Below are 115,343 nucleotides of genomic sequence, written 5' to 3' on the forward strand. Positions count from 1 at the left end.
CTTTGGCCAGTCGGCCCTCTTCGAGCACAATTCCCCTTTCTTTTTCTATTTCAGCAGGAGCGAGTGTAGCCTCTTGTGCCCAGTCGCGCATGATTTTTAGACCATTTGCCAACAATAGGGGATCATTTGAAGGGATGGGCAATTGGTATACAGTCTCATCGGTACCCGTATGGGCATTCAGGTCGGCACCAAAGCGGACACCGGCTTTTTGAAGGTAATCTACCAGTTCATTTTTAGGGAAATTTTTTGTTCCGTTAAAATTCATATGCTCCATAAAATGGGCCAGGCCCTGTTGATCCTCATCTTCAAGAATGGAGCCTACATTACTAACCAGATAAAGATGTACCCTGTTTTTAGGCTCTTCGTTGTGGCGGATGTAATAGGTAAAACCGTTGGAAAGTTTACCTGTCCTGACCGCAGGATCTAAGGGGATATTTTGGGCATTTAATTGCATCGACAGACATAATATGGCTGTACTGAATCCTGCAAAGACATGTTTTAAATTCATTTTTTGTAAATTTTATTCAATTCCTCTTCCAACGCTCCGCCTCTTAAGCTAAGTGCGATAATTTTTCCGTTTGGGTCTATTAAAAAGTTTTGAGGAATCCCTTGAATACCATATAGTTTGACCGCTGTATTAACGTCGTTATTTAGATCTGCTACATGAAACCAGTTACTAATACCGTCATCGTGAATTGCCTTCAACCATTGTGATTTTGCCAGTCCTTTATCAAGAGATACACTGAGGATATCAAAACCCTGAGAATGGTACTTTGAATAAGCCGTTTTCAAATGTGGGTTATCTGCCCGGCAGGGAGAACACCAGCTAGCCCAAAAATCAAGTAGAACATATCTACCTTTAAAACTTGAGAGGCTTTGTGGTTTTCCAGCTGTATCTAAAAGGGTAAAATCCTTAGCCAAAGTCCCGATTTTACCAACGCTATTGAAAACCTCTGTATACTCGATGCTTTGAGCTATACGTTTTCCTTCTTCTGAATCCCTAATGGAAGAAGGAAGTAACATAAATAGTGGTTTAGCTTTTTCTATGTCAATTTTATACCCATTAAAAGCATATCTTCTTAAAGCATTTAGCGATAGGAGGGAAGATGGATTTTTGCGGATATAATCGGCAAAAATTTCTGTATTTTCTGTTTTTGCAAACGTTGCATTCATGGCCTTAAAATCATCATTTAAGGGGGATCCAGTAACAGTTGTATTGCTGAATTTTCCATTATGATGAATGACTATTGTTTCTGGAGCTAATACGATTACGATCATTCCGTCTGATGTAGCTTTCGTTTGTAGCAGAGCAAGTGTGCAGCCATTAATTTGGTGGCTGAAAGTATAAGTATTGTTGATGACTTCCACACTGTCATTTATTCTGGGCTTATCTGCTTCGCCAGTAGAATAGTTCAGGTATACCCACTTAATATTTGTATCGGGTAATACTCCAGTAACTTTATAACTATTTTGTTTTTGCGCAAGTAATAATACAGGGGCGAAAAACAATACAACAAATAGGATATTTCTCATTATTTAAAAATTTCGTTTAGCTTCTCTTCCAATGCCTCTCCTCTAAGATTTTTAGCCACAATAACTCCATTAGGATCAATTAGGAAGTTTTGAGGGATGGCTTTAATTCCGTACAGCACTGCAGCTTCATTTTCAAAAGACTTAAGATCAGATACCTGTGTCCAGACCAAACCATCCTTCGCAATTGCATTGATCCAGGCCTGTTTTGCATTTTTGCTATCTAAAGAAACACCTAAGATATTGAAGCCCTTATTTTTATATTTAGTGTAGGCTTTAACTAAATTGGGGTTTTCCGCACGACAAGGGGCACACCAGCTTGCCCAGAAATCAACCAACACATATTTCCCTCTAAAAGAAGATAGGCTTATTGGCTGATCATTTACATCATTCTGAGTGAAATCCTTAGCCTTAGCACCCACTGGAGTTAGCTCATCTAAAGCCTTTCTTTTAGCCAGGGCATCAAGCGCTGCCTGCTTGCGTTTGGCAAAGACAGCAGCTATTGCCAATCCTAGTTTAGCTGATTTTAAGCTCGCAGGAAAACTTTGGTACAGCGTATCGCTCATTTCAGGTGTTACATAGCCTGATGCAATCATGGTATAGGTAAAATATGGGCTAACGGGAGAGGATGGGTTTTTCCTGATGTATTTAATGATGTTGACTAAGGAATTACCCAATAAATTGGTTGATCTCGACGTGATTTCCTTTTTCAATGATTCATCAGTTTTGTAGGCTTCGCTTTGCATAATTGCCTGTATGGCTGCTGATTCTTTAACTGCAAAACTGGTTATTTTAAGGAATTCGGTATGTGCAGTTGTGCTACTCCCGGTTACGATTGCATTGCTGAGCGATTGATCTGATGTAATATCCAGAATACCATTATCCAGCATCACGTTCAATTTGTCTTTCGGTAGCGGTGTATCTGTTTTAGTTAGGGTTATGGTAGCAATAACGGATGCCTCAACATTACCTTTAAAGGTGTATTTATTATTTTTTACCATTGCGCTGTCTATCGGTTTTTCTATAACCGCATCATACATTAGGTAAACCTTTGAAGGCATAGGCATCATTCCAGTAAGGCTACCATTTATGGTGAAATTCTTTGTGGTTTGAGCAGATAGCTGCTCCGGCAAAATAATGGTCAGCATAAGTATTGCTGATAATGCGATTTTGATCATTAGCTTTTTCATGAATTTTGTATATGGTGATATTTAAATGGCCTTTTGGCACAATGATCCTTAAATCAGGAACTAAAGAAATGTTCTAGTTCCTGATTTAAGGGAATAAATGAAGGACTGATTAGTTATATCCGGGTGCCTGGGTCAGGTTAGGATTAGCATTAATATCCGCAGTTGGAATTGGCCATATCTGTTTTTGATTCGTCCAGATACCCCCTTTAAGTGGGGATGCAACAGACATCACCGCGTCAATTGTGCCTGTACGTTTTAAATCAAAAAAGCGGTGGCCCGTTTCTGTGAAAAGCTCGGTGCGTCGTTCCTTTGCTATACTTTCCAGTATTTCAACTTTTGTCACAGCAGCAGTCCCAGTTAAACCTGCTCTACTTCTTACCGCATTAATGTCTGCCTGTGCAGCATTTGCACCGATTAGATTATTTTGCTGAGCTCTGGCTTCCGCGCGAATAAGATACTGTTCTGCAAGTCTCAACATCACTATATTTTCTACAGCATTAACCTTACTTTTATATTTGGTGACCAAATAATGGGTTACTGGTAAGGCAGGAGCTGCAGGGGTTGTTGTTATTCTACGGGCCCATGTCGTTAGCCGTTGATCTGCACTTTCAAAAGAAGAAACCAAAGTAGGGCTTAAAGTGGCAGTTACACCATAAGTGCCCAATGTTGCTGAAAGTGGAAAGACGGCGGGGGCGTCATTAAAATAAACGCTGTAATCTTTTACCCATGGTTGACCTGGCGTAGTTGCATCGATAGCAAAGGACCAGATGGTTTCCTTACTTGCAGCTAAAAAGGTTTGTGTAAGTGCGGGTAATTCATAATTAGCCTTATCGTTAATCAGTATATTTGCCTGCTCTTCGGCTTTAGCCCATTCCCCGGCGTAGAGGTAAACTCTTGCCAGCAGTGCTGTAGCTGCCGTCTTGTTCGGGCGGCTCCGACTTGTAGTCGTAACTCCCGTAGCATTGCGATAATCAGTACTTAATAACGATTGAGCCTCCTGGAGGTCAGCAATAATCTGCTTATAAACTTCAGTTTTGGGCGTACGACCCAGTACATTATTGACCCTAAAATCTGAACTCGTCACCAAAGGCACGTCCCCATAAATATTTGTTAAGTAAAAATGAAGCAATGCACGTAAAAACAATGCTTCCCCAACCCATTGATTTTTATAATTGATCAGCGAAGTAGAAGCACGTATACCTTCAATGGCCAGGTTGCAATTGTAAATATGAATATAAAAATCTGACCAATATTTACGGGCAAGATTACTTGTAATTGCATTTCGGTAAAAAGCATTTAAATCAGCGTTGAGCGACTGATTTGTCAGTTCATCGCTGTACTCCCCTGTGAGAAAACCTATTCCTTGTCCATCAAATTCATTATTCACCGCTAAATTTCCCAAAATATGGTTTATGGTTGCCGCCGCCGACTTGTCATTTGTAAAAGCACTTGATCCGGAAATTTTATTCAGCGGAAGTGGTATTTCTAAATATTTTTTACACCCTGTTGCGAAGATCGCTGCAAGCAAACAAATCGCAAATATATTTTTAAGTTTCATAATGCTGCTGTTTAAAAAGTTAAATTAACACCACCTGTAAATACTCTTAACGGACCTTGTCCTGCTCCCATATTTTCGGGGTCAAAGTCTCCATATTTAGAAACTGTTAAGAGGTTTTGGCCCTGCAGATAAATACTAAGTCTTTTGATAGAAAGATTTTTTAGCATTTCAGTTGGGAATGTATAGGAAATATTAACGTTGTTTAATCTGGCATAATTAACACGGGTGTATGCACCGGTGCTATTTATGAAGTTTTGCTGTTGGAATATCGCTGTGGTACCCTGTATAGCACGGGGAACGTCAGTTATGTCACCAGGTTTTTTCCATCTTCTCAGCATTATCGTTGAGGTATTGTTATTAAAAGTACCTGGTTGAGTGGTAAAGGTTTGGTAGCCAAGCATGTTCTTGCCCATTTGACTTGTGAAAGTAATGTAGGCACTCAGACTAAAATTTTTATAGTTGAAAGTGTTCTGGAAGCCGCCATAATATTTCGGTGCTAAATCTATAAATTCAGTACGATCTTTAATCTCATCTAAACCGGCGCTAAAAAAAGGAAGCCAGTCGCTAATCACATCTCCTTTATAAAAGCTGTGATTACCCGTAGCAGGATTAACACCGGCGTACCTGAACAGTTTTACCCCCGTTATTGGTTTTCCAACTACCCAATTGGTATTTGGAAGAACTTCTACTTTTGGATAGGAGACCAGCACATTTTTTGGAACGGTAATGTTAAAGGCACTGCTCCAACTAAAATCGCGAGTTTTAACATTATTACTGCGCAGTTCCAATTCATAACCCCAGTTTTTCAATACTGCCGGAGAATTTACACTTATACCTGTGAAACCTGTCACACTTGATAGCGGTTGAGGAAGCAGCTGGTTGGATGTTTTATTCTTATAGTAAGCGCCCTCAATCCCAATGCGTCCCTTAAGAAATTCCAGGCTAAGTGCGATCTCCGCTTTTTCATTTTTTTCCCATTGTAGAGATGGGTTAGCTAAAGCATCTGGCTTTAAGCCTACACTTCCCTGGTAAGGAGTTCCATTTGTAAAAGTATTTAAGAACAGGTAATTGTTAATACCGTCTCCACCCACCGTGCCATAACTTCCTCTGATCTTTGCAAAGTTTATGATAGGGGAAAGGAGTTTCTTAAACCAGCGCTCTTCACTGAGAATCCATGCAGCACCTAAGGATCCAAAAAAGCCCATTTGGTTATCTTTTCCAAACTTTGTAGATCCATCATAACGGCCGTTCAGGTTTAGGATATATTTATTATCCCAATTGTAATTCACAATACCAAAGAATCCGAGATATCGTCCTGGACTTTGGTTGTAGCTTGCTGTTACGTTAGTTTTATCTGCAAAGCTAGGATTGTATAGTAGGTCGTCAGAAAGGAAATTATTTCCTGTAATGGTATTGTTGTAATCTAGTGCATTCTGCACTGTGGCTCCTGAAGTAAGATTTAGGGTGCCTTTCCCGCCTAACTTGTGAACATAGTTGACATTTGGTTCAAATGTAAGTGTACGATTATTATAAAACTGTACCGTACTTTCTGTCGTATAAGCAACTGATGGATTATAATAAGTACTAGGCGAGCCATTCAATTGTTTGGATGACAGTAGATTAAATCCAATATTTGTTCTTAAAGTTAATCCTTTTAAAGGAATGTACTTTATTTCGGCATTGGAGATCAGGTTATTGGTGTTGTTTTTATTGATGATATTAAATACTCTTGCAGCGTTCTCACCAGTTTCCCAGTTTAGTCTTCCATCGGGTAAGTATAGTGGAGGTGCATTAGGTGCTAAATTTGTAGAATAGCCAGATCCAAAATCATAAGCTACCATGTCATTGATGTTATCGGTATAACTTCCTGAAAGACTGATGTAAAATTTATTATCCTTGCTGCTCGAATTCAGATTAAAGTTAATTCCGCCCCTGCGATTAGACCCTTTTACACTTTGAATATCTTTCTGCTTATTGTAGCTCGCACCAATTAAGAAATTCATCCTTTCGTTACCACCAGAATAAGTGGCGTTGGCGTTGGTCACCATAGCCCTATTGCCACTCAGTTCCTTTACCCAATCTGAATACCTGTCCTGGGGCCAGGTTCCATTGATGTCTTTATCAAGAGGTCCGGGAGTTGCCTTATCATTAGCAATTGCTTCTCTTCTCAATTCCAGGTACTGTTCCGTATTTAAGAACTCTGGACTTACACCCCGAACAGTTATACCTGTATTCATATTTATGTTAAATGAGGGTTCTCCTGCCTTACCCTTTTTGGTGGTGATCAGGACAACGCCATATGCACCTCTGGAACCATATATAGAGGTGGCATCCGCATCTTTTAGAAAATCTATACTTTCTATCATTGACATGTCCAGGTAATCGAGTGCGTTCCCGCCTTTTAATTCATCAGAAGGGAAATTACCCAGCATTGGCAGTTTTCCGCTTGGATAGGGTACACCGTCTACTATAAATAAAGGCTGACTGGCGCCACCAAGAGAGTTTTTTCCTCTGATGGATATTTGAAAGGGTGTTCCCGGACGCCCGCTCTTTTGTTGTACGAATACACCTGGGACGCGGTTTTGAATTGCCTGTAAAACATTTGGAACAGGATTTTTCATCAATTCAACGGCTTTTATTGTGGTAGAACTACCGGTCGCGAGCCTTTTAGTCGTTGTTCCGTAAGCTAATATCTGTACTTGATCCAGTTCACTTGTCGCAATTTTTAATCTGACGATTATAGGATTTTTAAGACCGCTAATGGACACTTCCTGGGTGATATAGCCAATGTAGCTGAATTGCAGGACGGCGTTCGGTTCTACGAGCAACATACTGAATTTTCCATCCTTATCGGAGCTGGTGTGTAGGTCGGTATTTTTGACCTTGATGTTTACAGCAGCCATTGGTTCGCCATGTTCGTCAAGTACGGTCCCGATTATTAAAGTTGGAATCTTTCTCGTCGAATTAATGATAAGGCCATTGATTGGTTTGGAATTGATGACTACATTTTTTTCAATGATCGTATAAACTAGTGGAAGCTTATCGAATAGTTGATCTAATACCTCCTTCAGGGTGGCATTTTTGAAATTCACACTAACTTTTGGCATAGCCTTGATCAGTTCAAGTTTAGAAAAAAAGTTATATCCGCTCTGTTGCTCAATCTGTGAAATAACAGATTCAAGACTTACATTCTTTTCAGTCATGTTGATGGTCTGACTAAAAGCGGCTGCATTTACTTGAAGGCAGCCTATGATCATTAGTAAAGTGGTTAGCTTCATGATAATGAATATTTTTTTAAACCGCATGAATTTTAAATTCCACGGTTCACAATTTGTTAGAAATTGCATACTTTCGTAAGGTTTGAGTTTACTGATTAGTTGATTGGTAATGGTATAAAAGCTAGTCTCAGACCTTCTGCCGGGTCATGCACGAACATGATCCGGTTTTTTCTGACACTAGGGGGTGTACAGCCTAGCCATACACTACATGTGATTGAGTAGTTATTTTACGATAATCTTTTTCCCTTCTATTTTAAAGTTAATCCCACTTGTTTCCAATATATTCAGTACCTGTGATACCTTTACATTTCTGGATACTTTCCCCTTGTAGTGATCCTCAGGAGGCTTACCCTGATAAATCACCTCTACATTATACCAACGGCCAATCTGGTTCATGATGGTCTTGATGTCTGCGTTTTCAAACTGGAACCAGCCATCCTTCCAGGCTACTGCTTCTGATGTGTTAACTGTATTGATCTGTATCCCTGGTTTACTGGCACCATTAGCTATGGCAGACTGCTGTCCGGGTCTAAGTAAAGCTTCATTACCATCACTAAGTATTTTCACACTACCTTCCAGTAAAGTTGTCCTTGCATATTCTTCCGCAGGATAGGCATTTACATTAAAATGAGTGCCTAATACTTGAACAGTTTGTTTTTCGGTGATCACACGGAAGGGCCTATTTGCATTTTTTGCTACTTCGAAATAGGCTTCACCGGAAAGTTCAACATTCCGTTCCCCATTTTTAAAAATTGTAGGGTAACGCAGGCTGGATGCAGCGTTTAGATAAACAATGCTATTATCTGGGAGCTGTACCCGGAATGTTTCGCCTTTTGTTGTTGTTAATGTATTATAAGCAGTTGCGGTATTACTTTTATCCTTAATGGCCTGATAGGAAATCAGCCCATCGGCGGATTTCGTTATCTTTACCCCTGGATCCATTGCCAGCAATCCATTGATTGCCTCAGAAATATGGATTTTCTTACCACTAGCCAGGAGTAAGGTTGCTCCCTGCTTACCAGGGGCCACATCATTTGTATATTTAGTATGCTGAATAATTTCCCCCTGATTGCGGTTGGTATAGAAATAAATTGCCAGGCTGGTACTCAGTAGCAACACCGCGGCTGCCACAAATCGAGGCCATAAGCTTACTTTTTTAACCACAGGATATGGAGCCAGTTCTAAACGCGCATCAATGCCCGCCTTAATAGCCAGCTTTAATCGTTCTTTTTCCTTATTCTCCAAGAGCTCTATTACACTGGTTTCAGCCATAAAGAACTGGTAATAAGAATGAAGGAACTGTTCTTCCTGCTTAGAAGCCCTTCCTTCAATATATTTTGACAAAATGTCTAAAAACTGCGCCTTCTCCATTTGTAATTGCTGCTATTTAACAACATGAGTAGGCAAATGGAAAAAGCCCCACGCGGAATGAAAATATTTTTTTATTGGTTTTGGCTCATTAAGTAAGCGATGGACAAAAGAGAAGCCCTAAGTATGGTCAGTGCCCTGGCCAGTTGGTTTTGTACCGTCTTGCGGGAAATTTTAAGTTCCTGAGCGATTTGTGAAGTAGTCAGATCTTCATGAAAACGCATTCTAAAAATAGTTTGTTTGGCGGCTGGGAGTGAACTAACCAGGGATTCATAATTCTTAAAGAATTCTTCGAGTAAGATTTCGGCATCCGCTTGTGGGTAATATACTCTTGCTTCCATGATCAGGTCAGTTATCGGAAGGAAGCGGTTATTTAGCTTTAGCTGCCTGAATACGTTGTTGCGACAGGCAGAAAACAAGTAGGCTTCAAGGTTGTCGATGTAATTAGTTTCTTTGTGCGTCCACAAGGAGATGAAAACATCCTGGGTGATGTCCTTGGCCATGGTTCCATCGTTTAGTTTTTTAAAAGCCTGGTCATAAACTTTATCCCAGTGCTTTTCATACAAATAGTCAAAAGCATGCCGATCTCCTTCTCGCAACATCAGAAGTAATTGCTGATCGGTGTGACTACTGTAATCTAACATGATACTTGAATTCTTCCCCCTATACAATTTACGAAATTTTTCGGAACAAAACTGTATAAATTTTTCCGTATTCTATATAACCTTTTTCAAGATACCCAATGCTGCTATCATTTCACTTTCATTGAGGGAAGCAAAACCCATTCTCATCCCATTAGCCGAAAAGGATTCATTTTTATAAAAATGTCCATTTTCGATGTAAAGACCTTTTTTTAAAGCCTCTTCAGCGGTTTTGATTAAATCAATCTTTTGATTAAAATTTGACCAGACAGCGAGCCCGCCATCTGGTATCTCAAATTCTATGACTTCGTTGAATTCAGATTTGAGGATCTCGCAAAAAAGATTTCTACGCTGCTTATATATTTTTAGTGACTTTCGGAAATGCCTATCCATTTCGCCATTGTCAAACATCATGGCAAAAGCATCTTCCAGTAAGGTATCTCCTTGTTTGTCGATCAGCCCCCTTAATGAGGCTGCGGCTTCAACAAAAGCTGGAGGACCAATCATAAATCCAATTCGCAAGGCGGGAGCAAAAGTTTTTGAAATGGAACCGATATAAATTACGTTGTGATTGTGATCAATACTTGCTAATGGCAGGTAAGGTTTATTATCATAATGAAAGTCAAAATCATAATCATCTTCAATGATTGCAAACCGGTGTTCTTTGGCAAGTTTTAATAGTTTCAACCTTCGTTCCATGCTAGTGGTTACCGCTGTTGGAAAGTGATGGTGCGGAATGATATATACCGCCTTTATTTTTTTGACTGTTAAAAGCGCTTCGAGATAATCAATATCCATTCCATTGGCATCAATAGGGACCCGCAGGAGATTTGCACCGACATAGCTGAAAGTGTCATCTGCAAAACCGTAATTTGAAATTCCAACGGCGATGTTATCTGTAGGTTGGAGTAATAGCTGAGCTGCTAAATAAATCCCCATTTGGCTACCTTTTGTAATGATTATTTGTTCAGAAGAAACATTTAGGCCTCTGGTGTTGGATAAATAATCGCAAAGAGAGGATCGCAGATGTTGGGAGCCTTTGGAGTCTCCGTATTTCAGGAAGTTTTTTCCATAAAATTTTCTGGAGATGCTTCGATATTCCCGCATGAGTTGATCAACTGGTGCAAGGCGTACATCAGGAAAACCCGCATCAATAGCGAGATCTGCTTTGTGGAGGTTGTTGCTGGGAATTGCATTACTAAACTTGTTGGTCCAGATGAAAGCTTCCTGAACATTTTTATTTAAGGTTGGTTCTGGAAGTTGGGGCTTGGAAATTATTGGCAAGTTGGAAAGTACAAAAATTCCTTTTCGTTCAATAGATTCAGCCCAGCCCTGACTAATCAGCTCTTCATAGGCCAATTTAACGGTATTTCTATTGATACCTATCAACTCCGCTAATACGCGGGAACTTGGTAATATATCTGATGGCTGTAGTGTACCGTTGGTGATCAATAAGATAAATATGTTGCAAACCTGGATATGTAAGGTCACAGGTGCATTTCGGTCAATCTGGATTAATGATTTATATGGTAACATCTGGGCTGTTTTTTTTATAGAAATTATCCTATAAATATAATCCAATATCTGTATTTTTCAACATAGCGAATAAACATAGCGAATAAAATATAGGAAGACTTAATATGTCCACAATGTTCTGGTAATATAGCTTACTCACTTTTGGCGGGTGAAACAATTAGAAGATTCTGCGCTACTGGGATTATTGCGTAATTCTGATTATAAAGCATTTGACGAATTATATCTGCGTTTCTGGAAAACGCTTTATATGCACGCGTTAAAGAAGACAGGAAGTAGTGATGATGCGTCTGATCTTGTCCAAGAGGTTTTTACAGATCTCTGGGATAGAAGAAAAAACATACCAGAAATTAATGCCCCCTTTAAACACTATCTGCGCAGCATACTGATTTTTAAAGTCGCTGATTATTTTCGCCGTAAAGGATTCAGCGAGCTTCATATTGCAGATTTTGAAGAGTTCCTAAGCAATACCCCTGCAGAGTCCGTTGCTACACCAGCGATACATGAAGAGCATAGGCAGCAGTTTGATAAGGCTCTTGCCCTTATCAATAAGACCGTGGCCAATATGCCAAAAAAAATGCGGAGGATTTTTGTGATGAGCAGATCTGGTAAATATTCGGTTTCGCAAATTGCAGAATCGCTGGATATTTCCAACCAGACCGTTAAGAACCAAACTGCCAACGCTATGCAGCGGCTAAGAAAGGCGACTGCAGATTTTTCACTGAATATATTTTTTCTTGCTCTTTTTTACTGGTTAACGATAAGTTAATAGAAGCTTAACGATAAGTTTCTGGTACTTTTTGGTTTCTCTACGACTTTATAGGTGAATGAGACCAAAAAAGTATACGTTAAAGAACCTGTTTAACAGGATGGCGAAAGGAGTAGCCACTAAAGAAGAAAAACAAACAGCACAGCAATGGTACAGCAGACTGGATTTGACCGGGGGCGAAGCATTTGGTTCTGCTGAAGAAGAACTCCGTATACAGGAACGTATGCGCCTGAATTTACATGCCCATGTGCATCAGAACAAAATATTAAAGCTTTATAGATCTTTGTCTGTACAAAAGATTGCTGCTGTACTTTCCTTTGCCTTGCTAACTCTGGCCATAGGAGGGTATTTGCTTAAGAATCATCCGATACAGCAATACCAGGTTGCATCAGGAAACCAACACATTAGAGCTGTAACATTGCCTGATGGTACTCGGGTTATGCTTAATATGGGCTCGAGCATCAGTTGGAAGAGCAACTATAATACATTAAACAGAGCGGTGCATCTTGTTGGCGAAGCTTACTTTGATGTGAAGAAAGACAAACAACGGCCTTTCATTGTCAGTTCCGCTAATATCAATACCATCGTACTTGGTACAGCTTTTACCGTTGAGGCTTATCCCACAGAGAACCATCTGAATGTTTCGCTGATCCGGGGAAAGGTAAAAATAGAAGATGAGGACAATCAGGACAATAAGGTATTCCTGCTGCCAGGGAATATGGCTAGTTACGATACTGGAACCGGAAAAATAGAAGTTAGGGCCACTGCTGTGGAAGCTCCTGACGCCTGGACGCATGGAGCCCTGGTTTTCAATGACATTCCACTTGCAACCGCTATAGAACGCTTAAGTACAAAATATCATTTAAACATCCAGTATGACAAAACTGAAATGGAAAAGAAAAAAGTGACCGCTTCTTTCCACGTTGTTAGCTGGCAGGAAGCCCTCCATAGCATATTGTTTGCGAATAATATGAGCTACATCATTAAAGACAATACAATTCACATAATCAACAATTAGTAATGAATTACAATTTTACCAAATTATTTCTGGTCCTGCTGTTCACCGTGTTTTATCATGGGGGCACCTATGCGCAGCAACTTGGATCTAACCAGTCCGTTTCAATTAGCATCTCGAATGGAAATGCATTGCAGCTGATTAAGGAGTTGGAGAAACAATCTACCGGTTACTCCTTTTCCTATTCCAGTGAAAAGTTGGAGGCTGTGAGATTAAATAAGATCAGCTTCAATAATATGGGCTTGCTGGATGCCCTCAAAATTATCGAAAAAGAATATAGGCTGATTTTTTCCATCCAGGAAAAAACAATTTCAGTAAGTACTATGCCTGTTTCATTACCATCACGGAACTTACCGGTAACCAAGGCGCTGCTTAGAGAGGTAAGGGGAGTGGTTCGTGATTCCATGGGAGGTGTTCCAGGCGTGTCCGTGAGGATTAAAGGTACATCTATTGGAACGATTACCGATACGGATGGTAGATACCTGATCTCAGTACCTAATGATAAAGCCATCATCCAGTATTCCATGGTTGGCTACATCACAAAGGAAATCGTTGCCTCTGGGCAACAACTGATCAATGTTACACTCGAATCCGCCTCAGGAAATCTAAACGAAGTAGTGGTAGTAGCCTTCGGAACCCAAAAAAAAACGGATATGGTAGGTTCGGTAACTTCAATCAACGTAAAGGATCTGAAAGTTCCTTCCAGCAACCTGACTACCGCATTGGCTGGACGTGCGGCTGGTATCATCGCTTATCAGCGTAGCGGAGAACCGGGACAAGACAATGCAGATTTTTTTGTACGGGGGATTACAACCTTCGGAAGCAATACTTCTCCATTAATTTTGATTGATGGTATGGAACTGACAACAACAGATCTTGCCCGGCTTCAGCCGGATGATATTGCCAGCTTCTCCATACTAAAGGATGCGACCTCGACAGCTGTATATGGTGCAAGAGGGGCAAATGGTATCATATTGGTTACTACAAAGCAAGGTGCTGTTGGAAAAGCAAAACTATCCTTCCGTTTGGAGAATTCTGTATCCAGCGCAACTAAGGATCTGGAACTAGCTGATCCAATTACCTATATGAGACTTTCCAATGAAGCCATCTTAACAAGGGACCCGCTGGGCACGCTGCTCTATTCGGAGGAAAAGATTGTCAATACTCAGGCCGGTAAAAATTCCATCATTTATCCCGCCAATAATTGGAAAGAAATGTTGTTTAAGGACAATGCGATTACCCAGCGCGCCAATCTGAATATCAGTGGCGGCGGTGGAATTGCCAGGTACTTTGTTTCCGGTGCCTACAATAAGGATAATGGTATGCTAAATGTTGATCAGCGCAACAATTATAACAACAATATCAACCTGAAAAGTTATACCCTTCGTTCAAATGTTACTGTTGATGTAACGAAATCTACCGAAATGATTGTTCGGCTGAGTGGAAACTTTGATGACTACAGTGGGCCGATAGACGGTGGTTCGGGTATGTATAGAAAGGTAATGAGGTCTAATCCTTCGTTGTTTCCTGCGTATTTCCCCGCCGATGAACAGCATCAGTTTGTAAACCACATTATGTATGGAAACTATGGTGGGGGAAATTACCTTAACCCTTATGCCGATATGACAAAAGGATACAAAGATTACTCAAGATCACTTATGCTGGCGCAGTTTGAAGTAAAGCAAGAGCTGTCAAGTATCATAAAGGGACTTTCATTCCGCACGATGTTAAATGCGAACAGAACATCATATTTTGACGTGAACAGAGCTTATACCCCATACTTCTATACTTTGGGGGGATATGATCAACTGAATGATAAATACACCATTACCAACCTGAATGAGTCAACCGCTACAGAATATCTGGGCTATACTGAAGGGCAAAAAATAGTTCAATCCTCTTTTTACCTGGAATCGATGCTCAACTATAATCAAACTTTTAACAAGCACGGTGTAAATGGTTTGCTGGTTTACAGGATGATGGAAAATATTGAAGCAAACGCAGGTGATCTTCAGGAATCCCTTCCTTTTAGAAACCTTGGTGTATCAGGGAGAGCAACTTATTCTTATGATAACCGCTATTTCGCAGAGTTTAACTTTGGTTATAACGGATCGGAACGTTTTGATGAATCCAAGCGTTTTGGCTTTTTCCCTGCCGCAGGTGTAGCATGGAATATTTCCAATGAAAAGTTTTTTTCCAGGATTAAGCCAATAGTCAGTAATTTAAAATTGCGTGCTACCTATGGCCTTATCGGTAATGATGCCATTGGTGATAAGAGCGATCGGTTTTTTTATCTTTCCAATGTTGATATGAATTCGGTCCCAAGGTCGGCAACATTTGGCAATGGACAAGGTGAAATGTTTACCCTGAAGGGGGTGTCTGTATCCAGGTATGCTAACCCGGATATTAGCTGGGAAGTTGCTACAAAAAAGAATTTCGCGCTGGAAATAGGGCTCTTTAATAAAATAAATTTCCAGGCAGAATATTATAATGAATCAAGGGACAATATCCTGATGACCCGTTCTGTACCTAATACCCTGGGCTTGACCTCTCCGGTACGGGCCAATGTGGGGAAAGCATCAGGGAAGGGAACGGACATCTCTATAGATTATTCTGAAACGCTGAACAACAATATGTGGTTCTCGGCGAGAGGAAACTTTACTTATGCAACAAATAAATTTGAGGTATACGAGGAACCTCAGTATAACGAAGCGTACCGTTACAAAGTAGGTAATCCCATAAATCAATCCTATGGATATATTGCCGAGCGGTTATTTGTTGATGATGAAGAAGCTTTAAACTCACCTAAACAAAATTTTGGTGAATATGGGGGAGGTGACATCAAGTATACTGATGTAAATCGCGACGGACAGATTACAGAGGCCGACAAAGTGCCGATCGGTAATCCAACCGTTCCTCAGATCATTTATGGTTTTGGATTTTCAATGGGCATCAAAAATTTTGACTTTAGTGGATTCTTCCAGGGACTTGCCAATGAGTCTTTCTGGATAGATGCTAAAGCTACCTCACCCTTTGCTTCTTACAGAACAGACGCAGAAATTGCGGATAAAGTACTTGATGGTAAAATATTAAATAATCAATTACTGAAAGCATATGCCGACAGCCACTGGTCTGAAGACAACCGAGATGTATATGCGTTATGGCCAAGATTAAGTCCTGAAATCAATGAAAATAATTCGCAAACCAGTACCTGGTTCATGCGTGATGGGGCATTTTTACGCCTTAAAACAGTTGAACTTGGTTATACGCTTCCAAAAAGCTGGCAGAAAAAACTGGGTACCAGTTCATTTCGGATTTATGCCAGTGGGACTAATCTTTTCAATTTTAGCAAGTTTGATTTATGGGATGTGGAAATGGGAGGGAATGGCCTGGGTTACCCACTGCAAAAAGTTTTTAATGTGGGTATTAACGTGACATTTAACTAGAAATCATGATTGCAATACAAACGAAGTCGATGAATATGATGAAAAAAAATGTAATTAAAGTGGCATTTGTGCTGCTTGTATTATCTACAATGCTCTCTTGTAAAAAATACCTGGATGTTGTGCCCGATAACGTGCCAACGATAGAAAGTGCTTTTACCATGCGTACTCAAGCCCAAAAATTCCTGTTCACCTGTTATTCATACATGCCTAAAGAAGGCGATCTTACAGATGATCCTGGTATCCTTGCCGGTGATGAGATATGGGATCAGCCGCTTAAAGGTGCTTATTTTCAAATAGCCAGGGGCTTTCAGAAAGTGAGTTCGCCATATGGTGACAGGTGGACTAATTTGTACAGGGCGCTTAGAGATTGTAATATCTTTTTAGAAAACGTAGGAAAAGTGCCTGATCTGGATGAAGAAGAAAGGAGACGATGGATCTCAGAGGTAAAGTTCCTAAAAGCATACTACCATTTTTATTTGGTAAGGATGTATGGTCCCGTGCCGATCATCAAAAATAATTTATCAATTGACGCTGATCCAGATATGATGCGGGTAAAGCGTGATCCGGTAGATTCATGCTTTAGTTATATCACCAGCCAGATAGACGAAGCTGTGGAATCACTTCCCCTTACCGTGGTTAACCCCACAACAGAGGCGGGGCGCATTACGCAGCCCATTGCGCTAGCGTTGAAAGCTAAGGTACTGGTTACTGCAGCAAGTCCCCTCTTTAACGGAAATGCAGAACAGGCCAGACTTAAAAATGCAGACGGAACAGCCCTTTTTAATCCTGTATATTCAAAAGTAAAGTGGGATTCTGCGGCTGTGGCCTGTAAAAAGGCAATTGATCTGTGTCATTCTGTAGGGATGAAGCTATATACTTTTAATCCTGATTTTCAGCAATACAACATCACGCCCACAACCAAAACGCAGATGAGTATCAGGAATAGTTTTGCCGAAAAATGGAATAGTGAGATTATCTGGGCCAATACGCAAACCCTGCCTGCGGTAACTACCTTGCAAACGTTGGCAGCCACCTGGTGGGATCCAACCATGCTCGATATTTCCAGTATCAGGGGCGAATTGTCTCCTCCTTTAAAGATCGCTGAGATGTTCTATTCCAGGAATGGCGTTCCCATTACCGAAGATAAGACATGGAACTATAATAACAGGTATAGTCTGCGTACAGCTCAGGAAAATGAAAAATTATCTATTAGAAAGGACTATGAAACTGCCCAGCTTAATTTTGACAGGGAGCCAAGATTTTATGCGGATCTTGGTTTTGATGGGGGGATTTGGTACGGACAGGGTAAGTATGACGACAGTCAGGAATTATTTTATCTCCAGGCCAAGTTTAAACAACGCAACGGAGCTGGAAAGGCTAATTTTAGTACGGTGACCGGATATTACATAAAAAAATATGTGCATTACCAAAATGTGATTGTCGGTACTACCTGTTCTACAAATCCATTTCCTTGGCCTATTATCCGTTTATCAGATCTTTATCTGCTGTATGCCGAAGCTCAAAATGAATCGGAGGCAACACCCAGTGAAGAGACTTTTAAATACATCAATCTGGTAAGGGAAAGGGCAGGTCTGAACAGCGTACAGTCATCTTGGACCAATTTTTCCACCAATCCTGAAAAGTTCAGCAGCACTTCGGGTATGCGTGAGATCATTCATAAAGAAAGACTTATTGAGTTGGCTTTTGAATCACAGCGTTTGTGGGACTTAAGACGCTGGAAAGAAGCAGCCAAGGAGTTGAACACATCGATCACATCCTGGGATATGGGGCAGGAAGCTGCGGTCGGATATTACAGACCGGTAAGTCTGTTCAACCAAACCTTTGCTTCGAAGGATTATTTCTGGCCAATCAGCGAAGCAAATATCACAGCGAATAGGAATCTTGTTCAGAACCTGGGCTGGTAACGCTTCATAAATGATCGTTTTAACACCATTTAAAAACAGATAAATACGGATGAAAAACCTATATTTTATAATTTCGATAATTATAGCTACACTCTTGTACAGCTGTACAAAAGAAGAAAGACTGGACCATATAGATGCCAACGCACCGGCACCAGCACCGATCAGCAATGTGAAAATTAAAGAACTGCCGGGAGCTGCTAAGCTTTCTTACAAGATTCCCGTAGATCAGAACCTGGCCTATGTAAAAGCCATTTATGAAATACAGCCGGGTGTATTCAGAGAAGCCAAAACATCCAGGTATGCAGATACATTGGCGCTGGTAGGTTTTGGGGATACCAAAAGTTACGAAGTAAAGATCTATAGTGTAGGCAAGAACGAAAAGGAATCTGCTCCTGTAATCGTCAATGTCAGCCCTCAAACACCTCCTGTCAGATCGGTGTTTTCAACAGTTGATGTCGAATCTACTTTTGGCGGAGTAACGGTAACTTTTGACAATGCAACTAAAGCAGATCTTGCCATAGAGGTAATGATGGATACTACTGGCAAGAATACCTGGGCACCAGTAACCTCTTATTATTCAGCAGCAGTAAAGGGTAAATTTTCTGCAAGGGGCTTAAAAAGCCAGGAGAAAAAATTTGCGGTATACATAAGGGATCGCTGGAGCAATAAATCAGATACCCTGGTTAAACTCCTGACACCAAAATTTGAAACACAGATATCAAAATTGAGTTGGGTTTCCATGCAAATGCCACTTGATTCCTGGAGGCCAGTAAACTCGGGCTATAGCGTTTCAAAAATATGGGATGGAAAATGGGGGATACTTACGGGGGATACTTTCGCAACGCCCAATGGTTCTACCATACCTTCCTGGTTTAGTATAGATCTCGGAAAGAAAATCCTGTTGAGCAGATTTAAGGAACATCAGGCACCTACGTCGCATTTATACATTGCATCGGCAGTTAAAAAGTTCGAACTGTGGGGCTCTAATGCGCCTAATCCTGATGGCTCTTTTAACGGATGGGTATTGTTGGGGGCATTCGAATCGTACAAGCCATCAGGATTACCAATGGGCCAGACTACTGCAGAAGATAAAAATTATGGCAATTTTCTCGGAGAGGATTTTCTTTTTGAGGAAACACCACCAGCTGTGCGTTACCTGCGCTGGAAAACTGTGGAAACCTATAGCAGTACGGGGCAAATAGTTATAGCTGAGCTCACTTTATTCGGGGAAGTACAGCCCTAATTGTATATCATGAATATGAAAATTAATCGTATGAAAATAAAACATCATCAAATCGTGCTGCTTGCCATAACCATATGCGCAGTTGCTGCCTGTACGAAAATGGATAGCAGTTACAAAGAATTTATTGTTCCGGGAGGGCTAACCTATGCAGGCAGGGTAACTAAGCCTGTTGTCCAGTCGGGCCGCGAAAGAATCAGAATCTCCTGGCTCCGCGGCGCGGATGCCAATGTGAAACTGGCAAGGATATACTGGAACAATTATGCAGATTCTGTTAGTGTACCAATTCCAGCCAGTGGCGACACCATTAGTGTGATCATTGATCATTTGGAGGAAAGGCCCTATACTTTTATTGCACGTACTTTTGATGATAAGGGAAATAAATCTGTTGACGTAGAATTACTGGGTGAAACTTATGGTCCTAAGTATCAATCATTATTGGTCACGCGTCCGGTAGTTCAGAGTGAAAATATGGGAACAAATCTACTGATAACCTGGAGCAATGCCAATAAAACCGGCGGGGCCTATGTAACGGAAGTAGAATATATCAATACTGCGAATGTAGTTACCGTAAAGCGTTTTGGTGTGGATGAAGTCAGCTCTGCAATTTCAGACTATAAACCAGGCAGCACCTACAGATACAGAACGGAGTATCGTCCAGGTGCAAGCATAGATCCTTTTTATACAGGATATACTTCGCTGATTGTATCTTCAAAAATACCGAAATCAGGCCTTGTGGTTACAGCTGACTCTTTTGCTGCTACCTCTCAGCTTGCCAATGGCGGAGGTCCTGCCAAATTTGCTTTTGATGATGACCTGAATACTTTCTGGCATACCCATCATACTCCCGCACCAGTTCCGGTATTCCCACATTGGTTGGCAGTCGACCTTCAGAAAACTTATAACATAACCAGGGTTGAGCTGATTTGCAGGGCAGGCGCAACAGGAGTTACAAATAGTTTTACCACATTTATTATCCAGGGAAGTATGAACGGAACAACCTGGACAGATTACGATACGTTTACACTGATACAAAAAGATGAAGCGCAAAGTTTTGCTCCAAAAAACACTGCGAAAATGCGCTTTTTCAGAATCTATGCCACTGCAGGCCCCGCCGTACATACCAGTTTAGCTGAGTTTACCGTATACGGTTATGAAGCCCCATAAAATAATCTTATAAATATCATGATATCAGCAAAAAATAATTTTTCAGTGCTATTGATTGCACTATTACTGGTTTCCGGTTGCAGTCCTAAAGTAGCAGGCAACGGAAACACAACAGATGAAGACATTTCAGGAGAGTTTAGCATTGCCGTGCTCCCCGATACTCAATATTATACCTCTGAAAAGAATGGCGGTAAAAAGGAAATGTTTACGGCGCAAACCCAGTGGATTGTAAATAATGCCGTTAAGGAGAATATAGCCTATGTCATCCATCTTGGTGATATATCCGATGATGGTGAGAAGTTCCCTGAGCAATGGGTCAATGCAGCCGAATCGATGTATGTATTGGAAAAACCACAATCGGGGTATCCACAGGGGATACCTTACGGTATGGCGGTAGGTAACCATGACCAGACCAAGAGCCAGTATCCGCTGAGCGGCAAGACAGATCAGTATAATAAGTATTTTGGCATTGAGCACTTTAAGGGTAAAAAATGGTATGGTGGACACTATCGTGATGATAATGACAGCCACTACGACCTTTTTATTGCAGGGGGTATAAAATTTATCAGCATATTCCTTGAATATGATTCTTATGATGAAGATATTGAGGGAATGAACAAATGGGCTAGCCAGTTGTTGGAAAAATATAGCGATAGAAAGGCAATCTTAGTGAGCCACTCGATGATCCATTTCAATAAGACCGTTGGTACCAATGAGAAGGGCTTTCCAGCCTTTTCCAAGCAGGGAAAAAGGATATTTGACGGGCTTAAGCGCTTTCCCAACGTATTTCTTACCCTTTCAGGTCATGTGGGCGACAATGGTGAAGGTTATCGTCAGGACGGTTATGCAGGTAATGTCGTTAAATCTCTTTTGTCTGATTACCAGAGTAGGCCAAATGGAGGTCACGGGCTGATGCGCCTAATGAAGTTTTCAAAATCCAGGGATCTGATCAGTGTACGTACCTTTTCTCCATTTACAGGAGAAGAAGAAAAGGATGCTGACAGTCAGTTTACATTACCCTTATTCCACCACACTAACGTGGCAAGGTACCTGGATTATAATAACGATCAGACTACTGAGTTGATGTCGTTCTCGGCGGGGAATTGGAAGATCGCTAATCATGCAGACATAGCATTTGGAAAGGCAGGAGATATAGCCGTTCCCGCCGACTATAATGGAGATGGAAAGGTAGAGCTTGCTGTATTCCGGCCGTCAGAAGGTAAATTTTATACTCAGGATGGAAAAACAGTCATCCTGGGCCGCAATGGTGATATACCTGTATGTGGAGATTATAATGGAGACGGTTTTGCTGATTTTGCAGTTTACCGGCCAGCTAATCTGACCTGGTATTTCGATGGCATGGATAGCATCAGATTTGGCCATAAAATGGGCATACCGGTTCCGGCGGATTATGATGGCGACGGAATTTTGGATGTTGGATTTTTTCGCAGAGACAACTCTTTATGGCAGACCAGCCTGGGCAACATTCCATTACAGGTTCAGCATGTTGCCGGAGACATACCAGTTCCTGCTGATTATAATGGCGATGGTAAAGCCGAAATGGCGGTATTCAGGCCTTCTACAGGAGAATGGATCATTGATAAAATTAAGCAGCCAGTAAAGTTTGGTCAGGCTGGAGATCTACCAGTGCCGGGGAATTATTATAACGATGGAAAGGCTTATCCGGCCGTGTACCGCAACAATAAGCTGATCCTGCAAAATAAAGAAGTCGATTTTAAGACGGGGGATAAGGAGACATTGATCAACCTCCCTTATGCCATACGTAAATTTTTCTTTTAAAATTCTCGCTTAAATTGTGATGGTATTATGGAGCCTGTCTTTCTGGACAGGCTCCATGTATTTTTGTGCCTGTTTGTCTAAAACATATGCTTAAATTGCGCTTTTTTATGTAATAGTTATGGAACCACTAAAAGAAATGTTTAATCGCGAATTTTATCGGCGTTTTGCAGGTGTATTTGCTAACATAGATAAAGGCTTTAATGAAAATGCGTTTGTAAATGAGGTTACCTATAATCTTGATGAACTAGAGCTGAACGGCCGGTTACGTAATACTTCTGTCGTTTTACAAAAATACCTGCCTAAGGATTTTAAAAAGGCTGTTGATATTCTTTACAATGCAGCTCCAACACTAAGACGTGGCTATACTGCTTTAGTTTTACCCGATTTTGTAGGACGCTATGGTAAGGAATATTTTCATCTTTCTATGGAAGCGCTCAAGGATTTTACATCCTTTGGCTCTTCAGAGTTTGCCGTTAGAGAATTTCTGAAGACTGATTTGAATAAAACCCTGGAAGTAATGCAACTTTGGGCCGAAGATAGAGATGAACATGTGAGGAGACTTGCTTCTGAAGGGAGCAGGCCCCGTTTACCCTGGTCATTTAAGCTTGAAGAGATTATTAAAAATCCTTCTCTTACAACTAATATTCTAGATAAGCTGAAGGCGGACGAATCACCTTATGTACGTAAATCAGTCGCCAATCATCTTAACGACATTTCTAAAGATAATACCAGTTATATGCTGGGCCTGGTTAAAAGTTGGGACAATAGTCATCCTCATACGTATTGGATTATCAAACACGCAAGTAGAACACTTATAAAAAAAGGTAATTTGGATTCATTGTCATTGTTTGATTTTGAGAAAGACATAAAACTTAGTATAACTAATTTTAGAATAAATTCGAATCATCTTCGACTTGGTGAAGACCTGCAATTTAGCTTTGAACTTACTAGTTTAAAGAATACTCCACAAAAGTTGGTTATTGATTATGCTATACATTACTCAAAGGCTCTTGGAAACCAGTCAAAAAAAGTGTTTAAATTAAAGGAAATGATATTGCAACCAAATCAGGTTGTACAGCTTTCTAAAAAACAGCTATTTAAAGACCTCACTACACGTAAACATTATATGGGAAAACATCTTGTTGAGATTATTGTAAATGGGAATGAATTTGGAAATATTGAATTTGATCTTTCTTGTTAACTGTCAAAACTGAACTTGCATCGCAAATCCGAATAAATTGAATTTTATACTTTGCATTTAGTCCAATTGCATTAGTAGTTTCAATCCAGCTTTTAGGTGTAAGAGAGAAGCTGTTCGTGCCAGATAAATTTTTAATTCCATCGAATTCGATGGAATTAAAATGAGGATTATGTAGAACTTCCCAAAGTCCGACAAAATCTATTGTGCTTCTATTTCTTAACCAGTTTTGAATAATGTAATCTGTTCTTTCCTTGTCTTTATACAAGGCTATACCCGTTAGCGATATATAATCTGCATTGTTTTGTTGAAAGATAGAGATTTCTATTCCCTGTACTGTAATCTGTTTTTTTGCTACCATGTTAATACTATAAATGATTAAGTGTGAATCTATAGCACTTTACATTTAATGTGGTTAGAATTTGAAGTATTTATTTTTATCAGGATGGACTTAATAAAGGTATTCTTCACCCTCATTACCAAAATATCACTAATTACGCCGTCCCGACTAGCGCCGTCCAGGAGAGGTTAATTTTATGATTGCTCATTAAATCAAATCTCAGTACATTTTTTCTGAATTAAAATGGACAATCATTCCAAAATACTAAGCTAATTTATAGTCATATTGGAACGATTGTCCATGTCATAGCGGTAAAATCTACGGACAAATACGATCAACCTCCCTCGGAGTGATTTTATGATATTTCTTAAATACCCTGCTAAAATATAATGGATCAGGGTAACCAAGCTCTGTAGCAATCTCCTTAACTAACTTACTAGTCGTTGTAAGCCTCACCATCGCTTTAGTCATTTTAAGTTTTAGAATATATTCATTCGGCGACATTTGAAATTCCTTCTTGATCAGGCGTATAAAACTGCTCCTTGACATATTGAATTTATTGGCCAGTTCAACTAAATCATCTACTACTTCATCCGTATAATTTTGATGAATAAATCTGGTAATTTGGGCTATTTTTTGTTTGTTTATGCTATTGGTATCATATTGTTTTGCAATTAAGCTGTTCTGATATTTGCTCAGGATATTTTCAATAATAAGACTGATTTCTACGTCAGCTTTTAAGCTTTTGGTATTTTTAACCGATTGTTTTTTAGTGAGTTGTTTTTTTATTAGGTTGAAAATACTTTTGGCAATCGTACAGTGGGGTAGTGTAAGGTATGAGACTGTTGGTGATTGATAGACATCTGCTAAAGGTTTAAATTGCGGTACCTCATTAAGTTTGCGAATGTAATAATCATCTCTAAAAGTTAAGAGTATCATTTTATGGTCGCCGGCCGAAAATTGCCAATTGTATTTACCCGCTCGGAGATAGCTTAAAGCACAACTATTTCCCATAGTTTCTGAGACGGGATTACCCAGCTGATCCGAAAGAACAGATTGACCATCATGCATGACAAACATAAAGAAAGATGATTTATGGATCAGTGTATCAAAAGTGAAGTCTTTAAAAAGGCTAAATTCAAATAGCTCTAAATGAACCAGGTAATTGCTTAATGATTGTACAAATATCCTGTTTTCGGACAACGAAAATAGGCTTGTAATTGCCCCTCTTAAAGGGATTGTCGTAAAATAAGGTAGTGGATCAGCGTTGATAGTTTTGAACAGCGCGGAAATAAATTGGAGCGTGATAAGCGGTTGCATAATGAATATAGGGATAGGTTAATTGTAAAGTTTATTCAATGCATTGAGTACATCGAGTTCGTCAACGCCTTTATATTCACTGAATTCTTTTACCGTAATAAACTGGCGTTTTTTCTTGTTGATTTCTTTGCGGATAGATTTAAAAATCCGTTGCGCCTGTCGCTCACCTACTTTTAGTAAGCTTGCCGCTTCTTTGGGATAAATGCATAATCGTTGCATGCTATGGTTTGGTTAAAACCGCAACAGGTTAAGTGGCGCTTAGCGTACAGATCAACAAACCCATACGGAACCCAACTGGCAGTTGGTTAATGACTAATTTATTGCTTAAAAATAATAAATATTCTATTGTTATGCAAATAATTATGCAATGCATAGAGATTAAGCAATCGTTTGCATGCCTCATTTATCATAATTAGATGGTTTTGTTGATTAATTATATAAGTACTTAATAAAAAGTAGGATAAGATCGTATAGTGAAACGACCTATTGCGACCAAGAACGACAGTCTGCGGCATAAAACGACATTTTACGACATCTTGAATTTTTTGGTGACATATATTGCTTCGAAATATTATAAACCACTAAAAATCAGAGGTATGAAAAGGGAATGTTGTGTGAAGTTCATCTCCGGGAACTCTCCACCTGTGGCTTGCTCAGCGCCTAAGACAAACAGGTACTTTCTAGGTACCTTCTAGGTACATCATAGGTACCTGCTAGGTGTCTACACCTACAAGGTAGGGCTGAGGTACTAAAGAGGTAGGTATGAAACGGCCATTTGAAGTAGGCTGATGTGTTGACGATGGAATTAACTAATAGTAAAACTGTTTTTAAGAGTTTAATAATTGAAAATGAATCGATAATATGGCGAGATTACCAAAAGGAATATTAGGGCCAATTACAGGAATAGTTGGACCGGTAGTAGGTGCAGTATGGAAGGGTGTAGTACCTTATGTACGTTTGAGACCAAAGAAGAAAAAAAAGAAAAAAAGGAAAGTATCACCCGCACAGCATGCTAATGAGGGGAAATTTAGATTCGGTAACCTTTGGATGATTCCATTTCATCCTTACATTATCACTGGTTTTCAAAATATGCCTTTGGATAAACCGGCAATAAGCATTGCCTTTGCCATAAATTATAGTCAGGCTATTATGGGGACTTATCCAGATTTCGAAATTGATTATGCTAAAGTGGTACTCAGTATTGGTGATTTACCAGGCTTAGAAGAACCTACTATAGCATTTACAGCTTCGGATACGTTGGAACTACATTGGATCGACACTAAGCGTCGGTTCACTTCTTTTGATGACCAAATTATGCTGGTTCTATATAGTCGGGAGTTGGCGATGACAGATGGTTTTATTGGTGGGATTAAACGGGCAACTAAAAAATGCAGTTTTCAGTTTGATGGCGAGTTGGTTGGGAAAGCGCTGGATGTGTATGTTTCAGTGCTCTCGCTCAATAGAAAAAAAATAGCGAACAGTATTTACCTGGGGAGGATCGAACCATGAGAAGGCCACCAGATATGACGCTTCAGAAACTAGTGCTGGAGCGTATGTCTCCAAGGACTGCTGCCATGAGTAACGAAGAAATTGAGCGATGGATAGCGGCCCTACCCGAAATTAATGACGAAATCATTCACTTTACAAGGCAGACCGTTTTTGGCTCTTTGCCCGATAGATTGGTGATCAGACATTTAAATCATTTTTGTATGGAATGTACCTTAATGCTGAATGCTTTGTATGACTATTCAGATCGCAGGAGAGAGATGGAACAATTGTATGAAATGGTTTTGAACTGTGTGTTGGTTGTCTTTGAATCTCATCGTCAAAACTACCGTAAATACCTGGATCTGAATGTCTCAATGCCGATCATTTTATACCATGAGGCCGCGCAAAAAATAGAAAATGGGATTGCATTAATGGTGACTGCAATGACAAGGTACCATGCTCATAAAACGCTGCAAGCAATCGTAATCAGTAAAATGAGCAATCTATTGAAAAATGGAACTGGCACCTGGCATCAGGTCAGTTATCTCGAAAAATTGCAGCAATACATTATGAAACTTTGTACTGGGGGTTACGAAAATATTAATGTTCCCTTGTGGCACTTATTGGTAGCTGCAAACTTCAATACCTCCGGTTTTATTGCTTATTGTAAAAGTTGTATAGAGGAGGATATAGCCGGAAATTATGAAATCAGAGACCAGTACGATTGTTTGTATCGGCACCAACGAGAATTGACTATCCTGTTTAATTATCCTGAATTTTTGAAGTTTGAGCCGAAACAGCCTAAAGTGAAAGAGGTGTTACTGCAATACGTGAATTCGGAATTGAACATAATGGATAGAAAATATCGAATGGTCAATGAAAATAAAGTCGTTGATCCTGTAGCACCGAGGAGCAGAGTGTCAGTGTCGATTTCTGTAGATGCCCTCGCTTATTTTTTCAGATTGCTGACGATGGCAGAGGTTACAACCTGTTCTAAAAATGAATTGATACTTTTCATCTCCAGAAATTTTCGTACACCAGGTGCCGGAGAAGGAGATTTGTCCCTAAAGAGCATTGAGAATAAGTACAGGCAGGTGGTCAGGAATACGGCAATTACCCTAAAGTCCATTTTATCAAAAATGTTAAAACAACTCAATGAAGAATTCAAATAGTATAGCATACAGCGGAGCGATGATAAAAAAGATGGGATACATAGCGATTTGTGGGGTAATCATGGGGATTATTGTTTCAGGAAAGCGTATCGCACTTTCGGGAGAATTGAAGAGCCTTAAAATGCTGATTGACCCTATCCATGTTGATCTGGTAGAGGATTTGGATTTGTTACGTATCCTTGACGAGCCTCATGTAAAATTTGCTTCGGAGCTTGCCGATTATATTCAGTTTGAAGTGCTGAACCCTTATGGATTAGTGAATTCGTTAGACGATGACGTAGTCTTGGAAGATGAATGGGCTACGGAAAAGGGTTGGGAGCTACATTGGCGGTTTATGTTTTATCTCCTCCATCCAAAAGTTCGTGATCGCTATGTTAATTTCAATAGAATTTTACTGACTTCACAGCGGGTGATTTATGAGCTATTGAAGCTGATGGTAACTGGGGAAACCAGGATGTCTGATCCTACTTATCGAACCAACTACAGTCCTGGAAGGTTAAAGGCATTGATGATTGGGAATGAGGACCCCAATGTAGTGATGATGGCCGAATTGATCAATCATATAAAAGATTATGAAGTCAAAAGCCGGGCGATAACAGAAATTCCAAAGAAAAGAACGCGCCGCTGACATAGGTTTAAAAGCCTTTTTTGCCAAATTTAGAGGGGGGAGTTCCCAACTCCCCCCAACTGGACAAGCGATGTCTTTTGTAGTTTATTTGTGCTGTTGTTTGTGAAAGGTGATACTGCAGGATTGCTGATATCGGACAACATAACTAATAGATTTTTAAACCTTAATTTTTTTAAAATGGGAATTATCAGACATGGGATCCTCGGCGGATTCCGAAAAAAGGTCGGTACCGTTGTGGGTGCCTTTTTTAGAGACCTAAATGTAATCCGGGCCTTGCCTAGGATTAGCAATAAGCCTGCTACCAAGGTACAGGCTACTCAACGTTCCAGTTTTGGCCTGGTTACAGGCTTCTTAAGTTCATTTAGTGACTTTATAGAATTGTTCTATGGCAACAGATCTGCATCAAAATCACCTATGAACGAAGCAGTTTCCTACCACTTAAAAGAAGCTGTTACAACTGTTGGATCAGTGCTTGAGATGGATTACACAAAAGTAATGTTTGCTCGTGGTAAATTGAAGTTGCCCGCTGAAATGAACCTCGCAGCCACAGTGGAGGGTAAAGTGGATTTTGAATGGAGTACTAATGCAGATAGCGATGATAACAAGTATAGAGCTGCAACAGATATGGCCAATTTGCTGGTGTACAACCCCGCAAAGGGTGAATTTGTTAGCCTAATGGGGGCTGCTCCCCGCTCTGCAGGGGTCTTTAAATTACAGCTACCGCCAGAATTTGGTGAAGATTATGTGCATGGCTACATCAACTTTAGTTCGATAGATAAAAAAGGACTGGTATCGAACAGCAAGTATGTAGGAAAGATCATGATTGTTGCTATGACCTAAATGAATAGGCTGTATCGTTAGTCCGGATTAACGATACAGCCTGATTTTCTTAACATTTCTTAAAACAAAATAGGATGAACATTTTAAAAATAACAAAGGATGATGTTTCCAGGAGAAACTATATGCCTTATCTATTATTTGGCTTATGCTTATTGCTGTGGCCGCTGTTACAGCGTGTGATTATGAATTGGGATCCTATGATGGGTGTTATTGATCCAAACATCTGGTTGTTGATCTTAATGAGCCTGATCTGCTTTCTGATCGTGACAGGTTTATGTTGGTGGCTGTTACAAAGTTTTTGGATGGCTTTAGGATTGCCTTTATTAACTGAGATGGTTTTATCTTTTAAAAAATTAGCGTTATGGCAACAATTAGGATTTTATTGGGCATCATTTGCTTTGCTGTTGTTGGCAGCAGTTGGGGTGCTGACGGCAATCGTATAACTGATGGAGACACAAGAACTGTCATCGAAACAGCTAAAAAAGAAATTGGCGTTCGGGAATCTGCGGAAAACGCTGGTCCCCGGGTGGACCAATACAATGCGTATGTGGGACTTAAAAAAGCGCCATGGTGTGCGTCGTTTGTTTCCTGGTGCTTTGGGCAAGCTGGGTATTCGCAACCGCGCACAGCCTGGAGTCCTTCGCTTTTTCCCACTGATCGGCTTGCCAAGAATCCGGTGGCTGGAATGGTGTTGGGGATCTATTTTGAGCATTTGAAGCGAGTTGGTCATTGCGGCATCGTCGAAGAGGTAAGGAATGACTGGGTTTATTCGATCGAAGGAAATACGAATTTAAATGGAAGCAGGGAAGGGGATGGGGTTTATCGGAGAATGAGACATAAGAGGAGCGTGTATTGTTTTGCGGATTGGCTTAAAAAAACATAGAAAATGAAGAGAATATTTATTGCTATTGTAGGGTGCTTATTTGGTTGCGCTTTATTTAATAAGACAAGTAAAACGACTACTATAGATAAGCAATCATCGGAAAAGCAGCTGGAATCGAGTCAGCTGCTTTTTAAAACTGCAAATAAAGAAACGCAGATCTTTACGTACTGGAATGATAGTGGGTTTTATCAGATTCAAAATATCAGGGAGCAAGTGAATGTAGCGAAAACTGATAAATTGAAAGCAGAGGAGAAACAACTGGCTAAGCAGGAAACAATAGTGAAAAAGACTGAACCGTTAAACTTCTGGGTTTATATTATCCTATTAATAGGAATGCTAGGTTGCTATTGGTTTTTTACGAGGTTTGTCTCTTGAACGTTAGTCTCTTGTTTGCTATCATCAGCAAATTCCAATGTAAAGGTCGTTCCTTTGCCAGGTATACTATTAAAGCTGATCCGGCCTTTCTGCATCTCCGTATACTCTTTGCACAAGTTCAGGCCAAGCCCAATACCTTTTTCGTTGTTTGTGCCATAAGTTGATACTGCATTCAGCTTAAAAAGATCTCCCTGCATTGCTATAGGGATACCCACGCCATTATCCATGATGTGTAACTTGACGTAGCCGGAATCATAAGAACTGTATAGCTGAATTTCTCCCCCGGAAAGGGTAAACTTTACTGCGTTATTTACCAGGTTCCTGATCACCAACTTAAGCATATCCAGGTCTGCAGTCAGCTCAATGGATGGGTCAATATTTGCAACGATCGCTACAGCTTTTATATCCGCGGCTGCTTGCTGCACAAGCAGACAGGAAGATACGACGTTAGATAAGTTCAGTCTCACCATGTTTACGCTGATGCCTCCGTCCATTTGCGATTTTGTCCAGTTCAGTAAATTCTGCAACATCACCTGCGTATTTTTTGTCTCATTGAGCAAGTTGTTTTCCAGAAAGCGGCGTTCCTCTGGCGACAAATCATATTCGTTAAGCATCTCTAAAAAAATGGCGATGGAGTTGAGTGGAGAACGCAAGTCATGAGATAAAATAGACAATAACCTGGTCTTAGAATCGTTGGCTTCTTTTAAAGCTAGGGAAGCTGTCAGCGCATTATTCTTTTCCCGCTGATAACTGTTGATCAGGTAAGAAAGTACCGCACCTATACACACGACTACAGAGATGTAAGTAGTCGCTGTGTCTAGGAACAAATCACTACGTTTTGTATAAGAGACTTTGACAAATTCATTGTTATAATACTCAAACAGCAATAGCCCACCAACAAAACTCACATTCATTAGCATCCAAAATAGATACTGTCGGGTCGGCATTACCGACAATGTAAAAACCAGTGAGAGGAGGTAAAGTATTAATGTAGGACCGTGTATGCCTGAATTAATGAAGTAATTAAATACCATCAAGACGTTAGTGCCGGCGCTAAATAGGATGAAACTAAGCCGCAACCTTCCAAAATACCGGGAATTGATGTACATCGCTAAAGTGACAATCCAGGCCGTTGAAAGTGCGACATTGACCAATGGAACCTTTATGACCAAATTTACCAGTAATGCCAAAGGAAGACCGATCATAGCAATCACACTTACTTCATGAAATATCCTGGCCTGTAGCGTAGTGTCAGCGTTGCTGCCGATCAATTTGGCATGTTGCCGTCTAATAGATTTGATCATCAAAAGAATTACAGGTTTTAAAAGGCGCAAATTTATGAAAATTCCGATCAGGTAGTTGAAAGTCTCTGCCAAGTCGACCTTTTCCAATTGCGCACACCCTGTGTGCGCAATTGGAAAAGAAGAAAAAAAACAATAAAAGTTTTGGTTTAATTAAAAAGTTTATATATTCGTGTACGTTAACGTTAACACGTTCGACGAACCAAATATAGGCAGGTTGTTAAGAGTATTGAAATTCGCTTTAATTAAAAAATAATCAAGGCGAATTTTTTTAAATTATTTACGGGTACGTTAACGTAATAGTGATAGCCCTTTTTATTAATGATTTAATTGCGATGTTTAAATAAAAAAAACAGATGGGATCAGTAAAAGTAAATTCACTTAGTTCAAGAGAGACGTTAATTTCCATGTTTATTCTGGGAGGCTTATTTTTCGTCTTTGGTTTCATCACCTGGATCAATGCAATCTTAATTCCTTACTTCAAAATCGCTTGCGAACTGAGTAATTTTCAATCCTACCTCGTAGCCTTTGCCTTTTATATATCTTATTTTATCATGTCGTTGCCTTCTTCTTATTTGTTGAAGCGGGTAGGGTTTAAAAAAGGGATTATGTATGGCCTATGGGTAATGGCAATAGGGGTATTTATATTTATCCCAGCTGCACTGAGTAGGACCTATGAAGTGTTTCTGGTTGGCCTATTTACTATAGGATCTGGTTTAGCCATATTGCAAACTGCTGCGAATCCTTACATCACCATTTTAGGTCCCATAGAGAAAGCCGCAAAGCGCATTAGCTTTATGGGCATATGTAATAAAGGGGCTGGTATTTTGGCTCCACTCATATTTGCTCATGTGATATTTAAGGTTGCAGATAACGAAATGTTAAAGCAATTGCCTTTAATGGGGGCGACTGAAAGAGGCGTAGTTTTAGACGAGTTAATTAGAAGGGTAATCCTTCCATATGGTGTTTTGGGCATCGTGTTGGCTACCCTTGGTATATTGATCCGTTTTTCTCCGCTGCCGGAGATCGATACCGAGCAGGAGAATGAAGAGCTGTCCATCATCAATGCCGATAAAAAAAGTCTGTTTGATTTTCCCTATTTAATACTGGGCGTTTTAGCCATATTCTTTCATGTAGGTACACAAGTAATTGCCATTGATACAATCATTGGTTATGCAAGTGTAATGGGGATGCCGATTATGGAAGCGAAAGTTTTCCCTTCTTATACGTTGTTTACCACCATTATAGGCTATGGCTTAGGCATCATCCTGATCCCAAAATACATTTCACAAGTCAATGTTCTGCGCTTTTGCACCCTTTTGGGCGCCCTATTAACGCTTTTAATTATTTACAGTTCCGGTACCTATACCATTTTAGGTCATTCGATAGATATCTCCATCTGGTTTATCGTGTTGTTGGGCTTAGCCAATTCATTGGTTTGGGCAGGGATCTGGCCTTTGGCTTTAAATAACCTGGGTCGCTTTACAAAGGTGGGGGCATCCATGTTGATTATGGCACTCTGTGGAAGTGCGATTTTTCCATTGATATATGGCCATGTAGCCGATTTGTATGATGTAAGGACCGCCTACTGGATATTATTCCCTTGTTACCTCTACCTGGTGTTCTATGCTTTCTACGGACATCTGATCAAACGCTGGTTACCCACATTTAAAAAGAACAGTATGCAAGAGTCGGAACTGATGAGCAAAGTCAACTCCTAGCCTATTCAAAAAAAGCTTTCAAATACAACCAAATATAAACAAGCATACCTAAACCTAAACCAAACAAGATATGAAGAGGGAAACAAATTAAAATTAGTAGTAAGATGAAACCAGTCCGGGGATTTTATCCCTGTAATTATTAAAAATTTTAACTCAAAAGAATGAAAAAACAACTATTAAAGCACGCACTTTTATGTACTTCTGTTTTAATACTCTCTTCAAGCGTAAATGCGGCTTCGGAGAAATTTGTTAAGGAAACAAAAGTTAAGCACATAAACATTAACAATGCTAAGGATATATTAATTAAAGGTACAGTAAAGGGCGAAGGCGGTTCCGCATTGTCGGGCGTTACTGTTACGGTTAAGGACAGCAAGATTGGTACTAAAACCAATGCTTCTGGTGAATATCAACTCAATGCACCCGAAGGTGCTACTTTAGTGTTTAGCTATGTAGGCTATGTTCAACAAAGCATCAGTGTGGGGAACAAATCTGTCATCAATGTAACCATGTCAATTGATGAAGGTAAATATCAAATGAACGAGGTGGTGGTCGTGGGTTACGGTACGCAAAAACGTTCGGATATCACCGGATCGGTAACTTCAGTGCCAAAGGAAAGATTAGCTGGTTTGCCAGTTACCAACGTGCTATCTGCCATTCAAGGTACCACAGCAGGATTAAATGTTTCGTCACCCTCATCTGTACCTGGTAGTTCGCCAACGGTATTGGTTAGAGGGGTGAACTCTATCAATGCGGGTACTGGCCCACTGACAGTTATTGATGGAGTGCCATTTAGTAATTTGGGTGGCTCTATGAATGACATTAACCCTAATGATATCGCTTCTATTGAGATTCTTAAGGATGCATCAGCAGTAGCTATTTATGGAACACGTGGTTCTAGTGGTGTAATCTTAATCACGACAAAAAGAGGAAAAACCGGAGAGCCTACGATTAGATACAGTGTTTATGGAGGACCTGAGTATCAGATCAAAAATTTACACCCCTTAAGTGGACCAGAGTATGCGGAGAAATATTTAGAATTTTTAAGACAAAGTAATCGACCAGTTGCCAATCCGCCAGTACCTAACCAATATGAAATTGCCAATTATAATACCGGTACTACAGTAGATTGGTTAAAAGAAATCTCTCAATCTGGTAGTATTCAAGATCATAACTTGAGCATCTCAGGGGGTACAGAAAAGATTAAATACTTTGTGTCTGGTGCTTATCAGAAGCAAAAGGGGGTATTAAAAGGCTATCAATTTACTCGTGCTTCTGTACGCTCCAATTTGGATGCAACAGTTACCTCATGGTTAACGGCAGGTACTTCGTTATTTTTCGCCAACAGTAATGCGGATGGGGGAACGGTAACTTACAGTAGTGCGTTGCAGATGAGCCCTTATGGACGTTTACGTGAGCCAAATGGGGATTATACGATTTTTCCTATGTTTGGTGAAACTCTTTTCAGAAACCCATTGCTGGGTTTAAATCAAGATGTAAACAATCGTGACAAAAACTTGAATGGTACTTTTTATGCCGAAGTTAAGCCAGCTTTTATTAAAGGATTAAAGTATAGGTTTAATGGAAATTATACTTTTCAGCCTACTAAGGACGATTTTTACTCCGGCCCCGATGCAGGTGATACATTCTCGGGAACTGCAAGTGTACAAAAAGAAGAAACTGAAGGCTGGTTGTTAGAACACATCCTTTCTTACAATAAAGATTGGAATGACCATCATTTCGATGTAACCGCGTTGTATGGTGCACAAGAGAAGATATATACGAGATTAAATGTTAGAGGGACCACATTTGTAAATGATGATTTATCCTTCAATAACATTGGTGCAGCAGGTGCAGTTGTACCTACTTCCCTCTATTCCAGAGAGGCCATGGTTTCTCAAATGGGCCGTTTAAATTATTCTTATAAGAGTAAATATTTAATTACAGCCACTGTGAGAAGGGATGGATTTTCGGCTTTTGGATCAGCAACAAGTAAGTATGGTACCTTTCCTTCCATTGCTTTAGGTTGGAACATTTCTAATGAGAGTTTCTTAAAAAATGTATCACAGATTGATAACATCAAGTTGAGAGCTTCGTATGGGAAATCTGGAAATCAAGCGATCAGTGCTTATCAGACGATTACCACGCAAGGAGTCACCAAGTATATCTACAATGGGGTAACTACTACAGGATTAGTATCTAGCTCTGCACTTGTTAATGGCGTATTAGGAAATACTAAACTAAATTGGGAAAGCACTACTGGAACGAACTTAGCCGTTGACTTCTCTTTATTTGGCAGTAGGATTTCGGGTACTGTAGAAGTTTATAAAACCGAAACTAACGATGTTTTATTGAGACGTAGGTTACCTGCCATCATTGGTTTTCCAAGCATCTTTGACAACTTAGGTAAAGTAGCGAACAAAGGGATAGAATTTACTTTAAATACAGTAAACATTAAAAATGACAATTTTACCTGGTCTACGAATTTTAACTTTTCGGCCAGCAGAAATAAAATTGTTTCCTTGTATGGCGATAACCTAGATGATATAGGTAACAAATGGTTTATTGGTAAATCATTGTACGCTATATATGATTATAAGCTAGAAGGCGTTTGGCAAACAGGTGAAGATCCTTCAAATGTTGACCCAACAGCGAAGCCTGGAGACTTAAAGTTTGCAGATCTTAATGGCGATAAAAAAATTACGGAAGCGGATAAGTCTTACCTGGGTAACAGCTTGCCTAAATGGACAGGTGGTATGATCAATAATTTTAAATACAAAAATTTTGGTCTGAGTGTTTTCGTTCAAACTTCTCAGGGATCCTTGATCAATAATCCATTACTAAACCTGCAAACTTATGGCGGTCGTGTAAATATACCAAGAGAACTTAGCTATTGGACACCAACAAACAACAATAATGAGGCGCCTTCTTTAACTTATTCGAACCCACGTTTGTATGCTTATCCAACAAAACAGAACTATTGGAGAATAAAGGACATTACACTTAGCTACAATTTATCTACTAAAGTTGCAGAGCAGTTAAAGTTAGGCAGTTTGTCGGTGTTTGCTAGCGGTCGTAACCTACATACCGTTACCAATTGGATTGGAACAGATCCTGAGTTGAGTGTGAATGCAACCCCAGCTATACAAGCAGGATTGGCTAACCAACCGCTAACCTACGGAGTATACCCATTAGTGACTAGCGTTGTCGTTGGTTTAAACATAACATTACGTTAATCTTTAAAAATAAAATTATGAAAAAGCATATTCTTTTATCATTCATATTTATTGCAAGTGTTGGCTTAATTTCTTGTAGTAAGAGTTTTTTAGATGAAAAATCTGACTCTAGTTATTCGCCATCTACGAGTTTTAAAAATGTTGCTGGTTTAGAGGCCGGAATTGCAGGTCTACAGGCAACTGTTAGGGAGCAATATACCATTCAGAACCACCAGTCGCTACTCGCTGTTTTTCAAGTAGGAACGGATGTAGCAATTAGTGGCCAGGAAAATCCTGAATTAATTCCTTATCATGATTATTCAAGGCTTTTGCCTGTAGATCCATCAGCCCTATACTACTGGACCTGGTCTTACAGAGTGATTACCAATGCCAATCAAATTTTGAGAGGTACCGCAGATCCTACAGCCACGTTAACTGATGCTCAACGTAAATTATATACTGCAGAGGCCCGTTTTTTTAGAGCTTATGCCTATAATTTCCTGGTTACTTTATGGGGAGAAGTTCCATTGCTCGATCGTCCATATGATGAGCCTAAAACAGATTTTACCCGTGCTAGCGTAGCCGATTTGAACAAATTGATCAATGATGACCTTTTATACGCTACGGTTAATTTACCTGCTATAGATCAGGTTTCTAAACCAGGTCGTATCAGTAAAGAGGCTGCTTCGCAATTGTTTGCAGAAGTGTATTTGAGACAGGGTAAAAATGATTTGGCAGAGGCACAATGTCTGGCGGTTATTGCCGGTAACTTCAAGTTAGTGGATACCAGATACGGAGTTAAAAAAACTGAGCCAGGTGATCCTTTCTCAGATATGTTTATTACTGGTAATCAACGCCGTCGTCAGGGAAATACCGAAGCCATTTGGGTGCAGGAATTAGAATTCAATATACCTGGTGGTGCGACGAATTTGGATCAACACCGTAGAGTTTGGGTACCTTTTTATGGTAACGTTTCGGGAATGTTGGTTTGCGATTCATTAGGTGGACGTGGTGTGGGCCGTTTACGCTTAAGTCCTTGGGTGATCAAAAGCGCATACACAGGGTCGGGAGCTAATGATATGCGTAATTCTAAATACAATCTTCGCCGTGACTTCTACTACAACGATCCTAGTAAACCAGCTTTATTCGGGAAAAAAGTAGTTCCAACTCCGGCTGATACTTTATGGAGTATTGTTCCTTACACTACAAAATGGAATCATTTTATCGCTACAGATCCTACTGGAAATGGAGCTTTTAAAGATTTAATTATGATGCGTTTGGGGGAAACTTATTTGTTATTGGCAGAAGCGCAATTCAAACAAAACAACCCAGGTGGTGCTGCCATCAGTATCAATAAATTAAGAACCAGAGCAAATGCAGCACAGGTATCAGCAGCTGACATTACGTTGAATTTTATTTTAGACGAACGCGTAAGAGAATTGATTGGTGAGGAAAATAGAAGAATGACTTTGGTGAGAACGGGAACTTTACTCGATAGGGTAACGCGACTAAACATTAAGGAAAATACAACCATTAAGCCTTACAATGTGCTTTTACCTATTCCGCAGACTGAGATTGACTTAAATAAGGATGCGAAATTGGGTCAAAACTTGGGCTATAATTAATACCTGAAAATAGGGGGTATCATTAATCCGGTCGTCATGACGACCGACTAGACAAAAAGATTGTCATGACGACCAGATTAATGATACAGCCTGTTTTAATTACAAGATTTATATTTTTTAACATAAAAATTGCCGCATAGGCTAGTAAAAAAAGGTTTTAAGCCTATTAAATGAGAAATTTATTTGTACCGTTCCTGGATCAATATACAGCCAATGATGACATTGAAAAAGTCTCGACTTTATTAGATGCTTTACCAAAAAACCGAATCGCTCAGCAGCCATGGCCTGAATTCAATAGTGATTTGCAAGCCAATTTTAGCATTGCACATAGCAATGATTTCCTAATGTTAAAATATGTGGTAACTGAGGATGTAATTAAGGTGGCCACAACTGAATTAAATGGGGCAGTGCACAAAGATAATTGTGTGGAATTTTTTGTGTCGTTTGGAGCGGATAAGTCTTATTACAATATCGAGGTGAATTGCGTTGGCGTATGTTTAATCGCTTACGGAAAAGGAAGATCAAATAGAGATTTCTTGCCAAAGGAGTTGGTGAAAAGGATAAAAACACATGCTGTTATTAAAACGGCAGCAGAAAATAGTAGGCGCAAATATGTATGGGAAATCACATTAATGATTCCGATAGTGGTATTTGCATTTAGTAATTTAAAAACGCTAAGCCAACAAAGGGGCTTTGGCAATTTTTTTAAGTGTGGTGATGATTTACCGCAACCACACTTTTACAGTTGGAATGAAATAGAGGCCGAAAGTCCTGATTTTCATTTACCTGAGTTCTTTGGATCATTAGCATTTGGTTAAGCTGTTGATCTCAAAATATAAAATCTACATATGAAGAAAGTTAAAATAATTAATGGCCAGATCATCACACCTTATCGCATCATTAAAAACGGTACGCTATTAATTAATGGTCATCAAATAGAAGCAATAGAAGAGGGAGATATCGAAGCAGCAGATTATGAGCTGATCGATGCAAAGGGGAATTATGTTTCTCCGGGCTTTATCGATATTCATATTCATGGTGGTGGCGGGCATGATTTTATGGACGCAACGGAAGAGGCCTATCTGAAAATTGCTGAAATTCATGCTACTTACGGGACCACCGCAATGGCGCCCACAACATTAACCTGTGCCAAAGAAGATCTGTTAAAAGCAATAGATCTTTATAAAAGTACAAATGCTAAAAATACCAAAGGTGCACAGTTTATAGGCATGCACTTAGAGGGGCCTTATTTTGCGCTTAGTCAGAGTGGCGCGCAAGATCCAAGGTACATCAGAAACCCTGATCTGGAGGAGTATAAAGAAGTAATTGCCTACGGTGCTGAGGCAATTAAACGCTGGAGTGTTGCCCCTGAATTACCGGGTGCTATTGAAATGGGTAAATACTTGAAATCGCATGGAATTATTGCAGCTATTGCCCATACGGATGCCATTTATGAAGAGGTTTTAGAGGCGGTAGAAAATGGCTATAGTCTGGCCACGCACCTGTATTCGGCTATGTCTGGCGTAACCAGACGAAATACGTATCGCTATGCAGGCGTGATTGAAAGTGCTTTTTTAATTGATGCGATGGACGTAGAGATCATTGCGGATGGGATTCATTTGCCAGCACCATTATTGAAACTGGTTTATAAAATTAAAGGACCTGATCGCATTGCGCTAATTACAGATGCCATGCGTGGGGCAGGAATGCCAGAAGGGGAGAGTATCCTCGGAAATAAGGACACTGGATTGAAAGTGATTATCGAAAATGGAGTTGCAATTATGGCCGACAGATCTTCTTTTGCAGGAAGTGTGGCTACGACAGACCGATTGGTAAGAACGATGGTTCAGATGGCTGATATCCCATTGGTAGAAGCAGTTAGGATGATGTCTAGAACACCAGCTACGATCATGGGTGTTGAAAATACAAAAGGAACGCTAACTGTAGGCAAAGATGCTGATGTGTTAATTTTTGATGAAAACATCAACATCAAAACGACCATGATTAATGGGACAGTAGTCTATTCCTCAGCAGATTTTGTATAACTTAAAGAAAGATTTAGATGAAAGAATTTATAAAAGATAAATTAACCGTGAAGGTTTTTGAGAACAGAAACCTGATGGGAGCAGCGGTTGCTACGGCTGTTGCAGAACGCATAAACATATTATTGAGCACACAACCCTTCGTTAATATCATATTTGGTGCAGCCCCTTCTCAGAATGAATTTTTTGAGGAATTGCTGAAAAAAGACATCGATTGGTCTAGACTCAATGCTTTCCACATGGATGAGTACGTAAACCTGGCTGCAGATGCGCCGCAAGGATTTGGTAACTTTATCAAAGCACGTTTATTTGATTTAGCGCCTTTTAACACGGTAAATTATATCAACGGAAATGAAGCTGATTTTGAGGCTGAGTGTACGCGCTATACCGCATTGTTAAATGAGTTTGAAACGGATATTGTATGCTTAGGCATTGGAGAAAATACGCATTTGGCATTTAACGATCCGCATGTAGCTGCGATTAATGATCCTTATTTTGTGAAGCGTGTGGATTTGGATCAACAGTGTCGCAACCAACAAGTTAATGATGGCTGTTTTACCACGATCAATGAAGTACCTACGCATGCTTTAACGCTAACCCTGCCTGCTTTGCTTAAAGCGCCTTATGCTTTTTGTACTGTGCCTACTGAGAAAAAGGCCCAGGCCGTTTACCATACCTTAAATGAGGATATTAGCGATAGATTTCCTTCTACTCATTTAAGAAATCACAAAAATGCAATCTTGTTTTTGGATGATCAAAGTAGTGTAAGCATTTAACATCAGAACAAAGATTTTTAAACCTAAACAACCAAGAAAATGAAATGTGAATTAAGTACAGAGCAGATTCAGTTTTTTCAAACTAATGGATTTATTGTCATCGAAGATTTTTTATCAGCTGAAGAGTTAACGCAATGGCGGGAAGCAGTTACGGAAGCGGTAAAGGACAGAAATGGTGTAAAAATGCCTGGAAAAGAAGGTAAAGTTGGGATGGATGATGGGATCAATAAGGACGCTGAATATTTTTCCAAAGTTTTTGATCAACTGCTAAATCTTTGGCAAACCAATGATAAGGTAAAAGAGATTATGTTGGATGAGCGTATTGGTAAAATGGCTGCACAGCTTTCTGGTGCCAGTGGGATCAGAATATGGCACGATCAGGCCCTATTTAAACGTCCTTGGGCAAATCCAACATCTTGGCATTTAGATACCCCATTTTGGTCTTTCTCTGATAGAAAAGCTTTATCGATTTGGGTAGCCCTGGATGATGCGACCTTAGAAAATGGTTGCTTATACTTTATTCCGGCATCATTTAAACAAACAACTTTTGTAAATAAGGGAATAGGGAAAAATATGGATGGCATTTTTGAAGCTTACCCGCAATTTGCTCAGGTAGCTTCAGTGTCGGCCGCTATGAAAGCTGGAAGTTGCTCTTTCCATAATGGATTGACCATACATGGTGCAGGCGCCAATATGAGTAGTGGATATAGAAGAGCCATGACTTGTGCTTATATGCCAGATGGAAATACATTTAATGGTGAACCTAATATTTTACCTGAGCCCTATCTGAGTACGCTTAAAGTTGGCGACTTGCTGAATAATGACGAACAAAACCCACTGATTTATAAATCGTAAAGAATGGATTTATCCCTAAAGTTTTTGTGTCCGCGTTGGGGTTTTGAAGATATTCCCTGGCCTGTTTTTTTGAAACGCGTAAAAGAAGCCAATTATGCTGGTATTGAATGGTTCCCTTATGGAGAAACCTGTGATGTGCAAGAGGTATTGGATTTGTTGAAGGATTATGATTTGGATTTTGCTATTGTAATGACGGTGATTAAACCTTATGCCAATTTGGAGCAATACCTGGAAAATCTTAAGCAGGAATTGAGTCAATTGATGGAGATGAGAACAGAATCTAAAGCGCCCTTATTTTTTAGTGCTCAAATCGGTAGAGAATACTTTAACGCGGATGAAATACAAGCCTGCCTGGCGGTTTGTAATCAGATTGAGGATCAATATCAAACGCCAATCAATCAAGAAACGCACCGTAATAAATGGTCGTATGCGGCACATAATGTAGCGCCAATATTAGCAAAGAATCCGGATTTAAAATTAACGCTGGATGTTTCTCATTGGTTTTGTGTTTCTGAAAGTTATCTGAAAGATCAGCAAGCTGCGGTAGATAATGCCATCGCACATGCCCGCCACATTCATGCAAGGGTAGGGAGTACACAAAGTTCGCAAGTTTGGGATCCGGCAAATGCCGAATATGAGGAGGCTTTAGCAGCCCACGTTCAGATTTGGGACAAATGGGTGAACCAAATGAGAATAAATAAAATGCCGATCACGATTACTCCGGAGTTTGGACCAGTGCCTTACATGGTAAAGGGGAATAGGACAATGTCTCTAAGTGATGAACAATGGCGAATCAATTTATGGATGAAAGACTTTTTACAAAAGCGGTACAGCTAAAATAGGAACTATGAAGAGGAAAACATTTTTACAGCAAAGTGCTATTTTTTCTGTTGCCAGCTTATTGATGTTAAAGAATAATGCTTTTTCTAAGTCAGTAGTAAATACGCTGATAGATGATACCGATGCGGATTTATACCAGCTCTTTAAGAACCCATCCATCGGTTACAGGCCATTTGTGCGCTGGTGGTGGAATGGGAACAAGATAGAAAGAACGGAGTTGGCGAGAGAGCTTAAACTGTTAAAAGAAGCAGGAATTGGTGGGGTAGAAATCAATCCAATTTCCTTTCCATCCAATACGGATGATATGGGCATCCCATCTGTAGATTGGCTAAGTGAGGAGTGGATAGACTTATTGAAGTTCACGTTGACCGAAGCGAAAAAACTGGGCATGACTTGTGATCTTTTAGCGGGCACAGGATTCCCTTTTGGGGCTGGTTTTTTAGCTGATGAAGACCGTGCTCAAGTAGTGGTGGTAGCTGTGAAAAAACTGGTAGGTCCTTTAAAAACTGAAATCTCCTTATTTGATATTTTTAAAGAAGCTGATCCCGCAACTTTGAGTCCTTATACCGGGCGTAAAATGGAGCTTTTGGGACTAAGTATTGTTCCAGATCCTTTGACGAGTATGGACCAGGTGAAAAATATTACCAATCAAGTCGTAAATGATGGGGTGAAAATTGACTTGCCGAAAGGGAATTTTGCCGTTTATGGTTTAGTGAAAATAGATGGTTTTATGAAAGTGATACAAGGTGCACCCGGTGGGGCTGGACCGGTACTGAATCATTTTAATGAAAAGGCTGTCAAAAATTACCTCAATAAAATTACGGGCACCATTCAAACCCGAATTGGCCCATTAGCACCAGATGTACGTTCCTTTTTTGTCGATAGTTTAGAAATGGAAGGCGCCAATTGGTCGACTGACATGATGGTCGAGTTTAAAAAACGAAGAGGCTATGATCTGTATCCATACTTGCCATTTATACTCTTCAAAACGGGTAGGATGGGGAACACGATTGACCTATATTATACCGTAAACATCAGTCCGGAAATGAAAAAGATGCTGAACAGGATGCGGTATGATTTTGAATACACCAAAGCTGAGCTTTTTAGAGAAAGATTTTCGAAGAGCTTTGTGGAATGGTGTGCTGAAAACAAAATAAAATCAAGAGCACAGGCTTATGGTAGAGGACATTTTCCATTAGAGGGCAGCTTTGATATGGATATCCCTGAATGCGAAACCTGGATGAAATATGGTATAGGCGAGGAGATCTCAGAACGGGATTTCATGAAGTATCCATGGCATTTAGGCCGTGGTAATACCATGATCAATAAATATGTTTCTTCAGCGGCGCATTTGAAAGGTAAAAAACTGATCAGCTCTGAGGAACTAACCAATACAGATATGGTATTTAATGAGTCGCTGGAGTTGTTTAAAATAGCGGGCGATCAAAGTACGATTTCAGGAGTTACGCATCCCATTTTTCATGGGTTTAATTACTCCCCACCGGATGCTGCTTTCCCTGGTTGGATCACCTATGGTGGTTATTTTAATGAACAAAATACCATGTGGCCGTATTTTAAGCATTATACGGATTACAGAGCAAGGCAGTCTGCATTATTACAACAAGCTACTTTTTTTGCGGATATAGCGATTATGGCACCAATTGCTGATATGTGGGGAGAGTTTGGCGCGCAAATGGAACCCTTTCCCTGGGGTGTAACACCACCTTATCAACAGTTGATTTGGGAATCTATTCATCAAAATGGAAATGCTTGTGATTATGTGTCTGAACAGGTAATTGCAGATGCAGATTTTAAAGGTGGTTGGATGACCTATGGTCCGAGAAAGTACCACACGCTATTTTTAATAGAAGTACGAAGTATTTTGCCTGAAACGGCGAAGAAACTATATGATTTTGTGAAAGCAGGTGGCCGGATCTTCTGCATAGAAGCTTATCCAGAGCAATCTTTAGGTTGGTTTAATCACGAACAAAAGGATGCAGAAGTAAAGCAATGGGTGACAAAATTAAAAGCATACCCAGATCGATTCATTTTCTTAGCAAAACCGGCGGCAAATTTTAAAGACTGGTATCAAACGATTCAAGCAAAGTATAAGGTAACGCCATATGTTAAAATCGCCAAGCCAAATACTTTCGTTACCCAGGTGCGGTATCAAACGAAAAACTCAGATATCTTTTTGTTTAACAATGCTAGTGCCCATCTCAGTATCGATTTAGACGCTACGTTTTTACCGGAGATTACAGATAAAAAACAAGCTTGGATTTGGGATGCAGTAACTGGTGAGCGCTTTAAACTGGACTTGAAGGATAGGAGTTTAAAAATAAAACTGTGTCCTGCTGATTCAAAAATTATTGTTTTCAATAAGGATAGAAATGGTAAAAACTGGGATCCAGTTCCTGAGGTAACACCAAATGCGATGGGCTTAAAATCCCCTTGGAAAGCGGAGTTTACTCATATGGATGGGACCGTGAAAAACCAAGATTTGGCTGAACTGAGCGATTTAAAAGATTTACCTGATTACACCTATTTTTCTGGTACGGTTTCGTACAAAAATACCATCACATTAGCTAATCCTGCAAACCTTCATTATTTAGATTTAGGGCAGGTATTTGGCATAGCAGAATTGATTGTGAATGGGGAGAATTTAGGTACGCAATGGTATGGACGTAGAGCTTATGCACTCGGAAATCTGTTGAAAAAAGGCACCAATAATATTGAGATTAAAGTGACTACGGTAATGCTGAATTACATGAAATCTTTAACAGAAAATACGACCGCACAATATTGGTCGAACAATAAAAAGAAAGAACAACCACTTCAATCCATGGGTTTGGTTGGCCCTATTAATTTATTTTAAAAATATTAAGAAGATGAAAAACAAGAAAATGATTCTGATGCTGTTAATTCTAATTCAGTCTGCCGCTGTTTTTGCAAAAGACTATAAAGCATCATTTTTTCATATCAAATCAGACGGCTCAACAATGAATACCCGTTCTATTCAGTTTGCGATAGATTACATCAGCAAAAACGGTGGTGGCAGATTGGTTTTCTATGTGGGTAGATATTTGACAGGTTCTATTTATATGAAATCTAACGTTACGATTCAACTGGAAGAAGGTGCTGTTTTATTGGGCTCAACCAATCCTTTTGATTACGATAGAATTGGAAATACTGCGCTTATTCATGCAAGGGATGTAGAAAATGTAGGCATTACTGGTAAAGGAATGATTGATGGACAGGGTAGGGCATTGGCCAATAATTCTATCGCTTATGCAAATGATGGGTTGATTGTGGATATTTTGAAATATGATCGTACCCGTGAGTCCATCCGACCAATGGTGATTTACTTTTACAACTGCGTAAATGTGAATATCAAAGACTTGATTCTTCAAAATTCGGCTTGTTGGTTACAGACTTATGAGCGATGCAAAAATATGGTGATCGACAACATTACGGTAAACAACGTTGCTTATTGGAATAGTGATGGTATTGATATTGTTGATTGTGATAATGTGGTGATTACGAACAATAAAATAGATGCTGCGGATGATGGAATTTGTTTGAAATCACATACTGAGGGCTTTTTCTGTCACAATGTATTGATCGAAAATAACATTGTACGTACCAGTGCAAACGGAATCAAATTAGGTACAGCTGGCAAAGGTGGTTTCAGAAACATTAAAATATTGAACAATACGGTTTACAACACGTATCGCTCGGCTATCGCTTTGCAAAGTGTTGATGGTGGCTTTTTGGAAGATATTGTGGTGGATGGCTTAAAAAGCACCAATACTGGTCATGTGATCTTTCTAAGATTAGGAGAACGGATTCCAGGTAAAAAGTCGACCATGAAAAGAATATCCATCAAAAATGTGGTAGCAGATGTACCTATTGGTAAAGCGGATGCGGGTTATGATTATGAGGGACCGATTGAAGATATGCCAAGAAATATCTCTCCAATTATTATCGCTGGTTTACCTGGACAATACATTGAGGATGTAACCTTCAGTAATTTTGAAGTTTCTTATCCTGGTGCGGGTAGTAAATACATGGCTTATATCGCATTGGATAAATTGGACAGCATTCCGGAAGAGTCTGCAGGTTATCCTGAGTTTTCGATGTTTAAAGAAGTTCCTGCCTGGGGTATTTATGTGAGACATGCGAAAAATATCAATTTCTCGAATCTGAATATGAAAGCAGAAAAGAAGGATTACAGATTGCCAATTGTAATGGATGATGTACATGGCGCAGAATTGAAGAAAATCACGTTTCAGCAGATCGATCAGAAAAAATTATTGCATACCTATAAGTCAACAAATGTAAAGGTTAATTAAATGACCTATATTTAATCCCATCTTAATTCTTCTTTGCAATGAATCAGTTTAGCAGATGTTTAATTGTTACCGCTTTGATCGGGACTGTCGCAAGTGTTGTAAATGCGCAAAATAAAAATGACTTATATAAGTACGTAAAACCCATTATTGGTACTCAAAAAATGGGGCATACTTATCCAGGAGCTACCGTACCGTTTGGTATGGTACAATTGAGTCCGGATACCGATACGCTTTCTTACGAAGATAATGGAAAGTATAATAAGGATGTTTATCGGTATTGCGCAGGTTATCAGTATGATGATCCGACGATTGTAGGCTTTAGCCATACGCATTACAGTGGTACAGGGCATTCGGATTTGGGTGATTTTTTAGTGATGCCAACTGTTGGAAAGGTACAACTTAACCCAGGAACAGCTACACATCCGGAAAACGGTTACCGTTCAAAATTCAGTCACCAGAATGAGGTAGCGGAAGCCAATTATTACAAGGTGAAGCTGGATGATGATGGTGTTTTGGCAGAGTTAACCACTTCTGCAAGAATTGGTTTTCATCAGTATACTTTTCCGAAATCTGCAGCGTCCAATATCATATTGGATTTGATGCATGGTCTTTATAACTACGACAATAAAAATGTATGGACTTATGTTCGGGTAGTAAATGATTCTTTGGTAGTTGGTTATAGACAAACGAATGGCTGGGCAAAAAACCGAACGGTATATTTTGCGATGTCTTTCTCTAAGCCATTTAAGTCATACGGCGCTAAAGATTTTACTAAAAAAGAGGTTTACAAAGGGTTTTGGGCAAAGTTTGACCAGACCAAAAACTTCCCGGAGCTGGCTGCGAGGCAAATTAGAATGTATTTTAATTTCGATACGGAAGAGGCGGAAAAGGTAAAGATCAAGTTTGCGATTTCATCGGTGAGCAGCGACAATGCCTTGATGAATATGAAGGCCGAAATACCGGGCTGGGATTTTAATCAGGTTAAAGAACAAGGTCAGCAGGCTTGGAATAAGGAGCTTCAAAAGATTGAAGTGAAAACAGAGAAAAAGGAAGATGCCATCAATTTTTATACGGCGATGTATCACGCCTTTTTGAGTCCAACGGTTTATATGGACCTGAACAATGAGTACAAGGGTTTAGACCAGAAGATACATCAGGCCAAAGGATTTGCAAATTATACCACGTTTTCTTTATGGGATACTTACAGAACTTTACATCCCTTTTTTAACATCATCCAGCCACAAAGAAATAACGATATGGTGAAATCTATGCTGGCGCATTTTGATCAAAGTGCTTTACCGATGTTGCCTATATGGTCTAACTCGGCAAATGATACCTGGTGTATGAGTGGTTACCATAGCGTATCTGTAGTTGCGGATGCGATTATTAAGGGCAATTTTACTGGAGATGTAAATAAAGCTTTGGCAGCTTGCGTGGCGACTGCAAATCAACGTAATTTTGAAGGTATAGGAGATTATATTGATAAAGGTTATGTACCATCAGATAAAAACCGGACAGCAGTATCTAATACGCTGGAATACGCTTATGACGATTGGTGTATTGCACAATTGGCTAAAAAAATAGGTAATACTGAAGTTTACAATGCTTTTATTAAACGTGCTGAAAACTGGAGAAATGTGTATGATGCATCGATTGGTTTTATGAGACCACGCTTATCTGACGGATCTTTTAGAAAAGAGTTTGATGTTTTAGAAACTGAAGGGCAGGGATTTATTGAGGGTAATGCCTGGAATTATAGTTTGTATGTTCCTCAAAACCCTGAGGCATTAATTGAACTGATGGGTGGTGATAAAAAATTTGTTCCGCATTTAGATTCGTTGTTTACAATGGATTTGCCTGATGTCTTTTTTGCGCATACAGAGGACATTACGAGAGAAGGTATCATTGGTAACTATGTACACGGAAATGAGCCAGCGCACCATGTGGCTTACCTTTACAATTATACCTCACAGCCTTGGAAAACTCAGAAAACTGTACGGATGATTTTGGGTAAACAATATCATAACGGGCCTGATGGTTTAGGTGGAAATGATGATTGCGGACAAATGAGCGCCTGGTACATGATGTCATCACTTGGTTTTTATCCAATGGCACCGGGTTCTGACCGTTATGAGTTAGGCAGTCCGTCGGTATTAAATGCAAGCCTAAACCTCGAAAATGGTAAGCAATTTATTGTGGAAGCTAAAAACCAAAGTGCTAAAAATGTTTATGTAAAGCAGGTGCTTTTAAATGGAAAAGTATTAAATCGTTTATATATTACCCATGGCGAAATTGTTGGCGGTGGGAAATTAACTTTTATTATGGCTTCGGTGCCGAATAAAAAGAGCAGTTAAAGAGAGCGATTAAAGAGTAGATAAATGAGGTTACCCATATTTTATAGCGTCCTGGCTATGGTTTGTTTTACAATAAGTAAGGCCCATAGTCAGGATGAATTTCAAATCATTGAATCCAGAACCACGAAGTATATCAAAGCCGAAGTTGAAATCAATCAGCTCAATGAGGACCTCAAAAAGAATGCATTAGCGATTCAAAATGATGGACGTTGGTTGGGGATTGATTATTCCTCTAAAGCTGAAACGAGTTGGGCCCCGCTGGTCCATTTAAATAGAATTAAGCAATTTGCACTAGCTTTAAACGACGCAGGGCCTGCCGGGGATAAGAAATTGGCTTCGCAAACCATCAACGCTCTGCGGTATTGGGCACAGCAACGCCCGAGCAGTAAGAATTGGTTTCAAAATGACATTGCTTCTCCGACAGCTATAGGGGAGATCTTGATGCTCTTAAAAAGCAGCAATACGGTACCCTCAACTTTACAGGATTCCTTGATCAACTTGATGAAGCAAGGGGATGTGATTAGGGCCGCTGGTGCTAATAAATCGGATATCGCTATTCACATGATGTATCGGGCTTGTCTAACCAGAGATAAAACACTGATGGACTCGGCCGTTGATCAGGCATTTAAACCCATTACCTTAGGCAATAGACAAGGCTTACAATACGATTATTCTTATTTGCAGCATGGGCCGCAATTGCAGATCGCGAGCTATGGTCAGGTGTTTTTAAATGGCGAATATAAGGTGGCATCCTGGTTATTGGGAACCAGTTATGCGCTCCCAACAGAAAAGTTAAAAATACTGGATCAGTACTTAATCGGTACTTATTTAAAGACGATTAGGGGCAGGTATATTGATTTTAATACTGAGGGCCGGGGGATTTCGAGAAATGATGTTTTAGATAAAAACAATATTACATCGAAAGCAGGAACACACAGCTTATTGGCGTTGGCAAAAGAAGTAAATCCAAAAAATACAATGGTGTTAGATGAGGCAGAGCAACGAATTCTGCAAATTCAAGCGCCCTCTTTTGGAATCAAACCTAGCCATACTCATTTTTATAAGAGCGACTATACGCTCCACAATCGGCCGGCTTATTCCTTTAACGTAAGGACCGTTTCCAGACGTACCGTTAGAACGGAATTTGGAAATAATGAGAATTTAATTGGTAAGTTTTTACCTGATGGCTCTACCAATATCCAGCGTAGCGGTGCAGAGTATTATAATATCATGCCGGTTTGGGAATGGGATAAAATTCCGGGTGTAACCAGTAGGGATTATAAGGTAGATCAAAGAACTACGATTGAGTGGGGAGAAAGAGGAGTAGGCTCTTTTATTGGAGGTACATCTGACGGGGTATATGGCACAACGGTTTATCAATTGGATTATGATGAGGTGACTGCAAAAAAAGCATGGTTTTTCTTTGATGATGAAGTGGTTTGTTTAGGTGCTGATATCAATAGTTTGGCTAAGGAAGCGATTACGACTACGGTTAATCAAGCTTGGGCAAAGGGGCCGGTAAGGGTTTTTGATCAAGATATCAAGCGAATCTGGCAGGATAGCGTGGGTTATTATTTTCCAAACCAGGGCGATATCAAATGGACTAGCGGAAAGCAAAGCGGTCGCTGGAGCTTAATCAATGCCAATAGATCGAAAAATGTGGTGCAAGGAAAGGTGTTTAAGTTATGGCTTAATCATGACCATGATCCAGTTAAAGGATCTTATGCCTATATTGTAAAACCAAATATCAGTGAAAATGAGATGAAAAGTAACAAGGCTTTGAATACCAAAATATTAGAAAATACACCTCTTGTGCAGGCTGTTGAAAATGAAGATTTGCAAATGGTTCAGGTGGTGTTTTATGAGGCGGGTAGTTTGACAAGGCCAAATTTTTCTGTGACTGTTGATCAGCCTTGTGTTTTATTAATCAAAGCGTTGAAGACAAAAAATCCCATATTATATCTTTCAGATCCCACTCAGAAATTAACAGATTTACACATCAGTTTTAGTTCTGAATTTCTTGAAATCAAGGAACCTTTTCCGATCAGTCTGCCACAAGGAGATCAGAAAGGTGCAACTGTAAATTTCCAATTTAATTAAACCCCAATATTAACGTATAGTATCCATCCAGACATGAAGAAAATAGTTGTACTTTTTATTTTAATGACCTCGATCATTGCGAATGGCATTGCCCAGAAAAAGCCATTGGTAGACGTAGATAGAGCGTTTGACTTTGCGACTAAGCAATACACCAATATGTTGGCCAGTCACCCAGACTTAACCAAATTTCCACAGTCTACAAAACCGAATGGAGCACCTGATGACAGGACTTCTGAATGGTGGTGTAGCGGTTTTTTTGGCGGATCTTTATGGTATTTATATGAATACACTGGCGGGGCGAACTGGAAAGCTGCCGCAGATAAATGGACAAAAGCTTTAGATAAAGAAAAGCACAATACAAGGACGCATGATTTAGGTTTTATGCTGTATTGTCCGTATGGAAATGGCTACCGCTTGACTCAAAATAAGGAGTATATAGAGCCGATGGTTACTGGTGCAAATTCATTGGCGACCAGGTTTAATCCTGCTTATGGTTTGATCAAATCATGGGATAAACATGCGGATTGTGAATATCCGGTGATTATCGACAATATGATGAACCTGGAGTTTTTATTTTGGGCTGCTAAACAATCAAAAGACAAAAGATTGTACAACATCGCGGTAACGCATGCAGACAATACTTTAAAACATCATTTCAGAAAAGATTTTAGCAGTTATCATGTGGTTTGTTATTTGCCAGGGACCAAAGTTTATAGACAAAAAACGCACCAGGGTGCAGCAGATTCTTCTGCCTGGGCAAGGGGACAAGCATGGGCAATGTATGGGTATTCGATGATGTATAGAGAAACGAAGGATAAGAAGTATCTTAAACAGGCTGAGGGGATCGCTAATTTTGTCATCAAGCATCCAAATCTTCCTGCGGATAAAGTACCTTATTGGGATTTTGATAGACCAAACGAAGAAAGAGATGCTTCGGCAGCAGCTGTGTTTGCTTCTGCATTTTTAGAAATGAGTACGTTTAGCAAAAAGAACAAAGATTTGTATTTCTCTACGGCCGAGCAAATGTTGGCTAGTTTAGCTTCTCCGGCCTATACGGCGAATTTGAATGAGAACAATAATTTTATTTTAAAACATTCGGTAGGGCATAAGCCAGCAAAATCTGAGATCAATACCCCAATTGTTTATGCAGATTATTATTACTTAGAAGCCTTATTAAGGTATAAAAAATTAACAGCGCTATAGGCGCTGTTAATTTCTATATGATTTATAATTCTCTTTCGTGATGATGTCAATTGGCATGTAATAGGTAGGTTCTATTTCGCCATTTAACACCAGGTTTTGATATAGGGCCATGATGCCTTTATAGCCTTGCTCTTGAGGTTTTTGGCAGATTAAGAAATCTATTACTCCTTTTTTTAAGTGTTCGATGCTTTGGGGTAGGAAATCGTAGCCCACTAAAAAAACATGTTCCTGATTTGTTTTTTCTAAGAATTGAGCGACAGAGAAAACCCTGGAGTTGGTTACAAAAATGGCTTTAACATCGGTATGCTCGCTTAATACTTCCGTCAATCGCTTGGCTACTGAAAGGTAATCGGTATCGGGTGTAATGTCGGTTTTTACAATTCGAACCTGCTTTTCATGTGCTTTGAAGTAAGCCCTAAAACCTTCTTCTTTTCGCGACAAGTGATGATAGCTATCGATCTCTTTGGAGATGTTTACAATCAAAATTTTATCCCCTTCTTTGACTAAGTAGTTGACCATGTGGGCGCTCAAATGTCCACTTTGAAATAAATCCGGACCAATGTAACTCAGTCTGGATTCATTTGGAATATCAGAGTTGATGAAAACCTGTGGGATTTTTTTAAGGTTACAAAGTTTAGCAAAGGCTAGTGATTCTTCAATAAAAATGGGGGCAACCAATATGCCATCAACCTCAGCTTTAAGGATGTTTTTCGTTTGATTTACGAAAGACTGTTTATCATTCTGATCATAAAAATATTTATCAATCACAATTCCAAATTGCTTGATCTCGGCTTCGGCCATTTCGATGCCTTTAATCGGGGCATCCCAAAATTCTGTTTCTTTAGAAACAGCGGGAATTAAACTGGCAAAGCGCAATACTTTTTTAGAGGCTAGTCTACGTGCCAAAATGTTAGGCTGGTAATCCAGATCTTTCATGATGGCCAATATTTTATTCTTGGTTGTGTTTGAAACACCTGTTCTGTTATGTAATACTCTATCAACAGTACCTATAGAAACATTCGCCCGCCTCGCTATTTCCTTTACACCAGTTTGCATATTTGTTTTCATTTGCGCATATCGAATTCTTCTGTAAAAGTATTACTAAATCCGTTAATAAAAACTTAAATATATAAAAAGAATGCTGCTGTTTATTTAATTAAAAAATTGGCATCTTCTTGTATTCCTTCAGTGTTTGAGGCTAATAAAGTTTCATCATTTACCATTTGTATCGCTTCGCTTGCGGATGGATAATTTCCTTTGTAAGGCTTGTTACTAATGAGATTATAGGCCGAGATTAAGGACCATCGTGGTGCATCACTAAGATTGGCATCTGAACGGTGTAAGGTGTTGCTATGGAAGAACAATGTATCTCCAGCTTCCATTTCCACATACACCAGTTCTAGTCGCTTCAATAGCTCATCTACTCTTTCTTGATTGGCACCAACCTGTTCTCCGCTAAAGCCATGTTCGATCCTTCCGGTTAGATGTGAGCCTTTAATAACTTGTAAGCAACCATTTTCTTTAGTGGCCGGACTTAATGCCGTGAGCACGCTTAACATCTGCGGATATAGGAAACCATCACGGTACCAATAGCCGTAATCCTGATGCCATTCCCATGCCCCCCCAACTTTGGGTTCTTTTTGCATCAATTTGGAATGAAAATGTGCAGGTTCGCCTTCCAATAAAAGTTGGACGCCTTCGACAATTCGTTTAGAACGTGCCAATAAGCTATAGGCATCATCTGCTAAGGAATACCACAAAGCCAATTTAGTTCTAAGGCCGTTAGCATCGCCTCTGTCAAATGATTTATTGCTGATGACCTGGTCGTGAATGGCAATGTCATATAGCTTTTTTACCTCTTCGGGGTTTAGCATTCCTTTGATCAATACATAGCCATTTTCGTTAAAGAGGGCTTGGTCTGCTGCACTTAATTTTTTATAATCCATTTTCTTATGTTTGATTTGTTTTTATTGTGGGTATTAAACGGGTAAGTAGGGTGTAGCCTATTAGATAGGTGCAGCCAACGATCAGGAATATGCTGCTATAACTGCCTGTGAGTGCTAAAATTCGTCCGGTTAGCAGGGATAAGACAATGCCACCACTTACAGCGGAAAGCGTAGCTACGCCCATCACTGTACCTACTTCGTCTGATGGAAAAACGTCAGTAATGGTAGCGAATATATTTGCTGTCCAACCGCAGTGCGCTGCCGCTCCTAAGCCAATCAGGACTACTGCCATCCATAAATTATCGACAAAGCCAACTCCGCATAGCAATAAGCCGATTAAGGCGCATACCAATAGTGCTTGTTTTCTGGCTGCATATACGCTTTTGCCTTTTTTAATCAAATAGGAAGAGTAGGCGCCACCTGCAAGGCTGCCGATATCTGCCAATACGTAAACCGTAACTAATGGCCAGCCTAAGGAGCCAGTACTTACTGCTTTGGTTTCGTTTAAGAATTTAGGCAGCCAGTATAGCAAAAACCACCAGGTTGGATCGGAAATAAACCGAACCAGACAGATGGTTAATACTTCCTTTTTGAAAACGACTTGTTTCCAGCTTTTTGGGCTTGGTGTTTCTTGACTTATTTGGGAAGCTTGGGTAGGAATTAGCTCAGGTGCTTTTTCGGGTGTTTTATAGGTGATCATCCAAAAAAACATCCATATAAAACCTAAAGCTCCGGTTAGGATAAAGGCCCATTGCCAACCAAATTTATAAGCAATAAAAGGAATCAATAGAGGAGCTACAATGGCACCAATATTTGAACCTGCATTGAAAAATCCGGTGGCAAAGGCCCTTTGAGAAGCGGGGAATAATTCGGCCACTGTTTTAACACTGGCAGGGAAGTTAACAGATTCTCCCAATCCTAAGCTGAAACGGGCCATTGCAAAACCAACTGCTCCTTTTGCAAAAGCATGGGCCATGCCTGCGGCACTCCATAAGGCTACGCCAATAGCGAAGATCCATTTGGTGCCAAACTTATCTAATAATTTTCCGGTTAGGACTACTCCTAAGCCGTACGAAATCTGGAATGCGGTTACGATATAGCTGTACTCTACTTCGCTCCAATTGTACAAATGTTGCAGTTCTGGCGCCAAAATGCTGAGCACATGCCTGTCCAGGTAATTGATCGTGGTGCTAAAAAAGAGGAGGATGCATATTTTCCATCCGTAAGAGATTTTCATGTCGTTCAATTATAGAATGAAGACCTCATTCTGTTGTGTTTAAATATTTGGTTTAAACGAAGCTAGGATAAAAACGGAGCAGGCTTTAGCGCTAATTTTGCTTTATGTAGAACAAATTTTGCGCTTATGGTGTTTTATAGGATTAAATGATTAATTTTTGTGCAATGAAAGCACTTCATCTTAAAGTTCCGGCTTACAGTAAATTTCATATTGATGCAAGAAGAGAGCAGGTCAGTTATTTTGCAAATCCCTGGCATTTTCATGATGAGCTGGAGATTACTTTTGTGATTAAAAGTGAAGGAACTAAATTTATTGGTGATTACATCTCTGAATTTAAACCGGGTGAAATCATCCTTTTGGGTTCGCGTTTACCACATTATTGGCGTAACCACAGTAGTTATTATCAAGACACAGCAGAGAAGGGTGCGGAAGCCATTATTATTAGGTTTAATCAGGATTATGCTGGGAATGAATTTCTTAAAATTCCACCGATGAAACCTGTTCTTGATTTACTGAATGATGCTAAAAGGGGCATCCATATTCGGGAGCCACATTCTGATTTACAACAAAAGTTGATTGATTTTTTGACGCTTAACGAATCGCAGCGGACTATAGCGCTAACCGCTATTTTATTGAGTATTGCAACGGAGAAACCCTATGATTATTTATGTAGTATAGGTTATGCGCATCAGTACAAAAGCAACGACATTGAAAAAATAGATGCGGTTTATGATTATGTGCTGGACAATTTTAAAGCAGATTTGAGCCTAGATGATATTGCTTTAAGATGTAGTATGAACACTGCTGCATTTTGTAGGTATTTTAAAAGGAAAACGGGGAAGACTTTTGTCGATTTTATGAATGAGATTAGGTTGGGGAATGCAGCTAAATTATTGTTAAAAGGAGATTTGACAATTGCTGAGGTGGCCTTTGAATCTGGGTTTAACAACCCATCTTATTTTAACCGCTTGTTTAAGCGATTGAAGGGGGTAACCCCCACAGCATATCAATCACAGTACCTAAATACAAATGAATTATCGAATGGAAATTGAATTTTATATCCCCAGATGGGGGAATAGGCATTTATCATGGGCTGATTTTGCAGAGAAAACGAAGCTTGCCGGTTATGCAGGGGTAGAGGCAAATTTGCCAGCAGAGGAAGAGGAGCAATTGGACATGTTTACGCAATTAAAGAATAATGGTTTGCGTTGGATTGGTCAGCATTTTGAAACTGCTACCGCAGATTTTGCAGCGCACGTTAAACAATATGAAGCACGATTGTATGCTTTAGCGACTGCAAAGCCTGTCTTAATCAATTCGCAAACGGGGAAGGACTTTTTTACGTTCGACCAAAATAGTGAGTTGATTGCGCTAGCAGCCAGGATAAGTAAAGAAACCGATGTAAGGATACTACACGAAACGCATCGTGGTAAATTTAGTTTTTGCACTTCGGCTACCGCTCCGTATTTACATCAGTTTCCTGATTTAAGGTTAACTGCAGATTTTTCTCATTGGTGCTGTGTGGCTGAGTCGTATCTGCAGGACCAACAAGAAGTGCTACAACTGGCTATCGATCGGACAGATCATTTTCATTCCCGCGTTGGCTTTCCTGGTGGTCCCCAGGTAAATCATCCGGCAGCCCCAGAATGGAAAGAGGCACTTGATTTTCATTGTGAGTGGTGGGATGCTATTGTACAACGTCACTCCGATTTGAAAACCAAGACCTTAACTGTTACTTGTGAATTTGGTCCTTATCCCTATATGCCGCAATTGCCATTTAATCAAGAGCCAGTTAGCGACTTATGGGAGGTAAATCTTTTTATGAAAAACTTTCTGGAAAAGCGGTATACAGATTTATCGGATTAACCAATAGCCCAATATCGATATCCCTCTAGGATACCAATAGCCAATCCAAACGTCATCCTTTTTAAGCAACCCATCATTGTACGCATATGGGCTATTTTTGTTCCATTGGTAAACGTAGTGGGCTGAGGAATGTTTAATGCCATACCATTGCGCCGCTACTACATCGGCGACAATGGTTTTGCTAAACCAGGTAGTGCCTTCCTGAGTGGTTAATTTAATGCCATAGTCGGTTATGCTTTGTGCATACGTTGCTGCGTAATCTTTTTTCAGTACTGCGGCTAGCTGCTGGAGTATTGGCGATTTACAGGCAACGAGACCTGGTAAAAATAGACCCTCGCCAATCACTACCGAACGTTGGTTCCATTTAGGGAAACCTTCATCTAAACTTACCGGAATAAACCCGTATTTCTGTTGTGCTTTTTTTAAGGTGGCGAGAATGAGGTTGGCTTCTTTTTCAAACTGAAGTGCTTGTTTATTTCTTAAGCCTTCATTATTTACGGCAACACCCATGTTTTTATAACCGGCACCTTCTCCATCAACTACGCCTTTTTTTGTGGCATCTATGGCATGAACTTGGGCTTTATTAGATAAAGCGCTGAACATCTCGGCAGCTACCGCATAGGCGCTTAATTGTTTGGCGCCTAAGAATGTGTTGTCTGGCGAAAGTTTGAGTGCTTCATTGGCGTCATAGGTGGTCCAGCCGTAGGCCTTATCGGCGATTCCATTTCCATTGGTATCTCTATTGATGACAGATTGTAGTAAGACATCAACTGTACCCAGCATAGATTTTACAAAAGCATCATCATGACTGATTTTCCAATAGTAATAAAGTAACAATACGAAGGAGGTATTTTCTTCTACGGCCATATGGGGACCGTAGTTGTAGTTGGCTGTTTCACTTACAAAAGGTAAATCGCCCACATCATGATACAAGTAAGGGCCATATTCTGCGGCAGTCATACCTTGCTGGTAGGCCGGTTTGTTTTGAACTGCATTGGCTGGTACTGTAAGTTCTGTCCGGGCGATATAGTTTGTCCATTGGCTCAGTTGAAGTTTTAAGCGCCAAGGGCAAAAAATAGCACTTACTTCAGTTTCGTGGGCTACATCTACCGTACTCAGGTGTTTAAATCTGCCTTCTGAAACATAAAATCTGGCTGTTTTATGTTCATCCAATAAAAAGTAGGTGTTTGCTAAATCAGTATGAAAAGTTAAGGCTAAAACCCATTTCTCCTGATCCGTTAAAGCTCCATTCATTAAACTATCCTCAAATTTTTGGGTAAGGCGTATGTTTTGCTCAAAATTTTCTGTAGCATATTGTAAAACCTCATTTATGCTTTTCCAGTAATGGGTATAGTAAAATTTGAGTGGCAGGTTTACTCGTTTATCCTCAATCACCGTATGATTGTGATGGGTTGCATAAATTTGATTGAACTCTTTATTAGCTTGTTGAGGTAGGTTGAATTCATAAAATAATCCACCAAAACCATTGTCACTAAAAGTCCCTTTCGCAGGGGTTTTAATCGCTGTCAGGGCCAGTTTACCATTTAAGTTGGCGTTATCTTTAAATAGAACTGTCTGCTCTGTATTGTCTGGTTTCATTGGTTCAAGGCTCATGAAGTTGAAGCCTTTTACAGGTGTTTTAGCGATCCCAACTTTTAGTTTACAGTCGACAGCGGTTTTGCTTTCGTTTGCTACATTAATCTGTAAGTAAAAGCCAGGGAAGATCTGAGTTTTTATGGCCGAACTATCCGCTAGATCTTTTGAAGATGTAAAGGAAGAAATCAGTGTAAAATTAACTTTAAGGCCTTCGGGTGTTTCTCCGGTAAGGAGCATGGATGTTGGTCCGAATCGGAGTTGTTGGTTTTTAAAATAGCTAGCGTTTCTAGGTAGCTTTGTGGTTCTAAAACAATATGTCTTTTGGTTAACGGTTAAGCCAATCAGTAAACCTGTTTGCTCATCCATATCGAAACCCAAACTACCGGTTTGCATGCTTTGTTTTTCATTGAGCAAAGAGAAAGTAAAGCGACTGCCCAAACGCGAATTTAGTAAGGAGAAGTTTGTGCTGTCTGTAAGTGGGGTGGATATTAAGCTTTGATCGACTTTGAAACTTTGAGCGGTAGCAGTTAAGGATAGGCCTACTGACAAGATCGTGAACAGTATCTTTTGATAATTCATTAGGAAATTTTAAGATTTAGAAATGATTAATTGCTTTTAAAACTTGAAGCGGGTAGGCCTTCGTTATTGTAAAGGTTGGCACCATCGGGACTATCTGCCCAGGCATAACGCACAGCGATAGGCTTGGTAATGGCATCGTTCCAAACTACGACTTGTTTTCCTACTATTTTGGCTTGTGCAGGTACAAATTCTTTTCCATCTGCAGATATGCTGAATAGATTTAATTTTTCGCCAACACACTTTAGCCCTGTTCCAATATGATCAAAGGAAACGTAAATCTGCTTGTCCTGAATTTTTGCTGATTTGTAAATGGGACCAGAAAAGACAAGGTTTTCGTGATAGGCAACTCGCTCTGCCGCTAAAGCCAGGCGCTTTCCTACATCTAATTTATTGGCTGGATGTATGTCGTCTTTCTCTCCAATATCGTGTATAACCGCCATGGCGGTGTGTGGTGTTTTTAAGGTCTTCATCTGGGCTTCTCTCAATAAGGCCCAATTACTATGGAGTGGTTCTATACCTGTACTTGAATAATTGGCCAATTGCACAAACAAAAACGGCAAGTTTGCTTGTTGCCAATCCTCGCGCCAGGTATTGATTAAGGAGGTTAGTAAAGCTTGATATTGTTCTGGTTTAGGGGTATTACTTTCGCCTTGATACCAGGTTATCCCTTTAATACTGTAATCAGAAAGGGGTTTAATCATAGCATAATAATAGGCTGTAGGGCTGTGGCCTGATAATCCATTCCCTCTAGGTAAAACTGCGGTTTCAATTCCGGATTTGAATTTCCAGGTGCCATTTAATGGTATGGAATCATCCGAAAATTTGAGTTGGTAGCTGTTTTTTGGATTGAAAGCAATTGCATTAGTTGGACTGATCAGTCTGATGGTGATGCTATTTTTTCCTGCTTTTAGTATTCCAGGTTTGATGGGATAATTACGGTTGGTATAGCCGCTGTTTATAGCTCCTATTTTTTGCCCATTTAGGTAAGTTTCATCCTGCGTCTGCATTATTCCTAAAGAAAGACTAGCGGCTTTTCCCGCTAAATGCTCAGGGACATTTAGCTCAGTTTTAAACCATATGGAGCCATATTTTGGTGTTTTTATTTTTTCAGTTAGCTGCGCTAAGCTTGCAATTTCTTGCCAATTTGCTGCATCCTGATAAGGGGTTAAAAACCACTTCTCGTTTATTCCTAAATCATCTTCTTTTATTGATTTATACCAGGCTTTTGATTTTAATTGATGTTCATTCAATATACGAGCTACTTCGGCAGTATCTTTTAACTTTTGGGCTACTTTGTCGTAATCCGGAAAAGTTTTTAAGGATTCGCTATTTACCCAAGATTGGGCTGGTGTGCCACCTACACTTGAATGGATGATGCCTATTGGTACTTTATATTTTTCATACAAATCTTTTGCGAAAAAATAAGCTACTGCCGAAAAAGACAAAACCGTTTGGGGGCTTGCGCTTACCCAGCCGTTATCACTACTTACATCTGGTATTGGGTTAAAAGCCATGTCTCTTTTAACCAGAAATTGCCTGATCATTGGATAATTACTTTGCTCAATAATTTGAGGGTAATTTGCTTTGATGTTAGGTCTACCCATGGTAGCTTCCATATTGGACTGCCCTGAACACAGCCAAACATCACCTATCAGCAAATCTTGAAGGTCAATGTTGTTAATCTGCATATGGAATGGCCCACCAGCTTGCTGTGGTTCAATATTTATGGTCCATTTGTGATCAGAACCAGCTTTTGTAGTGTATTTTTTGTTTTTAAAAGTTAGGGTTATGGATTCTCCAATATCGGCCCAACCCCAAATCTTAACGTTTTGATCTCTTTGCAATACCATTCCGTTGCTTACCAATCGGGGAAGCTTAACTTCGGCGTGTACAGCAATAGTAAATAACAGCAGGGCGGTGATGCAATGTATGAACTTTTTCATGGTGGCTATATTTGGTCATACAATAATAGCATATTCCGTTTGATAATTAGTGATAAATTACAATAAAAACATATAAGTTATCGTACACGAAGTGCTATTGTGGTTTTAATAGACCTATGGTAGCTCGAAGAATTCTACTTTGCCAGTTTCCATTTTATAGATACCACCAACGATTTTAATCTCCCCTTTTGTTTCCATTTCCTTTAAGATGGGGCTCTTCTCCCTAATGTTATGGATACTGAGTTTTACATTTTCCAGGCAAATGTGGTCAACGTATTCTTTGTTTTTGGTAGTCTTTTCTCCTTCGAATGGGGTATCTGCAGTGACTACAGGGCGAATTTTTGAGAGTAAAGCGGTAATGTTTCCAAGTTTAACATTGTCAATCGCTGCTTTTATCGCTCCGCAATGCTCATGTCCCAAAACCACAATAACCTTAGAGCCAGATACTTTACAGGCATACTCCAGGCTTCCCAGGATATCCTCGTTTACAATATTTCCGGCGACGCGAGCGACAAAGAGGTCTCCAATTCCCCGATGGAATACATCTTCTACGGGCACGCGGGAATCCAGGCAGGATAGTATTACAGCTTTAGGGTATTGTCCTAATGCAGCTTGACGAATTCTTGTTGAATTGTTACGAACGGTTAGGGCGTCAGAAACAAAATCTTCATTTCCTTTTTTTAGGATGGCTATAACCGTGTCGGGGGTCAGTTCAGCCTGCTGTTCAACTGTTAAAACCTTCTCCGAAAGCACTTCAGCGCTGTCTATTTCAATTTTTTCCTTCTTCTTTCCCATATCATTAGGAGATTTCGTATTGTTTTGACATGCAATTAAACCAGTTACCCCTAAGAGTAGAGCTGTCATCAGTACTTTTGAAATGCTCATTATGGTATGAATTAAGATTTGTTTTATGGAGTGGTTTGTGTATTTGTTGCTGCATATAAGAAAGTTAACGTTTTATTTTTGCAAAAAAAAGAGGGCGATGATGATCGCCCTCTTTTTGTAAACTCGTTATAAAATGTCCGTCATTCTGAATGTATTTCAGAATCTCGCGCCAGCTTTTTTTAAATTTTGCTGAGTTCAGCATTGATGAAGCTTAACTCTTCGCTACTTAAATCAAAATTCATTGATTCGGCATTGGAAACTGCCTGTGCTGCATTTCTCGCACCAGCCAATACGATGGTGATGCCTTTTTGCAAACTTGTCCAACGTAACACCAATTGAGCAAGACTAGCATTCTTTTCGGCCGCAATTGGACCAATACTCTCCAGAAACACCTTTACTTTTTCTAAATCAAATTGACCAAAATATCCATTTCTGTGGTCATCGCTTTTAAGCTTCTCGTTCTCGAAATATTTACCAGAAAGTAATCCTCTTTCCATCGGACTGTAAACGATGATTCCAATATTGTTTGCTATCGAGTAAGGTACAAGATCATCTTCGATGCCGCGGTTGAGCATACTATAACCTACTTGGTTTGAAGCTGGGATAAATGTTTTGCTGGCTTCTTTTAACAGATCCACGCTGTGATTGGAGACAGCCGCTGCACGAACTTTACCTTGTTTAATCAAGCTTTCCATAGCTTCCATTGTTTCATCAATGGGGGTAGTCGCATCTGGCCAATGTTGTTGGATCAGATCGATGTAATCTGTGTTTAAACGTTTCAGACTTTCTTCTACTTCTTTGATGATGTTCGCTTTTGAGGATAGTTTATAGATCGGGGTACTTTTTCCGTTTTCGTCTAAATCAAAGAAATGCTCGCCTTTGCCCTGATTGCTGCCATCCCAAACTAAACCGAACTTGGTTAATAGCTGTACTTTGGTCCTGTCTTTTCCTTTTAAAGCCCTTCCAATCAATTCTTCACTTAATCCGAAACCATAAAAAGGAGCGGTATCTAAAGTGGTGACACCATTGTCTATAGAAGCATGGATCGAATCTATAGAGTCTTTCTGCTCATTTCCACCCCACATGGTACCGCCAATGGCAAATGCACCGTAAGTAATTGTAGACAATTCTAAATCTGTATTTCCTAATTTTCTGTATTCCATTTTGTTGTTTTTTTGACGGGGCAAAATTCCCTAAAAAATCAGCATCATCATAATAGTATAAATAGTAGGTAGGTATTATAAAAATGATAGTGTTTTAAAACGTTACATTCCTATTTATGGTTTTCAGCACAATAATTGTAGTTTTAGTTTTGGCGTTCAATATTTTACTTAATCCCAAATTGATGAAGAAAAAATTACCATTGCCTTTATGGACGATTATATCCCCAATAGTAGCCTGGTTAGCGTATTTTGGCAACTCCTTGGACCTGGGAACTTTCTATATATTTTTTCTTGCAGCTGTCCTGATTGCAGGAGTACTTGCTGCGGTGCACCATGCTGAAGTTGTCGCACATCGTGTGGGCGAGCCATTTGGTACCCTGCTATTGGCCCTTGCCATTACGGTAATTGAGGTCGCATTAATTGTCTCTCTGATGCTCACTGGTGGTCCGGATACGGCTGCACTTGCCCGGGATACAGTTCTGGCTGCGGTGATGATTATTTTAACTGGAATTATTGGTTTGTGCTTACTGGTAGGGGGTGCAAAGTTTAAGGAACAGGTGTTTAGCTTGCCTGGGGTAAGTGCGGCTTTGGTTACGCTTACAGCCATATTGGTGTTGACACTGATTCTTCCAAATTATACCACCAGTAAGGAAGGTCCTGAATACTCTCAGGTTCAACTTATCTTTGTAGCTGTGGTATGTTTGGTATTGTATGGTGCTTTTGTAATGGTTCAAACCATGAGACACCGCGATTTCTTTTTACCACCAGATGCTGATGGTAATGAAGAAGTACACGCTGAACCGCCAACGAATAAGGTTGCATTGTTAAGTACATTTTTATTGGTTTTATGCCTGGGCGTTGTAGTGTTGTTAGCAAAAGCACTGGCGCCTGATATAGAAAATGCGGTAGTGAACTTTGGCGCGCCAAAGTCATTAGTTGGGGTGATCATCGCAGCAGTAGTATTATTGCCGGAAGGTCTTGCAGCCTATCGTGCAGCTAGAAAGAACCGTTTACAAACAAGCTTGAATCTGGCATTAGGATCTGCACTGGCAAGTATCGGTTTAACCATTCCAGCTGTCGCAATTGTATCTATCGTAACTGGAATGACTATCACGTTGGGAATTGATATGAAGGCTACGGTATTGCTGCTATTGGCGCAGTTTACCATCATGCTTTCGTTGGCAACTGGGCGTACTAATGTGTTGCAAGGAGTTGTGTTGTTAGTGGTATTTATGGTTTATCTTTTTACTATTATAGCGCCATAAGAAAAGGAGAATAGAAATCTATTCAGATTTCTATTCTCTAACCTCTAGTTCTTCATCAAACAGTTCAAAAAATAGGTTTTGCAATTTATGAACATGCTGTAGTGTTTTATAATCTCCTGAGTCATCATTCGCTGGTACTTGCTTGTAGCACTCAAAATATTCATCTTCTTCAATATGATACAAGAAGAAATTGTATTCAGGATGTTGATAGTAACCACCACCATTGTCATTAAATCTAAACTTGTTAACTAGCCAGTCTTTAGTTATGGAAATTGGAGTAAAGTCTTCAGCAAAGTCAATATCTGGCCCACAAAGCACCTGAAACAACTCCTCCTTATTCATGCAATAATTGGAAATTCTTAATTCTGTGTTTTTCATATTGCCTCAAATCTACAAATAGATTTAATAAACCTATGATAGGTTATCTATAGGATCTTGAGCTTGTGTTCGGTGTTTCAGACCCGATAAAAAGGACTTCTATAGGGAATGCATCATTGGATTAAACTGTAGAAGACAGTGCTACTAGCATTTGGGATTCCAGAAATATGGTGTAAATCAAGGCAAATAACAGGCAATACCAGAGGATGTCGATTTCCTTTCTCCATTTAATCCAGGATGCGGTTACGATAAAAAGTGGGAGCGTAATGAGATAAATTATAATGAAGTTAAATATAAAATCGAAAGGCGTGGAGTAATGATCAGTTATGAATACGGTAATGCCCATCTGTGCCAGCCAAACTGAAATAGGGAGGAGAAAGCATAAAAAATATTTCCAACCCCATTTCATCGGTACTGCTTCTGGGTAAGTTTTGCGGTAGTTTTTTACGATGAGCATAATCATCAAAATGACCAGCATTGTCAATACGGCGAGTTGGATATACTTCATGGTAATCGTATCTGCTCGGGTATTAATCCTGTCAGAAAAAATCATCCGATCCCCTTCGAATTTTTGAATTTGAGTGGTTTCTCCTTTAATGAAGGTCTTTTTAGTAACGACAGTATTTGCATGCTCCCGATAGGTCCATATGGAGTCTTCGATCCCATTTTTATAAAAACCTTCTATTAGCGTAGTATCGCCATTTTTCCTGATGAATTTTCCATCCAAACGGCCGCCTTTGAATCGGAGTGAGTCTTCATAATTCGGGGCTTTAAGTGTAAGGTAGGTCATCTTTCCCGGAGGCATTAGACTTTCAATTTTTGGCATTTGATTGTGTAGAGACTCATCCAGACTGGTAAGGAAAAGGTTTTTATTGTAGTCGTCGCTTTTAACAGGTCGTCTGGTAGTCTCTAGTTGTTTCACCTCAACTACGAGTAACGAATCGAAAGTGTGAATCCTAAAGTCTTCTTCATAATAATTGGAATCGGGCAATACGTTAGACTTAAAAAGTACATACTGTGGCTGCTCAAAACTTTGAATATATCTAGGCATGCTACTCGCGCAAAAGGCGAAAAATGCCAACACGGCGATAAATTGAGGATTTAAGTTAATGTTGAAAGTCAGGCCATTTAAAGCATACCAAGCTAGCGGCAGAACAATCAAAGCCAAAAGGTCAGTTGGGTCTACTACTCGTTGAATGGGGAAGAAATAGGTACTGAAAAAATCAATAAATATTGAAGAATAGCTGCTTTTCCAATATATAAACAGCAATCCGGTAAGGACAAATATTGGCAGTCTGTGTTTAGGGAACAAGACTGACCAGAAAATCGGGAATATAAATAATCCACAGCAATCTGATAGTTTGCCTGTGAAAGTATTATGAAAAGCTTCTTTTAGATAGAAATCGTTAAGTATCAATAGTGCTAAGCAAATGAGGAAAGGTAAGGAGGTTAACGGTTTTAATCGATTGGAGATACGCATACTTAATTAGCTTTCCAGTTTATACAAAAAAAAGGGTTTGGTAACCCAAAGAGATGAGCATGAAGGTTTATTATTAAAGGGAATAAAATTACGGTAAATGCTACATGGAAAGCAACACTGCTACATAATGAAAGATAGCTGCTGCCAATACCATTGCATGCCATAATGCATGAGAATAGGGCCGTTTACCAAATAGATAAAAAGCTGTTCCTATGGAATAAAAGCCAGCGCCAATAAACAACATGATAATCACTGAATCTGGAAGTGCTGCAAAAAACTTATTTCCGCCAATTAACATCATCCATCCCATTAGCAGGTAAATGATCGTGGAAATGATATTGTATCTACCGGTGTACCATATTTTAAAAAATATACCCACAACCGTAAGTCCCCATAATATGCAAAGCAACATGATCCCGAAACTATTGTTCATATAGATCAGTAAAAAAGGCGTATAAGTTCCAGCAATAAGGAAGTAAATACTGATGTGATCAAGGATTTCAAAGAGTCTTTTTACCCCAAATTCTAGAGCCAGGTGGTATACCATTGAACAAGTGAATAGCATGAGGAAACAAAAGCCGTAAATACCAGCTCCGACTATGGCAGGTACATTGTTATGGGCTGTGGCTATTCCGATGAGTACGGGCAAACCGCTAACACCAAATAGTACCCCAATACCATGGATTAGTCCATGGAGGAGCTCTTGCTTTCTGGTAAATTTTTCCTTAATTCCATTCATTAAATAAGTAACAATTGAAACCCGTAAAAGTTAACCTATTAGGAAAAATGGGTAACTCTAACGCATCTTTTCAAATACAAACTTTGGATTTTTATAATTGATTGGAATGTGCTTTTTGAAATAGGGGATGTTCATGTAAATTTCCAGAGATCCTTCTCCCATAATTAACTGATCATCTTTTTTTAATAACGCAATTGGAGCGGTATGCCACTTTTCTATTCCGTAATGTTGGAATCGGTAGGTCCCCTTTAAAGTATCTCCTTTTATAATTCCCGTAACACCACCAGAATCTTTGTATGCGCCATGGTAATTGACTTCATATTGGCCGTAGAACTCCTTATCGGTCAGTTTTATTTTAAGTATTGCGGTATCCCCTTTATTGATAGCTTGGTACATTGTTGCAGTTTCATCACGATCTATCTCACTATTGTAGCAACTGGATAGGATAAAAATTATCCCTAAAAACGGTAATAACGGTTTCTTCATGTACCTATTTGATTATTTTCAAATATAGCTATAGGTACTGAAATCTTTCCTAATTTTGGCCCTAAGACGATATTATCATTATGCTTGGATTAAAATTATTGACAGACCCACGTTGGGCAAACATTGCTGAATCAAATTTAGAGGAGATCTTAACTGATCATGCCTGGTGCGAACAAAAAGCAGCAACTAATGCCATCACCCTGATTGCCAATAATTCGGAGCACATGGATTTGGTGGAAGCCCTTACTGCTATTGCAATTGAAGAAATGCAACACTTTCAAATGGTGGTCGATATTATCAATCAACGTGGTTACACCCTTGGTCGTGAACGTAAAGATGATTATGTAGGTCAACTGGTTAAATTTAGTCGTAGAGATGGCAGTAGGAACAACGCTTTTATCGACCGTCTTTTATTTGCTGCAATGATTGAAGCAAGAAGCTGCGAGCGTTTTCGTGTATTGTCGCAAAACATTAAAGATCACGAATTGGCAAAATTCTACCATGATTTGATGGTGTCGGAAGCAGGACATTACACGGTGTTTCTAAATTTTGCCCGTAAATATACCATCGATATTGATGTAGATAAAAGATGGAAAGAGTGGCTTGAATTTGAAGGCGAGCTGATTCAGAGCTTCGGTAACAAAGAAGCCATTCATGGCTAATCAAAAAAATAGTAAACTATACTGAGATAGTAATGTTATAGGGCTGCATTTAAAAATTACTAAAATGAAAAAAGTCCTTAGTATTACAGCATTGGTTGCGGCTTTTGCATTTACACTTAGTTCATGCGGTTGTGATGATGAGACCAAAAAACAACCAGTAACTCCACCCACAGAGGATATGATGGTCCCACCAGCGGCGGAGGCTATTAACAATACTTTAACTTTATCAGCTCATGATGAGATGAAGTTTGATAAAACGGAATTAAAGGCATTAGCTGGAAAACCAATTACATTAACATTTGCACACATTGGTACAATGGATAAAAATACAATGGGCCATAATTTTATCCTGTTAAAAAAAGGTACGGATATTGACGATTTTGTGAAAAAAGCGTTAACAGCAAAGGACAACGATTATATTCCTAAATCTGAAAGTGATAAAATTATTGCTCATACCAAGTTACTTCCAGGTGGGGCAACTGATACAATTGAGTTTACAGTCCCTGAAAAAGGTACCTATGATTTTATTTGTTCTTTTCCAGGACATGCTGCTACAATGAGGGGGAAATTTATTGTAGAGTAGTATTAATTACACGGACTATGTTCCTGATTTTAAATTTCAGGGAACATGGTTTGTGCTCTTTCACCAATCAAAGGCATTGGTTTTTTCTCTCCATTTAAAACACCAATAAATCCAATGATCCAGATAATAAATAGGCCGACGTATACAATGTATGCAAGGTAAATAATCCCAAACATACCTGTAGTAGCTATTAATATCCCCAGAAAAAAGCTGAGTGCAAAGTATATAACTGTTGATATGATTGCGAACAGCAAAGTTTGTCTCAAATGATAACTACCAAAGTCCGTTTTTTTGTCTTTATGCAGTGCAAAGTAGGCAATTAACCATAAAATTATACCGAAATAGCTCAATATAGCAGCTGTTTTTCCATTGTCTGAAGTAACAGGCGTTGGGTTAAAAGGTTTGTTAGTTTCCATTTTAAGATGCTTTTAAGATTGTAAATTATTGGTAGGCTGTTAAATATATTCCAATAATGATGCCACAGAAGTTTTAAGCACAATTCTTAGGTCCCATATACTATTGGAGCTTCAATACCTACTTTTTTTAGTTTTTGGAATAAATGATGCGGATCGAATGGTTTTGAAAGATAGTCGTTCATTCCTGATTTTTTTACCCTTTCCGCTACATTGTTGTTTACACTCGCTGTAAGCGCAATAATATGGATGTTAGCCTTTTTCTTATTGTTTAGACTACGAATGGCTTCAGTTACCTCATAGCCGTCCATTTCGGGCATATAAAGATCCATTAAGATCACATCAAAATCTCCTTGTTCTAATTTTTGCAATGCAAATAGTCCATTTTCAGCAATTGTGGGGACAATATTCCATTGTTCAAGTGTTTTTTTTATGACAAGAATATTTACAGGGTTATCCTCGGCAACCAATATTTTAAGGTGAGCCAATTCATACTTCGCGTCTAGCGGCTTATGAATGATCGTTGAATCAGCAACAAGATATGGAAAGGTAATGTCGAAAAAGAATTTTGCACCAGTATTCACGTTGCTTACCATTTCAATATCACTATTAAACATTTTTAAGACTTTTTTAACAATAGGAAGGCCAAGACCGGTACCACCATAGTGGCGACTTGTACTTGTTGAAGCCTGGGTAAATGGCTCAAAAATATGCTGCTGTTTATGGAGTTCTACGCCGATGCCCGTATCCTCAATTGTAAAACGAATAGTGATTAGCGTATCACTGAGGTCGATAGTTTCGGTATACAGGCCCACATATCCACTTTCTGTAAATTTAATTGCATTGTTTAATAGGTTAACCAATACCTGGGTTAAGCGGGTAGGATCGCCGATTACAATTTTATCTTCAAGTTCATCAGCAATGCTGAGTTTTAAATCCAGCATTTTTTCCTGAGCCTTTAGTTTAAGACTGCAGTAGTTGTTTTTTAGTAGGGTGGAGAGGTCGAAAGCAATGTGTTCCAGCTCAACCTTATCAGAATCAAATTTATTAAAATCAAGAATATTATTAACGAGCAACAGTAGGTTTTCAGCCGAAAACTTAAGAACAGAAAGGTTTTCCTCTTGATCCTCGCGTGGATTTTGTAGTAGTAACGCATTGGATATACCAATTACGCCATTTAAAGGGGTACGCAATTCGTGCGACATTGTCGACAAAAACTCCATTCGAGTATTAGATACTTTTTTAAGATCAGACAGCGTTGTATTCAGCTTCTCGTTCAGCTCCTTTAGCTCATTTTTTGTTTGAGTCAGATTAATGAAATTACGATTAAAAGCTTTGAAAAAATAATAATGGAGATAGACGATTAATAAAAAATTATAGGCTGTGACAAATAGATAGGTGGCTTGATTAACTTCTTGTGGGCCAGATCCTAAGTAGAAATAGTTTTTGCTGTCAATACCGGTGTATATGATTACGGGTAATATGTTAATAGCCGAATAAAACCATCCCCATTTTAAACCATGCATATAAAAGCTAAGCGCACAGGCAAACCAGATAAATTGCAGGGTTTCTACATTAATATCTTGCACATACACCGATAAATTACTCCAAACGGCGAACGTGAGCAAACAAAGTGATATATGAGAAGCTAGTCTCCAGGCGCGGGTATAATAAATCAGACCTAAAAGCATTAAAGCGGCGAGGAAAACTGTACTAACCCTGATCAGATGTAAGGTCTGCCCCCCTAAAATATAGGCAACGGTTAATATAGCTGTGAAAGGGAGGTATAGTATCAGGATATAGGAAAGCATTTTAGCACGAGCTTGATTTATAGGATCAGTTTCGGGCTTCGCTAATTTGATGACAAAATTTTCAATAGGTTGAAATAGATGAATCATAATTATTTTTTAATTTAATAAAAAAAAACAATGGAAGGCGAGGGTCTTAAGAAAATACTAATGGTGTCTGGTTAGGATCGAGCTGGATACAGAGTTTGTATTCAATGGATAACAATAACAAAAGTTTATGTTTAATGTTTTTATTATTTATCTTTTTCGTAAAGATAGAAAATCTTTAATTCTAAGAATTGTATCCTCGTAAAATATCTGATACGTATCTTTTGTTACATAGCCAATATGGGGTGTAGCTAATAAATTGGGTAGCCATCGGAAGGGATGGTTGGTTGGTAGCGGTTCTATCTCATAGACATCTAATGCGGCGCCAGCGATTCTTTTGTTTTTTAAGGTCGCAATAAGATCGGTTTCATTGATTAATGGCCCCCTCGAGGTATTGATAAGATAGGCTGTTGGTTTCATTAATGAAAGCTCTTTTGAGGTAATAATGTTTCTAGATCTTGAGCTTAAAATTAAGTGTACACTTACAAAATCAGCCATCTTAAACAAGCCTTCTTTACTAACTAACTTTGCACCATGCTCATTTGCTTTTTCTAAAGTAAGGTTTTCGCTCCAGGCAACCACCTCCATTTCAAACGCTTTGGCATACCGCGCTATTACACTCCCAATATTACCTAAACCAACAATTCCAATAGTTTTCCCTTTCAGGTCTACGCCAATTTCCTTTTGCCAATGCCCTTCGCGTAAGGAGGTGGATTCAGGAACAATATGTCTTGATAAGGCAAGCAGCAAAGCCCAGGTCAACTCAGGAGCTCCACTTGCATGATAACCGGTCGTTGAAATGGTAACACCAAATTCTTCAGCGGCCTTTGCATCTATAGAGGCATTGCGAAGGCCGGTAGAGATAATCAATTTAAGGTTGGGTAACTGGGAAAGAATTTCCCTGGTTAAGGGGGTTCGTTCGCGCATGACACAGATCACATCAAATTGCATTAATCGTTTTATAATTGCAGTTTGATCTGTGATGTGGTCATTAAAGACTACTATGTTGGTCGTTTTCTGTAGGCTGGACCAATCGCCATAGGAAAGGGCTACATTTTGGTAATCATCTAATATTGCAATTTGGGGAAGTTTCATTTGTCTGATTTTTTACAAGAAACAAGTTACAGCTTATTAAGTTTCTCAATAGGTAATTTTGATAGAATAATTTATATCTTGTGTTGACAAATGATAATCGAAAATTAATTTTATGCGTAAAAATCTTATTGTATTCGGTATGAGTTGCCTATTGATGGCAGGTTCGGCCGAATGTTTATTTGCATCGGCTAACAAGATAGCTGTTGAACCACAAGCTGTAGCGCCCAAAGATCTGATAGGTCGTTGGGATATCACTGTTGATGAGAACGGAAAATCTGCGCCGTCATGGCTGGAAGTAAAGCTTTCTGGCTTTCGTACTTTAGTAGGCTATTTTGTGGCTTCCTCTGGTAGTGCCCGTCCGGTTGCTGAGGTAAAGTTTGACAATGGTAAGTTCAGGTTCGAGATTCCACCACAATGGGAAAGTGGTACTCAGAATTTTGTGATAGAAGGTGAATTGGTAGGGGACGGAATCCAGGGAACCATGGTGACCAGTGAGGGTAAAAAGTACAACTGGAAAGGCGTAAAAGCTCCTTATTTGAAAAGAACGGCTGCTCCGGTATGGGGAAAGTCGATCAATTTATTTAATGGAAAAGACTTAACCGGTTGGAAGGCTACAGGCAAAAACCAATGGGTAGTAAAAGATGGTGTTTTAACTAGCCCAAAAGCAGGATCTAACTTAATAACCGACCAAAAATTTGAAGATTTTAAACTACATGTTGAATTCAAATATGCAAAAGGAGGAAATAGTGGTGTGTATTTGAGAGGTCGTTATGAAACGCAAATAGAAGATAGTCCGAAAGATGCACATCCTAACAGTGTTTTGTTTGGTGGGATCTATGGATTTTTGACAGCCAATGAAATGGTAACGCTTGGACCTGATCAATGGCAAGTATATGATATTACATTGGTTGGTAGAATGGTAACCGTAGTTGCTAATGGTAAAACCATCATTAGTAATCAGGAAATACCAGGCATCACTGGTGGAGCTTTAGATAGCAACGAAGGGGAACCGGGACCAATTTATCTTCAAGGTGATCATCAGCCTATAGAATTTAGAAAAATAGTAATTACGCCTGCTAAGTAAACGGCTATATTATTCAAGTATTGAAGCCTGATCATTATTTATGATCAGGCTTTTATTTTACCCCAAAACATTTGAGGATGTAAAAGGGTTTTATAGGTCAAGGGTTAAATTAAATTATTATGGCATCTTTTCGAATTGAACACGATTTTTTAGGGGAAAAAGAAATTAGCAATGACTGTTATTATGGCGTTCAGACGATGCGGGCTAAGGAAAATTTCGACATTACGGGCATCCCAATCGGTAGTGAGCCTCTTTTGATAAAGGCCTTTGGTCATGTTAAAAAAGCTGCGGCATTAGCCAACAGAGATCTGGGTATTTTGGATGCAAAAAAGGCCGAAGCGATTGCTTATGCTTGTGATAGATTGATTGCTGGAGAGTTTACAGATCAGTTCATCAGCGATCTGATACAGGGTGGTGCCGGAACATCAACCAATATGAATGCAAACGAGGTAATTGCCAACCTGGGATTGGAATATATGGGCTATAAAAAGGGCGAATACATTCATTTGCACCCAAATAATGATGTAAACCTTTCCCAAAGTACTAATGATGCTTACCCCACTGCATTTAGAATTGCTGTTTACCTTAAAATCGCTGCTTTTTCAGTTGCCGTTGAAAAATTGCAAAAAGCATTTTTTGATAAAGGAAAAGAGTTTGAGGATGTTTTGAAAATGGGAAGAACCCAGCTTCAGGATGCTGTACCTATGACGCTGGGACAGGAGTTTAATGCTTTTGCGACTACTTTAGGAGAAGATGTAATGCGCATCAGAGAGTCCGCTTTACTCATCACCGAAGTAAATATGGGCGCAACGGCGATCGGTACTGGAGTTAACGCTCCAGAAGGTTATTCGGAACTTTGCGTGAAATATCTTGCAGAGATTAGCAAAGTACCGGTAATTCTTTCTGCCGACTTGATTGAAGCAACTTATGATACAGGTGCTTACGTACAATTGAGTGGAACCTTAAAACGTAATGCCATTAAATTGAGTAAGATTTGTAATGATTTGAGGCTATTGAGTAGCGGTCCACGCTGCGGTCTCAACGAAATCAACCTTCCTGCTATGCAGCCAGGTTCATCTATTATGCCAGGCAAAGTGAACCCTGTAATACCAGAACTGATGAACCAGACCTGTTTTTATGTGATTGGTGCAGACCTTACCGTAACTATGGCAGCGGAAGCGGGACAGTTGCAGCTTAATGTGATGGAACCCGTAATTGGTATGGCATTGTTTACCTCATTACAATACCTAACTAAAGCTTGTAATGCCCTTAGAAAAAAATGCGTTGTTGGTATCACAGCCAATGTAGAGCATTGCAAAAATATGGTGATGCAAAGTATAGGAATTGTAACGCAGCTGAATCCAATTTTGGGTTATGAAGAATGTTCTTCTATTGCCAAAGAAGCACTAAAAACTGGGAAGTCGATTCATGAGATAGTTGTAACCGAGAGAAAGCTGATTACTCAGGCCAAATGGGATGAAATTTATTCCATTGAGAACCTAATTCATCCTAAATTTATTGCGCAATGATATTAAACAAAATGGCCCAACTGAACTCAGTTGGGCTATTTTGTTTTAGGCTCGCCGTCATCCTGAATTTATTTCAGGACCACGCACTTACCATTTAAAACCTGCCTAAACGAGGTCCTGAAATAAATTCAGGATGACGACTGTTTTACATACCTTCGTTTAAGAAAAATGTAATGCTAATTACCTGTTAATTGCTCAGTAACCTGAGTTTTTTTACCATTAATAGTTAATGTTAAATCAACAATCCCCTTAGCAAGGTTATGTTTTGAACCTTCTTTTACACTAATTTCTGGAGCTTTGCTTCCTTCAAAAGGATAAAGTACAGTTGTAAAACTTACAGTTTTGTTGTCGTTCTTAGCTTTTTCAAATGCAAAAGCAGGGCGTGCAACTTCTTTACGGTATTTATAAGATACTTTACCTTCTTCTTCTGTTAATACAGCACCTTTATTTAGGGTTTGGATCAACAGGTTGTTACCATCATTATAACCAGTTTGTACACTGTTGTTTGACTTATTAAAAGTAGTACCACTTTCTTCAGCAAGCTGGAAGTGGATACCTACATTACCTTTTGCATCACCAATAGCCTCATCAATAATCACAAAATACTTTTTATCGATGAACAATACACTACGGCGGTGGTTCAGTTCCTTGTAACTCTGGTTATTATATACCAATAAGTCTACGGCAGGACTGGTTTTCCAGGTCAGCAATTTCGCATTGCAACTATCCATATTGATATTGTCAAGCGTTAAGGTTTTGTGTACTTTAGTCTGACGGTAAGCATCTCTCAATTTCTGAATTTCAGCACTTCCGCTGTAAACATAAGCACCTGCATCTGGCATGAAATTGCGACCTTTTACCCAAAGATCAAACGTGCCATTGTCTGGCTGACTGTGGAAGAATGCTGGTGGGCTGGCTCTTAACACCATTACCGTAGCATCATTTTTCCAACCGTTTCTAAAAGTATAGAAACCACCGGTTTTTAACGCATTTGATAAATATGCAGGTGCAGTACCTTGTTTTCCATCTGTGGCGAAATACTTAATTACCTGGTTGTGTGGGAATACCTGCAACCAGTCTTTGTATTCCTTTTGCATTTCACTCTTACCAGTTAATTTGGCATCACCAAACATTGGGTAAGAATAATCAGGGAAAGAGAAATTAGTTAAAGCGATGATCATTTCTTCAATTGTTTTCTTGTAGCTTTCCGGAAACTCGTTAGACATTCCTGTCAGTTGAGTCATGCGCAATGCTTTCAAAAAGATATTGATCGCAGCTACGTGATAATTTGGAGAAAGCTCAAATTGCAATCCATCTGGATAGATTTGTTTCTTGATCTCTGCATTTAAGATTTCGACACCACTTTTTCTCCAGGTATCAGCAGCTTTCAACTCAGGGAAGAAACAACCTGCATAAATGATCCTTTGCGCTTCAAACAACAGGTGATTTCCTTGCTTAGAGTAATTGTTAAGGATATGATTTGCTTGTTGGTTGTAAGTATTAAGGAATTCAAGCAAGAAATCAGGAGTAAAATTAGGAGAGCTCACAAACATGTTGAACATACCTGGTTGATCCTGAATCCTTGTAGAAACCTCTAAGGGACGCCATGCAAAACGATCATTCTCTTTAGACAAGCCTTTTGGGTTCTTTTTTACCCAGTCGCGGAACTGGAAAACCCATTCTTTAGCATATTTCTCATCACCGGTTGACCAGTAAGCCAATCCCATTGGTTGCCACCAATATGTGCGGTGTAATTGCCAACGGATCTCATTGTCCTTAATTGGCCAATGTTGCCAGTTGATATCCTGACCATAATCAATAAATCCGTATCCTGGATGAACATAGAATTGGTGCAGCAAACCTTTATCTGCTTTTTCAAGTACCCCTGCAGGAAGTTTTTTTCCAGCAAAGCGGGCTTTATCTTCCATATTATAATCAGGATGCTTAATGTTATCCCTTTTTCTATAATATTTTAATAAGGCTTTGGCTGCATTTTCATAATCCTTAGCTGCAACGAGTTTGTTTACCTCTTCCAGACCGGGGTAATTCAGGTTCAGATTACTGAAGCTGTCTTTAGTCACCGGCGTACCTTGCGGCTTGGCAAATAATAGGGTAGGCGCAAGGGCAAGCAAGAGGATGATCTTTTTTACGTTCATCGTTATTTGGTTTTTAAATTAAGCTTTCGCGATTGTTTTCAAATCAATTTTTTTAATCTCTGCGTATCTTTTTAAAGCTTCCATGAAGTAATAATCAGCATAGTTTAAAGGTGTATCGATTTCCGAATTGTAAAGGAGTGCACCAACGCTGTGTTTCAGGATAAAAAACTGATTTTCTCCTGGCTTAGCTAAATACTCATCTGATGATAACGTTTTTAAAATATCTTCAGCAAATTTAAAATATTTATCGCCGTCTTTTACTTGTGTACTTAAATCTAACAATGCCGAAGCGATTACAGCAGCGGCAGAAGCGTCTCTTGGAGAACGGTCAGCGTTATGCACATCAAAATCCCAAAGTGGAATTTTATCCTTAGGCATTTTTGGGTGATTCATGATAAACGCGGCAACTTTTTCAGCTTGTTCTAAGAATTTTTTGTCTTTCGTATCTCTAAAGCTCATGGCATAGCCATATACTGCCCATGCTTGTCCTCTAGCCCATGCCGACTCGTGTGTTAAACCTTGGTGGGTTTCTCTTTGTAATACTTTTCCAGATAAAGTATCGTAGCTAATTACGTGGTATGAGCTGTAATCTTTTCTGAAATGGTTTTTCATCGTTGTTACGGCATGTGTTTTCGCAGCTGCAAACCATTCTGGTTTCTTGAATTCGTTTCCTGCCCAGTATAAATACTCCAGGTTCATCATGTTGTCGATAATTACCGGGAACTGCCAGTGACCAAAATCCCATGAACGAATAGCACCTACTTTTTTGTTGAAACGTGAATATAAATTAGTAGCACCATTTTCTAAGGGCTTACGATAAACTTGATCACCTGTTAATCTGTAACCATTGCCATAAGAGCAATACAACATAAAACCTACATCATGGGTATCCTTAATGTATTGTAACGAGTCTAATCCAAGCGTGAATCTTTTAGCTTGGTCTGCTAAATTTTTATCACCCGATAACTCATATCCGTACCATAATGTACCTGGGAAAAATCCTGTTGTCCAATCGCGCACAGGAGCTAACCTTACCGTTCCATCAGGGTTGATAGATCTTGGATTCATTCCTGGTGTAAAAGTTTGCGCTGCTTTTGTCAACTGATATACCGCAGTCTTTGTCGATTTCTTTAACCAATCATCTCCGTTGTCCTTCGTGACTGCCTTACTATTTGTTGATCCCATCAAAGCGATAGAAGCAATAAATGCACCTACTAATGTTTTCATAATTATGTTTTGTTTTTTATGCTTTTGGAGCTATTAATTTTAGATATTAATGATTTTATGAAGGTAGGGAGCAAAAAAAACAGCGGCTTTAGGAATCGGATATATTCATTTCGAAATTGATGAATGCATGGAGATTTTTAACGGCTAAGCGTCCCGTTTTGTAAAATAATTACTGCTTTAACCAAAATTGATAGTATTTTAAACAATACCTAAATTAGTTCTTGGTAGACTCCTATACTTTCGTTTTTATCGAAAAAACCAAATACTAATAATGGGTAATTTAAAATTCATATTATCGGCTTTGGTTGCAGGAATGGGCTTAAGCTCCTGCCAGCATCCTCAAAAAGTCGAAACTACTAAAAGACCGAATATTGTGTTTATCATGACAGATGACCACACCATTCAAGCCATGAGTGCTTACGGTAGTAAACTTGTTAAAACGCCTAACCTGGACAGAATTGCCAACGAAGGCATTTTGTTTAACAATTGTTTTGTAACCAATGCAGTTTGTGGTCCTTCAAGAGCTACCATCCTGACCGGTAAATACAGTCACCTTAACGGCTTGAATGATAATTCTAAAGTATTCGATAGTACACAGGTGATCTATCCTCAATTGTTAAAACAGGCAGGTTACCAAACTGCAATGATCGGTAAATGGCACCTGGGCTCAACTCCAATGGGCTTCGATTATTACAGTATCTTACCTAATCAGGGGCAGTATTATCAACCTGAATTTTTGGAAAATGGTAAAAAAGTCAAAGAACAAGGCTATGTAACTGATGTAATTACAGATAAGGCCATTGGTTTTCTGGAGAAAAGAGATCATGACAAGCCTTTTATGATGATTTATCAGCATAAAGCACCGCACCGTAACTGGCTGCCTGCACCAAGGCATTTGGGGATGTTTGACAATACGGTTTTCCCAGAACCGGATAATCTGTTAGATGATTTTAATAACAGAGGCCGGGCTGCTAAAGAGCAACTGATGAACATCTCAACAGATATGTGGCCTGCCTGGGATCTTAAAATGCTTTCAACAGCACAGTTAGATTCTATGGCTAAGTTGCCGAACGAAAAGTTTAAAGATGCTAAGGGTGATGATTATAAACAAGCCAATGATCCATCATTAGATAAAGCTCGCTTTTTCGAAGTGTATAACCGCATGACGGATGCTGAGAAAGTACAATGGAAAAAAGTATACGACAAACGTGTTGCTGAGTTTAAAAAGTTAAACCCTAAGGGGGCTGATTTGGTACGTTGGAAATACCAACAATATATGCGTGATTATTTGGCTTGCGTGGTTTCTGTAGATGAAAACGTAGGTAGATTAATGGATTACCTTAAAAAAATAGGAGAGTTGGACAATACCATTATTGTTTATACTTCAGATCAAGGTTTCTTTTTAGGTGAGCATGGATATTTCGACAAGCGTTTTATGTACGATGAATCATTCAGGACACCATTATTGGTAAGATATCCAGCGTCTATTAAGGCAGGTTCGGTAAGCAATGCTTTTGCCATGAATCTTGATTTTGCACCAACCTTATTGGATTATTCAGGTGTTAAAATTCCTGATGATATGCAAGGTGTGTCCTTGCGTCCTTTATTGGATAATGCAGGTAAAGCACCTGAAAACTGGCGTAAAGCAGTATATTATCATTACTATGAATATCCTAGTTGGCATGCAGTGAAAAGGCATTATGGCATCAGGACTGAGCGCTATAAGCTAATCCATTTTTACAATGATGTGGATGAGTGGGAGCTTTATGATATGCAAAAGGATCCAAAGGAAATGAAGAATTTGTATGGCAATAAAGCTTACGAACCGGTAGTAAAAGAGTTAAAAGAACAACTTAAAAAACTACAGATTCAATTTAAAGACACAGATCCAACTGAAACTAACTCTAAATAAATCACGAAGATGAAATTTAACAATTTTAAATACATCCCCGCTGCACTATTGATGGTGCTCATCTGGGCTTCCTGTGCTCCTGAAAAGAAGCAAGAACGTCCAAATATTCTAATGATCATGTCTGATAACCAGTCATGGAATCACGTAGGTAGTTATGGAGACAAAACTGTACGTACGCCTAATATGGATTTAATTGCCAAACAAGGGGTTCGTTTTACCAATGCTTTTTGCAGTTCTCCTTCTTGTACACCTGCAAGGGCAGGCATGTTAGCTGGACAAGATATCTGGCGTTTAAAAGAAGGTGCTAATTTATGGGGCGTATTGCCTGTTCAATACAAAGTTTATCCTGACATATTAGAAGAATCAGGTTATGCTGTTGGTTACCAGGGAAAAGGATGGGGACCAGGTAGTTTTGAAGCAAATAAACGTCTTAGAAATCCTGGAGGAAACAAGTTTTCTAGTTTCTCGGAATTCTTAAAGAATAAACCAGAAGGACCTTGGAGTTATTGGCTAAGTAGTTTGCATCCACATAGACCTTATGTAGAAGGTTCTGGAGAAAAAGCTGGAATAGACCCTGCCAAAGTAAAAGTACCTGGATATTTACCTGACCACATCGATATCAGAAAAGATATCGCTGATTATTATGCAGCAATAGAAACATTTGACAAAGAAATTGGTGAGACCCTAAAGGAACTGAAAGCAACTGGCCAATTGGAAAACACCGTTATTGTGATTTGCAGTGATAACGGTTGGCAAATGCCTCGTGGCTTAGCTAATTTATACGATTTTGGTACACATGTACCACTTATTATATCTTGGCCAGGTAAATTTAAGCAGGATGTAGTAGTTGATAATATGGTAACGCTAAACGATTTGGCTCCGACATTTTTAGCTTTGGGCGGAACTAAAATCCCTGCTGAAATGACAGGGAAAAGTCTGTTGCCAATAGTTGAAAAGGATGGAAAAGATGATTTACAAAGAGAGTATGTGGTGCTTGGTCGTGAGCGTCATGCTTTTGTTAGACAGCATGGTTTAGGTTATCCGGGTAGGGCAATACGTACTAAAGAATTTTTATATATTAAGAATTATGAGTCAAACAGATGGCCAGCGGGTGACCCACCGTTTTATGGGGATATAGATCCATATATGTTCAACTGGCCTGGTGCAACTAAGTACTATCTGATCGAAAATAGAAATGCCCCAAAAGTTAAACCATTTTTTGAATTGGCAATGGGCAAAAGGCCTGCTGAAGAGTTATTTGATATCAACAAAGATCCTGATCAATTACATAACCTGGCGGCAGATCCCGCATATGCGAAAATTAAACAAAAATTGGCCGTTCAAATGCGTGATTACCTGGTGAAAACACAGGATCCAAGAGAAACTGGTGGTGATACAAAGGTTTGGGATACGGCTGATTACTTTAGCGAAGTTGATAAAAAACCGAAACCAAGTAAGGAAATGCAAAAGCGTTTCAAATTGGATTCTGCTTACGATTATTTAAAATAAGGATGAAGATGTACAAAGTCAAAGGACTATTGATGGCTGCCGTTTTACTGGCAGGATTTGGAAATGCTAAGGCACAAGCCCAAAAGGCAAATGCTTCAAAGCCTAATATCATCATTATCATGACGGATCAGCAAACTGCTGATGCAATGAGTAATGCGGGTAATAAAGATCTACATACACCTGCCATGGATGTCCTGGCGGCAAATGGAACTCGTTTTACCCGTGCTTATTGTGCTCAACCACTTTGTACGCCTTCCAGATCATCGATCTTTAGTGGAAAAATGCCCCATGAAAGCGGCTTTACAGGAAATGCTCCTGAAAAAGACGGACAATGGCCGGATTCTGTACTGATGATGGGTAAAATACTAAAGGCAGGAGGCTATAAAACCGGCTATGTCGGCAAATGGCACCTGCCTGTTCCTGTTACCAAGGTAGAACAGCATGGTTTTGAAACCATCGAAAATACTGGTGCCGGGGATTATACCGACGCGGTTACACCATCACGTTGTGCTGCTTTTATTAAAAAAAATAAGGCTAATCCATTTTTGTTGGTAGCTTCTTTCCTTAATCCACATGATATTTGTGAGTGGGCTAGGGGCGACGAATTGAAAATGGATGTATTAGGTACAGCACCTGATACTGCATTTTGTCCTAAATTACCGGCCAACTGGCGCATCAATCCAAATGAGCCAGCTATCATCAGAGAACAACAAAAAGTAAGTCCGCGTACCTATCCATCTGTTGGATGGGACGAAACGCAATGGCGTAAATACCGTTGGGCTTATAACCGATTGGTAGAGAAGGTAGATAATTACGTGGCTATGGTTTTAGGCTCATTGAAGAAATATGGTATCGAAGACAATACCATCATCATTTTTACCAGTGATCATGGCGACGGTTATGCTGCACATGAATGGAACCAAAAACAGGTTCTTTATGAAGAATCAGCTAAAATACCATTTATGATCTCTAAGATTGGACAATGGAAAGCAAAAACCGACGATCAGTTGGTTTGCAATGGCATTGATATTATCCCTACAATTTGTGGCTTTACAGGTGTCGAAGCTCCAGCTTATTTAAAAGGGCTTGATTTAAGTAAACGTATTGAAAACCATGCAGTTAAACTGCGTGATACGCTAGTTATAGAAACAGACTTTGCTGATAATGAAATATTATTAGGTATTAAAGGTAGAGCGGTGATTACCAAAGATTTTAAATATATCGTTTACGATAAAGGAGAGATTAGAGAGCAATTGTTTGACCTTGAAAGCGATCCAGGTGAGACAAATAATCTATCCGTAAAATCTACCCATAAGAAGAAACTGAACCAAATGCGTAGCTATCTTAATAATTGGTGCAAAACACATCAAGATTCATTTTATGCGCTAAAAAAATAAAACATGGCTACAAGCTTAGCACTCATCCTTCAATCGGCCTTGCTTTTTTCGCCGGTTAACCAAACCAATCAACAGCAGGTTATTAAACAGCTGGATACTGGGATGCTTCACCCACGTACCCGCGAATGGGCATATCCTGTAAACCGTGTTGAAGTCCCCAATGACAGTCCATATTTGCTTTGGCCTGGGATAAAAGGTAAAACTGTAAAATACAAAGTGCTATTGGCAACAGATAGTCTGTTTAAAAAGGATGTGATTGCAGGTGCCGAACAACGTTGGGCGGTATACCCATTACATCGAAGCCTAAAACCAGGTAGATGGTATTGGAAATATGCCGCAGTGGAGCAAGCTGGAGGGAAATGGAACTGGTCGCCCGTATATGATTTTGTAGTTAAAAAGAAGGCAAAAAACTTGGCTGTTTCACCTGCTGTATCAACAGTGTTGGAAAAGAGTAAGGCTGCTCATCCTCGCTTATGGGGCATGAACAAAGATGCTGATGCTTTTTATACCAACAATCAGCAAAACCCCGAAGCGAAGCTTTTTATAGCTGCTTCAACGAAATTACTAGGGCAGCCTTTGCCTGAAGAAAAACCAACACGTCCACGCGATACCACAGGGATGACTGCCCTGCAACGCAAGCAGATGGTAGAGTTTATGTACCATGGCTTTGGCGAAAAGGTTGCTACACCCATCAGAAACTTATGTATTGCTTATCAGTTAAGCAAAGATGAACGTTTTATCAAAGAAGCGATAAAAAGAGCCGTTCATGTGGCTAAGATGAATCCGGAGAGCTTGGCTACCCGCGATGATTTTAACAATGGAAATATTCTTGAAGGTTTGGCCTGGCTGTATGATGCTGGATATAAGTTACTGACTGCAGAAGAAAAAGCTGTATTGAAAAAGACGATCGGCATACGTGGGCAAAGGATCTATGAAGGTTTGCCCAACCGCTTTGAACTTCAAATGTGTGATAACCATGTTTGGCAACATATTTTGCGCAATTTCTCTATTGCAGCGGTTGCTGTAGCAGGTGATTTGCCTGAAGCCAATGAATGGCTGACTTATGTGTATGAAGTATGGACTGCACGTTTCCCGGTATTGGGAACTAACGATGGAGGCTGGCACGAAGGTAATGGTTATTTTAGGGTGCATTATGAAACATTGATCTATTTGCCAGAGCTATTTGGTAATATTTCTGGGGTAGATTATTTTAAACAGCCCTGGATGCAGAATCTTCCATATTATCTGTTGTATAGCTACCCGCCAAATTCAACATCTACCGCGGTGGGTGATATGCACGAGAATTTAAAGGGGATGGTGAAGATGCAAGCCATATTTGCTGATGCACTTTCGATGAAAATGAACAATCCATACCTAAACTGGTATGTTTCAGAAATAAAGAAAAGTAAACCTGAATATTTTAAAGGGAATGATGATTTTCAGTTGTTTAGATTGTTGAATTTCAATCCAAAAGTGTTAAGAAAAACAGCTTTGCCTTCGGCTTTGCCAAAAGGTAGGGAATTTAGGGATATTGGTTTAGCAGCTATGCATTCCGACTTGACGCATGCAGATAACGAACTGGCGAGTTATTTAATGGCCAATCCTTTTGGTGCTGCGGGTCATGGTCATGCTGCTCAAAATGCATTTACGATCAATTATAAAGGTAAAAAGGTATTTGGTGGTACTGGATTTTACAGCAATTTTAGTGATGCGCATAACCTTTTGGATTATCGCTCATCGAGAGGATACAATACGATTTTAGCAGATAGCCTTGGCCAAAGGATAGGTGAGGATGGCTACGGATGGATGCCACGCTTTATGACGGGGGAGCATATTCAATACGCTTTGGGCGACGCCTCCAATGCCTATGGCGAGGTGAATACCGATTTTTGGTTGGGCCGCTTTAAAGAAATCGGAATTAAAGCTGATCAAAGTAGTGGTTATGGCAATTCTGGTGTGAAATTGTACCGAAGACACATGCTACAATTGGATAGCAATTATGTGGTGTTATATGATGAATTGGAAGCTGACAAACCTGTAAAATGGACTACCCAGCTACACAGCCCATTTGTAATGAATGGAAAAAGTACTGCAAATGCCCTACAACAGCAATTTGATGTGAAAATAGGATTTGGTAGTGTAAGCGCGGCTATTTACGGACACACTCCTTTGCAAATGGTCATACATGACAAATACAATTACCCTGCAAAAAACTGGAAAGGTAAGACCGATGATGAAGGAAATATCATCGAGTTCAAAAATCAATGGCATGCAGGTATAAGTACCGTTAATCCTGTGCAGGCAAATCGTTTTTTAACCATCATTCAGTTAAAAAACAAAACTGTAGAGGTGATTAAAGTAGTGAATGAGGTAAATGGACTTTACAACCTAAAAGTAGGCGGCTGGGATATTATGGCTGAGCTAAATGCGGCTAATTCAGCCTCGTTGGTTGTAAAATCAGCTGCTGAAAATGCTGCCTTTAGTTATGGTGTTATGCCAGTTAAAATAAACGGAAAAGTCTATGAGCACAGTCTAAAAGGTAGCTCTATGTTAATTGAATTCAAAAATAATACATTAAATAGGCAAGAAGTTGTGGATAGTTGGCCAGATGTAGTTAATTTTGATGCTGGATTTAAGCGTAAGTAATTTTGTGTCGGTGCTATGAGGAAAGCAATATCTTTTTGTCTATTGGTGTGGTTGGTGTTATCAGTCCAGATCATACACGCACAAGATATTGCTGAACAACCTGTAAAACGTTATTTTAGAGGTGTTTCTGTTGATAAAGGCTTGTCTCAAAGTACAGTGTTTTCTATTGTACAGGATACCCTTGGTTTTATGTGGATGGCCACTCAGGATGGACTTAATCGATATGATGGAGAAAGCTTTACGGTATACAGGTCTTCTAAAACCGACAAAACCAGTCTGCAATCCAACTATATCCGCAGCATTTACCTGGACCATAAAGGCCAGTTATGGGTGGGTGGTAACCAAGGTGTGAGTCGTTACGACTATGCAACTAATAGTTTTGAGAATTATAAATTACCACGCAAATCTGGCGAATGGTACATTTCATCAATTATACAAGATGCAGGGAAGTTGATCTGGGCCAGCTCAAGTGCAGGAGAGATCTTTTATCTGGATCAAGAAACCGCTCAGTTTAAGCAGATCAATTTTGATGCCTCTGCTTATGATATTAGGTCTATAACGCGCCTGGCCTTGTTAAAAAACACCTTGTTGGTGGGAACTGATGTTGGCTTGTTTAAGCTGAATGGGGCTACCAAGAAACTGACAGCTATAAATCTGGGTGTAGATAAGCCTAGAATCAATGAGGTTTTTATCGACGGGCAATCGTTATTGGTTGGTACCGAAGGTCATGGCTTAATTAAATACAGCACGACTACAGGTGCATTGAGTAATTATAGGCACAATACCAGCAATTCTACGGGACTTGCTGATAATGACGTTCGTGGCATCAATAAGGACGCACAGGGCAACATTTGGCTGGGTACCTTTAGAGGACTTTCCATCCTAGATGCTAAGGACGGTACTATTCAAAATTATTATCACCATGTTTCTATACCTTATACCATTAATCAGAACTCTGTACGTTGCGTATATCGCGATAAGCAGGATGGAATGTGGTTGGGTACTTTTTATGGTGGGATAAACTATTACCATCATAATGACATTAAGTTTAATATCTTAAATCAGAATACGGGAACGCTGTCTTTAAACGATCAGGTCGTAAATGTAATTAAGCAGGATAGTAAAGGTGATTTCTGGATCGGTACCAACGATAAAGGCTTAAATTATTGGAACAGAGAGGCCAATACAATTAAATATTATACCTACAAAGAATCTGGTCAGGGCGCAATAAGTTCTAATAACATCAAAGCTATCATTTTTGATCAGAGCGGTAAATTGCTGGTCGGTACGCACAATGAAGGATTGAATTACTTTGATCCCGCTACTGGAAAAAGTAGGGTGTACAAACATTCGTCTACAGATCCAAAAAGTATTGCGGGAAACATGGTTTATGCGTTGTTAAAAGACCATAAGAATCGAATATGGGTGGGTACACGTACCGGCTTTGATGAGTTTAATCTTGCCGACCAGTCTTTTAAACATGTTTACATTGATAAGGCTGGGAAGCGGTTAACTTCTGATGAAGTAACCTATTTGCTTGAGGATTCTAAAAAGAGAATCTGGATAGGTACAACAAATGGTGTAAATATGTTTTATCCGGATAATCAATTGTTTGATGCTTTTCCGGGTACTTTACTCAGCAATGATGTAGTAAGTTGTATCGCTGAGGACAATAAAAAGCGGATATGGATAGGTACTCGCGATGGATTAAACCTATTTGATGAAAGTAAGCGATCATTTGTCAGTTTTAATACGCGTAAGGATTTCCTTAAAGGAACGATCTATGGCATAGTACCTGATGATGAGGGTTTTTTATGGATTTCGACCAATAAAGGTTTGGTTAAGTTTAATCCGGATACCCGTAAAATACAGATTTTTGACAATAAGGACGGTTTGCAGAACAACCAGTTTAATCTCTATGCTTTTTGTAAGGCAGCCGATGGGATGATGCTTTTTGGGGGGATAAATGGGATTTCCTATTTCTATCCAAAAGCCTTAAAGCAAGAGCCAATGAAGTTAAAGGTAAACTTCACTGGTATCGAGGTATTTAATAAAACAGTTGTGCCTAATGATGGTTCAGATATCCTGGATCAACACATCGATCAGGCAAAAAGGTTGACTTTTAAGCATGAGTTTAAGCAGTTTACGATCTTTTTTAATGCTTTTAATTACATCTCACCTAATAAAACAAAATACGAATATAAGCTAGAAGGTTTTGATGTGGATTGGCAGATGGCCGAAGGCGTGTCTAAGGCTAGTTATACCAATGTGCAGCCCGGCAAATATGTATTTAAGGTAAGGGCTATTGGTCCTCTGGGCGAAAGTAGCGCAGAGAAAAGTCTGGATATCGTGATTTCACCACCTTGGTGGAACAGCGGTTGGTTTTACCTGCTAATGACCATATTGCTTGCTGCTGCTGGATACATGGTATATCGTGTGGTTTCTGAACGGATAAGAGCACAGCACCAACTAAAGCTGGAGCGTGTGGAACATGAAAAGGTCGATTACATCAACAAGATGAAAATGGAGTTTTTTACTAATGTTTCTCATGAGTTCCGTACGCCTTTAACCTTGATTCTTGCCCCATTAGAAGAAATTTTGAGCAAGCCAGTTACTGATAAACCGTTAAGGAAACATCATGAGTTGATGATGCACAATGCAAAGCGTTTGTATCACCTGGTTGAACAACTTTTTGATTTTAAGAAAGCGGAGTTAGGGACTAAAAAACTGAAGGTAAGTAAAGGGGATATGGTTAGTTTTATCCATGATGTTTATGGTTCGTTTACCACTTTATCTGAAAAGAACAAAGTCAATTATACTTTCCGATCTACAGAGGCGAGGTTGCCTTTCTATTTCGATAAGGATGCTGTAGAAAAGATTATGTTTAACCTGCTTTCTAACGCATTTAAATATACTCCAGAAGGAGGCTCAATAAATGTTGAATTTGCCAGTAAGAATGGTAATGCAGTCATTAAGGTGAGTGATACTGGAATAGGTATTGATGTGCAACATAAGGATAGGGTTTTCGATAGATTTTATCAGGTAGATGGCAGAGAGATGAACCTGGGATCAGGTGTTGGTCTGGCTTTCACCAAGCGCCTGGTTGAATTGCATCATGGATCAATAACTGTAGATAGTACGTTGGGTAAAGGCAGCGTTTTTGTTGTGGTTTTACCATTGGCAGATGAGTTTTATGATGCTGATGAACGTGTGGAAGCGCCAACGTATGAATTTTCTGTCGGAAATGAAGTCAGTAACCAGATTGAAGAAAATGAAGAATTTGAGGTGTTGGAAACGGAAGGCTCCGCTCTTGAAAAAGAGAAACTGATGGTGATTGATGATAATCCTGAAATAGTAGGTTATCTTAAAAATTACTTTGATCATATTTACCAGGTAAGCGTTGCTTATGATGGAAAGGAAGCATTAGCACTGTTGGAAGAAGAGCCTGTAGACCTGATCATTTGTGATGTAATGATGCCTGAGTTGGATGGGATACACTTTTGTAAGCGGATCAAACAAAATATTCAAACCTGTCATATTCCAGTGATCTTGCTGACCGCTAAAAACGAAACCAATCATCAGATTAAAGGATTGGAAGTAGGGGCCGATGATTATGTTACCAAACCTTTTTCTATCGCTCTGCTCGAAGCCAAGCTGCAAAACATCAGCCGTTCGCGTAAAAGGCTAAAAGAATATTATTCCAGCTCGAAAGAGATCGTTCCAGAAAATATAGCTTTCAATACGCTTGATGAGGACTTTTTAAGAGAAGCCATTGCCATAATTGAGTCGCACATTACTGAATCTGATTTTTCTGTAGATAAGTTTAGTCGCGAGATTGGTATGAGTAGGTCTAACCTTTATTTAAAATTGAAAGCCATTACCGGCGAATCTGCAACAGATTTTATCAAGCGTATCCGCTTTAAAAAAGCAGTAGAACTGATGGAGTCTCGGCAGTATACCATTGCGCAAGTTGCCTATATGTCGGGCTTTAATTCGCCTTCTTATTTCTCTACCGCTTTTAAGCAATATTATGATTGTATGCCAACAGAATACCTTGCAAAAAAGGATGGCGATGTTAATTAAACTTTTTTAGCACAAAATCTAAATCATTTAAGACAATATTGAAATCTTCCCGGGGTCTTTACAACTAATTTCGATTTTGTAATTGAAACCTGAGAAAAATTGACAAAATCGTATGCTATAGGAATTGATGTGGGTGGTTCATCTTTAAAATGTGGACTGGTAAGCAACACGGGAGAAGTGATCTATTCCTTTTTATTTCCGCTAAATAATATTTTAACAGAGGGCGAAGTCATTGCATTAATCAATGCAGCTATTCGTAAGTGCGTGGAGCATGCTCCCGAAAAAGTAATTGGAGTAGGTATCGGTTTCCCTGGTATTGTAGACCAGAATATAGTGATCGCTGGCGCGGATAATCTTCCCGGATTTGAAAACCTGGATCTAGGTAAAATCATTGCTGCTTCTACCAGTTTAAATGTGGTGATTGATAATGATGCCAACATGATGGGCTGGGGTGAACTTGTTTATGGGGCTGCCGGCGATTGTACCGATGTGGTTTTTCTAACTATTGGCACAGGAATCGGAGGTGGGTTGATCATCGACGGTAAGTTGTATGGTGGTTATAAAAATAGGGGTACAGAATTGGGACACATCACTATCCAGCATGCTGGAATAGCATGTTCTTGTGGATCATCAGGTTGTTTCGAAGCTTATGCTTCCGTAACTGCCTTAATTAATGATTATGCCTTGCTGCATGGTACAGGTACAGAAGGCATCACCGGAAAAATGATTGTAGAGAATTATCTGGCCAAAGAGCAGAAAGCCATCTCGGCTATGCAAAAACATTTCGACTACATGGCTACAGGTATTGCTAGTTATATAAATGTATTTAGTCCGCAAAAAGTAGTGCTGGGCGGTGGTATCACTGAATCTGGTAAATTCTATATTGAAGAAATCAAATCAAGAGTGATGGAAAGGGTGATGCCTGGAACCTCACAGTACACCCACATTGTGGCTGCAAAATTAGGTAATCAGGCAGGATTGCTAGGTTGTGCAGCAAGAGTATTTTCAAAATTTTAACCATTTATAAGAATTTGTATGCAGCGTAATAATTTTTTGGTTGGCGTGATCCTATTGATCTGGTTCGTCATCTCATTTGTGACTAACATCCTTGGGCCATTGATGCCCATCATCATTCAGACTTATAAATTGAGCCTTACGATGGCGGCTTTTTTGCCTTTTTCGTTCTTTTTGGCTTATGGAATTATGTCTATTCCATCGGGGATGATGATTGAGCGAATTGGGGAGAAGAAATCGATGTTGATCGCTTTTTCCTTGAATTTTATTGGTGCCTTAGCTTTCGGTTTATATCCGCAATATGGCATTGCACTAGGCTCTCTATTTATCATTGGGATAGGAATGGCAATGCTACAAGTGATTATTAACCCGCTAATGCGTACTGCAGGTGGCGAAGAGAACTTTGCTTTCTTTTCGGTGATGGGACAATTGGTGTTCGGATTGGCTTCCTTTATCAGCCCCTTTGTATTCTCTTATCTTTTAGCCGCACTATCTACCAGTCCGATTGAAAATCCGTTAATAGCTATGCTAGCAGGTTTGGTAAAAGACAATTTATCATGGACTGCATTGTATTGGCTGTTTAGCTTTATCTTTTTATTGATTCTATTGTTACTTTCCTTTATCAAAATGCCTGTGGTAGAATTAAAGGATGATGAGAAATCAGGAGCTAAAGGTGTTTATCTGGGCTTGCTTAAAAACAAAGAAGTGCTGTTGTTTTTTGTTGGGATAGTCGCTTATGTGGGAACAGAGCAGGCATTGGCCAATTGGATGTCTGAGTTCTTAAGGGCTTACCATGGTGTAGATCCTAATCAAGAAGGAGCACAGGCGGTGGCTTGGTTCTGGGGCTTAATGTCGCTAGGTTGTTTATTGGGTTTGGCTTTATTAAAATTATGGGATTCTAAATTAATTCTTAAAATAGCTACACTGATTTCGATGGTTACAGTTTCTGTGGCTTTATTTGGGGATAAGGATATGGCATTATATGCTTTTCCGACAGCAGGATTCTTTATCTCTGTCATGTTCTCTATTATTTTCTCATTAGCTTTAAACTCGGTAGCGCAACATCATGGTTCTTTTTCAGGGATTCTGTGTTCAGGTATTTTTGGCGGGGCGTTGGTACCGTTAATTATTGGTTCGTTGGGCGATGCAATAGGCTTGCGTTATGCGCTGATGTTCGTTTACATCACATTGGCTTATATCCTGTTTCTAGCTTATTATGCTAAGCCGATGATTAACAACAAGACCGTAAGTTTGAAAGAATTGTTTAATTAAAGGCTTGCATAGGCCTTCGGTAAGGCTTCGGACACGCGTTTACCTTTAAAGGAGCCTTTAAGGGTTGTCAAAGGGCTTTCATAGGACTATTAGTCCTACGAGGTGCCTACGATATTCCTATGGTACTCCTTATCCGATCCTAACCCTGAGCAAGGCTTCCCGAAGGATCTCCAAAAGTTGATCAAACTCTCAGATTTTTCCTCCTTAAATATAAAAAAGGCAGTATCAATTCATGATACTGCCTTTTACAGATGGTACTGTTAACTACTTTTTAAACGTAGTTTCAGTTGTATACTTGATTTGATCTGATCCAGCTTGCTGAACCAGCTCGTTAAATATAACCAGCTCACTGTTGTTGATCTTTCTGATTTCGTACAATTCATCTTCGCCATCTTCAAGATCTTTGAGGATTAATTGTGTGCCGTTTATTTTGTAACTGAATTGATCACCTTCGTTATCGGCTGCAGTTCCATTGCTCTTAAACTCAACATAATTAGAGCGATCGGGAGCAGTTTGGCTACTTTGATCTGTTACTTTTCCGTTTGTATATACGATGTTAATATAAGAATGTAGGTACCATTTGCCTACAATACCGCCGGCATCTTCGTCTTTGTCTTTTTTACATCCTGTGATGGTTACAGTTGCAATGAGTAATAATAGTAAAGTAAAATTTTTCATAATCATTCTGTTTAAATAGGTTTTAAATTTTGTGTAAAAAAACAAATTCATAAAATGGCTTACAATACCTAGAAATGGGTATTTATAGGCAAGTATTACGCTGAGTATCACAGCTTTTTTACAGCTTAAAATGCCCAATGGCAACATCGTACAGGATTTTGGGGAAATACTACAGTAAAGCCTGTACGTCAGTTACTATATTTGATATTTGCATATTTAACCAAATATTTCTGAATCTGTTTTAAGCTTCAGATTTGCTGAAATCTGTATTGAATGAGAAATTTCCCCATTTTTATTTGTTTATGCTTTATGCTTTTTAGCACTATCGAATCCGGTGCAACAGTAGCTTATAAAAAAAATAAACGAACCATCGTTATTCCTGCTCAAAGTAATCCGAGGGTCAAGTTTGGAGCCGATAAATTAGCAAAGTCTTTATCATTAATTGGTTATGATGTTAAGATTGTACAGAACGATAAAGCACCAACTGGCACTGAGCTGATTTTAATCGGTGTAAAAGGAGATCAACTATTAACGGGTTTATCAACACTAATCAATAATTCAGGTAAAGCGCCCGGGAAAGAAGGCTTTAGCATCAATTATACTAAAAACAAGAACCTCGTTATCGAAGGTACAGATCCTTCTGGCGCCTTGTACGGTTGCATGGAATTGGCCGATGGGATAAAAATCAAAGGTAAACTCCCAGATAATATAGCGCTCACTGATCAGCCGGAGATGGTATTGCGTGGCACTTGCATTGGTTTACAGAAGCCCGATTACCTGCCTGGTAGAGATGTGTATGAATATCCTTATACACCAGAAACGTTCCCTTGGTTTTATGATAAAGCACTATGGTTACAATATTTAGATATGATGGTAGAGAACCGTTACAATTCATTGTATCTCTGGAATGGGCACCCTTTCTCCTCGTTAGTGCGACTTAAAGATTATCCTTATGCAGTAGAGGTAGACGATGCAACCTTTAAAAAGAACGAAGAGATGTTTAAGTTCTTAGCTCAGGAAGCTGATAAACGTGGTATTTGGATCATTCAGATGTTTTATAATATTCTTATTCCAAAACCTTTTGCAGAAAAACATCACTTAAAAACTCAGGATAGAAATCGGCCAATTATTCCTTTGATAGCCGATTACACCAGAAAGTCTATTGCGGCATTTGTAGAAAAGTATCCTAATGTAGGTTTGTTGGTTGCTCTCGGTGAGGCTATGGAAGGAGTGGGACAAGATGATATCGATTGGTTTACAAAGACCATTATTCCTGGTGTAAAAGATGGATTAAAAGCTGCAGGTATTAAAAATGAACCACCAATTGTATTGAGAGCCCATGATACCGATGCGCCAAGTGTGATGGCAGCATCCTTACCGCTCTATAAAAATTTGTATACAGAAAATAAGTTTAATGGTGAAGCCTTAACAACTTATACCCCAAGAGGAAGCTGGGCAGAATTGCACAGAAAGTTGAGTGCAATTGGTACCGTTCATATCGCCAATGTACATATTCTGGCCAATCTGGAACCTTTTCGCTATGGATCTGCTGATTTTATCCAGAAATCTGTGCAGGCCATGAACAAAATATATGGCGCCAGAGGCTTGCACCTTTATCCTCAGTCTGGGTATTGGGATTGGCCTTATACGGCCGATAAGATTACCGAAAGGCAGTTGCAGGTTGATCGGGATTGGATTTGGTATAAAGAATGGGGCAGGTATGCATGGAACTCTACCAGGGATAGAAATGAAGAAATTAATTACTGGGGACAGGAATTAGCCAATAAGTACGGTACTGATCTTAATGCTGGGAAAGCAATTCTGGATGCTTATGAAGAATCGGGAGAAATCTCTCCTAAGCTTTTGCGTCGTTACGGGATTACTGATGGAAACAGGCAGACTTTAACATTAGGGATGCTGATGACGCAGCTGATTAACCCTTACCGTTATGGCTTATTTACCTTAATGTACGAATCTGAAGCTCCGGAAGGTGAAATGATCATTGAGTATGCAGAGAAGGAATGGAAAAAACAGGGACATATTGGTGAAACACCAGTTCAAGTGGCCAAAGAGGTGATCGAACATGGTAAGAAAGCATTGGTGGCGATCAACAAAGCTTCGTCGACAGTTACTAAAGATACAGCTGAGTTTAGAAGGCTTAGAAACGATATGCACTGCTACGATGCAATGGCGAATTTTTATGCTGAAAAAGTGAAATCTGCACTATGGGTTTTGCGCTTTAAATATTCTAATGATGTAGCGGATTTAGAGAAGGCCTTACCATTTTTGGAGAAGAGTGTGGCTCATTATGCTGACCTGGTTAAATTGACTCAGAATGATTACCTGTATGCAAACAGTATGCAGACCAAACAGCGTAAAATACCGATGCGTGGGGTGGATAAAACGTTTATTCACTGGAAAGAAATGCTACCCGTGTTTACCAAAGAGTTGAACCACTTCAAAAGGAGCATTGACTCTTTGAAATCAGCTGGTTCAGGAAAAGCAAACGTGTTAATGCCATTTAAAAATGCTTCCGTTAAACTATTGTCAGGCAACGAAAGCTATGTAATTAGTAAAGATGCGCTGGTATTTACTGATTCGGTAGCGAAGATAAAAGACATTACGAAGCAATTGGTAGGGCTTAAAGGCTTGAAGTTGAATAAAGCGCAACAAATAAAATCGGGTACTACACTCAAGTTTAGCAATACTGTACCTGTAAAAGTATTGATAGGTTTCTTCAATAAAAAAGGCCCTGGTTACCTCGCTGCGCCTGAACTGGAAACTGATGCAAGTGCAAATAATTACGGACAATCCGAGATCAAGATCTCTAATGCCTTGGTTTTAGATGGGTATCCCCCAATTAATGTACATGCTTATTCGTTTGAGCCAGGAACAAATACCTTAACTTTAGGAAAGGGTGCTTGTATGGTTCTTGGTTTTATTAATGAGAATCAGGAAATGCGCATTTATAACGCAGGATTGGATGGTAAGGGTAAAGATATTGACTGGTTATTTGAATAATGATGAATAGAAAGAAATTGATAGCTATTGCCTTGTTTTTGTTAGGAGGAACAGGAGTCTTTGCACAGTCGCAAGTGGGACAGGCAAAGCTTAAAAAATACGTGACTTACTTTAACTCCATTGATACGGAGGCGGTAAAGAACTTTGTGCCTAATGCACAAGCATTTGATTGGTTGGTGCAAAATGTGCCTTTGTTGGATTGTCCGGATGAGGTGTTGGAGCAAAACTATTATTACCGCTGGTGGTCTTTCCGTAAGCACCTTGTAAAGACACCTGAGGGCTTTATTTTCACAGAGTTCATAGAACCGGTTAAACATGCCGGTAAATACAATTCCATCAGCTGTGCGTTGGGACATCATATCTACGAAGGCCGTTGGCTTAAAAATACCGATTACTTGAAGGAGTACATTGATTTCTGGCTATATCATGCTGATGTTGGTCAGACTAAGCAACGTTTCCACCAGTTTAGCAGTTGGTTGGACGATGCGGTTTACCAGAATTATCTGGTAACACCCGATCTAGCTCATTTAAAGCGGATTTTGCCAGCACTAGATGCCGATTATGCCAAATGGGAGAAGGAAAGACAGCTAAAAAGTGGTTTGTTCTGGCAATTTGATGTAAAAGATGGTATGGAAGAGTCTGTTAGTGGATCGAGGAAAGATCAAAACAGACGACCAACCATCAGCAGCTATATGTACGGAAATGCTAAAGCGCTGGCCAGTATAGCTGATCTAACCGGTGATAAGGCATTGGTGCAGAAATATAATGGCAAAGCTGCACAACTTAAAAAGTTGGTGCAGGATAGCCTTTGGGATAGCAAAGATAGCTTCTTTAAAACTAAACACCCTGATGGGCAGTATGCTCGCGCTCGTGAAGCCATCGGCTTTGTACCATGGGATTTTGACCTGCCAGCAGATCAAGCCGTTTATGCCAAGGCCTGGGATCAAATATTGGATACCGCAGGATTTAATGCGCCATGGGGCTTAACGACTGCCGAAAGAAGGGAGCCGACATTTAGAACCAGGGGTTCTGGACATAGTTGTGAGTGGGATGGTGCTTTATGGCCTTTTGCCAGCTCTCAAACCTTAAAGGGCTTAGCAAATTTGCTAACCAATTATAAGCATCACGGTAAAATGACATCAAAAGTCTTTTATGATGAACTGCACAAATACGCGAAATCTCATCAAAAGAATGGTAAGCCTTATTTGGGAGAGTATCAGGATGAAAAGAATGGGGAATGGTTGAAAGGAGATAATCCAAGAAGTAGTTTTTATAACCACTCTACCTTTTGCGATTTGGTGATCAATGACCTAATCGGGATTAAACCAAGGGCTGACCATGCTGTCGGTTTTTATCCGCTTATTCCTGAAGGACAATGGGACTGGTTTTCATTGGACAACATTTCTTACCACGGAAAAACGCTTAAGGTGGTTTGGGATAAAACCGGTAAGAAATATAAAAAGGGAAAGGGATTGTACATCTATGCAGATGGCAAAGAAATTTATCGTGCCGCGAACTTAAAGCCAGCAGTAATTCAAATAAATAAAAATTAATATAGCCGAAATGAAGTTTTATAGCCCGTATCCTATCGTCAGAATAGTTGTCGTTTTTATGGTATGCTGTTTTGCAATGGTATTAAATGTCAATGCGCAATCTTATTACAATGTATTGAAATATGGTGCAAAGAACGATAGTAGTAAGCTGGCTACAATAGCGATTAAAAAGGCCATTGATGCAGCTTCAAAAGCTGGTGGGGGTACTGTTTATTTTCCTGCCGGAAAGTACTTAACTGGGGCAATACATCTGAAAAGTAACATTACCATTTTTATTGATGCTGGAGCAGAACTTCATTTTAGTGATAATTTTGATGATTACCTGCCTATGGTAAAGAGCAGGTATGAAGGAGTTGATGTAACTAGTTTTTCCCCTTTATTTTATGCTTATGAAGCAGACAATATCGCGATTAAGGGGCGCGGTATTATAGATGGACATGGTAAAAAATGGTGGGATTTTGTAGAAGGTTATAAAGAAGGCCAACCACGATCTAAATGGCAACACCAGTTTGATACGCTCAATAAGGATATTTTAATGCCTGATGAGCCTAAGCAGATGAAACGTGGTTTTTTGCGTCCACCATTCATTCAAACGATGTATTGTAAAAATGTATTGATAGAAGGCATTACCATCCGTAATTCTCCTTTCTGGACTGTTAATCCTGAGTTTTGTGAAAATGTAACTGTTCATGCCGTAACGATTAATAACCCTGGTTCTTTTGCTCCAAATACGGATGGCATTAATCCGGAGTCTTGTAAGAACGTACACATTTCTGATTGCCATATTAGTGTTGGTGATGACTGTATTACCATTAAATCGGGTAAAGATGCACCGGGTAGAAAAATGGCTGCCCCGGCAGAGAATTATACCATTACCAATTGCACCATGTTATCTGGTCATGGCGGAGTGGTTATTGGTAGCGAAATGTCTGGCGATGTGCGAAAAATCACCATTTCTAATTGTGTATTTGATGGCACGGACCGTGGAATCCGGATCAAATCCGCTCGCGGTAGGGGTGGCGTAGTTGAAGAAATCAGGGTGGATAACATTATCATGAAAAATATAGGTCAACAAGCTATTGTGCTTGATCTTCAGTATGCTAAATCAATAGTTGAACCTGTTTCTGAGCGTACACCAAGGTTTAGGAACATCCATTTTAGTAACATAACGGGCCAGGTTAATCAGGCTGCTTATTTGAATGGATTAGAAGAAATGCCTATTGAGAATATCAGTTTTAACGACATTAATATGGATGCTAAAACGGGATTTGATATCCATAATTCCAGCAGAATAGAATTTCATAATGTGCAGGTGAATACAGAAATAGGCCCTTCAGTGAAAGTTGAGAATGTAAATATGTTGACTGTTAATGGGTTGAAGAGTTATTCGCCTCATAAAAATTCAGCAGTAATAGACCTTAAAAACGTAACAGACGCATTTATTTACAATTCTTTCCCGGTTGCAGGCACGGAAATCTATTTAAAAATTATTGGAGAAAAAAGTAAAAATATAACGCTAGGAAATAATAACTTTAGTCATGCTAAAACTCCTGTTTTAACTGCGAGGGAAGTTACAGAAGGAGTAAGGGTTATTTCGGGAGATTCAATTAAGTAATTTAATTTGTATCAACATGAAATTCATGAGCTCCTCGACCTGGATGTATGTAGTAGTGATCAACTGTTTGACCATTATACATGCCAATGCCCAACAACCTGCCTATCAACTTTGGTATACCAAACCTGCGGTAAAATGGACTGATGCTTTGCCCATTGGCAATGGACGTATCGGAGCCATGATATACGCCGGAGTAGAAAAAGACCATATTCAGTTTAATGAAGAGACCTTATGGACAGGTGGCCCTAGAGATTATAATCATAAAGGGGCTGCAAGCGCTCTTGGCGAGATTAGGAAATTACTTTTTGAAGGGAAACAAGAAGCCGCAGAAAAGCTAGCTACTGAAAAATTTATGGGTAGCCAGAGTGGAGCGGGGGACAGGGATAAATGGACTGCCGAAATGAAAGCCTTGAAAGGTATGCAGGGTAATCCGGCTTTAGAGAGTTATGACGACAAGGAATGGAAAACGATTAAAGTTCCAAGTTATGAAGGTTGGGAAACGGTAGGGTTATCAGGCTTTGATGGTGCAGTATGGTTACGTACTACCTTTGATGCACCTGAAGGCTGGATTGGCAAAGATTTGGTACTCGACCTGAACCGCATCCGTGATCAGGATTTTACTTATGTGAACGGAACATTGGTTGGCAATACAGATGGTACAACACCGAGAAAGTATACGATTCCAGGTAAATTGATTAAAAAGGGAACAAATACCATTGCCATACAAGTATTGAATTATTTCGATAAAGGTGGCATTGCAGGCTATAAAGATACGAGTCGGGCTATAGCAGTTTATCCGGAAGGTGATCAGCCAGAAAAGGGAGTATCACTGGTTAAAGAATGGAAATATAAAATACAGAACGATGAACCACCAGTAGTGTCGCAGTTTCAGGCAAGTTATCAACCCTTTGGCGACTTATACCTGAATTTTAAAAACCATACTGCTTCAGTTACTAATTACAAGCGCAAACTAGATTTAAGTACAGCAATTGCCAGTACATCTTATGCCTTAAACGGAGTAAATTATTTGCGTGAATATTTTGCAAGTCAGCCTAATCAGGCTGTTGTAATTCGCTTAACTGCCGATAAAAAAGGAAGCATTAGTTTAGATGCTTTGCTGGCTAGTCCACATAAATATTCTGTTGTTAAAAAACTAAACGAAACCACCATTTTGCTTAGTTTAAGTGTAAGAGGAGGTGTTTTAAAAGGTCAGAGTCAGCTAAAGGCGGTGGTCACAAAAGGGAAGTTGTTGGTTAGTCAGGGCAAGTTAAGCATCAGCAATGCTGATGAAGTTGTTCTTTACCTTACCGCGGGTACCAACTTTATCAACGATAAGAATGTGGCTGGAAATCCTGCTATTGCTTGTTTAAATGCCATTACAAGCTTACAGAATAAAACTTATGCTCAAGTTAAAGCAGCACATGTAAAAGAGTACCAGAAATACTATAATCCTTTTTCTATTAGTTTTGGAAAGAGTGAGCATGAAAACTTACCTACCGATGAGCGTATTGAAAAATTTGCAGGGTCGTCTGATGCTCCATTTGCGGCTTTATATGTGCAATATGGCAGGTATTTGTTGATTTCCAGTTCACGACCGGGAACACAGCCCGCAAATTTACAGGGCATTTGGAATGATTTGTTAACTCCACCATGGGGAAGTAAGTACACGACCAATATTAACTTGGAAATGAATTATTGGCCAACAGGTATTTTGAATCTTGGTGCCATGAATGAGCCTTTGTTTAAAAAGATGCAAGGACTTGCAAAAAATGGTGCTGTGACGGCTAAAGTACACTACAATGCAAATGGCTGGGTGTTACACCACAATACCGATCTGTGGAATGGTACGGCACCTATCAATGCGTCTAATCATGGGATCTGGGTTTCTGGCGCAGGTTGGTTAAGTCAGCATTTATGGGAGCATTACCAGTTTACGCAAGACAGGCTTTTTCTTAAAAATGAAGCCTATCCTTTAATGAAGCAGGCGGCAGTTTTCTTCGTAGATTTCTTAATTAAAGATCCTAAAACGGGCTGGTTGATCAGTACCCCTTCTAATTCTCCAGAAAATGGAGGGCTCGTGGCGGGACCAACTATGGATCATCAGATCATCCGGACATTATTTAAAAACTGTGTTGCAGCCAGTGAACTGCTAGGAGCGGATGCTGAATTTAGAAAAGTGCTGCAGGAAAAAATGACACTGATTGCACCCAATCAGATTGGTAAATATGGACAGCTGCAGGAATGGCTGGAAGATAAAGACGATACCACCAATGTACATCGGCATGTTTCGCATTTATGGGGAGTGCATCCGGGCAACGACATTACCTGGGATACACCAGATATGATGCGGGCCGCACGGCAGTCGCTGATCTATAGAGGTGACGCGGGGACAGGTTGGAGCCTGGCTTGGAAGATCAATTTCTGGGCAAGGTTTAAAGATGGCGATCATGCGATGAAAATGGTGAAAATGCTGATTAGTCCTGCCGAAAAAGGCGGGGGAGCTTACGTGAATCTATTTGATGCACATCCACCATTTCAGATTGATGGTAATTTTGGTGGTGCCGCGGGAATTGCCGAAATGCTTTTACAAAGCCATACCCAGTTTGTTGAATTGTTGCCTGCATTACCTGCAGATATCACAGAGGGTGAAGTGAAAGGGATGTGCGCGCGTGGAGGTTTTGAATTAAATTTTAAATGGAGTAAGGGTGTGTTAACAACATTAGAGATCTCTTCGAAAACAGGAGGTGTATGCTTGTTGCGGTACGGAAATAAAATTACCAGTATCGCCACACAAAAGGGGGAAATATATAAATTGAATGGAGATTTGGAGCGATTATAAAAGAAAACTTATTGTTTTTTTGATAGGTATTCTTTTAACAGGCACAGGTTTTGCACAGACAGGACTACGTAAAAGCACTACACTAAATAACAACTGGCAAAGTATTGCCAATGATACAAATATCAATGCCTATACTGGTTTTGAACAAAGCAGCTTTAATGACAAAAGTTGGAAAACAGTCAATGTTCCGCACAATTGGGACCAATATGAGGGCTACCGTAGAATGTTGCATGGCAACAGACATGGCTATGCCTGGTACCGTAAAACCTTTACAACTACAACGGCAGCAAAAATTGGAAAGCGTTTCTTCCTTTATTTTGAAGGCGTAGGCTCGTATGCTAGTATTTGGCTAAATGGTAAGAAGGTGGGCTACCATGCAGGTGGCCGTACCACTTTTACATTGGATGTAACGAATGTGATCAAATTAAACAATCAACCTAACTTGTTGGCTGTACGTGCTGATCATCCGGCGAATATCCAAGACTTGCCCTGGGTAGATGGAGGCTGTTCGACAGAAAGGGGTTTTTCTGAAGGCTCTCAGCCAATGGGGATTTTCAGACCAGTACATTTGGTTGTGACGAGTGACGTTAGGATTGAACCTTTCGGTGTGCACATCTGGAATGATGATCAAGTATCTGAGAAATCAGCGATGCTGAAAATGGAGACGGAAATTAAGAATTATGGTGCAAGGACTCGTACTATAACCGTACTGAGCCAGTTATTTGATCAAGATGGTAAAAAAGTAACAGAAAGTAGAAACATAAATAGGTTATCGCCTGGTAAGACATTAACAGTAGCTCAGCAAACGGCACAATTGAAAGATGTAAAGCTATGGTCTCTAGAAAATCCTTACTTATATACGCTTAAAACAAGCATTGCAGAAGGGAATAAAGTGATTGATGAGTTGAGTACGCCTTATGGTATTCGTTGGATTAGCTGGCCAATAGGAGCAAAACCGGCAGATCCTAAACGATTTTTATTGAACGGAAAGCCTGTCTTTATCAATGGAGTAGCGGAGTATGAGCACCTGATAGGAAATAGTCATGCTTTTAGTGCTGAGCAGATCAGATCTCGCGTGATGCAGATTAAAGCCGCCGGTTTTAATTCTTTTCGCGATGCGCACCAGCCACATAACTTGCTTTACCAGGAATATTGGGACAAGTTGGGCATTTTATCCTGGACGCAGATGGCTGCTCATATCTGGTACGATACGCCTCAATTTAGGGCTAACTTTAAATCATTGCTTACCGATTGGGTAAAAGAACGACGCAATAGTCCTTCGGTGGTATTATGGGGACTGGAAAATGAAAGCACATTGCCCGAAGATTTTGCTAAAGAGTGCACCGAGCTTATCCGTAAGCTTGATCCTACGGCATCTGCACAGCGAAAAGTAACCACTTGTAATGGTGGTAAAGGAACGGATTGGGATGTACCACAAAACTGGACAGGTACTTATGGTGGCGATCCCTTAACGTATGCAGATGATATACAAAGACAGGTGCTTATTGGCGAGTATGGCGCCTGGCGGACGCTTGATTTGCATACCGAAGGCCCCTTTATGCAAAAAGCTGTGTATAGCGAAAATAACATGACTCAATTGATGGAGACCAAGGTTAGGCTTGCTGAATCTGTAAAAGATAAGACGACAGGGCATTATTTCTGGTTGTTCAGTTCGCATGATAATCCGGGTAGGGTACAAGGTGGAGAGGGCTTAAGAGAGTTGGATCGTGTAGGGCCTATAAATTACAAAGGTATGTTTACGCCCTGGGAAGAGCCTTTGGATGTATTTTATATGTTTAGAGCCAATTATGCGCCAAAACAAACGGAGCCTATGGTGTATATTGTTTCGCATACCTGGCCAGAAAGATGGCTGAAACCGGGTAAAAAAGACAGCATTACAGTATATTCTAATTGCGATGAGGTAGAGCTTTTTAATGATGTAAACAAGGCATCCTTAGGGAAAAGAAAACGAGGTATTATTGGCACCCATTTCCAATGGGACGCCGTTGATGTCCAATATAATGTGCTTTATGCAGTGGGCTATGTAAATGGAAAAGCTGTTGCTAAGGATTATATTGTATTGAATAATTTGCCACAGGCGCCTCATTTTAATGAATTTAATAAGGGGGCTGAAAACATAACGGCTTCTGTAAAAGATTATAATTATTTATATAGGGTAAACTGCGGTGGCGCAGCGTATACAGATCAGAATGGTCAATTATGGTCGGCCGATAGACAGCTAACGGATGGTGGTTTTGGTTCTCGGTCCTGGACGACAAATTTCCCTGGTATGCCTGCATTTTTTGCCAGTCAGCGCCGCACATTTGATCCGATTAAAGGCAGCAGAGACTGGAAGTTATTCCAAACCTTTAGATACGGTCGTGATCAGTTGAGTTATCATTTTCCTGTTCCAGATGGAGAATATATGGTAGAACTCTATTTTATTGAACCATGGTTAGGTACTGGCGGAGGTATGAATGCGGAAAGGATGCGTTTGTTTGATGTGGCTGTAAATGGGCATACACTACTTAAAGATATGGATATATGGACTGCAGTAGGGCATGACACTGCTTTAAAGAAAACAGTAAAGGCTAATGTTAAAGGCGGACAGCTCGTTATCTCCTTCCCTCAGGTAAAATCTGGGCAAGCGGTGATTTCGGCAATTGCTATTGCTTCGACAGCTAAAAGCATAAAACCGGCAAAGGAGAGTAAAAGTATTATTGAACTGACTAATGGAAGTAGTTTTAGATCAAATACATGGATGGATCTGGGCGATCAGCAATATACCGATGATCCTATTTATTTCAGTTCATTACCTTCAGCGCTGTACGGTGCAGAATGGGTACAGACATCTATTAAAACAACAACTGCTTTAGAGTTTAAGGTTAGTGCTGATGCGGATGTATATGTGGCAGTTGATGCTGTAGCTAAGCGGCCGGTTTGGTTGGCTAATTTTGAGGATACCAAAACAACACTGCAAAATAGCCGAGGACAAACCTTCAATGTTTATAAGAAACGCTATCTTAAGGATGAAATGGTAAGGCCTGGCGAAAAAGCACCTCATACAGCCATGTATACGATTGCTGTATTGCCTCTAAGCAATATGCAGCCTGCGTACGACCTTAAAACGGTAACGACCTACAAAGCAACGGATGCGAGTTTTAAAGGTGAGGGATTGGTAAAAGAAGAACTGATGGGCAAGGAGCGTGTTACCTTTAAAAAGCCGTCTGGAGATGTATTGGAATGGCACATGATAGTTGGTGTTGCTGATACCTATTCCCTTACCATAAAATATCATAATCCGTTTGAACGATCACTAAAAGGGAAAATAGAGGTGTTAACCATGGATGGCACTGTATTAAAAGCCGCCGAATCTGTTGAGTTTACACCAACAAAAAAAGGGAAATGGAATTATTTCAATACCAATACAGGCACAATGATCAACGCGGGTACTTATAGGGTCCGGTTAATTGCAGTAGATGCAGCGGGATTGAGTATGGATGGTCTTGATGTGCAATAAACTCTTATTACTCATTTAAATATTTCCGCTTATAATCTAATGGAGTCATGCCTGTTACTTTTTTAAAGTGTCTGTAAAAATTAGATACATTATTAAACCCACAGTCAAAGCAGATCATTTCTGTAGGGAGTTTGCTTTCAATTAAGAAGCGGCAGGCATGACTTACTCTAATCTCAATCAGGAAATCATAATAGGTTTTCTTAGTCATCAATTTAAAATACCTGCAAAATGAGGTGATGCTCAGGTTGCTTAAGGACGCGATCTCCTCTAGTGTAATGTCGTTTTTGTAATTGGTCATCGTATAAGTACATATCTTATTGATACGTAGTGTTTCCGATTCGTTAGATTGGTAGAAAGTATTTTTGCCATTTACTATTGTGGCATATTCGTCCGTTTCGGCCAAGGTTTTTAAAATGCTGAGCAGGATGATGATGCGATCGAGGTTGGTTGCCTCAATAGAAGATTTCATCAGCTCGGCTAGTTTATCCTTGGCCTTCCCAGTAATTACCATTCCGCTTTTAGCCTTCTCAAATAACTTTGGGATCAGGTAAGCTTCCGGTAGGCTCAATAGATTTTTACCCAAGCAATCCGGTAGAAACTGAATTACCATGGCTTCTACATGGAGGTCGGGATTGTTCTGGAAGTATTCGTCCTTACAGCGCCAGGTATGTGGGAGGTTCTCTCCCAGTAGAACCATTTCATCAGGTGTGAAATTACTGATGTTGTCGCCTATAAAACGGACACCTTCACCTTTAATTATATAGTGAAGTTCAAGTTCCGGATGGTAGTGCCAGACGTTTCCAAAGTCGGGCTTAATATCATGGCGTATACTAAAGGAGCTTTGGAGCGTACTCGGGATTTTATGGAAATGAGGCTTCATTTTTATTTTTTATATTTGAATATAATATTTATATTTAATTATTGAAAACGATGATTTAGCAAATCCTGTATATAATTCACTAAAGTTATGGGATTTTATGATAATATCCTATAATAATTTGCTAATAACCATCAGTAATTGATAAGTGCTATTGTTGAGTTTTGTATAAGGGCAATAGGAGATAACCAAATTATAAACCGAAATATTCTTTTTATATGAAGAATACATTCAGTAATAAATTATGAAACAGCGGGAAAATAAAGGAATTTTATTGGTTTCCATCGAAGATGTAGGGCTGTCGGCAAATCAAAATTGCTGGGAAGCGGAGTCGTCAATGGAGTGTGATCTGACCAAGAAACATCGTTTTATAAATTCTGCAAAACCCTTGTAAAAACTTTAATACAATCACTTAACCAAACAAATGAATTATGAAACGTGTTTACCTATTACTGACTTTAATGCTCTCAGGTATCGTTGGTGTATTTGCGCAAAATAATGCCATTGCCGATAACGAAAAGACTGCATACTTAAAGGTGATCACTCAGCGCGCCGACAAGATTGCAGCTGTACTTAACATAAGTGATGTTGCGAAACAAGAAAAGGTTAGAGACATTATTCGTGATCAATATAATAGTTTGAATGATATTTATACGGAGCGTGATGCAAATGTTAAGGCAATAAAAGAGGCTAACAGTGCTGATAAAGTAGCTGCTGAAGCCGCACTAAAGGAAGAAGCAACTAAAACAGATGATAAATTAGCAAAGCTTCATAAAAAATACCTGAGTAAACTGTCTTCGAAATTAACTGCAGAACAAGTGGATCAGGTAAAAAATGGGATGACTTATAATGTTCTGCCTATTACTTATAAGGCTTATCAGGAACAAATATTAACGCTTACCGAAGATCAGAAAAAGCAGATCTTCACTTGGCTTACGGAAGCACGCGAACATGCTATTGATGCAGAATCATCGGATAAAAAACATGCATGGTTCGGTAAATATAAAGGTAGAATCAACAATTACCTGTCTGCAGCCGGCTATGATTTGAAGAAAGAAGGGCAGGAGTGGGAGAAGCGTAGGAAAGCCACTGCAAAGCAAAAAGGAAACTAAAATATAAACGCGCTCAATTTGGTTAGATAGGCGCTCTCAAAAGTTCTTATTTGGTTAGAAAAATTCCCGTTACTGGTTAGCGTAACAATCGGTAACGGGTTTTTCTTTTATCAACGAAACGTAAACTGTAATATCATTATAAACAATTAAGCAAAGTCATTTGATCAAACATTTACTTTAAAACCAAGCCATTAACATCTTCTCAGCTTAGACCAAAAATATAGTGTTTAATGAAAAGGCAGTCTTATCGTTGATTCATTAAATAAAAAATTAACCATTTTATAATACAAACCAAGTATGAACTTTAGACTTTTACGAACGTTAAAAGGGGTAGTAGTATTATCCTTGCTTTTTTGTGCTTCATCGTACGCGCAAGTAAAGAAAATTACAGGTAAAGTTACTGACGGCAGTGACGGTGGGCCAATGCCCGGTGTTAATGTCAGCATTAAGGGGAAACCCAGTAATGTAGCCACGAATGCCGATGGTATTTACACCATTCAGGCCGATCCTGCAACTGACGCATTGGTATTCTCTTATATCGGTTTCAAAAGACAGACGATCGTATTGGCAGGGAAATCTACATTAAATGTTTCTTTGGCTTCTGACAATTCTGATCTGGATGAAGTGATCGTAGTAGGTTATGGTACCAAAAAGAAATCGGAAATCTTAGGATCGGTGGCGGTTATTTCTGGTGAAGAAATTCAGGATATTCCTGCACCGAACCTTGCGGGAGCTTTAAGAAACCGGATTGCAGGTGTTGGCGTCAGTCAGACATCAGGTCGCCCGGGCTCACCTATTACCTTAAATATTAGAAATTCAACTTCATCTGAGACGGCACGTACCGTGGGTGTTACCAGTGAACCTCTCTATATTATTGATGGGATTACGGTTAATAAAGAAGCTTTTGATAACATTGATGCATCAATGGTCGAAAATATGTCTTTTTTAAAGGATGCATCGGCCGCAATTTATGGAGCTGCGGGAGCGAAAGGTGTTGTTTTAGTTACCACTAAGCGAGGAAAAGTTGGAAAGCCAACCTTATCGTATAATGGCTATGTTGGGGTTTCAGATGCCACCAGAACTCCGGAAATGTTATCGGCCTACGATCAGGCTTTACTATTAAATGATGGCTATCGCCAATCGGGTGCACCGCTTTCCAGTTACTTTTTACCGGCTGATCTGGAGCTTCTTCAAGGTCAGAATTATAAAAGTTGGTATGATGAAATCTGGCAGGCTTCTACTACTCAGCGTCATAACCTTAGTATCTCAGGTGGTAGTGATAAAATCACATTCTTTGCCGGAGGTAGTTACCAGAACGAGGATGCAAACTTTAAAGGCATGAACTTCGATAAATATAGCTTCAGAAGTGGTGTGGTAGCTACTATTGTTAATGGTTTAAAAGCAGACATAAATTTCAATGTGGATTGGAATATCAGAAATGCACAACATAACCTTACGGATCAGGATGATGCATTTTTCGAGAAAATTATTACAGTACCAAGGTGGGTTCCAAACAGTATTGACGGGAAATTTGTAAACTTCAACAATGCGGTAAACCCAAATGCATTACTTAACTCTGGCTATTACGATAGACGTAAATCAAAAGGTTATAGAATAAATGCAAATTTAACGTACCAACCTGTATTCCTGAAAGGCTTTACCGCAAAATTTCAGGTTTCTCAGGGAAGTAATTCGACAAATAGCAGAACTTATATTCCGCCGTATCAAACCTATAACTTCGCTAAAATTGGTAACAATGGCCAAGTGTATACGAATCAACTCGCTGCAGTTTCTCCGGTTGTAGAACAGGTTGCTACTGGAAACCAAAGAATTAATCCTGGACTTTCCGAAAGTAATAGCTATCAGGGATTTTTAACGTTACAATATGGAAGAACATTTGGTAAACATACATTTGATGTTCTTGCAGGTGGGGAACAATCAGAGTCAAATAATGAAACTTTATCTGTATACAGATCAAACCAGTTGATACCAGGCAGTGAAGATTTATGGGGATTCGATGTGAACACACTTACTTTACAGAATAGTTCACGTGGTGAAACCGTAAAAAGATCAGTATTTGGTCGTGCATCATATGATTTTGATAAAAAATACCTGCTTGATTTTGTAATCCGTTCCGATGCATCCTCCAATTTTGCACCGGGTAAACGCTGGGGTTTATCTCCCAGCATAGGTTTAGGCTGGATTATTAGTCAGGAGAATTTCTTTAAAAATACGCCGTTCCTAAGCTTTGTTAATTATCTGAAGTTTAAAGTGAATTATGGCGTAACAGGGGATGATCGCGTGGATCAAAGATTATGGCAGGCACGTTATACCATTGATACGAACAGCGGCTATATTTATGGTGATGCAAATGCCAATGGTTTAAATCCATCATATTTTCCTAATCCAGACCTTACCTGGGAAAAGAAAAGAACGCTTAATGTTGGTATCGAAACAAGCATGTTCAACAATAAACTTGATGTCAATATTGAGGCGTTTCAAAACCGTAACTATGACGGAATTGACAGGGGTGGAAATAACCTGTACCCACTATACGGAGGATTTACCGCTCCAATTGTTAACTATAGGGAGACCTATAACTGGGGCTCTGAGTTCACAGTTGGTTATAAAGCAAAACTGACCACTGATCTGTTTATGAATGCAAGTGTAAACTTCACGTATGGCAATTCTGTAAATACAAGCTTGATTTATGCATCTGGCGACTTGATAAATAACGTAGCTCCGGATTGGGTTACTTCATTCGGTACTAATCCAAATAAATATAACTCCAGTAACATTGGTTTAAGAACTGCAGGTATGTTTAGAACTCAGGCTCAGGTTGATGCTTTTATGACGAAAAATCCTAATTATAGGATATATACCAGAATTCCGGAACCGGGTTTTCTATATTTCGAAGATACCAATAACGACGGTGTAATTACCGATAACGATATGGTTCCGCTTTATGATAAAACGAATTCCTGGTTCGCAGGAGGTTTCAATTTAAACTTTTCTTACAAAGCATTATCTCTGCAAACCAATATCGTTGCCAGGTTTGGCGGTAAAGCATTTTACGATAGTAAGGCGAGAAACGCACCAACTACTACTAGAAACGTATTATCGATCTGGAAAGACCGTTGGACACAGGACAATCCTATGGAAGGAAAATATCCTCGTTTCGATGATCCTTCAATAGCCAAAAACTCTGATTTTTGGGCTGTTGATGGTACCACAATCCGTATCAATACCATGACACTGAGCTATAAGGCACCCACTAAGTTTGTAAATAGACTTGGATTAAGTGGAGCCAGATTGTTGCTTACCGGTAACAATTTGTGGACTTTGGTGAATCCGTTAGATTATAAAGATCCGTATTCGTCAACTGCATATGATTATCCAATCCTGAGAACAGTTTCTTTAGGTTTAAATGTTAACTTATAATTTTTGAATCATGATTAAGCAATTTAAAACCAACATAAAAAGATCTTTAATTATCCTTTCTATGGCAGCTTGCCTGCCAGCTTGTAAAAAGGGCTTTTTCGATCTTCCTGATCGTGGCGGCGTTGATAATGCCATTTGGAGTACAGACGGAGCCGTTCAGCTTCATCTCAACAGGACATACGATGTCGTTATTCCGACATTCCCTTTTCAGGTAATTATTAATGAACGAAATGGTGTCCACCTGGCCAGCGATGAAAATTATTTCTCAGAGACAGATCAATATACACGTGCAGCCCTGGGCTTACAGGGTGTTCTGACGAATAATGATGTAAGATGGGCTGGTAATAGGTATAACAATAATTCCGCTATAGGTGAAAATAAATATTTCGACATTCAAAGATGTAACGAAGCTATAAAATTTCTTCCGGAAGGTACTTTGTCTGAAGCAAAAAAGAATGAGTATCTGGGACAATATTATGCCTTAAGGGCGATGACTTTTTTTGAGCTGGTTAAGGTATATGGGGGGATTCCTTTGCCGATTGAGCCTCAAGCTCCGGAAAGCGTTTATACCGGAGGCAGAAAAAGTGCTAAAGTGTGTTTTGATCAGATCATTTCTGATTTGGATAAAGCAATTACCATGCTCGAAGGTTTCAATCCGCAAGACGGGAATGGTCGTGGAAAGATCACAAAGCTGATTGCAGTTTGTCTTAAGGCCAAAGTATTATTTTATTGGGCTAGTCCACAATTCAATCCGACTAATGATGGTAAACATCCTTATCAGCCTGGTAGATGGACAGATGCTTTAAATGCGAACAAATTAGCCTACGATATGAGTATAGCGGCGGGAAGAAGACTACAGGCTAACTATGCGGATATTTTCAGGGTAGAGGGAGGACTAAACACAGAAGCAATTTTAGTTAGAACACATTCAGCTACAATTGAAAGGAGAGGTCATGATACAGAATATAGATGCAGACCTGCTTCTGAAAGCGGAGGCCCTACAACAGGCTTTATGCCTTCTATCAAAATGCTTGAGGCCTATCCGATGAAAGATGGACTTCCGAGAAATACATCAACGGCTTATCCTTACGATCCGATTATGTTTTGGCAAAACAGAGATCCAAGATTTGATGCTACAATAGCCTATAATGGCGGGCCCTGGGCTTTAAGCGGTAATGCTGCAAGAAGGCAATGGACGTATAACCAGGCTGTAAGTGAGAGTAATGGCAATGGTGTATATTGTAAACGCTTTACCTCTCCTACTTTAGTCGCAGGAAACGTAAGATATACAAATAATATCGGAGGAAATGGGTTTGACTGGATCGAACTCAGACTAGCGGAAGTGATGTTGAATTATGCGGATTGTTTAAATGAAACCGGAAATTTAGGTGGAGCGAAGGACCTGGTTAGACAAATCAGGGTAAGGGCCGGAATAATAGCCGGTACAGCTGATTATGGATTGAATCCAGCGGGTGGCCCTGACGCAATGCGGACACTGATTCTTAATGAGCGAATGGTCGAGTTTGCTTTCGAAAATAAACGCAATTCTGATTTGAGAAGATCACGCACCATGCATTTGTTAACCGGAAGCATGCAGAAGCTCGAAATTACGTTGGTAAAACCTCCTGTTGGAACTGTGCTAAATGATAAAGGTGTTTTGGAAGCAGTGACAGGTGGTGTCATGTTCAGGGAAACGCTGAATACTAACGATAAAACTGTCTATACCAAATACTTCAATACAGTTATTACTACAAATGGCAGCTACTCACCTTATAACGTTCCAGAGTTTCATTATTTCTATACCTTCCATGATGATTTCGTAAATAATGGTCTCAACATAGCCCCAACAATTGGATGGGCTGGAGGTACATTTGATCCGCTTGATTAAGCTGAATTTATAGAGAATTGCATTTTAAAACTTAAAGAAATGAAAATTAAAAATATATCAAAGTTCTTCCTTCTGGCGTCAAGTGTATTTATGCTGACGTCTTGTAAGAAAGAAGCCGACAGTATTTTCGATATGTTCGAAGATGTTACGGTTACATTTAACAACAGCGACCCTAAAACTGTAGTTGATTATAAACAAGTGGATGATAATACAGAAGTCTGGATTGACTTTACCATCAATTCGGCAAAGGAAGATATGTATACGGTTACTGTGGAAAGAACAACGGGTACAGGTTTTGATCGCTCTACAGTATATACTTTGACCAATGACCAACGCAGAAGTTTTTCTACTATTTTCAAATATAAATTACAGCGCGACGGTCAAACCAGTTTCCGTGTTTTTGCGAGGAACCAAAAGGGAGTTTATATAGGAGATGGATATAAAAAAGTTGTTGTGGATGGAAAAACAAGTTATAAAGTGTTTTTGAATAGAAACATTTATTTGCCTGATACTGTTGCAAAAGTATTGCCATCATTCTTTTCATTAAATGAAGGAACATTGTTTAGTTATAACGATGGTGCGGCAAATGCGGCTAAAATTGATTTTGGAGTTTATAGAAAGGCGTACCTTAATTCAAGTGGTCAGACAGAATATGCTGTAAATCTGTACTCCATTAGTACGCCTACAAGTCCATTAACTGTCTATGACGTGAGTACCTGGAGCCCAAAAAGAACTACGAAATTCAGTGCTCCGATTGCAACTCAGGTAGCTATTTTTGGGGGGAATGCAGTTTCAGGATCGACTATTGAAACATTAGCTAAAGCAAGAACCATTAATCTTAATGCGACTGTAGGCGCGACAGCAGCTGCAGGATTGGTTACAGGAAGTGCTATATTTTTCCTGACACCCGAAGGGAAGTATGGAATGATGCTGATCAATTCAGTTACTTCTGATTTTGAGAAGAAACCATTATTGAATGTAAGTGTGAAAATGCAAAATTAATTGTTGTGAATGTTTATATAAAGCCGCTACCGAAAGGAGCGGCTTTTTTTGTGAATCTTCTATTGAAAAAGTTGCATGTGGCTGACATTTCTAATTTCTGATTCTATCGTTTGTTACACTCCTGTTATATATTCTAGTGGTAGTTTTTTGTAAAATATTCGAGACATAAAATGTTAATTAGACATTTAAAAAATGAATTGGTAAGATTGTACAATTCCTTGAAAAAATGCTACAGTAAACAATGTGCTATTGATTGCATTTTTGAAACCTGGATCAACAACCCTATTTATAAACTTAAACAGCAATCAATTTCAGATTTAAAATTCTGATCATATAAACCATCTACGATGATTTTTGTCTTCGGATAAACTGACCATCAATTCCGCACTCTTTTATTAGAAATACAAAGAAAACTACCAAATTTTAAATCGTTTGACGAGAAGAAGTATGAAACAAAAACCGCTTTTTAAAAGCAAGGGATTAAAGGGGATATGGGCTCCTTTGGTCATGGCACTTTTTTTACCCGTATCAAGTTTTGCAGCAGAATCCAATATTAAAAGTGCTGACAAGGGTGGCATGTTTTTCCACCAGGTAAACATTACAGGAACAATCAAAGATAGCAAAGGGCAACCCCTTCCTGGTGCCAGTGTTAAAATTAAAGGGACTAGTACT

Annotated in this window: 83 protein-coding genes (2 of these 83 running past the window's edge); 53 read left to right on the forward strand and 30 right to left on the reverse strand. The window is 39.5% G+C overall.

From position 1 onward, the window contains the following. From FBD94_RS04925 to pdxR, 8 genes are all read right to left on the reverse strand, one after another. Window positions 1-508, reverse strand: partial view of a M16 family metallopeptidase gene (locus tag FBD94_RS04925; RefSeq protein WP_136879332.1) — the 5' end (the start) only. Its footprint begins 2,306 nt before the window's first position; 508 of the gene's 2,814 nt are visible here — the first part of the coding sequence; the start codon lies at window positions 506-508; its stop codon lies beyond the left edge, outside the window. Next, complete coding sequence (locus tag FBD94_RS04930) at window positions 505-1,533, reverse strand: TlpA disulfide reductase family protein (protein WP_136879333.1); 1,029 nt, start codon at window positions 1,531-1,533, stop codon at window positions 505-507. Before FBD94_RS04930 ends, FBD94_RS04925 begins: the two co-directional genes overlap by 4 nt. Further along, window positions 1,533-2,720, reverse strand: a complete 1,188-nt coding sequence (locus tag FBD94_RS04935) for a TlpA disulfide reductase family protein (protein WP_136879334.1) — start codon at window positions 2,718-2,720, stop codon at window positions 1,533-1,535. Before FBD94_RS04935 ends, FBD94_RS04930 begins: the two co-directional genes overlap by 1 nt. Window positions 2,721-2,829: 109 nt before the next feature. Beyond that, window positions 2,830-4,278 (reverse strand): RagB/SusD family nutrient uptake outer membrane protein, encoded by a 1,449-nt coding sequence (locus FBD94_RS04940; protein WP_136879335.1) that lies wholly within the window; start codon window positions 4,276-4,278, stop codon window positions 2,830-2,832. A gap of 11 nt (window positions 4,279-4,289) precedes the next feature. Next, a complete protein-coding gene (locus tag FBD94_RS04945; protein WP_169472219.1) occupies window positions 4,290-7,556 on the reverse strand; it encodes a SusC/RagA family TonB-linked outer membrane protein in 3,267 nt (1,088 codons plus the stop codon). Between the two features lie 222 nt (window positions 7,557-7,778). Further along, entirely contained in the window at window positions 7,779-8,927 is a 1,149-nt protein-coding gene (locus tag FBD94_RS04950) for a FecR family protein (RefSeq protein WP_136879337.1), read from the reverse strand. 71 nt (window positions 8,928-8,998) lie between these two features. Continuing rightward, on the reverse strand, window positions 8,999-9,568 hold the full coding sequence (locus tag FBD94_RS04955) for an RNA polymerase sigma factor (RefSeq protein WP_136879338.1): 570 nt from the start codon (window positions 9,566-9,568) through the stop codon (window positions 8,999-9,001). A 72-nt stretch (window positions 9,569-9,640) separates the two neighbouring features. After that, window positions 9,641-11,101: a MocR-like pyridoxine biosynthesis transcription factor PdxR gene (gene pdxR / locus FBD94_RS04960; protein ID WP_136879339.1), complete on the reverse strand. Its 1,461-nt coding sequence runs from the start codon at window positions 11,099-11,101 to the stop codon at window positions 9,641-9,643. A 148-nt stretch (window positions 11,102-11,249) separates the two neighbouring features. Between pdxR and FBD94_RS04965 the strand changes: the two genes are divergently transcribed. From FBD94_RS04965 to FBD94_RS05000, 8 genes are all read left to right on the forward strand, one after another. Beyond that, window positions 11,250-11,867, forward strand: a complete 618-nt coding sequence (locus FBD94_RS04965; protein WP_136879340.1) for an RNA polymerase sigma factor — start codon at window positions 11,250-11,252, stop codon at window positions 11,865-11,867. A gap of 58 nt (window positions 11,868-11,925) precedes the next feature. Beyond that, on the forward strand, window positions 11,926-12,885 hold the full coding sequence (locus tag FBD94_RS04970; protein WP_136879341.1) for a FecR family protein: 960 nt from the start codon (window positions 11,926-11,928) through the stop codon (window positions 12,883-12,885). 2 nt (window positions 12,886-12,887) lie between these two features. Further along, window positions 12,888-16,328 (forward strand): SusC/RagA family TonB-linked outer membrane protein, encoded by a 3,441-nt coding sequence (locus tag FBD94_RS04975; RefSeq protein WP_235884373.1) that lies wholly within the window; start codon window positions 12,888-12,890, stop codon window positions 16,326-16,328. A 5-nt stretch (window positions 16,329-16,333) separates the two neighbouring features. Continuing rightward, complete coding sequence (locus FBD94_RS04980; RefSeq protein WP_235884374.1) at window positions 16,334-18,253, forward strand: RagB/SusD family nutrient uptake outer membrane protein; 1,920 nt, start codon at window positions 16,334-16,336, stop codon at window positions 18,251-18,253. Between the two features lie 49 nt (window positions 18,254-18,302). Continuing rightward, on the forward strand, window positions 18,303-19,496 hold the full coding sequence (locus FBD94_RS04985) for a DUF5000 domain-containing lipoprotein (RefSeq protein ID WP_131606675.1): 1,194 nt from the start codon (window positions 18,303-18,305) through the stop codon (window positions 19,494-19,496). 30 nt (window positions 19,497-19,526) lie between these two features. Beyond that, window positions 19,527-20,660: a DUF4998 domain-containing protein gene (locus FBD94_RS04990; RefSeq protein WP_169472220.1), complete on the forward strand. Its 1,134-nt coding sequence runs from the start codon at window positions 19,527-19,529 to the stop codon at window positions 20,658-20,660. 18 nt (window positions 20,661-20,678) lie between these two features. Beyond that, entirely contained in the window at window positions 20,679-22,460 is a 1,782-nt protein-coding gene (locus FBD94_RS04995; RefSeq protein ID WP_136879343.1) for an FG-GAP-like repeat-containing protein, read from the forward strand. Window positions 22,461-22,578: 118 nt separating this feature from the next. Further along, on the forward strand, window positions 22,579-23,661 hold the full coding sequence (locus FBD94_RS05000) for a DNA alkylation repair protein (protein ID WP_136879344.1): 1,083 nt from the start codon (window positions 22,579-22,581) through the stop codon (window positions 23,659-23,661). Here FBD94_RS05000 and FBD94_RS05005 read toward each other — a convergent pair. The 3 genes from FBD94_RS05005 to FBD94_RS05015 form a co-directional block, all read right to left on the reverse strand. Continuing rightward, entirely contained in the window at window positions 23,609-24,019 is a 411-nt protein-coding gene (locus FBD94_RS05005) for a KilA-N domain-containing protein (RefSeq protein ID WP_136879345.1), read from the reverse strand. The genes FBD94_RS05000 and FBD94_RS05005 overlap by 53 nt on opposite strands. A 297-nt stretch (window positions 24,020-24,316) precedes the next feature. Further along, window positions 24,317-25,318, reverse strand: coding sequence for an AraC family transcriptional regulator (locus tag FBD94_RS05010; protein ID WP_136879346.1), 1,002 nt, complete (start codon window positions 25,316-25,318; stop codon window positions 24,317-24,319). Window positions 25,319-25,336: 18 nt separating this feature from the next. After that, a complete protein-coding gene (locus FBD94_RS05015; RefSeq protein WP_136879347.1) occupies window positions 25,337-25,537 on the reverse strand; it encodes a hypothetical protein in 201 nt (66 codons plus the stop codon). Between the two features lie 642 nt (window positions 25,538-26,179). On the opposite strand from FBD94_RS05015, the gene FBD94_RS05020 reads away from it, so the two are divergent. The 7 genes from FBD94_RS05020 (at window position 26,180) to FBD94_RS05050 (ending at window position 30,704) form a co-directional block, all read left to right on the forward strand. Beyond that, window positions 26,180-26,827: a DUF6266 family protein gene (locus FBD94_RS05020; protein WP_136879348.1), complete on the forward strand. Its 648-nt coding sequence runs from the start codon at window positions 26,180-26,182 to the stop codon at window positions 26,825-26,827. Then, a complete protein-coding gene (locus FBD94_RS05025) occupies window positions 26,824-27,978 on the forward strand; it encodes a hypothetical protein (RefSeq protein ID WP_136879349.1) in 1,155 nt (384 codons plus the stop codon). Before FBD94_RS05020 ends, FBD94_RS05025 begins: the two co-directional genes overlap by 4 nt. Continuing rightward, window positions 27,962-28,606 carry a hypothetical protein gene (locus FBD94_RS05030; RefSeq protein ID WP_136879350.1) on the forward strand — a complete coding sequence of 215 codons (645 nt, stop codon included), beginning with the start codon at window positions 27,962-27,964 and terminating at the stop codon, window positions 28,604-28,606. Before FBD94_RS05025 ends, FBD94_RS05030 begins: the two co-directional genes overlap by 17 nt. A 177-nt stretch (window positions 28,607-28,783) precedes the next feature. Then, the gene (locus FBD94_RS05035; protein ID WP_131606642.1) at window positions 28,784-29,446 is read left to right on the forward strand and encodes a DUF6266 family protein; all 663 of its coding nucleotides are present in this window, start codon (window positions 28,784-28,786) and stop codon (window positions 29,444-29,446) included. Window positions 29,447-29,520: 74 nt separating this feature from the next. Beyond that, window positions 29,521-29,889, forward strand: a complete 369-nt coding sequence (locus tag FBD94_RS05040; RefSeq protein ID WP_136879351.1) for a hypothetical protein — start codon at window positions 29,521-29,523, stop codon at window positions 29,887-29,889. After that, entirely contained in the window at window positions 29,808-30,329 is a 522-nt protein-coding gene (locus FBD94_RS05045; protein WP_136879352.1) for a CHAP domain-containing protein, read from the forward strand. Before FBD94_RS05040 ends, FBD94_RS05045 begins: the two co-directional genes overlap by 82 nt. Before the next feature lie 3 nt (window positions 30,330-30,332). Further along, a complete protein-coding gene (locus FBD94_RS05050) occupies window positions 30,333-30,704 on the forward strand; it encodes a hypothetical protein (protein ID WP_131606636.1) in 372 nt (123 codons plus the stop codon). On the opposite strand, the gene FBD94_RS05055 is transcribed toward FBD94_RS05050, so the two are convergent. Continuing rightward, window positions 30,674-32,008, reverse strand: coding sequence for a sensor histidine kinase (locus FBD94_RS05055; RefSeq protein WP_136879353.1), 1,335 nt, complete (start codon window positions 32,006-32,008; stop codon window positions 30,674-30,676). The two genes, FBD94_RS05050 and FBD94_RS05055, sit on opposite strands and share 31 nt — an antisense overlap. 353 nt (window positions 32,009-32,361) lie before the next feature. On the opposite strand from FBD94_RS05055, the gene FBD94_RS05060 reads away from it, so the two are divergent. The 13 genes from FBD94_RS05060 (at window position 32,362) to FBD94_RS05120 (ending at window position 53,085) form a co-directional block, all read left to right on the forward strand. Further along, on the forward strand, window positions 32,362-33,726 hold the full coding sequence (locus FBD94_RS05060; RefSeq protein WP_136879354.1) for a sugar MFS transporter: 1,365 nt from the start codon (window positions 32,362-32,364) through the stop codon (window positions 33,724-33,726). 161 nt (window positions 33,727-33,887) lie between these two features. After that, on the forward strand, window positions 33,888-36,959 hold the full coding sequence (locus tag FBD94_RS05065) for a SusC/RagA family TonB-linked outer membrane protein (protein ID WP_136879355.1): 3,072 nt from the start codon (window positions 33,888-33,890) through the stop codon (window positions 36,957-36,959). A 17-nt stretch (window positions 36,960-36,976) separates the two neighbouring features. Further along, entirely contained in the window at window positions 36,977-38,563 is a 1,587-nt protein-coding gene (locus tag FBD94_RS05070; protein WP_131606628.1) for a RagB/SusD family nutrient uptake outer membrane protein, read from the forward strand. Window positions 38,564-38,733: 170 nt separating this feature from the next. Next, window positions 38,734-39,381, forward strand: coding sequence for a carbohydrate-binding family 9-like protein (locus tag FBD94_RS05075; protein WP_131606626.1), 648 nt, complete (start codon window positions 38,734-38,736; stop codon window positions 39,379-39,381). Between the two features lie 30 nt (window positions 39,382-39,411). Continuing rightward, window positions 39,412-40,608, forward strand: coding sequence for an N-acetylglucosamine-6-phosphate deacetylase (gene nagA, locus FBD94_RS05080; RefSeq protein WP_131606624.1), 1,197 nt, complete (start codon window positions 39,412-39,414; stop codon window positions 40,606-40,608). Between the two features lie 17 nt (window positions 40,609-40,625). Continuing rightward, window positions 40,626-41,381 carry a 6-phosphogluconolactonase gene (locus FBD94_RS05085; RefSeq protein WP_136879356.1) on the forward strand — a complete coding sequence of 252 codons (756 nt, stop codon included), beginning with the start codon at window positions 40,626-40,628 and terminating at the stop codon, window positions 41,379-41,381. Between the two features lie 39 nt (window positions 41,382-41,420). Next, window positions 41,421-42,236 carry a phytanoyl-CoA dioxygenase family protein gene (locus tag FBD94_RS05090; RefSeq protein WP_131606620.1) on the forward strand — a complete coding sequence of 272 codons (816 nt, stop codon included), beginning with the start codon at window positions 41,421-41,423 and terminating at the stop codon, window positions 42,234-42,236. 3 nt (window positions 42,237-42,239) lie between these two features. Beyond that, window positions 42,240-43,073 carry a sugar phosphate isomerase/epimerase gene (locus FBD94_RS05095; protein WP_131606618.1) on the forward strand — a complete coding sequence of 278 codons (834 nt, stop codon included), beginning with the start codon at window positions 42,240-42,242 and terminating at the stop codon, window positions 43,071-43,073. Window positions 43,074-43,083: 10 nt separating this feature from the next. Further along, on the forward strand, window positions 43,084-45,951 hold the full coding sequence (locus FBD94_RS05100; protein ID WP_136879357.1) for a glycosyl hydrolase: 2,868 nt from the start codon (window positions 43,084-43,086) through the stop codon (window positions 45,949-45,951). A 13-nt stretch (window positions 45,952-45,964) separates the two neighbouring features. After that, on the forward strand, window positions 45,965-47,428 hold the full coding sequence (locus FBD94_RS05105) for a glycoside hydrolase family 28 protein (RefSeq protein ID WP_136879358.1): 1,464 nt from the start codon (window positions 45,965-45,967) through the stop codon (window positions 47,426-47,428). 38 nt (window positions 47,429-47,466) lie between these two features. Then, on the forward strand, window positions 47,467-49,782 hold the full coding sequence (locus FBD94_RS05110) for a GH92 family glycosyl hydrolase (RefSeq protein ID WP_131606612.1): 2,316 nt from the start codon (window positions 47,467-47,469) through the stop codon (window positions 49,780-49,782). Between the two features lie 24 nt (window positions 49,783-49,806). Next, the gene (locus tag FBD94_RS05115) at window positions 49,807-51,882 is read left to right on the forward strand and encodes a polysaccharide lyase family 8 super-sandwich domain-containing protein (RefSeq protein WP_136879359.1); all 2,076 of its coding nucleotides are present in this window, start codon (window positions 49,807-49,809) and stop codon (window positions 51,880-51,882) included. A 33-nt stretch (window positions 51,883-51,915) separates the two neighbouring features. Then, a complete protein-coding gene (locus FBD94_RS05120) occupies window positions 51,916-53,085 on the forward strand; it encodes a glycoside hydrolase family 88 protein (protein WP_136879360.1) in 1,170 nt (389 codons plus the stop codon). A gap of 6 nt (window positions 53,086-53,091) precedes the next feature. On the opposite strand, the gene FBD94_RS05125 is transcribed toward FBD94_RS05120, so the two are convergent. From FBD94_RS05125 to FBD94_RS05135, 3 genes are all read right to left on the reverse strand, one after another. Next, window positions 53,092-54,153 (reverse strand): LacI family DNA-binding transcriptional regulator, encoded by a 1,062-nt coding sequence (locus tag FBD94_RS05125; protein ID WP_136879361.1) that lies wholly within the window; start codon window positions 54,151-54,153, stop codon window positions 53,092-53,094. A gap of 80 nt (window positions 54,154-54,233) precedes the next feature. Further along, window positions 54,234-55,031 (reverse strand): phytanoyl-CoA dioxygenase family protein, encoded by a 798-nt coding sequence (locus FBD94_RS05130; protein ID WP_136879362.1) that lies wholly within the window; start codon window positions 55,029-55,031, stop codon window positions 54,234-54,236. A gap of 4 nt (window positions 55,032-55,035) precedes the next feature. Next, window positions 55,036-56,268, reverse strand: a complete 1,233-nt coding sequence (locus FBD94_RS05135) for an MFS transporter (RefSeq protein ID WP_136879363.1) — start codon at window positions 56,266-56,268, stop codon at window positions 55,036-55,038. Between the two features lie 164 nt (window positions 56,269-56,432). On the opposite strand from FBD94_RS05135, the gene FBD94_RS05140 reads away from it, so the two are divergent. Next, window positions 56,433-57,320, forward strand: a complete 888-nt coding sequence (locus tag FBD94_RS05140) for an AraC family transcriptional regulator (protein WP_169472221.1) — start codon at window positions 56,433-56,435, stop codon at window positions 57,318-57,320. Continuing rightward, window positions 57,310-58,134, forward strand: coding sequence for a sugar phosphate isomerase/epimerase family protein (locus FBD94_RS05145; RefSeq protein ID WP_136879365.1), 825 nt, complete (start codon window positions 57,310-57,312; stop codon window positions 58,132-58,134). The genes FBD94_RS05140 and FBD94_RS05145 overlap by 11 nt, the downstream gene beginning before the upstream one ends. On the opposite strand, the gene FBD94_RS05150 is transcribed toward FBD94_RS05145, so the two are convergent. The 4 genes from FBD94_RS05150 to FBD94_RS05165 all read right to left on the reverse strand — a co-directional run bounded on the left by FBD94_RS05150 (window position 58,123) and on the right by FBD94_RS05165 (window position 64,300). Next, window positions 58,123-60,309 carry a glycoside hydrolase family 52 protein gene (locus FBD94_RS05150; RefSeq protein ID WP_136879366.1) on the reverse strand — a complete coding sequence of 729 codons (2,187 nt, stop codon included), beginning with the start codon at window positions 60,307-60,309 and terminating at the stop codon, window positions 58,123-58,125. The two genes, FBD94_RS05145 and FBD94_RS05150, sit on opposite strands and share 12 nt — an antisense overlap. A gap of 26 nt (window positions 60,310-60,335) precedes the next feature. Beyond that, window positions 60,336-62,252 carry a sialate O-acetylesterase gene (locus FBD94_RS05155; RefSeq protein WP_136879367.1) on the reverse strand — a complete coding sequence of 639 codons (1,917 nt, stop codon included), beginning with the start codon at window positions 62,250-62,252 and terminating at the stop codon, window positions 60,336-60,338. 114 nt (window positions 62,253-62,366) lie between these two features. Next, a complete protein-coding gene (locus FBD94_RS05160; protein ID WP_205945839.1) occupies window positions 62,367-63,137 on the reverse strand; it encodes a carbonic anhydrase family protein in 771 nt (256 codons plus the stop codon). 179 nt (window positions 63,138-63,316) lie between these two features. Further along, complete coding sequence (locus FBD94_RS05165) at window positions 63,317-64,300, reverse strand: aldo/keto reductase (RefSeq protein ID WP_136879368.1); 984 nt, start codon at window positions 64,298-64,300, stop codon at window positions 63,317-63,319. Between the two features lie 182 nt (window positions 64,301-64,482). On the opposite strand from FBD94_RS05165, the gene FBD94_RS05170 reads away from it, so the two are divergent. Next, window positions 64,483-65,565, forward strand: a complete 1,083-nt coding sequence (locus FBD94_RS05170; RefSeq protein ID WP_136879369.1) for a calcium:proton antiporter — start codon at window positions 64,483-64,485, stop codon at window positions 65,563-65,565. A gap of 30 nt (window positions 65,566-65,595) precedes the next feature. On the opposite strand, the gene FBD94_RS05175 is transcribed toward FBD94_RS05170, so the two are convergent. From FBD94_RS05175 to FBD94_RS05190, 4 genes are all read right to left on the reverse strand, one after another. Continuing rightward, complete coding sequence (locus FBD94_RS05175; RefSeq protein WP_136879370.1) at window positions 65,596-65,907, reverse strand: hypothetical protein; 312 nt, start codon at window positions 65,905-65,907, stop codon at window positions 65,596-65,598. 157 nt (window positions 65,908-66,064) lie between these two features. Then, entirely contained in the window at window positions 66,065-66,994 is a 930-nt protein-coding gene (locus FBD94_RS05180; protein WP_136879371.1) for a hypothetical protein, read from the reverse strand. A 529-nt stretch (window positions 66,995-67,523) separates the two neighbouring features. After that, window positions 67,524-68,162, reverse strand: coding sequence for a PAQR family membrane homeostasis protein TrhA (gene trhA, locus FBD94_RS05185; RefSeq protein ID WP_131606584.1), 639 nt, complete (start codon window positions 68,160-68,162; stop codon window positions 67,524-67,526). Between the two features lie 57 nt (window positions 68,163-68,219). Continuing rightward, a complete protein-coding gene (locus FBD94_RS05190; protein WP_136879372.1) occupies window positions 68,220-68,648 on the reverse strand; it encodes a hypothetical protein in 429 nt (142 codons plus the stop codon). Window positions 68,649-68,728: 80 nt separating this feature from the next. Here FBD94_RS05190 and miaE point away from each other — a divergent pair, with 80 nt between their 5' ends. Together miaE and FBD94_RS05200 are read left to right on the forward strand one after the other, a co-directional pair. Beyond that, a complete protein-coding gene (gene miaE / locus FBD94_RS05195; RefSeq protein ID WP_136879373.1) occupies window positions 68,729-69,310 on the forward strand; it encodes a tRNA-(ms[2]io[6]A)-hydroxylase in 582 nt (193 codons plus the stop codon). Between the two features lie 64 nt (window positions 69,311-69,374). Further along, a complete protein-coding gene (locus tag FBD94_RS05200; RefSeq protein ID WP_136879374.1) occupies window positions 69,375-69,893 on the forward strand; it encodes a plastocyanin/azurin family copper-binding protein in 519 nt (172 codons plus the stop codon). A gap of 29 nt (window positions 69,894-69,922) precedes the next feature. Here FBD94_RS05200 and FBD94_RS05205 read toward each other — a convergent pair whose 3' ends face one another. From FBD94_RS05205 to FBD94_RS05215, 3 genes are all read right to left on the reverse strand, one after another. Continuing rightward, on the reverse strand, window positions 69,923-70,309 hold the full coding sequence (locus FBD94_RS05205) for a hypothetical protein (protein WP_136879375.1): 387 nt from the start codon (window positions 70,307-70,309) through the stop codon (window positions 69,923-69,925). A gap of 86 nt (window positions 70,310-70,395) precedes the next feature. Then, the gene (locus FBD94_RS05210; protein WP_136879376.1) at window positions 70,396-72,204 is read right to left on the reverse strand and encodes a response regulator; all 1,809 of its coding nucleotides are present in this window, start codon (window positions 72,202-72,204) and stop codon (window positions 70,396-70,398) included. A gap of 147 nt (window positions 72,205-72,351) precedes the next feature. Next, a complete protein-coding gene (locus FBD94_RS05215; RefSeq protein ID WP_136879377.1) occupies window positions 72,352-73,296 on the reverse strand; it encodes a D-2-hydroxyacid dehydrogenase family protein in 945 nt (314 codons plus the stop codon). Window positions 73,297-73,435: 139 nt separating this feature from the next. Here FBD94_RS05215 and FBD94_RS05220 point away from each other — a divergent pair, with 139 nt between their 5' ends. Both FBD94_RS05220 and aspA read left to right on the forward strand, forming a co-directional pair. Then, on the forward strand, window positions 73,436-74,380 hold the full coding sequence (locus FBD94_RS05220) for a 3-keto-disaccharide hydrolase (RefSeq protein WP_235884375.1): 945 nt from the start codon (window positions 73,436-73,438) through the stop codon (window positions 74,378-74,380). Window positions 74,381-74,499: 119 nt separating this feature from the next. Continuing rightward, window positions 74,500-75,909: an aspartate ammonia-lyase gene (gene aspA / locus FBD94_RS05225; protein ID WP_131606568.1), complete on the forward strand. Its 1,410-nt coding sequence runs from the start codon at window positions 74,500-74,502 to the stop codon at window positions 75,907-75,909. 176 nt (window positions 75,910-76,085) lie between these two features. Here the strand turns inward: aspA and hepC are convergent, their stop codons facing one another. Then, window positions 76,086-78,065, reverse strand: a complete 1,980-nt coding sequence (gene hepC / locus FBD94_RS05230) for a heparin-sulfate lyase HepC (RefSeq protein ID WP_136879379.1) — start codon at window positions 78,063-78,065, stop codon at window positions 76,086-76,088. Between the two features lie 18 nt (window positions 78,066-78,083). Beyond that, the gene (locus FBD94_RS05235; protein WP_136879380.1) at window positions 78,084-79,292 is read right to left on the reverse strand and encodes a glycoside hydrolase family 88 protein; all 1,209 of its coding nucleotides are present in this window, start codon (window positions 79,290-79,292) and stop codon (window positions 78,084-78,086) included. A gap of 271 nt (window positions 79,293-79,563) precedes the next feature. Here FBD94_RS05235 and FBD94_RS05240 point away from each other — a divergent pair, with 271 nt between their 5' ends. From FBD94_RS05240 to FBD94_RS05270, 7 genes are all read left to right on the forward strand, one after another. Then, entirely contained in the window at window positions 79,564-81,204 is a 1,641-nt protein-coding gene (locus FBD94_RS05240; protein ID WP_136879381.1) for a sulfatase family protein, read from the forward strand. Window positions 81,205-81,213: 9 nt separating this feature from the next. Continuing rightward, on the forward strand, window positions 81,214-82,713 hold the full coding sequence (locus tag FBD94_RS05245) for a sulfatase-like hydrolase/transferase (RefSeq protein WP_136879382.1): 1,500 nt from the start codon (window positions 81,214-81,216) through the stop codon (window positions 82,711-82,713). Window positions 82,714-82,721: 8 nt separating this feature from the next. After that, window positions 82,722-84,110: a sulfatase family protein gene (locus FBD94_RS05250; RefSeq protein WP_235884376.1), complete on the forward strand. Its 1,389-nt coding sequence runs from the start codon at window positions 82,722-82,724 to the stop codon at window positions 84,108-84,110. A 3-nt stretch (window positions 84,111-84,113) separates the two neighbouring features. Next, complete coding sequence (locus tag FBD94_RS05255) at window positions 84,114-86,756, forward strand: DUF4962 domain-containing protein (RefSeq protein WP_136879384.1); 2,643 nt, start codon at window positions 84,114-84,116, stop codon at window positions 86,754-86,756. A gap of 15 nt (window positions 86,757-86,771) precedes the next feature. After that, window positions 86,772-90,839, forward strand: coding sequence for a hybrid sensor histidine kinase/response regulator transcription factor (locus FBD94_RS05260; protein WP_136879385.1), 4,068 nt, complete (start codon window positions 86,772-86,774; stop codon window positions 90,837-90,839). A 99-nt stretch (window positions 90,840-90,938) separates the two neighbouring features. Beyond that, on the forward strand, window positions 90,939-91,856 hold the full coding sequence (locus FBD94_RS05265; protein ID WP_136879386.1) for an ROK family protein: 918 nt from the start codon (window positions 90,939-90,941) through the stop codon (window positions 91,854-91,856). Between the two features lie 18 nt (window positions 91,857-91,874). Then, the gene (locus tag FBD94_RS05270) at window positions 91,875-93,125 is read left to right on the forward strand and encodes an MFS transporter (protein WP_136879387.1); all 1,251 of its coding nucleotides are present in this window, start codon (window positions 91,875-91,877) and stop codon (window positions 93,123-93,125) included. A gap of 264 nt (window positions 93,126-93,389) precedes the next feature. Here FBD94_RS05270 and FBD94_RS05275 read toward each other — a convergent pair whose 3' ends face one another. Continuing rightward, window positions 93,390-93,803, reverse strand: coding sequence for a lipocalin family protein (locus FBD94_RS05275; protein ID WP_169472222.1), 414 nt, complete (start codon window positions 93,801-93,803; stop codon window positions 93,390-93,392). A 309-nt stretch (window positions 93,804-94,112) separates the two neighbouring features. Between FBD94_RS05275 and FBD94_RS05280 the strand changes: the two genes are divergently transcribed. From FBD94_RS05280 to FBD94_RS05300, 5 genes are read left to right on the forward strand one after another with little or no spacing between them, the layout of a single operon-like run. Continuing rightward, window positions 94,113-96,824 (forward strand): alpha-d-galacturonidase, encoded by a 2,712-nt coding sequence (locus FBD94_RS05280; RefSeq protein WP_235884377.1) that lies wholly within the window; start codon window positions 94,113-94,115, stop codon window positions 96,822-96,824. Beyond that, window positions 96,824-98,377, forward strand: a complete 1,554-nt coding sequence (locus FBD94_RS05285; RefSeq protein ID WP_131606545.1) for an MGH1-like glycoside hydrolase domain-containing protein — start codon at window positions 96,824-96,826, stop codon at window positions 98,375-98,377. Before FBD94_RS05280 ends, FBD94_RS05285 begins: the two co-directional genes overlap by 1 nt. Before the next feature lie 10 nt (window positions 98,378-98,387). Beyond that, window positions 98,388-99,992: a glycoside hydrolase family 28 protein gene (locus tag FBD94_RS05290; RefSeq protein WP_205945186.1), complete on the forward strand. Its 1,605-nt coding sequence runs from the start codon at window positions 98,388-98,390 to the stop codon at window positions 99,990-99,992. A gap of 16 nt (window positions 99,993-100,008) precedes the next feature. Continuing rightward, on the forward strand, window positions 100,009-102,831 hold the full coding sequence (locus tag FBD94_RS05295) for a glycoside hydrolase family 95 protein (RefSeq protein WP_235884378.1): 2,823 nt from the start codon (window positions 100,009-100,011) through the stop codon (window positions 102,829-102,831). Next, complete coding sequence (locus FBD94_RS05300) at window positions 102,809-106,351, forward strand: malectin domain-containing carbohydrate-binding protein (RefSeq protein ID WP_136879390.1); 3,543 nt, start codon at window positions 102,809-102,811, stop codon at window positions 106,349-106,351. Before FBD94_RS05295 ends, FBD94_RS05300 begins: the two co-directional genes overlap by 23 nt. A gap of 7 nt (window positions 106,352-106,358) precedes the next feature. Here the strand turns inward: FBD94_RS05300 and FBD94_RS05305 are convergent, their stop codons facing one another. Then, entirely contained in the window at window positions 106,359-107,231 is an 873-nt protein-coding gene (locus tag FBD94_RS05305) for an AraC family transcriptional regulator (protein WP_131606541.1), read from the reverse strand. A 241-nt stretch (window positions 107,232-107,472) separates the two neighbouring features. Between FBD94_RS05305 and FBD94_RS25885 the strand changes: the two genes are divergently transcribed. The 6 genes from FBD94_RS25885 to FBD94_RS05330 form a co-directional block, all read left to right on the forward strand. Beyond that, window positions 107,473-107,622: a hypothetical protein gene (locus FBD94_RS25885; RefSeq protein ID WP_169472223.1), complete on the forward strand. Its 150-nt coding sequence runs from the start codon at window positions 107,473-107,475 to the stop codon at window positions 107,620-107,622. A 37-nt stretch (window positions 107,623-107,659) separates the two neighbouring features. Then, on the forward strand, window positions 107,660-108,340 hold the full coding sequence (locus FBD94_RS05310; RefSeq protein ID WP_131606539.1) for a DUF3826 domain-containing protein: 681 nt from the start codon (window positions 107,660-107,662) through the stop codon (window positions 108,338-108,340). A 297-nt stretch (window positions 108,341-108,637) separates the two neighbouring features. Then, window positions 108,638-111,781, forward strand: a complete 3,144-nt coding sequence (locus FBD94_RS05315) for a SusC/RagA family TonB-linked outer membrane protein (RefSeq protein ID WP_136879391.1) — start codon at window positions 108,638-108,640, stop codon at window positions 111,779-111,781. A gap of 10 nt (window positions 111,782-111,791) precedes the next feature. Beyond that, complete coding sequence (locus tag FBD94_RS05320) at window positions 111,792-113,669, forward strand: RagB/SusD family nutrient uptake outer membrane protein (protein WP_136879392.1); 1,878 nt, start codon at window positions 111,792-111,794, stop codon at window positions 113,667-113,669. A gap of 39 nt (window positions 113,670-113,708) precedes the next feature. After that, window positions 113,709-114,671 carry a hypothetical protein gene (locus FBD94_RS05325; protein ID WP_131606533.1) on the forward strand — a complete coding sequence of 321 codons (963 nt, stop codon included), beginning with the start codon at window positions 113,709-113,711 and terminating at the stop codon, window positions 114,669-114,671. 447 nt (window positions 114,672-115,118) lie between these two features. Beyond that, window positions 115,119-115,343, forward strand: partial view of a SusC/RagA family TonB-linked outer membrane protein gene (locus FBD94_RS05330; RefSeq protein ID WP_136879393.1) — the start only. 2,862 nt of this gene lie beyond the right edge of the window; the window shows 225 of its 3,087 coding nt (coding positions 1-225); its start codon is at window positions 115,119-115,121; the stop codon falls past the right edge of the window.

The sequence above is a fragment of the Pedobacter hiemivivus genome (assembly GCF_005144565.1).
Classification (GTDB): domain Bacteria; phylum Bacteroidota; class Bacteroidia; order Sphingobacteriales; family Sphingobacteriaceae; genus Pedobacter; species Pedobacter hiemivivus.

Coding starts and splice junctions, on each gene's coding strand:
- FBD94_RS05135 (WP_136879363.1), bottom strand. CDS start 56,268: ATGAAAATCTCTTACGGATGGAAAATATGCATCCTCCTCTTTTTTAGC.
- FBD94_RS25885 (WP_169472223.1), top strand. CDS start 107,473: ATGAAACAGCGGGAAAATAAAGGAATTTTATTGGTTTCCATCGAAGAT.
- FBD94_RS05115 (WP_136879359.1), top strand. CDS start 49,807: ATGAGGTTACCCATATTTTATAGCGTCCTGGCTATGGTTTGTTTTACA.
- FBD94_RS05310 (WP_131606539.1), top strand. CDS start 107,660: ATGAAACGTGTTTACCTATTACTGACTTTAATGCTCTCAGGTATCGTT.
- FBD94_RS05070 (WP_131606628.1), top strand. CDS start 36,977: ATGAAAAAGCATATTCTTTTATCATTCATATTTATTGCAAGTGTTGGC.
- FBD94_RS04945 (WP_169472219.1), bottom strand. CDS start 7,556: ATGAAGCTAACCACTTTACTAATGATCATAGGCTGCCTTCAAGTAAAT.
- trhA (WP_131606584.1), bottom strand. CDS start 68,162: ATGAATGGAATTAAGGAAAAATTTACCAGAAAGCAAGAGCTCCTCCAT.
- FBD94_RS05145 (WP_136879365.1), top strand. CDS start 57,310: ATGGAAATTGAATTTTATATCCCCAGATGGGGGAATAGGCATTTATCA.
- FBD94_RS05060 (WP_136879354.1), top strand. CDS start 32,362: ATGGGATCAGTAAAAGTAAATTCACTTAGTTCAAGAGAGACGTTAATT.
- FBD94_RS05120 (WP_136879360.1), top strand. CDS start 51,916: ATGAAGAAAATAGTTGTACTTTTTATTTTAATGACCTCGATCATTGCG.
- hepC (WP_136879379.1), bottom strand. CDS start 78,065: ATGAACGTAAAAAAGATCATCCTCTTGCTTGCCCTTGCGCCTACCCTA.
- FBD94_RS05275 (WP_169472222.1), bottom strand. CDS start 93,803: ATGAAAAATTTTACTTTACTATTATTACTCATTGCAACTGTAACCATC.
- miaE (WP_136879373.1), top strand. CDS start 68,729: ATGCTTGGATTAAAATTATTGACAGACCCACGTTGGGCAAACATTGCT.
- FBD94_RS04995 (WP_136879343.1), top strand. CDS start 20,679: ATGATATCAGCAAAAAATAATTTTTCAGTGCTATTGATTGCACTATTA.
- FBD94_RS05110 (WP_131606612.1), top strand. CDS start 47,467: ATGAATCAGTTTAGCAGATGTTTAATTGTTACCGCTTTGATCGGGACT.
- FBD94_RS05305 (WP_131606541.1), bottom strand. CDS start 107,231: ATGAAGCCTCATTTCCATAAAATCCCGAGTACGCTCCAAAGCTCCTTT.
- FBD94_RS05175 (WP_136879370.1), bottom strand. CDS start 65,907: ATGAATAAGGAGGAGTTGTTTCAGGTGCTTTGTGGGCCAGATATTGAC.
- FBD94_RS05090 (WP_131606620.1), top strand. CDS start 41,421: ATGAAATGTGAATTAAGTACAGAGCAGATTCAGTTTTTTCAAACTAAT.
- FBD94_RS05300 (WP_136879390.1), top strand. CDS start 102,809: ATGGAGATTTGGAGCGATTATAAAAGAAAACTTATTGTTTTTTTGATA.
- FBD94_RS05320 (WP_136879392.1), top strand. CDS start 111,792: ATGATTAAGCAATTTAAAACCAACATAAAAAGATCTTTAATTATCCTT.
- FBD94_RS04990 (WP_169472220.1), top strand. CDS start 19,527: ATGAAAATAAAACATCATCAAATCGTGCTGCTTGCCATAACCATATGC.
- FBD94_RS05040 (WP_136879351.1), top strand. CDS start 29,521: ATGAACATTTTAAAAATAACAAAGGATGATGTTTCCAGGAGAAACTAT.
- FBD94_RS05085 (WP_136879356.1), top strand. CDS start 40,626: ATGAAAGAATTTATAAAAGATAAATTAACCGTGAAGGTTTTTGAGAAC.
- FBD94_RS05140 (WP_169472221.1), top strand. CDS start 56,433: ATGAAAGCACTTCATCTTAAAGTTCCGGCTTACAGTAAATTTCATATT.
- FBD94_RS05315 (WP_136879391.1), top strand. CDS start 108,638: ATGAACTTTAGACTTTTACGAACGTTAAAAGGGGTAGTAGTATTATCC.
- FBD94_RS05065 (WP_136879355.1), top strand. CDS start 33,888: ATGAAAAAACAACTATTAAAGCACGCACTTTTATGTACTTCTGTTTTA.
- FBD94_RS05255 (WP_136879384.1), top strand. CDS start 84,114: ATGGCTACAAGCTTAGCACTCATCCTTCAATCGGCCTTGCTTTTTTCG.
- FBD94_RS05075 (WP_131606626.1), top strand. CDS start 38,734: ATGAGAAATTTATTTGTACCGTTCCTGGATCAATATACAGCCAATGAT.
- FBD94_RS05020 (WP_136879348.1), top strand. CDS start 26,180: ATGGCGAGATTACCAAAAGGAATATTAGGGCCAATTACAGGAATAGTT.
- FBD94_RS05055 (WP_136879353.1), bottom strand. CDS start 32,008: ATGATCAAATCTATTAGACGGCAACATGCCAAATTGATCGGCAGCAAC.
- FBD94_RS05200 (WP_136879374.1), top strand. CDS start 69,375: ATGAAAAAAGTCCTTAGTATTACAGCATTGGTTGCGGCTTTTGCATTT.
- FBD94_RS04975 (WP_235884373.1), top strand. CDS start 12,888: ATGAATTACAATTTTACCAAATTATTTCTGGTCCTGCTGTTCACCGTG.
- pdxR (WP_136879339.1), bottom strand. CDS start 11,101: ATGTTACCATATAAATCATTAATCCAGATTGACCGAAATGCACCTGTG.
- FBD94_RS05160 (WP_205945839.1), bottom strand. CDS start 63,137: ATGAGCATTTCAAAAGTACTGATGACAGCTCTACTCTTAGGGGTAACT.
- FBD94_RS05270 (WP_136879387.1), top strand. CDS start 91,875: ATGCAGCGTAATAATTTTTTGGTTGGCGTGATCCTATTGATCTGGTTC.
- FBD94_RS05050 (WP_131606636.1), top strand. CDS start 30,333: ATGAAGAGAATATTTATTGCTATTGTAGGGTGCTTATTTGGTTGCGCT.
- FBD94_RS04940 (WP_136879335.1), bottom strand. CDS start 4,278: ATGAAACTTAAAAATATATTTGCGATTTGTTTGCTTGCAGCGATCTTC.
- FBD94_RS05100 (WP_136879357.1), top strand. CDS start 43,084: ATGAAGAGGAAAACATTTTTACAGCAAAGTGCTATTTTTTCTGTTGCC.
- FBD94_RS05250 (WP_235884376.1), top strand. CDS start 82,722: ATGTACAAAGTCAAAGGACTATTGATGGCTGCCGTTTTACTGGCAGGA.
- FBD94_RS04930 (WP_136879333.1), bottom strand. CDS start 1,533: ATGAGAAATATCCTATTTGTTGTATTGTTTTTCGCCCCTGTATTATTA.
- FBD94_RS05190 (WP_136879372.1), bottom strand. CDS start 68,648: ATGAAGAAACCGTTATTACCGTTTTTAGGGATAATTTTTATCCTATCC.
- FBD94_RS05235 (WP_136879380.1), bottom strand. CDS start 79,292: ATGAAAACATTAGTAGGTGCATTTATTGCTTCTATCGCTTTGATGGGA.
- nagA (WP_131606624.1), top strand. CDS start 39,412: ATGAAGAAAGTTAAAATAATTAATGGCCAGATCATCACACCTTATCGC.
- FBD94_RS05095 (WP_131606618.1), top strand. CDS start 42,240: ATGGATTTATCCCTAAAGTTTTTGTGTCCGCGTTGGGGTTTTGAAGAT.
- FBD94_RS04985 (WP_131606675.1), top strand. CDS start 18,303: ATGAAAAACCTATATTTTATAATTTCGATAATTATAGCTACACTCTTG.
- FBD94_RS05180 (WP_136879371.1), bottom strand. CDS start 66,994: ATGCCTAGATATATTCAAAGTTTTGAGCAGCCACAGTATGTACTTTTT.
- FBD94_RS05165 (WP_136879368.1), bottom strand. CDS start 64,300: ATGGAATACAGAAAATTAGGAAATACAGATTTAGAATTGTCTACAATT.
- FBD94_RS05210 (WP_136879376.1), bottom strand. CDS start 72,204: ATGATTCATCTATTTCAACCTATTGAAAATTTTGTCATCAAATTAGCG.
- FBD94_RS05005 (WP_136879345.1), bottom strand. CDS start 24,019: ATGGTAGCAAAAAAACAGATTACAGTACAGGGAATAGAAATCTCTATC.
- FBD94_RS05045 (WP_136879352.1), top strand. CDS start 29,808: ATGGCAACAATTAGGATTTTATTGGGCATCATTTGCTTTGCTGTTGTT.
- FBD94_RS05260 (WP_136879385.1), top strand. CDS start 86,772: ATGAGGAAAGCAATATCTTTTTGTCTATTGGTGTGGTTGGTGTTATCA.
- FBD94_RS05035 (WP_131606642.1), top strand. CDS start 28,784: ATGGGAATTATCAGACATGGGATCCTCGGCGGATTCCGAAAAAAGGTC.
- FBD94_RS05220 (WP_235884375.1), top strand. CDS start 73,436: ATGAGTTGCCTATTGATGGCAGGTTCGGCCGAATGTTTATTTGCATCG.
- FBD94_RS05295 (WP_235884378.1), top strand. CDS start 100,009: ATGAAATTCATGAGCTCCTCGACCTGGATGTATGTAGTAGTGATCAAC.
- FBD94_RS05205 (WP_136879375.1), bottom strand. CDS start 70,309: ATGGAAACTAACAAACCTTTTAACCCAACGCCTGTTACTTCAGACAAT.
- FBD94_RS05155 (WP_136879367.1), bottom strand. CDS start 62,252: ATGAAAAAGTTCATACATTGCATCACCGCCCTGCTGTTATTTACTATT.
- FBD94_RS05240 (WP_136879381.1), top strand. CDS start 79,564: ATGGGTAATTTAAAATTCATATTATCGGCTTTGGTTGCAGGAATGGGC.
- FBD94_RS05015 (WP_136879347.1), bottom strand. CDS start 25,537: ATGCAACGATTATGCATTTATCCCAAAGAAGCGGCAAGCTTACTAAAA.
- FBD94_RS05150 (WP_136879366.1), bottom strand. CDS start 60,309: ATGAATTATCAAAAGATACTGTTCACGATCTTGTCAGTAGGCCTATCC.
- FBD94_RS05170 (WP_136879369.1), top strand. CDS start 64,483: ATGAAGAAAAAATTACCATTGCCTTTATGGACGATTATATCCCCAATA.
- FBD94_RS05025 (WP_136879349.1), top strand. CDS start 26,824: ATGAGAAGGCCACCAGATATGACGCTTCAGAAACTAGTGCTGGAGCGT.
- FBD94_RS05290 (WP_205945186.1), top strand. CDS start 98,388: ATGAAGTTTTATAGCCCGTATCCTATCGTCAGAATAGTTGTCGTTTTT.
- FBD94_RS04970 (WP_136879341.1), top strand. CDS start 11,926: ATGAGACCAAAAAAGTATACGTTAAAGAACCTGTTTAACAGGATGGCG.
- FBD94_RS05000 (WP_136879344.1), top strand. CDS start 22,579: ATGGAACCACTAAAAGAAATGTTTAATCGCGAATTTTATCGGCGTTTT.
- FBD94_RS04950 (WP_136879337.1), bottom strand. CDS start 8,927: ATGGAGAAGGCGCAGTTTTTAGACATTTTGTCAAAATATATTGAAGGA.
- FBD94_RS05280 (WP_235884377.1), top strand. CDS start 94,113: ATGCTTTTTAGCACTATCGAATCCGGTGCAACAGTAGCTTATAAAAAA.
- FBD94_RS05010 (WP_136879346.1), bottom strand. CDS start 25,318: ATGCAACCGCTTATCACGCTCCAATTTATTTCCGCGCTGTTCAAAACT.
- FBD94_RS04955 (WP_136879338.1), bottom strand. CDS start 9,568: ATGTTAGATTACAGTAGTCACACCGATCAGCAATTACTTCTGATGTTG.
- FBD94_RS05325 (WP_131606533.1), top strand. CDS start 113,709: ATGAAAATTAAAAATATATCAAAGTTCTTCCTTCTGGCGTCAAGTGTA.
- FBD94_RS05245 (WP_136879382.1), top strand. CDS start 81,214: ATGAAATTTAACAATTTTAAATACATCCCCGCTGCACTATTGATGGTG.
- FBD94_RS04980 (WP_235884374.1), top strand. CDS start 16,334: ATGATTGCAATACAAACGAAGTCGATGAATATGATGAAAAAAAATGTA.
- FBD94_RS05285 (WP_131606545.1), top strand. CDS start 96,824: ATGATGAATAGAAAGAAATTGATAGCTATTGCCTTGTTTTTGTTAGGA.
- FBD94_RS05105 (WP_136879358.1), top strand. CDS start 45,965: ATGAAAAACAAGAAAATGATTCTGATGCTGTTAATTCTAATTCAGTCT.
- FBD94_RS04935 (WP_136879334.1), bottom strand. CDS start 2,720: ATGAAAAAGCTAATGATCAAAATCGCATTATCAGCAATACTTATGCTG.
- aspA (WP_131606568.1), top strand. CDS start 74,500: ATGGCATCTTTTCGAATTGAACACGATTTTTTAGGGGAAAAAGAAATT.
- FBD94_RS05125 (WP_136879361.1), bottom strand. CDS start 54,153: ATGAAAACAAATATGCAAACTGGTGTAAAGGAAATAGCGAGGCGGGCG.
- FBD94_RS05030 (WP_136879350.1), top strand. CDS start 27,962: ATGAAGAATTCAAATAGTATAGCATACAGCGGAGCGATGATAAAAAAG.
- FBD94_RS05215 (WP_136879377.1), bottom strand. CDS start 73,296: ATGAAACTTCCCCAAATTGCAATATTAGATGATTACCAAAATGTAGCC.
- FBD94_RS05130 (WP_136879362.1), bottom strand. CDS start 55,031: ATGGATTATAAAAAATTAAGTGCAGCAGACCAAGCCCTCTTTAACGAA.